Here is an 87,254-nt window from a genome sequence, read left to right as displayed (position 1 = left end):
TCCGTTTTTCTCCCTTTCATGGGCCGGGGCCCGCCGGCGGGCCGCACCCTCGGGGCGCCCCACGCGGGGGGGCGCGCCGGCGGCCCCGTGTCGTGGGTCCCGGCCGCGCCGGAGTCTTTCAGCGTCCGGCTTGGTGCCGACCGCCCTGTCAGCAGCCCCTGGCGGCGAAGGCCAGGAACTGGGTGACCTCCTGCTCGCTGAAGTTGTCGTCGGAACCGATCACCAGCGTGCACTCACCGTTGCGCAGACGCGGTCCCCAGGCGAGGCTCTCCAGGTTCTGCACCGGCGTCCGCACCGTGCTGAGGTCGGAGACCAGGCGCTTGGAAACCGGGCGGTACGGGCGGCCGGTCGACAGGCTGTCCCTGCTCAGCACGTTCGTGGCACCGCGCAGGTCGATCTCGTACAGCTTGACCTTGTAGTTGACGCCCTCGATCCAGGAGCGTTCGAGGGCGAGGTAGCGGTAGTCGTCGATCGCCAGGATCTCCGAGACGCCGCTGTCGGACTGACCGGTCGGCGGGATCGGCGCCGCCGGCAGCGGGTCGATCGGGTAGACGTACTGCCCGCGCGGCCTGCCGTCGCGGCTCCACACGGTGATGCGGGCCGGGGCGCCCTTGGTGGCGGTCGGTGGCTCGCCGTCCTCGTACCTGGGGCCCTCGGTGACCGCCGTGATGGTGCGCGCCGTGGAGGTCAGGCCCTCGAAGCCGAAGTTGCGCCGGGGGCCGCTGTCGGTGGTGGTCATCTTCATGTTGCGAGGGGTCGTCAGCTCTCCGAGGTGGCGTCCCCGGGTGTTGGTCCAGCGGACGAACAGGTCGGAGACCGGGATCTCGGGATGTGTCGCGTCCGGCCGGTCGCCCTCGTGGCCCCAGAGCAGCCGGTTGCTCCACCTGTCGTAGCGGATCGTCTCGGGATCGGCGGACTCGGCCTGACCGTAGGCGGGATAGGGGGTCCCGTCGGGGCGCCGCAGGGTGGTGACCCCGGTGAGGTTCACCCCGGTGAAGGCTCCGGTGACCGGGTTGATGTCAAGGCGGCCGGTGTAGAAGCGGGCCGGGTTGTAGCGCCACCGGTCGTCGGAGATGAAGTACCAGGTGCCGGTACGCGGGTCACGGTCGATGCCGGAGATGCCGCCGACCGTGGTCCCCCGGAACCGCATCTTGTTCGGCAGGCGCTGCTCGCCGAGGAAACGGGTGATCCGGACCCCCCTCGTGGGCGCCGCGGCCTCCGACCGGGTGTCCGCCGTCGACCGTCGGGCGTCCGCCGTCGACGCCTGCGCGCCGACGGCCCCGAGGCTGACCGCCGTCGCGATCGCGGCCGCGATCGCCGCGATTCTTCGCGAATTGGCCATATGACTCTCCTCATCCCAGAAAAGATCCCGAAGGACTGGCGGGAATATGAGATCGCGGATTGCTGAGAATATCCACGAGAATCAGCACTTGAATGCTCATTGGCCGCTCAATGACAAGGAAGAATCAGCCATTTTTCCTGCATTTTCAGTTTTGAAGTCGAGGATTACGACAATGCGCCCGAAAGCATGCGGGCAGGGCATCCCATCACCGCCGATCAGGATGGCCGGCCACCCACCGGACACGGGTCCGGGGGCGCGCACACGGCGGGAGTACGCTCGAAGGGACGCCGACAACCCCGCCGGGTCTATGCCACATTGGACGGCGAATCATGGCGGATATCGAACCCACGTGCGAACTGCATCTACGGATATTCGGTCAGCCCCACGACCTGATGCTGCGCCTGCACGGCCACGAACCCACCGAGGACGACGTGGCGAGCTGGATGCGGGCCGGTTCCGTGATCAGACTCCAGGTCACCGAGACGGCAGGCCGGACCCCGCACACCATGCTGGTGAATTTCGGCAGCGTGGTCTTTGCCTGGATCTGCCCTTACCAGTCCGGCCGGGGGATGAATCCGTGAAATAGGGTTGCCACGCCCAGGCCGAACGCGGGTTTGGGGTGGACCCAATGATGACCGACTATTTACGCATCTACCGTGACATAGCGGATTGAGCATAGGTCCCTGATACTGTCGAAATGACGCAGGCCCCGCGATCCACTCCGGGGTCGCGTCAGCCGGGCCCCGATGAGGACGGCCCCCGGCGCCAGTTTTCGACTCCATCCGTCACCACGCCGGCCGATGGACGCTTTCACCGCGTGAGGCCCGCATCCGCCATCCGGAGCGGCCGATGACCGGAAGGCATGTCAGTTGGCCCGCACATATGGATTTCTCAGCACCCACCCGCCCACGCAGTGCGGGCTCGCGACCTTCAACTCCGCCCTGGCCGCCCACCTCACCGAGGGCGGTGCCCGCGGCGGGATCGTCCGCGTCACCACGGACGTCGATGACGGACGCCCCGTCCCCGGGGTCGTGCACACCTGGGCACCCGGCGGGCACGAGGGCTGGAAGGCCGCGACATCGGCCCTGGAGCGGTTCGACGTCGCCGTGGTCCAGCATGAGTACGGCATCTATCCGGGCACGGACGGCCAGGACGTCCTTCCGCTGCTGCGCCATCTCACCGTGCCCAGCATCGTGGTCCTGCACACGGTCCTGACCCGGCCGACCTCCCGGCAGCGCAGGCTGCTGGAACAGATCGTGGCAGCCGCCGACGCGGTGGTCACCATGACCGGCACCGCCCGCGACCGGCTGATCATCGGCTACCACGTCGACTCGGGCAAGGTGTCCGTCATCCCGCACGGTGCCGCCGACCACATGCGCGTCCCCGCCCGGCGCCGCCCGCGGCCGCACCTGCTCACCTGGGGGCTGATCGGCCCCGGCAAGGGCATCGAGTGGGCGTTGCGGGCACTCGCCTTGCTGGGGGACCTGTCCCCCTCTCCCACCTACACGGTCGCGGGAAAGACCCACCCCAAGGTGCTCGATCACCAGGGGGAGACCTACCGCAACCGCCTGCTGCGGATGGGCATCCGGCTTGGAGTGTCCACCTCCGTGCGGTACGACCCGGTCTACCGCGACCAGGACTCGCTGATCCGGCTGATCCGCTCTGCCGACGTGGTCGTGCTGCCGTACGACTCGCAGGAGCAGGTCACCTCGGGTGTCCTCATCGAGGCGGTGGCCGCCGGCGTCCCGATCGTCGCCACGGCCTTCCCGCACGCCGTGGAACTGCTCACCGGCGGGCCCGGCCTGCTCGTACCCCATGAGGACCCCGTGGCGCTCGCCGCGGCCGTGCGCCGGATCCTCACCGAACCCGGCCTGGCCGAGGATCTCAGGGGCCGTACCCGCGCCCTGGTCCCGATCCTGCTCTGGCCCGCCGTGGCCGCGCGCTACGACAACCTCGCCCGGAGCCTTCTGGCCGGACGCCCGGCAGCCGTGGCGGCGGCACTGTCGTGACCCCCGCAACCCCCGTACCCCCCGCTGCCCCCGCCTTCCCGGGCTTCGGGCACCTGGCACGGCTGAGCGACGACACCGGCCTGTTCGAACACGCCAGGAACGCCGTGGTCCGCCGCCGGCACGGCTACTGCACGGACGACGTCGCCCGGGGGCTCGTCATCACCAGCCGCGAGCCGGCGCCGACACCCCAGGTACGGCGGCTCACCGAGTGTTACCTGGCCTTCCTCACGCACGCGCAGGACGGCTCCGGCGCCTTCCACAACCGGCTCTCCTACGACCGGCGCTGGGCCGACGAGCCCGGCCTCGGCGACTGGTGGGGGCGGGCGCTGTGGGGCCTGGGCACCGCGGCGGCACGCGACCCCGCCCCGTGGATCCGCGACGAGGCCATGATCGCCTTCACCCTCGGTGCCGCCGGGCGATCCCCGCACCCGCGCGCCATGGCGTTCGCCGGACTCGGCGCGGCGGAGGTCCTGCGCGTCCTGCCGGACAGCGCCCCGGCCTCGGCCCTGCTCGCGGACGCCGCCCTCGCGATCGGCGTCCCCGCAGACGATCCCGACTGGCCATGGCCGCAGCCTCGGCTGACCTACGCCAACGCCGCCCTCGCCGAGGTGCTCATCGCCGCGGGTCACCTCGGCGGCGACGGCCCGATGCTCGCCGACGGCCTGCGGATGCTGGCCTGGCTCGGCGACATCCAGAGCAGGGACGGCAGGCTGTCCGTCGTCCCTGCCGCCGGCTGGCGGCGGCACGCGCCGCGGGACCGCTACGACCAGCAGCCGATCGAGGTCGCCGCGCTCGCCGACGCCTGCGCGACCGCGGGCGCCGTCACCGGCGACCCGGGCTGGCGAGCAGGCGTGTGGCGGGCGGCGGCGTGGTTCCAGGGCGCCAACGACCTCGGCACGGCGATGTGGGACGTCGCGACCGGAGGGGGCTACGACGGCCTGACCAGAAACGGTCCCAACCTCAACCAGGGCGCGGAGTCGACCATCGCGCTCATCTCCACGCTGCAGCACGCCGAGCGCCTGATGTCCGAACGGGGTGAGGTCCTCTGAAGGCACGGTTGACGGCACGGTGCCCCGGTCACCGGGCCGGTCGCGACGGTGTCCTGCCGGGACGCCGCGGAATACCGGCGAGCGAGGTGCCATGACCGTCCCGGACCTGGTCACCCGGCTCGGAGTGACCCTCGCCCCCGACCCGCGAAGGGTGATCATCAAGCTGTTCGTTCCCGGCGAGGACACCGCACCGGTGCGCAGCCGTACCACCGTCCTGATCGACCGCATCATGCTCCTCGGCCACCGGGAGGCCGAGGAGTTGCTGGAGGAGACGCTCCGGCTGTTCGGCGGCCGGCACCGCGACCTCGCGGCGACCTTCCTGCACCACTACGACCTGGTCCGCTACCGGGTTCCGAGCCACGCCGACCTCAGCCCGGCCGCCCGCCTGCTCATCGGCGCCTATTTCAGCCACGAGTACTCCGTGGAGGGCGCGGCGCTCTGCAACCCCTCGATGGTCGCCCACCCCGACCAGTCCGGGCTGGGCCCCGGGCGGCTGCGCGTGGTGATCAGCGTGCGGCAGATCGGCGAGGGACACCTGTCGTCCATCGGTTTCGCCACGGCGCTGCTCGGCCCCGGCGACGGCCTCGCCGTCGCCGACCGCTCGGGACCGCTGACCGTCGGCCCCCGGCACGGCACCCCTCACCGGCGTGACCTGCTCGCCGCGGCACTCACCGACGGGGGCTCCGACAACGAGGTCTCCGCCACCGTGCTGGGCTCGCTGCCGGAACTCTTCGACGACGACGACTTCGAGCAGGCGGTCGCCTGCCTCCCCGCCGACCTGCTCACCCGCACCACCACGTACGCGACGGTGGAGGAGTTGCGCCGTGCGACCGCCTCCGAGTACGCCGTGGCCTTCCCCGCCGATGTGCCCATCGAGCGGCGGGTGCTCTGGCCCGCCACGGTGGTCGAGGGCAACGGGATGGAGGACGCCCGTTTCGTGCGGTTCATCGACGAGGACGGCACCCCCTCGTACCGTGCCACCTACACCGCCTACGACGGTCGGCACATCCGCTCGCGCATGCTCACCAGCGACGACCTGCGCACCTTCGAGGTCACCTCACTGCGCGGGCCCGCCGCCGCCAACAAGGGGATGGCGCTGTTCCCGCGCCCGGTCGGCGGGCGCCACCTGGCCCTGTGCCGCTCCGACGGCGAGACCACCGGCCTGACCGTCCTCGACGAGCGCGGCAGGTGGCAGCGTCCGGTGCCGCTGCACACCCCCTGCGGCGGCTGGGAGCTGGTCCAGGTCGGCAACTGCGGATCTCCCCTGGAGACCGACGCCGGCTGGCTCGTCATCACCCACGGTGTCGGACCGATGCGCCGCTACGCCATCGGCGCGCTCCTGCTCGACCTGGACGAGCCGCACCGCGTCATCGCCGCGCTCCCCGGTCCGCTTCTGGCCCCCGACGACGCCGAGCGCGAGGGGTACGTGCCCAATGTCGTGTACTCCTGTGGCGGCCTGCTGCACGGTGACGCCCTGTGGCTGCCGTACGGGGCGAGCGACGCCCGGATCGAGTTCGCCCACGTGAACCTCGCCGACCTTCTGGGAACGATGCGCCCGCGTCATTGACAAAATAGAATTTTACGTACAGGCTCGATTTTACGATGAGAGATGTTCTGTATCTGGAGCAGATCGATCAGGCCGAGGCGCTGCTCAAACCGCAGCGTATCGAGGTGCTGCGGCGGCTCGCCGAGCCGCGCTCGTGCACCGAGGTGGCGGCCCTGCTCGACCAGACCCCGCAGCGGGTCTACTACCACGTGAAACGCCTGGTGGAGGCGGGCCTGGTGACCCAGGTGTCCGAGCGCAGGGTGCGCGGCATCCATGAGGGCGTCTACCAGGCGAGCGCCCGCTCCTACTGGCTCTCGCCCCGTCTCGTCGGCCGGATCGGCCTGCGCAGAACCCAGGACGAGCTGGGCCTGGGCTACCTGCTTGACCTCATGGAGGAGGTCCAGGCCGATATCGGCGCACTGGACAGGACCGCGCCCGAGCTGCCGTCCCTCGGCGTGTCCGGCGAGATCCGGGTGCCGCCGGAACGGCGCCAGGAGTTCCTGAACGACCTCCAGTCCACCCTGCAGGACCTTTTCACCCGCTACGGCGGCGCCGAAGGTGACGCCTTCAAGCTCGCCGTGGCCTGCTACCCCAAGGGAGAACCCCGTGAGTGAGCCGATGAGGCTGAACGCACGCGTGGCCGCACCGCTCAAGGCGGTCCACCACGCCCTGACCGACCCGGGCGAGCTGCGGATCTGGCTGGCCGAACACGCCGAGGTCGAGCTCCCGCACCGGTACGAGTTCTGGGGACGCCACACCCCCGAGGGCCACGCGCCCCACCAGCGCCCGCTGCACGTCGACGACCACACACTGCGCCTGTCGTGGCTGATCGACGGCGAGGAGACGACGGTCGAGATCCGGCTGGAGGAGGAGAGCGCGGAGTCGACCACCCTGTCGCTCTCCCAGACCCACTTCGACTACCAGGAGGCGATCTCCGGCGACGGCGGCGTCCGGGGGACGCTGCAGACGTTCTGGTGCCTGTCGATCGCGAACCTGATCGACCACCTGGAGGGCCGCGAGCTCACCCCGAAGTGCGACTTCACCTCCCCGCGAATGCAGGAGCGGTTCCTCATCGGCGCCTCGCCCGAGGAGGTGTACGACTCGCTCGTCGACTCGGAGAAGTTCAGCCGGTGGTTCGGCTACCGGATCGACATCGAGCCGTACGTCGGCGGGCGCTTCGCCATGGGCGGCTTCGAGGTGGACGAGGCGCCGGGGAAGGTCGTCGAGGTGGAGCCGGGCCGCAGGTTCTCCCTGGAGTGGCCGGGCTTCGGCGTCTCCAGCTGGGAGCTGGAGGGCTCGGACGGCGCGACGCGGCTCACCTTCGTGATGAGCGGCTTCGACGAGGGCAACCCCCCGTACGCCGGGTGGATGGGCTGGCTCAGCGGCGCCGCCGAGCTGCGCCGCTTCCACGAGCTGAGCGACTGGCAGCCGATCTGGTTCGATTTCGAACCCCCCACCCTGCCCGAGGAGACCACCGCGACCAGGTGACCGCGCGCCCCCGCCCTCAGGCACGAATACCGGCGAGAGCCGGTTTCAGCCGGATGTCGGAGAACTCGGCTCCGCGTGTATCACCGGCGGGCGGCGCGCCTCATATCGCTGTGAGAAACCCACGGTCTCCCTGGCCGTTCACGGCCAGAGCTGAGGAGCTTGATCTCGTACGGCGAAACCTCTCCGCCGGTCGCCGGGGGATCGTCGTGACCGGTGCGGCGGGCAGCGGCCGGAGCCGCCTGACCACCGAGGCCGTACCCGAGGCGATGCGTGAGTCGGTGCTCGTCGTGGACGACGCCCATCTGCTCGACGACGCCTCGGCCGCGCTCGTCCACGAGCTGGCGCTCGGCGGGCGTACCCGCCTGCTCGTCACGGTCAGGGAGGGCGAGCCCGCACCGGAGGGCGTCTCCAGGCTCTGGGAGGAGAACCTGCTGCCGCGCCTGGCACTGGCCCCCCTGACCGAGCGCGCCTGCGCCGAGCTGCTGGCGCGGGCGGTGGACGGCTACGTGGACGCCCTCACCGTCCGGCGCCTGTACCGGGCGAGCCGCGGCGATCTGCGGCTCCTGCGCGAGCTGGTCGTCGCCGTGCACGCCGGCGGAGACCTGAGCCACGTGTCGGGCACCTGGACCTGGCGGGGTACGCCGCCGATCACCGCGCGCGTCCGGGAGCTGGTGGAGGAGACGATCCGCGACCTCGACACCGAGGAGCGGGACGCGCTGGAGCTCATCGCGTGCGGTGAGTCACCGGGCACGGGTGCGGGTGTGCCGGGCGCCCTCGTGGCCCCCGCCGTCCTCGAACGCCTGCAGGTGAGGGAACTCGTCACCGTGGACGGCCGGCTCGTCCACCCGCTGCACGGCCCGGTGCTGCGGGCCGCCGCGGCGGAGCCCTCCCTCGCGGGCGGGCCTTCCGGCGGGCGAAGGCCGCCGAGGGCCTCGGCGCTGGCGGCCGAGTGCGAGGAGCTGGCCGCACGCGCGTACGCGGGAAGGCTCGCGGAGATCCCCCGGGGCATCGGCGAGCGGATGGCCGAGGACGACACCGGCTGGGACGAGCCCGCGATGCCGGAGTTCTGCGCGCGGCGCGCCCGCGTCGCCCGGCTCCGCGGGGAGACCCGCGAGGCCATGGCCTGGAGCCGCGAAGGACTGCGCCGCTCTCCCCACCATCGCGCCTGCCTGGCCGAACTCGCCCACGCCGCCGCCTACGTCGGCGACCTGACGACGGCCTGGCAGGCCCTCTCGCGCGGTCCCGCCCCCGCCGGGGAGGCACGGACGCGCCCGTGGCAGGTGGCCGGCGCACGGCCTCCGGCGCCCGCGGGGAACCTCCGGTCGCCCGCGCCCACCCAGGACCGGCCGTGGGCATCCGCCGCCGTACCGGCGCGGACCTGGGTACTCGCCGCCGAGGGAGACCTCGACGGCGCCCTGCGGTCCGCGCTCGGCGTCGCCGGAGACGGCCTGTTCGGAGACGATCTGTTCGCCCTGCACGACGTGGTACGGCTCGGCTCCCCCGAGCTGGTCGCCGATCGGCTCGGGGAACTGGCCGACCGCACGGAGGGGGACCTCGCTCCCCTGCTGGCGCGGCACGCCCGCGCGCTGGCCCGGCGCGACGGGGACGCCCTGGACAAGGTGGCGCGGGGGCTCGCCGACCTCGGCCTGATGCTCCACGCCGCGGAGGCGTCCGCGCACGCCGCCCTCGTCCACTCCGACCGGCGCGCCTCGCAGGCGTCCAGGAACCGGGCCTCGGCGCTGGCGGGCGCCTGCCAGGGGGCGCGCAGCTCCGCGCTGGTCAACCTCGCGCTGCCGAGGCTGACCGCCCGCCAGCGGCAGATCGTCAGCCTCGCCGCGGCGGGCCTGACCAACCGGCAGATCGCCGAGCAGCTCACGGTGTCGATCCGCACGGTCGCCAACCACCTGTGCGACGCCTACGCGCGGCTCGGCAGCAGCGACCGCGCCGGCCTGGAAGGGCTCTTCACCGTCGGCCAGCGCGGCGGCCGGACGGGCGGGCACCGATGAGAGGAGCCGGCGGGGCGGGTCAGGCCGCTCCGATGGCGGAGAAGGACCAGCCCGTCGCACGGTGGAGCGCGTCGCCGGGCATCGACGACCGGGCGTCGCGCAGGGCCTCGGCCATGCTCAGACCGCGCCGCAGCCCCTCGTGCAGGGCGAGCATCAGCGGCACCACGGCCTCGTCGTCGACCGGCACCGAGCTCGCCACGATCCCGGCCGTGCCCAGCGGCAGCAGCGCCGTGGCGAGGCCGAGCAGCTCGTTCGCGCCGACCGGCTGCAGCCTGCCGGAGTCGCAGCTGGACAGGACGATCCGGTACGGGGCGCTGCGAAGCCGTTCGAGGTCGTGCACCGTGAGCGGGCCGTCGTCCATCCCCAGGGAGGAGAACATCGGGCTGTCGGAGCGGAAGGTGCCGTGCGCGGCGATGTGCGCGAGCCTGCTGCCGTCCAGCGCCGCGAGCACGGCCGAGGTGACCGCGGTGCCGTTCTCCAGCACCGTCGCCTCGCCGTACCCGGCGGCCAGGGGCGGGATCTCGGCACCACCCGTCGCCAGCCCCGGGCCTCTGACCAGCACGACCCGCTCCCGCGACGGCGACGGCTCGATCCGCCGGGCACGGAGCCAGGCGCTCGCCGACGGCGACACGCTCAGCACCCGCGTCCCCAGCGCGGGCAGCAGCGCCCAGGGCACGCCGTGCAACCTGCCCGGCGGTACGACGACCACCGGCCCTTCCCCGAGGTGGCGCACCGCGGGGCCGAGCAGTGACTCCTGGAGGCGGCGCCCGCCGGCTTCGAGGACGGGCAGCCTGGCCGCGGAGCCCCCGTACGCGATCCTGCTGAGACCCGCGCGGGCGTGGTCGGCGTCGATCGCCGCGTCGGCCAGCCGTCCCGCGGCGAACCTGCGCACCCGGCCCCGGCCGCAGAGCAGGACATGCAGGTCGCCGTCGACGGCGACGATCTCGATCAGCCACCCGTCACCGAGCTCGTCGAGCAGCAGGTCCACGTCGAAGCGGTGCCCGTCGGTGCCGCCCTCGCCGCGCATCCGGAGCGTCCGGTCGCGGATCCCCTTCTCCAGCCGCCGCTGCTCGCGCTCCAGCGCGGGGGCCGGGCTGCCCTTCTGCCGGGCCGCCTCGATCCGGCTGCTGATCTCGCGGAAGGCCGTCACGTCGCGCAGCAGCTCGAGATCGTCCGGCGGCCGGGTGGGCGGGACCGCCAGCGCCGTGGCGCGCCAGCGCTCGCTCCAGCCGAGGAACCGGCGGGGGCTCCCTCCGGCGAGGGTCGCCCGCTGCGCGAGCAGGGCCAGCTCCGCCCCCTGCGCGGTGGCCCGCGCCCGCAGCTCCGAGGCGCCCAGCGTCATCCGGTACTCGTCCAGCAGGTCGAGCCCCCGTCGGCAGGCGTCCAGCACGCCGCGGGTCCGCCCCGCCGCCGCCGCCCGCAGTGCCTGCGCCACCCAGCCATCCACCCGGGCGAAGGCGGGACCGCGCGATCTGCCCCTGGCCGCGGCGGCCAGGTGCCGTTCGGCCTCGGCGTCGGCGCCGAGGGCGAGGGCGGTGCGACCGGCCAGCAACGACGCCTGGACCGCCTCGGGGGCGCGCAGCTCCGCCAGCCGCAGGGCGACCGCGGCGGCGTCGCGTACCGAACGGCCGGAGATCTCGCCGGCCGCGAACCTGGCCTGGACCAGCACCAGCCGGGCGTGGGCCTGCCACCAGTCGCGGCGCTGACTGGAGAAGAGCCGGACGGCCGTGCCCGCGCGGGCGATCGCCGCGTGCGGCTCGCCCACCGCGATCGCGGCCCGCGCGGCGATCAGGAGGAGTTCGGCGCCGCGGGTCGTCTGCCCTCCCGTACGGTTCAGCAGCTCCGTGGCGGCGTCGGCCTCCTCCAGCGCCTCGCGCGCCAGCCCGGCCGCCAGGAGCACCCCGCACCGCCGGATGTGCAGCACGAACATGGGCGTGCCGAGTGCCTTGTAACGGCTCGCGGCCTCGTCGAAGTGGTGTAGCGCCGCGGGGAGGTCGCCGGACCTGAACGCCGCCAGCCCTCTGCTCTCCACCGCGTCGGCCTTGTCGTGCTCCTGGTCGGTGGTGTCCCACAGCCGCTCGGCGGCGACGAAGTCGGCCTCGGCCCGCTCCACGGACCCCATGGCCAGGTGGACCGTGGCCCTGAGCGTGAGCGCGCGGGCGGTCCAGATCGTGTCCTGTGCCCGGCGCAGGGCGGGGATGGCCCGGCGCAGGTCGTCGAGCGCCTCACGGTGCCCGCCGAGGACCCACCAGGTGTAGCCGCGCCGGAACAGCGCGCGGGCCCCGGTGAGCCCGCCGCCCCTCTCGACCGCCGCCTCCAGCGCCGTCATCCCCTGCCTGGTACGGCCCGCGTGGACGAGGGCGGCCCCCAGGGTCGACAGCACGTCCGTCTCGCGGTCCGCGGAGCCGGACCTGGCCGCCAGGGCGCGGGCCTGCCGCAGATGGCCGATCGCCGTCGTGAGGTCGCCGAAGTCGCGCTGCCAGATGCCGATCACCTGGTGGGCGACGGAGGCGTCATGAAAGGAGGGGGCGCCCGCCAGCACGGCCCGCGCTCCGGCCAGCGCGTCGGCGGGACGGGCGAACACCAGGGGCAACAGGTCGAGAGCATCTCCCACGGAAGGCGGGACCCGCGGGCTTCCCCCGGTCACGGATCGATGTTAGACGTGATGTGTTCGGAGCGTCCATGCCGCTGTGCTCGTACGCAGGGGTGTATCAACCGGGCGCCCCGTGGCTCCTAACCCATGGCGACGTGAGGAATCTCCAAGACAGGACAGTGAACATGGCACCAGACAGGTTCCAGGAACAGTTCGACCAGATCCAGGCCGCCATGGGAGAGGAGGTCGTGCTCGCGGCGGGCCCGGACGACTCGCCCAGGTTCCTCTATGAGAAGGGCTGCGTCCTCGCCAGGCGGGACGAGGCCCCCGAGGTCACCCAGGTGATCCGGAGGGCGTTCCGCCGGGAGCGCGGCAGTGACCGTGGCGTGGAGTTGCAGGAGGAGGACGGCCCGAGCGGCGTGTCCAGGATCCGGGTCGGGCCGCTGAACCGTGCGGAGCGCTGGAGCGACCGGGACGTGTCGGACGCGCTGCGGGCCGTCGGCGAGCTGGAGCGTGCCAACGGCCGCCGGATGGTGTCCAGGAACCACATCGTGTCCATCGCGGTGAACTGCTGCCCCGGCGACGAGCCGGTACCCGTGGCCCGATGCGGGCCGCCCAACCCGGCGGTGGCCAAGCGGGTCGTCGGCGCGACGGCCGGCCCGGTGTCCGTCCTGGTGATCGACACGGGACTGGTGGAGAACTACAGGTCGCACCCGTGGCTGAGCCTCGTCGAGGGCGAGGGCAAGGAGATCGAGCTGGACTCCGAGGGGATACTCAAGCAGTACGTCGGTCACGGCACCTTCATCGCCGGGCTGATCAGCGCCGTCGCGCCCAGCGCCGCCATCACGGTGAACGGGGCGCTCGTCAACGCGGGCGCCATCTCCGAGAAGTGCCTGGGTGACCTCCTGCTCAGGGAGATGCGGCCGTTGAACAGGTGGCCGGACATCATCAACCTGTCCGCGGGGACCCTGAGCACGGACCACAGGACGCTCATGGGGCTCGAGGACTTCATGCGGGAGCTGGTGACCGGCCACCCGGAGACACTGCTGGTGGCCGCGGCGGGGAACAACGGCAGCGACGAGCGGTTCCATCCCGCGGCCTACGCCGACGACCCCGACTACGCCGGTGCCGTCGTGTCGGTGGGCGCGCTGCGGAAGGACGGCCAGGACCGGGCCTGCTTCAGCGGTCACGGGCCGTGGGTGACGGCGTACGCTCCCGGGGAGCGCCTGGTGAGCGCCTTCACCGCGGTGGACGACACCCCGGTGCCCTACGACTACCAGCATTCGACCTACGACCACTGCCGGTACGGCTCCGCCTACGACTGCACCTGCCAGTTCCCCCCGCACCGGGGCGAGCTCAGCGAGAAGATGGCGGCGTCGCCGAACGCGATCCGCGAACGCGTCGAGTTCGACGGGCTGGCGCAGTGGAGCGGCACCTCCTTCTCCGCACCCCTGGTCGTCGGCATGATCGTCAATCACATGGTGCGGAACAACGTGACCGACTCCCGGCAGGCCGCCGCCGAACTCCTGACCACCCCCCTGTCCGGCAGGGGAGTGCAGGGCCTGACCGCCCCCACCCTCATCCCCTCGACCTGGACGCCGTCGAGCGTGCAAAGTGTCCCGGTCGTGCCCTGAAACCGGTGCGGCCGAATCGGCCCTCCGTCGTACGATGACAGTCCCGAAGGCAAGGGGACGTCACCGTGGATCGAGACTCGACCGGCATCCTCTTCCGCGCCGCGGTGGACGGGGAGACCGCGGCGTGGAAATCCCTGGTGGAGGGCCTCAGCCCGCTCGTGTGGTCCGTCGTGCGCGCCCACGGGCTGAGGGACGCGGACGCGCAGGAGGTCTACCAGACGACCTGGTTCCGGCTCGCGCAGAACCTCGCGCGGATCCGCGAGCCGGACAGGGTCGGGGCCTGGCTGGCCAGCACGGCGCGGAACGAGTGCGTCAAGGTGATCAGAACCGCCCGGCGGGTCTCGCCGAGCGACGACCCCGAGGTGTTCGACCGCGCCGCCGACGGTCGTACGCCCGAGCAGGCCGTGGTCGACGCCGAGGAGGCGTCGATGGAGCGGGAGCGGATGCGGGCCATGTGGCAGGCGTTCCAGGAACTGGGTGAGAACTGCCGGCGGCTGCTGCGCCTGCTCATGGCCTCGCCGCCGGTCAGCTACCAGGAGGTGTCGGCGACACTCGGCATCGCCGTCGGGAGCATCGGGCCGATCAGGCAGCGCTGCCTGCGGCGACTGCGTGTCCTCCTCGCGGAACGGGGGTTCCGATGAGCGACGACGCGCTTGAGGCGGAGCTGCGCCGCGCCGTCGAGTTGTTCGATCCCGTTCCCTCCGACCTCCTGCAGACCGCCGTCGAGGCCTACGCGCTCCGCGCGCTCGACGCCGAGCTGGCCGAGCTGGTCTTCGACTCCCTGAGCGGGCCCTCACGGGTGCGGGGTGACAGAGCGCCGCGGATGCTGACCTTCCAGGGTGCGGAGCTGACCGTCGACCTGGAGGTCACCGTGACCGCCGGCGGCGGGCGCGTGGTGGGCCAGCTGATGCCGCCGGGTCCCGCGGAGGTCGAGGTCCTCGGGCACCATCCGGTCACGCTGGCCACGGACGAGCTGGGCAGGTTCGTCCACGACGACGTCCCCGCCGGGCCTTTCAGCCTCCGCTGCCACCTTGCGGGCGCGACCGTCGTCACCGAGTGGATCACCGTCTGACCGCGGCTTCGCGCGGACGTCTCCGGGTACGCGGTCACCGGTGCGCGACCCGTGCCGGGTCGCCCCAGGTTTCGGTGCCCGGATGGGGGTAAGCGTTCTGTTGACAAGGGGGACCTATGAGTGACCACAGGAACGTGCCCGAGCTGATGGATGAGAACGACGTCGTGGACCTGCTGGTGCGCCAGCATGTGATGATCAGGGATCTGTTCGACAAGGTGGAGGACGCTCCCGCGGGGAACCGGCGGGCCGAGGCGTTCCAGCGCCTGGTGCGGATGCTGGCCGTGCACGAGACCGCCGAGGAGGAGGTCGTGCACCCCTACGCACGCCGCAAGATCGAAGGTGGGGACAAGGTGGTCGACGAGCGCCTCGCCGAGGAGCGGGAGGCCAAGCAGATGCTCTCCGACCTGGAGAGGCTGGGCACCGACCATCCCGACTTCTCCGGGCACCTGCAGGTCCTGCGGGCGGCGGTGCTGGCCCACGCCCACGCCGAGGAACGCCACGAGTTTCCCCAGTTCCGCACCCAGACCAGCGAGGCCGAGCGCCGGGCCCTGGCCGCCGGGGTGAAGGCGGCCGAGGCGCTGGCGCCGACCCACCCGCATCCGGGCACCGAGTCGGCGGTCAGGAACCTGCTGCTCGGGACGCCGCTGGCGCTCGTGGACCGGACCCGCGACGTGATCCGCCAGGCCATGGGCGGGCGCGGAGACTGAGGTACGGGCCTCCCCCCGCCGGTACCACTTGGTCCGGTCATCACGCCATCGGTGGCCGGGGTCACGGCCGCGCCGCGCCCACCTCCCGCAGTGACGAGACGCCGCGCCGCCACCGGCTCATGACGTGCTCGGCGAAGAGCCGGTCCAGGGTCAGCGCGCAGGCCGCCCCGTACAGGACGTCACCGGCCCGCGAGGGGTGCTGCCGTACGAACCCGCCGCACATGTCGTGCGCGGCGGTCTGCTCGGGTACGGCGTCGGCCCGCACCTGCTCGTCGTAGAAACGGCTCGCCGCCTCGCCCGCCCCCAGTCGCCGCAGCCCCCCGGAGTAGCGACGGTTGGGGACCGAGGAGGTCATCTCGGCGGCCGCCAGGTGGCCGAGCAGCGCTCCGAGGTGGCGCCGGTGGAGCCCGAACAGCGACATCGTGTTGGAGACGGCCAGCGTGATCGCCGGGACTTGGTCGAGGTAGGCGCCGTAGGAGTCGTCCATGCCCAGCCGGCGCATGGTGGTACGGAAAAGCTCGGAGTGCATCCGCTCGACGCGCCCGCCACCGTACTGGCCCGCCTGGATCTCCACCAGCGCCGCCTTGGGACGTCCGCTCAGCCGGGGGATCGCCCAGGTGCGCTGATCGGCCCCCTTCAGGTGGTGGATCGACCGGTGCGCGACGAACTCGCGGAACTGCGCGAGGTCGGCCTGCCGCTGGAGGAACCCCGGCAGGTCGGGGCCGTCGACGGCGGCGGCCACCAGATCGGTCAGGGCCTGGCTCATCTGCTCGGCCCGCTGGGTGGGCGGGCATGACACGGCCCGCGCCAGTCCCTCCTCGAACCGTGCCTCCAGGATCTCCCGCACCTCCAGCAGCGAGGGGTTCCACTCCCACCGCTCGTCCACACCCTCGAAGCCCCGGTGGTGCAGCTCGTAGCAGACGAAGAGCGCCAGCTGCACGTCCTCGTCCGCGAGGACCGGGCCCGCGAAACGGGCGGGGAACGACAGCAGCGGGAGCGACAGGAGGCCGAAGCGGTGCGGTGGGTGTACCAGCCGTTCGAAGAGCAGGGCGCTGATCGGGCCCCGCGCGGCGGGCAGCGCCGGAGCCCTGCCCGGCACCGGCACCGGCACCGGCACCGGCAGGTCCGGCGGGTCCGGGCGCTCGGCGAGCTTCGAGCGCTCCGGAGACTTCGCGGGCTTCAGGGATCTCGGGGCTTTCAGGGATCTCGGGGCCTTAGGGGAGCCCGGGGGCTTCGTGGCACGTGACGGCCCGGGAGAGCCCAGCAGTTCGGGGAGGCGCGACAGTGCCGAGGACTCCGGGAGATCCGAAAGACGCGGCTGCCCAGGAGACCTCGGCGGCTCCGGAGACGCCGGGAGATCCGGGTCCGCCGGGAGTCCGGAAGCCGTCAGGGGTCTGCACACGCCCCCGGGTGAGTCGTTCACCGTGATGCCGCCGTCGTGAACGTCGGCGATGCGCCGCCCATAGTGAGCGGACGCGTCAAACCCACGCGCCATGCGTCCCCCGTTCGATGCCCCCCGATCGGTCCGATGCCCACACCGAAGCCCTCGAAACGCCCCCAAGATCGCTCCTTCCTCTCGATGACCTGCAGAGACCACGAAATACATGGATATTTCGCGGGTGCACTCGGGTGAGCGGACGAGTACCGGGACCGGAAACGGGCAGGCGACAGCACCGAGACAGCACGACACCGGGGCCGTCCAGCGGAAAACCCGATGCCCCGGCGCGGGGGGACGGCGAAACGCCGGTCTCCCCGTACGGGAAGGTACGGTCAGCTCATGTCCGAGCGCAGCATGCCGCACGACCTCGCCGCCTGGGCGTGCCCCCACGGGCAGGACGCTCGCCGGGGTTGCACGACCTGCTACGAGGAGTCGACCGACGGCGACCAGGCCCAGCCCTTCTGGGAGGTCGCCGCGTGGTTCACCACCTCACGGCCGATCCCGATAAGAACGCTCCAGGACGCGCACCACCACGGCCGCCATTTCGCCCTCGACCAGCCGTCCACGCCGCTGGTCTACCTCCTGACCGGCCGCGCCCGCGCGGGGGGCAGCGTGCAGGCGATCGCGGGCGTCGTCGGTTTCCTGCTGCACAACCGGCACGTGGTGGCCGACTTCACCGTGACCGAGACCCGCGCCACCCGCCGCTCGCCCGGCACCCCCGGCGCGCCCAACGCGACCCGCCAGACCGACAAGTGGCTCCAGGACCCGCGCCGCCCCGACGGGCGGCTGCGGTGAGGGTGACCCTTCGCGGAGCCGGTGCGCCCGGCCGGGCGACGCCGTCGGCGCGCGTGGGGTCGGCGCCCGCCCGGGGTGTGTGCCACCCCGCGGATGACAGGTACGGCGAGAGTCCCTAAGCTCGACAACACCATTGTCGAAACAGCGAGGCGGGAGGCGATCGTGCCGGCCGACCCCCCGGGCTTCGAACTCCCGCTCAGGCTCTTCCTCGGCTTCCGGATGCTCATCGACGAGCTCCACGCGGAGCTCGCCCGCCAGGGACACCCCGACATGCGTCCGATGCATGGGTTCGCGCTGCAGGCGATCGGCCCCGAGGGCACCACCGCCGTGGAACTCGGCCGGCGGCTGGGCGTCTCCAAGCAGGCGGCGGGCAAGACCGTGGACACCCTGGAGCAGCTGGGCTACGTCGAGCGGCGTTCCGACCCCGACGACGCCCGCCGCAAGATCGTGCGGCTCACCGAGCGGGGCGTCGACAGCCTCGCCCGGTCCGCGCGCATCTTCGAGGACCTGCGCGCCGGCTGGGCGAGGACCCTCGGTGAGGACCGCCTGCGCGCCCTGGAGTCCGACCTGCGCGCCGTGACCACGGGGGACGTCTTCCGGCTCGACGTTCCTGGCTGGTTCGGCGGCTACTGACCGCTGATCGCCGGAACGGGTGCCGGCGTTCGCGGAGCCGCCGCCCGGCGGCCTTTCGACCGATCCGCCGTCACCCCGGCCAGACGCGAAACGCGTCGTGAGTTACCTCACCAGATTCGCCACAATGTGAGGTATGCGAATCCTGATCATCGGCGGTACCCGGTTCGTCGGCCGGCACATCACCGCGGCCGCGATCGCGGCCGGGCACCAGATCTCCCTGCTGCACCGGGGTATGACGGGCCCCGAACTGTTCCCCGAGGCCGAGCACCTGCTCGCCGACCGCAATGCCGACCTGTCCGTGCTGCGCGACCGCCGGTGGGACGCGACGATCGACGTCAGCGCCTACCACCCGTCGCAGGTCACCTCGCTCGCCGGCGCGCTCTCCACCGGCCAGTACGCCTTCGTCTCCACCACCGCGGTCTACCGGGCGCCCGAGCGGCCGGGCTTCACCGAGGACTCCCCGCTGGCGGAGCTCGACGGGCCGATCCCCGAGACGGTGACCGGCGAGGTGTACGGGCCGATGAAGGTGCTGTGCGAGCGGGCCTCGGTGGACGCGTTCGGGACCTCGACGCTGGTCGTACGGCCCACGTACGTCATCGGCCCGCATGACCACACCGGCCGCTTCACCTACTGGGTCAACCGGATCGCGCGCGGCGGCGAGGTCCTCGCGCCCGGCGATCCCGGCGACCCCATCCAGGTGATCGACGCCCGCGACATGGCCTCCTGGATCGTCTCCATGGTCGAGGGGAGGCATCCGGGCACCTTCCACGCGGTCAGCCCTCCCCCGCCGTTCTCCTTCGGCGACCTGCTGGAGGCGATCGTGGCCGAGGTCGGGCCGCCGGGAACCACCCTGACCTGGGTCGGGCAGGACTTCCTGCTCGCCGAGGGTGAGAACGGCCTGTCGCTGCCCCTGTGGTCCGAGGGTGACCCGCAAAAGTCGATCAACGCCGCCGACCCCGCCGCCGCCCGCGCCGCGGGGCTCGACCCGCGCCCCCTGGGACGGTCGATCCGCGAGATCCGCGAGGCGGAGGCGTCCTTCGGCACGGCCGCCACCATCACCCCCGACCGGGAGGCCGAACTGCTCTCCCGCTGGTCGGCCCGCGCCTGAGGCGTGTTTCGCGGATCGGGGACGCGGCGGCGAGTCCGGTGCGCTCTCCCGTTCAAGGCCGCTCCCCGAGGTCGCCTTCCAGGTCATGGGTGGCTTTCGAGCCCTGCCACACCGCACGGCTCCGGCACGGCTCGCGGGTGCCCTCGGCCGAGGTCAGCCCCGGAGCCGGGACGGCCGGAGCGGGTTGTGCCCGACCTCCAGCAGCGCCCGCCGCCGGTCGTCGTCGTCATCGCCGACCCTCCCCTCGGCCAGCGTGTCCTCGACGCGGTCGACGGCCTGCCGCATCGTCTCGATGTCGTCCGCGGTCAGGTCGTCCTTCCGCTTGCCGAGGACCCCGAGCACCTGGCGTCCGAGCGGCGGCATGACCGACTCGGGACTCCTGGCGACGCCCCCGTCCGCCGAGGCCGACGCCAGCAGGAAGGCGCGCAGCTCCTCCGACGTCATGTTCACGACCTCGTGGAACTCCTGCCACACCAGGTCGAGGATCAGATCCGATTGGTCGGCCACCGTGCTCTCCTCTCACACCGGGCCCCTGCGGTCACGCCCCGGACAAGGACCGGCCGCCGGCGGATCGGATCTCCCCTGGCGGGGACGCGCGACGGCGGGCGCACGGCCGCCCCTACCCCGGCTGCCACGCCGCTAACACGGGAGCCGGGGTATGGGCGGATTTCAGCACGGCACGACGTATGCCCCCCTCAGGAGGGGGTGTCCACCGTGAAGCGCACGCCGGAGAAGCGGCTCCGCCACTCGGTGACCTCCGGCGCCACGGTGCCCGGGTCGACGTTCTCGTCCAGGCCGCGGGCGATGAACGAGGCCAGCTCCGGCATGTCCGCCTCGGTCATCCCGAGCCTGACGATCTCCGGCGTACCGATCCGCAGGCCGTTCACGTCCCCCTCGACCGCCTCCACCGGCAGGCCGATGCCGCTGCTGAGCAGGTTCGCCTCGCGCAGCCGCCGGGCGGCCCGCTGCCCGCCGCCGTAGCGGTGGGCCAGCACGGAGAACTGGTGGGAGCGGGTGCACCCCCGGTCGGCGGCGAAGATCGGGACGCCGAGGGCGAGCAGCTCGTCCGCCAGCCGCCGCGCGGTCGCGATCATCTCCTGCGCGTAGGCGGGCCCCGCCGCCTTCCAGTCGAGCATGGTCATGGCGAGCGCGGCGGTCTTGCCCGCGTCGAAGTTGGCGGTCAGTCCCGGGTAGGCGATCGCGTCGAGCCGCTCGGCGAGCTCGGCGTCGTTGGTCACGATGAGCCCGCCCGCCGGCCCGCCCAGGCTCTTGTACGTGCTCATGGTGATCAGGTGGGCGCCCTCCACCAGCGGCTGCGGCCACGCCTTTCCGGCGATCATGCCGCAGAGGTGGGCGGCGTCGAAGAGCACGCGGGCGCCGACCGAGTCGGCGATCTCGCGGATGCGCGCCACCGGATGGTGGAACAGGTTGAGGCTGCCGCCGATGGTGATCAGCTTCGGCCGGACCCGCTCGGCGAGCTCGCGCAGGGCGTCGACGTCCACCGTGTAGCCGTCCGGCGTGATGGGGGCGGGAACGATCTTCAACCCGTACAGGCCGGCCGCGCCGGGCTCGTGGTGCGTGACGTGGCCGCCGATGCTCGCCGGCGGGGCGATGATCGTGTCACCGGGCTCGCAGACGGCCATGAAGGTGTAGAGGTTCGCCAGCGCTCCCGAGCCGACGCGTACCTCGGCGTAGCCGGCGCCGAAGACCTCGGCGGCCAGCTCGGCGGCGATGATCTCGATCTGCTCGATCGCCTCCAGGCCCATCTCGTACTTCTCGCCCGGGTACCCCAGTGACGGCCGCGACCCGAGGCCGGCCGAGAGCAGCGCCTCGGCCCGGGGGTTCATGATGTTCGTGGCCGGGTTCAGGTTGACCGACTCAATGTCGTGGATGCGGTGGTTGCCGGCCACCAGCCGTTCGATCTCGCTCTGGATCGAGGAGGCGGTCTGGTCCGTCACGGCCTTCAGTACGGACTGGACGCGATCCTCGGTGACGGTGGGCACCCACGGACGGTGGGCGAGGGCACGGGGCATCAGGTGATCTCCTGGCCGACAGGCAGACGGCTGTCGTGGTGATGTCTGGTTGTCTGCCACACGACGTTAGATCGCAGATGATGCCCGCCGCATCGGGTGAAAGATGGGGTTTTTCGCGCTGTTTTCCTACATTTGCCGGAAAAAGATTCCGCGCTCCGTCGGAAACGATCACTTCTTGCACAGGAGCCCCACCCGTACCTTCTGGCCCTCGAAGCGCCGCCCCGAACACCACATGCGGCTGAACCGCAATAAATGGGCGAGCAGCCTGTCCACTTGCTTTGTAGGATGACCGACGTGCCAGGGCTCCCTCATCCGGCAGGTGCTCACCGGCCCGATCGAGCCCCCACGACCGGCTGCGCCATGGCCGCCGCCTGTCGCGCGCGACCATCGGGAGTTCGTCGAAGGCGACCCGCTGCCGCTCTCGGAGACCGTTTCCAAGCCGCCGGTCGGGGGCCGCACCTATCCCCACCTCGGCCCGCTCCCTTGACCTCAACCGAAGTTCAGGTCGCAGGCTGAGTCCGACACTCCCCCGCTGGAGGAAATCCTCATGATCCCGGCTACCGGGACGACGGGCGAGACCGGCCGACGGCCGGTCCCCCGGCACGACGCCCCTCTCCCGGCCACCCCACCTAAAGAGACCCCATGCTGACCCGCCTGCTCCGCACCTACCTGCGCCCCTACTCGGCGGTGCTGACCGCCGTGGTGGTGCTGCAACTGGTCGGCACCATCGCCTCGCTCTATCTGCCCAGCCTGAACGCCGACATCATCGACCAAGGCGTGGCCACCGGCGACACCGGCTACATCCTCACCGCGGGAGGCTGGATGCTGGCCGTCTCCCTCGTGCAGATCGCCTGCTCGATCGCGGCGGTCTACTACGGCTCCCACGCGGCCATGGGGTTCGGGCGCGACGTCCGCTCGGCGATCTTCCACCAGGTCGGCGGCTTCTCCGCCAGGGAGGTCTCCCACTTCGGCGCCCCCTCCCTGATCACCCGCGGGACCAACGACGTGCAGCAGGTCCAGATGCTCGTCGTGATGACCTGCACGATGCTGGTCTCGGCCCCCATCATGGGCGTCGGCAGCATCATCATGGCACTGCGCCAGGACCTCGGCCTGTCCTGGCTCATGCTGGTCTGCGTCCCCGCGCTGCTGATCTCGATCGGCCTGATCATCGTCCGCATGGTCCCCCAGTTCCGCGCGATGCAGGAGCGCATCGACCGGGTGAACCAGGTGCTGCGCGAACAGCTCACCGGCATCCGCGTGGTACGCGCCTTCGTCCGCGAGCGTGAGGAGACCCGCCGGTTCGCCGGCGCCAACGACGAGCTGACCGACACCGCGCTGCGGGTGGGACGACTGACCGCGCTCATCTTCCCCACCGTGATGCTGATCCTCAACGTCTCCAGCATCGCCGTGCTCTGGTTCGGCGCCGGGCGGGTGGACAGCGGCGAGATGCAGATCGGCGCCCTGACCGCGTTCCTGATGTACCTGATGCAGATCCTCATGTCGGTGATGATGGCCAGCTTCATCTCGATGATGATCCCGCGCGCCGCGGTCTGCGCCGAGCGCATCACCGAGGTGCTCGACACCGAGTCGTCGGTGACGCCGCCCAGCGACCCGGTACGGCAGGTGAGCGGCCGCGCCGAGCTGGAGATGCGCGACGTCGAGTTCCGCTACCCGGGCGCGGAGGCACCCGTGCTGTCCGGCGTCTCCTTCCGCGTGACGGCGGGACAGACCACCGCCGTGATCGGCAGCACCGGCTCCGGCAAGACGACGCTGGTCTCGCTGGTGCCCAGGCTGTTCGACGCCACCTCGGGCACGGTCTCGGTCAACGGCGTCGACGTCCGCGACCTCGACCCCCAGGTGCTCTGGTCGCGCATCGGCCTGGTGCCGCAGAAGCCGTACCTGTTCAGCGGCACCGTCGCCAGCAACCTGCGCTACGGCAACCCGGACGCCGACGACGAGGAGCTGTGGCAGGCGCTGGAGGTGGCCCAGGCGCGCGACTTCGTCGAGGCGATGCCCGAGGGCCTGGAGGCGCCCATCACCCAGGGCGGCACGAACGTGTCCGGCGGGCAGCGACAGCGACTGTCCATCGCCAGGGCACTGGTCAGCAAGCCCGAGATCTACCTGTTCGACGACTCGTTCTCGGCCCTGGACCTGGCCACCGACGCGCGGCTGCGCGCCGCCCTGCGCCCGCACACCGCCGAGGCCGCCGTCATCATCGTCGGCCAGCGGGTCTCCACCATCGCCGACGCCGATCAGATCATCGTCCTGGACGACGGCGTGATCGTCGGCCTGGGAACCCATGACGAGCTGCTGGATTCCTGCCCGACGTACATCGAGATCGTCGAGTCCCAACTAGCCGCGGAGACCGCAGCATGAGTGACAGTCCCACGACCGCGCGACCGCGACCACCCGTCGGCGGCGGAGGCTTCGGCCGGGGCCCCATGGGCGGGGCCGGGATGCCCGCGGAGAAGTCGATGAACTTCGGGCCCTCCGCGCGACGGCTGGTCCGGCGAATGAACCCCGATCGCCCGAGGCTGCTGGCCGTGGTCGGCCTCGCCGTGATCAGCGTGGTGTTCTCCGTCATCGGGCCGAAGATCCTCGGGTACGCGACGGACCTGATCTTCACCGGGGTGATCGGCAAGCAACTGCCCGCCGGGACGAGCACGCAGCAGGCGATCGAGGCGGCCCGCGCCTCCGGCAACGACAACTTCGCCGACCTGCTCGCGGGGATGGACGTCGTCCCCGGTCAGGGCATCGACTTCGGCGCGCTGGGCACGGTCCTGCTCTGGGTGCTGGGGCTCTACATCGCGTCGTCGCTCTTCGCCTGGTACCAGGGTTACCTGCTCAACGACGTGGTGCAGCGCACCGTCTACCGGCTGCGGGAGGAGGTCGAGGAGAAGATGCACCGGCTTCCGCTCAGGTTCTTCGACGGCCAGCCGCGCGGCGAGCTGCTCAGCCGGGTCACCAACGACATCGACAACGTCTCGCAGACCCTGCAGCAGACCATGAGCCAGCTGCTGAACTCGCTGCTGCTGGTGATCGGCGTGCTCGCGATGATGTTCGTGATCTCACCGCTGCTCGCGCTGATCGCCCTGGTGACCATCCCGCTGACGATGGTCGCCACCGGGATGATCGCCAAGCGCTCGCAGAAGCACTTCGTCGCGCAGTGGAAGCACACCGGCAGCCTGAACGCCCACATCGAGGAGGCGTTCACCGGCCACGAGCTGGTGAAGGTGTTCGGACGCCGCCCCGAGGTCGAGGAGGTGTTCAGGGAGAGGAACGAGGAGCTGTTCAAGGCCAGCTTCGGCGCCCAGTTCATCTCCGGGATCATCATGCCGATGATGATGTTCATCGGGAACCTCAACTACCTCGCCATCGCCGTCGTCGGTGGCCTGCGGGTCGCCACCGGGGCGATGAGCCTGGGTGACGTGCAGGCGTTCATCCAGTACTCCCGGCAGTTCACCCAGCCGCTGACCCAGGTCGCCTCGATGGCCAACCTGCTGCAGTCGGGGGTGGCCTCGGCCGAGCGGGTCTTCGAGCTGCTCGACGCCGCGGAGCAGGAGCCCGACCCGGCCGACCCGGTGGTGCCCACCGCCAGGCGGGGCCGCGTCGAGTTCGAGCACGTGTCCTTCAGCTACGACCCGGAACAGCCCCTCATCGAGGACCTGTCCCTGGTGGCCGACCCCGGGCACACCGTCGCGATCGTCGGCCCGACCGGCGCGGGCAAGACCACCCTGGTCAACCTCATCATGCGCTTCTACGAGCTGAACTCGGGCCGGATCACCCTCGACGGCATCGACATCACCGCGATGCGCCGCGACGACCTGCGCTCGCACATCGGCATGGTGCTCCAGGACACCTGGCTGTTCGGCGGCACCATCCGCGAGAACATCGCCTACGGCAACCCCGGGGCCACCGAGGAGCAGATCCTCGCCGCCGCGCGGGCCACCTTCGTCGACCGTTTCGTGCGCACCCTGCCGGACGGCTACGACACGGTGATCGACGAGGAGGGGAGCAACGTCAGCGCCGGTGAGAAGCAGCTGCTGACCATCGCCCGCGCCTTCCTCGCCGACCCGTCGCTGCTCATCCTCGACGAGGCCACCAGCTCGGTCGACACCCGCACCGAGGTCCTGGTGCAGCACGCCATGGCCGCGCTGCGCTCGGACCGCACCAGCTTCGTCATCGCCCACCGGCTGTCGACCATCCGCGACGCCGACCTCATCCTGGTGATGGAGGAGGGAAGCATCGTCGAGCACGGCACCCACGACGAGCTGCTCGCCGCCCACGGCGCCTACCACCGCCTGTACTCCGCGCAGTTCAGCGGTGCGGCGATCGAGGGCGACGAGACGACCGCGGAGGAGGTGCCCACACCGGTCTCACCGTGATCCGTCCGGCTTGGTGACGGGTCGGCGCGGCCGTGGCATCGTTGTCGCCACGGCCGCCCCCGGGAGCATGTAACGCCGGCCGGAGGCGACCGGCCACGACGCGGTCACCGAGAACGACCGAACTCGCCCGAGCCGCCCGTCACCGGTGGCGAGACGGTCTCACCGTGACCGTTCAGCCTTTGACGAAGCCGAGGAGTGCCTCGGTGACCTCGGCGGCGTGGGTCCAGAGCAGGCCGTGGGGCGCGCCCTCGATCTCGACGTAGGTGGCCCGCGGAGCCGGCTTGTGGAAGGGCCGCGCGGTGGCGTCGATCGGCCATATCCGGCGAACGGCGACCGACACGCCACGCCCCCGCACCGGCAGAACCGGCGGCCCGTTCTCGCGGCGAGTCGGCCGCCCCCCTGCTCGCCTGTGTGCGTCAGAACTTGATGCGGGCGGCGATCGGCAGGTGGTCGCTGCCGGTGGCGGGCAGGGTCCAGGTGCTGACGGGGGTCGCCGCACGGGTCATGACATGGTCGATCCTGGCGACGGGGAAGGCGACGGGCCAGCTGAAGTCGAAACCGTCCCGCGCCGGGATCAGGCGTGAGGTGAGGGGGGCCAGGCCCCGGTCGTCGAGGGTGCCGTTGAGATCGCCCAGCAGGATGACCCGCTCCAGCCTCTCCGCGGCGATGGCCCCACCCAGCGCGACGGCGCTCTCGTCCCTCCGGCCGGAGCCGAAGCCGTCCGGCAGCCGGATGCGGAGCGAGGGAAGGTGGGCGACGTAGACGGCCACGTCGCCGTACGGGGTCCGCGCCGTGGTCCGCAACCCCCGGCTCCAGTCGCCCTCGATGTCCTTCGGCCTGATGTCCACCGGTCGTGAGTCCGTGAGGGGATACCTGGACCAGAGCCCGACGGTGCCCACGACGGTGCGGTGGGGATGGTCCGGCGCGAGGGCGGCCCCGTAGACGGGCAGTGCCTCGGGGGTCACCTCCTCCAGAGCGACAAGATCCGCACCGGCTCCGGCCAGGGCCCGCGCGGTTCCGGCCGGGTCTTGGTTGTCGTCCGCGACGTTGTGCTGGAGCACCGTCAATTGGGACACCGCCAGATCGTGTGCCGCTCCCCGCTCGGCGGGCGGCAGCCGGCCGCCGAAGAGAGCGGCCCAGGCCGTCACGGGGAGCAGCAGGGCCACCGCCGCGAGAGCCGAACGCCGCAGCAGCGCCAGAACCCCCAGCAAGGGAACCGCCAGGCCGACCCAGGGCAGGAACGTCTCCAGCAGGCTGCCGAGGTTGCCCACGGCGTTCGGCACGGCGTCGTGGAATATCAGCAGCCCGGCGACCAGCACGGCGAGCGACGCGAGGACCCGCCCGCGCGTCCACGGCGTCCCGGCCTTCCCGCCCGCGCTTCCGGGAAGCGGCTGATGCTCGGTGGACAACGGTCCCATCCTCCCTGACTCCATTGACCTGAACCAAAGTTGAAGTTGAAGACTGATCGCGGCATTCCCACTGACGAAGGAGATCATCATGATTCTGGTTACCGGGGCGACCGGCAAGGTCGGCGGCCAGGCCGTGGCCCAGTTCCTCGGCGCGGGCGCCGCCGTGCGCGCGCTGGCCCGCGATCCCGCGTCCGCCAGGCTCCCGGAGGGCGCCGAGGTGGTACGCGGCGACCTGGCCGACCCCGGCAGCCTGGACGCCGCCCTGGACGGGGTCGACTCGGTGTTCCTCGTCTGGCCGACCCTCGCGGCCGACCACGCGGCGCCCGCGACCATCGAGAGGATCACCGAGCACGCCCGCCGCGTCGTCTACCTCTCCGCGCGCGGCACGTCCGACGCCCCCGGCCAGGACCCGAACTCGATCCTCGGCTCCCACGCCCTCATCGAGGGGCTGATCGAGCGGTCCGGAGCGGAGTGGACGTTCCTGCGGCCCGGCGGGTTCGCCGCCAACACCCTGATGTGGGCCGCCCAGATCCGGGGGACCGGCGTCGTCCGCTGGGTGCACGGTGCGGCCACCAGGCCACTGATCCACGAGCGCGACATCGCCGCCGCGGGGGTGAGCGTGCTCACCGGCACCGGCCACGCCGGGGCGAGGTACGTGCTGACCGGCCCCGAGGCGCTGACCCAGGTGGAGCAGGTGACCGCCATCGGCGAGGCGATCGGCCGGCCGACGCGCTGGGAGGAGCTCGCACCGGAGATCGCGCTGCGCGAGTTGCTCGACCAGGGCTGGCCGGCCGCCGCGGCGGAGGGAATCATCGACGGGCACGCGCGGATGGCGGCCACCCCGGAGTCGACCACCTCCACCGTGGAGGAACTCACCGGAGCACCGGCCACCCCGTTCCGCCGGTGGGTGGCCGACCACGCCGACGACTTCCGCTGACCACCCCCGACCGGCACCACCGCGTCACAACCACTGTGGCCACGAGACAACCATCCCGGCATCCCAGGAGGCGGGACAGCCCGACCGATGGCAGGCCCGAGGCCGTGCGGTATCCGAGGTGGGTCAGTATGGGAGGGTGAGCGAGGATACGAGCGCGCTGGCGAAGCTGGTGGCCGCGGGCGGTGTCGTGGTGCTGAGCGGGGCCGGGATATCGACGGAGTCGGGAATTCCCGACTACCGGGGGCCTCTCGGCTCCCTGGTCCGGCACACCCCGATGACCTACCAGACGTTCACCGGCGACCCGGCCGCCAGGCGACGCTACTGGGCGCGGAGCTACCTCGGGTGGCGGGCGATGACCGGGGCGAGGCCGAACAGCGGCCACCACGCGGTCGCGCGGCTCCAGCGGCGCGGCCTGGTGGCCGGCATCGTGACGCAGAACGTGGACGGCCTGCACCAGGCGGGCGGCGCCGAGGCGGTCGTCGAGCTGCACGGCAGCCTGCATCAGGTGATCTGCCTGGACTGCGGTGATTCGAGCCCGCGCGAGGAGCTGGATCATCGCCTGACGCTGGCGAACCCCCGGTTCGGTGCCCGGGCAGGCGCGATCAACCCGGACGGCGACGTCGAGCTGGCGGACGAGGAGGTCGACGGGTTCCAGCTGGTCGGCTGCCGGGCGTGTGACCGGGGGGTGCTCAAGCCCGACGTCGTCTTCTTCGGGGAGACCGTCCCGCCGGAGCGCGTCCGCACCTGCTACGCCCTGGTGGAGCGAGCGCGCCTGCTGCTGGTGCTCGGATCGTCGCTGACGGTGATGTCCGGCCGCCGGTTCGTGCTGCACGCCGCGAAGCTCGGCATCCCCGTGGCGATCGTCAACCAGGGCCCGACCCGCGGTGACGGCTACGCGACGCTCGCCGTCGACGCCCCGCTGGGCACGGTCCTGCCGGAACTGGTCAGGCTCGTCGACGTGCGTGCCATGACCGCCGGTCCGCCCTCAAGGTAGGGCGACCGCCTCTCGCCGGAGGCCGCGGCGCGCGGCCGTCCCGCGACCACGGGGAATCCGCGCGCCACGCGCCATGGTCGGTCGCGCGGCCCGGCGACGGCCGGGACCGCCCTACGGCTCCGACGGCCCCAGGAGTGCCCGTACCACGGCGGCGGTGTCGGCGAGATCCTCCAGCACCAGCTCCGCACCGGCCTCCTTCAGGGCCTGGACGTCACTGGAACCGGTGGCGACGGCCACCACCCGCGCCCCACCCTCAAGGCCGGCTAGAACGTCGTTCGGCGTATCCCCGACCAGCACCGTGTTCCGCGCGGTGAAGGACTCCTCGTACTTCCGCGCGGCACGCTGCTGCGCCAGGCCCACCAGCACCGCGCGGTCCTCGTGGTCCATCCCGTAGGCCCCCACCTCGAAGTCCACAAAACCCTCCAGCTCGAACGCCCTGAGCTTGCCGATCGCCAGCGGCTCCATGTTCCCGGTGAGCAGCGACTGGATCACGTCGGCCCGGCCCGCCAGCACGTCGAGCACCTCGCGCACCCCCGCCAGGACCCTGCCCCGCTGCGAGATCTCCGCCTCGTAGACGACGAACGCCTCGGCGAGGGCCGCGACGAAGGAGCTCAGCAGTTTCTCCGACACCTCGACGTCGTGCATCCGGAGCGTCTCCGCCGTGATCGCCCAGTCGGTCCGCCCCGCCATGGCCGCGACCCGCCGCATCGGCTGCCCGGTCACCACCTGGAACGCCTCGGCGTAGATGTCCCTGCCGACCCCGTCGATGCTGACCAGCGTGTGATCGATATCCCACAGCACAAGCGTTCTAAAAGAGCCCATCATCCGAGCCTAGCGAAGCGGGTGCCTCCCCCGCCGGGGGCCTCTCCCTCCGGAAAACCACTGGAAGCCGGGATGCGTGACCTCAGCCAGGCGGTCTGGTCGAGGTTGGGCAGCCGCTCACCTCGTCCACCGCTTGGCCGAGGACCTCGGCGGCTGCGAGCGCGGCGCGGGCGTAAACAAAACGGGCAACAACCATAGGTATCCGCACGGTCACTATATGCTTCCCCCTGTCAGGAGGGGCCGCCCTCGGGGGGATGGGCAAGGTCTCCGCCCGAGGGCGCCCCGGTCGCACCCGGGAAAGCCGACCGGGGCACCCCTGTCCGGGCCGACGGCCAGTCGCACGCGGGAGGCGGTGCGGGCCGGTCAAGGCCGATCAGTGCGGCACTCACCCCCGGCTGATCCTCGGGCACGGCCACTGTCGGGCGCACCGGGCCGACCTCGATGCCCGCCACGCGGACCCACGCCATCACCCCCAGGGCAACCGTGAGCAACTGTTCGCCACAGGAAGTCACCTACAGGTAAGGGTGCGCGATCGTGGACCCATTGCCGAAGTCCGCGCCTTTCGGCATTTCATTGCCATGGAACGGTATTGCAGCGATTGCACGCGTCGCGCCTTTGATCTTGCGGAAACCGCGAAGAGTTATCGTCCGCTACGAGGCGTGCCGGTATGCCTGCGGGCTTGATTCCTTGGGTTGAGCGTCCGAGCTGCGCATCGCCTCTCACATCCGCTTGAACATTGGATCAGAAGATGCGTAAACCGCTTTTGGCGATCGCCGCAGCCGTCGGTCTCAGCCTTGTCGCAGCGACCGCTCTGCCCGCCCTGGCCGTGGACACCACCGTCACGTTCTCGATCACGTCCGCCGGTCTCACGGTCAACGCGCCGGGATCGGCGAGCCTCGGCTCGGTGGCATCCGGCGCCGCCAACATCTCGGGGCAGCTCGGTCCCGTCACGGTCACCGACGAGCGCGCCACCCTGAACGGGTCCTGGACCGCGACCGTCACCGGCACCGACTTCACCACCGGCGCGGCCACGGGGCCCGAGACCATCCCGGACATCAACCTCACCTATTCCCCCGGATCGGCCACCGCCACGACGGGCGAGGGGACCTTCACCCCCGGCCCCGGCGGCATCATCAACGTGCCGCGCACCGCGTTCACCGGTACCGAGCTCGTCGGTAACAACACCGCCACCTGGAATCCGACGCTCACCGTGACGATTCCGGCCGCGACCGTCGCGGGAACATACACCGGCACCGTCACCCATTCGGTCGCCTGACCACAGCCGGCGACAATCGTGCGTCTTCGTACCGTCGTTGCGGGGCTGCTGGTGGCCGGGGCTCTCGCCCCGGCCGCCGGCACGCTCGACAGGTCCGCGTCGGCGGCGGCCTCCTCACCCGCGGGCGGCATCGGGATCCGCCTGCTCGAAGCACCGGTCGCCGCGCGGGCCGACGCGCGGGCCTGGACCTACATCATCGATCACCTCGCCCCGGGGTCCGTCATTCACCGGCGGGTCGAGGTGTTCAACACGACCGACTCGCCCAAGCGGCTTTCGCTTTACACGGCCGCGGCACAGGTACGCGACCGGAAATTCCAGTTCACCGCCGATCGCACTGCCAATGAGCTGTCCTCCTGGACCAGCACGGATCGGAATGAGGTGACCCTGGCCCCGCACGCCCGCTCGGCGGTCACCGCGACCATCACCGTGCCGGACAAGGCCGCCCCCGGAGAGCGCTACGCCGTGATCTGGGCCCAGGCGGCCAAGGCCGCGCCGCCCGGTGGAGGCGTCACCGAGGTCAACCGCGTCGGTATCCGGATCTACCTGTCCGTCGGTCGTGGCAACCCACCCGCATCGGACTTCACCATCGACTCGCTGACGGCCCAACGGTCACCCGCCGGTCAGCAGATCGTCCTGGCGCAGGTGCACAACACCGGAGGCCGCGCACTCGACCTGAGCGGCGACCTGAAACTGACCAACGACTCCGGAAGCCTGAGCGCCGGCCCGTTCAAGGTCCGAACGGGCACGACGCTCGCTCCCGGCGACACCGGATCCGTCACCGCCGCCCTCAGCGAGCAGGTGCCCGACGGGCCGTGGCGTGCCCGTATCCGACTGGAAAGCGGGCTGACGAAACGTACCGCCGAGGCGACCATCCAGTTCCCCGCCACCGGGACAGCACAAGCGGTCAAGGCGGAAATGGACATGATCCATTACCCCACGGTGGCGCTGGTCGGCGTCGTCCTCGCCGCACTCGCGGCGATCACGTTCCTGCTGATCCGGCGGAAACGCCGTTCGCGCCGGGAACCGAGCAACGCCTGAGACGTCCGCGGATCGGCCGGGAACGTCGACCACACCTCAGTCGACGTCACGCGCGGGCGCTGCCGCCGGCTCCTCCGCGACGTCGTGGTCAGCGCAGGAGCCGCAGCACCTGGTCGTCGAGCGGGACACCGAGCTCGCCGCGCCGCTCACGGTAGCGCTCGATGCCTGCCAGCTTGACCTCCTCGTAGCCGCGTACCAGCTCCGCGGCCTCGGCGGCCTGCACCGCGCGGTCGTAGCCGCCCGCGTCGAGGGTCCGGGCCAGCTCGACGACCATGCCCCGGTAGTCGGCCGCCAGCGCGCGCTCAAGCCGGCGGACGTGCGCGAACCCGAACGGGTCCAGCGGCGTACCTCTCAGCACCCGCCCCTTGGCGAGCCCGCGCAGCACCGGCCGGAACCAGGGACCGAGCTTGAGCTTCCTGCTCATTCCCATCGACCGCAGCATCGGCGGGTGCAGGTTGTAGGTGACCTTCGTGGCCCCGGGGACCTGCCCGGCGACCGGGTCGGTGGCGGGGTCGGTGAGCAGGCGGGCCACCTCGTACTCGTCCTTGTAGGCCCAGAGCCGGTGCGCGCCACGGGCCACCGCCTCGCTGAAGGCCGTCGCCTCACCCACGGCCCGCTCAGCGGTCCACGCGGTCTCGACCAGGTCGACATAGCGCCGGGCCAGGTCCGCGCCGGAGTGCGCCCGCAGTTCCACGGCCCGCAGGCCCGCCAGCCGGGCGGTCTCGCCCTCCAGCGACCGGCCGGCCAGGAACTCGGAGCCGTCCGGGCCACCATCGGCGGCGGCCGGCCGCACCCCGTCACCCGAGACGGCCCGGGCGAACGCGGCCGGGTCGGCGACGCTGACCCGGCCCCAGCGGAAGGCGGCGGTGTTGAGGTCGACCTTCACCCCGTTGAGCGCTATCGCCCGCTCGATGGCCCGCGCGGTCAGCGGCAGCGCACCGGCCTGGAACGCGGCCCCCACGACCAGCAGATTCGCCACGTCCGTGGAGCCGAACAGCGCCTCGGCGGCGCCGAGCGCGTCCAGCTCGTGCAGCCTGGACGTCGAGTTCCGCAGGCGTGCGAGCATCGGCTCGGCGTCCGGGTAGCCGAGCCCGGCGTCGTAGACCATCTCCCCGGTCGGTGTCCGGCTCGTCGAGGCGATCGCGACGGTGCGGTCGGGGTTCGCCAGGGCCAGGTGCTTGGCGTCGGCGCCCACCAGCAGGTCGAACGCCAGCACGGTGTCGGCACCGGCGGTACTGACCCGGTTGGCCGGCTCACCGCCGTCCACCGAGATCCGCAGGTGCGACGTCACCGGGCCCGCCTTCTGCGACAGGCCGGTCTGGTCGAGGCCGGCACTGCGCAGGCCGTCGTGCAGGGCGGCGGTGGCCAGGACCGCGTTGACCGTCACGATGCCCGTGCCGCCGATCCCGGCCAGGAACACGTCGTACGTCGGGCTCGCCACCGGAATGGCCGGATCCGCCACCTCGGGCGGCTCGGGTCGCGACCCACCGGGCGCGGATTTGCCAGAGGGGTCGACCCGTACGGTGACGAAGGACGGGCAGTCGCCCTGCAGGCAGGTGTAGTCGGTGTTGCAGGAGGTCTGGTCGATCCTGGTCTTGCGGCCGAGCTCGGTCTCCACGGGCTGCACCGACAGGCAGTTGCTCTTCACCCCGCAGTCGCCGCACCCCTCGCAGACGCTCTCGTTGATGACGACCCGTTCGGTCCGCTCGGCGAGCCTGCCGCGCTTGCGGAGCCGCCTGGCCTCGGCCGCGCACTGCTGGTCGTAGATGAGCACGGTGACGCCCGGCACGTCGCGAAGAAGTCGCTGCGCCTCGTCGAGCCGGTCACGGTGCCAGACGAGCGTCCCCGGCGCGAACCGGGCCCGCCTGCCGTAGCCGCGGGGCGTCTCGGAGCAGACGATGATCCTGGCCACGCCCTCGGCGTGCAGCTTGCGCGTCAGCGCCGGAACGCTCAGGGCGCCCTGAGGGTCCTGCGCACCGGTCATCGCGACGACCTGGTTGTAGAGGATCTTGTAGGTGATGTTCACCCCGGCCGCCACGCACGCCTGCAGCGCCAGCTGACCGGAGTGGAAGAACGTACCGTCGCCGACGTTCTGGAAGATGTGCGGCACGTCGGTGAACTGCGCCTGTCCCAGCCACTGTGTCCCCTCGCCGCCCATCTGGGTCAGCGACGTGACCCGCGCGCTCTCCCGGTCGGCGATCGTCACCATGGTGTGGCACCCGATGCCGCCGGCTCCCAGCGACCCTTCGGGAAGCACGGTCGACCTGTTGTGCGGGCAGCCGCTGCAGAAGTACGGGGTGCGGCTCGCCACCGGTGTCAGGGTGAGCGCCATCCGGGGTGCCCGTGGCGGCGGGGCGAGCTCGACCCGGTCGGCGAGCAGCCTGCGCAGCGGCCCGGTCAGCCGGTCGGCGTTCAGCAGTCCCCCGGCGGGCACCAGCGGCCGGCCGTCCGCGTCCCGCTTTCCCAGCACCGCCGGAGCGTCGGCCGAGCCGTACAGCAGGTCGCGCACCTGGCTCTCGACGAAGGAGGTCTTCTCCTCCACGACCAGGATCTGGCGGAGCCCGCGCGCGAACCGCCGCAGGGTGCCGGCCCCGAGCGGGTAGGGCATCCCGATCCGCATCAGCCGGATCCCGGCCCGCTCCAGATCCCACTGGTCAAGGCCCAGGTCGAGCAGGGCCTGGCGCACCGCGTCGTACGTCACGCCGGGCGCCGCGATCCCGAGCCAGGCGTCGGCGGGGTCGACCTCGACGACGTCCAGCGGGTTGGCGGCTCCGAACGCCTCGACCATCGCCCACCGGGGGCCGAACAGGTCGGCCTCGGCGAGCAGGCTGTCGGTCGGGGAGGCCATGGTGCGCTGCCGGTAGGTCCACGGCCGCCCCTCCCACTCGATCCCGGGAACCGCTATGTGCATGTCGGCGAAGTCGCGGTCGACCGTGAAAAGCCCGTCGGCCACCGCGGTGACCACCTTGACGCCGACCCAGCAGCCGGACGCCCGGGACAGGGCGATGCCGTACAGCCCGAGGGCGACCATCTCCTCGGCGTCGCGCGGGTACAGCACGGGCAGCCCCATCGCGGCCAGCGTGCGCTCGCTGACGCACGGCAGCGTGGACGACGACGCGCCGGGGTCGTCACCGGCGAGGGCCAGCACTCCGCCGCGCGGGTCGACACCGTACGTGGACGCGTGCCGGATCGCGTCGCCCGACCTGTCGACGCCGGGTCCCTTGCCGTACCAGAGACCCACCACGCCGTCGTGGGTACGCCGCCCGCTGGGCAGGGTGCTCTGGCTGCCCCAGACGGCGGTGGCGCCGAGCTCCTCGTTGAGACCGGGCAGCAGGCGCAGGTCATCGGACCGCAGACCGGCGAGCGTCTTGTCGAGACCGGCCAGCGGGCTCCCCTGGTATCCCGACACGAACGTGGCGGTGCGCAGACCGGCCCGCTCGTCGCGCGCACGCTGCTCGGCGACCAACCGGCCGACGGCCTGGACTCCCGTCAGCAGCACCGGGCCGGAACCCGGCCGGTAGCGATCGGCGAGGTCGATGCGGGCACCCGCCCCGACCACAGGATCGGCGGTCTGGGTCATGTGTGCCTCCTTCACCAGAGCTGACGCATATGTCGGTAAATTTGAGGTTAGAGTGGCTGCCACGTCAAGGTTCTGCAGAAATATTGAGCGTCCTGCTCAGTTAACACCCACCACAAACGACGACAGGTGAGCACTGTGACCAGCATTGACCGGCTCGACGCGGAGCTGCTGACCGCCCTGTCCGAAGATCCCCGGGCCGGGACCAGCGAACTCGCGGCCCGGCTGGGGGTCGCGCGGAACACGGTCCAGGCGCGCTACCAGCGGCTCGTCGAGTCGGGGGTGCTGACGGGCTTCAGCGCCCGCGTCGACCTGGAGCGCCTCGGCCTGCCGGTGACCGCGTTCCTGCACCTGCAGCTCGCCCAGGGCACTCTGGGCGAGGTCACCGACACGCTCGGGCGGCTGAGCCAGGTCCTTGAGGTCTGCATCACCACCGGCACCAGCGACCTCATGGTCCGGGTGGCCTCCCGCAGCCACGCCGAGCTGCAGTCGCTGATCCAGGAGGTCCTGGCACTCCGCGGCGTCGTCCGGTCCACCACCGAGATCGCCCTGACGACCCCGGTGGAGTACCGCCTCGGCCCACTGCTGGCGACCCTGACCAGCGACCGGGGCCGCGGCCGCAGCGGCGACCAGCGCCGCTGACCGGCCGGCGCCCGGACGCCGTGGCGGTGCGCGGCACCGGTCCCGCTCTCAGTGCCGGGCCTCCTGGACGGACGGGCGGTGGGCGGCGAGGAAGGTGCGGACCCCGGCGTCGGCGTAGTGGTCGAGTTCGGCCTGGGTGTGCTGGGGAGCGCCGTGGAACATGGCCTTGTTCACCGGTATCCACAGCAGCAGGCCGACGAAGTGGTCGGCGGCCAGCAGCGGATCGTCGATCCGGAGCAGCCCCTGGTCCGCGAGCCGCTGGAACGTGGTGGCCAGGGTGGCCAGGACGCGCTCGAAGCCCTGCTCGTACCAGGCGGCACCCAGTTCCGGAAAACGGTCGGCATTGGCGATGATCAGGCGCCGCAGCTGGAGCACCTGCGGCCGCATGAGGGCGGTGAGAAGCCCGCGGGCGAGCCTGCCCAGGCTCTCCTCCAGGGCCGCGCCGTCGACGGGAACGTCCGTCACCAGGTGAACGATGCCGTCGATCCGACCGGTGGTCGCCAGAATGATCTCGGCGAACAGCTGTTCCTTGTCGGTGAAATGCTTGTAAACGGTCTGCTTGGACACCGCGGCCAGTTTCGCGATGTCGTCCATGCTGGTGCCCGGGTACCCCTTGCTCAGGAATGCCTCGGTGGCCGCCTCCAGGATGGCCTGATGCTTGCGTGCCGACCGGCCCTGCTCGTTCGGTTCCATGCCGCCCTCCCTTCTCTCTAGAGTACTGGACAGTCCAGTTCCTTTATGGGTACTGTTCAGTCTAGTTACAGGCAGTACCATACTGTCTAGTTCTCTAGATTCCCCGGGCAGCAACGTACGCGGTGAAACTCCGCGCCCCGGCCGACATCGACCCCGACCTGTTCACCACCTGGCTCCACGAGGCACGCGACCTGGATCCGCCCACCGGGTGATGCCCCGGGGCCACCGACGGCAACGATCACAAGTCGCGCGACGGGACCGGCGGCACGGCGAGCCGATCCCGACAGCGACGATCACAGGTTGCGCGACGGGGCCCGAGGGTACGGCGGACTCAGCCCTGGCCGGCCTCCCGCGCCACCCGCTCCAGCCGGTTCCGGTACTCCTCCCACCACGACCGGTCGCCCGGTGCCAGGTTGTCGTTCCCCTCCCGCACCCCGGCGGCCCCGTCGATGAGTTCCCGGACGATGTCGGCGTGCCCGGCGTGCCGCTGGATCTCGGCGGTCAGGTGGACCAGGACCCGGTGCAGCGTCGGCTTGTTCTGTCCCTCGGCCCACCACGGCACGTGGCCGGTCTCGTCCAGCCGCAGCGCCTCGATGGTGGCGTCCGCGTGCTCCCACGCCCGCCGGTACAGCCCGACGACATACTCGCGGGACTCCTCGGCGGTGGCCCACATGTCCGCGTTGGGTTCCTCAGCCTCGGGGTCCATGTCCTCCAGGCGACCGGTGGGACCGAACCAGGGCACCTTCTCCTCGAAGTGCCGCCCGAACACGTATCCCAGATAGAGCAACTCGACGCCGATCAGGTGTTTGACCAGCCCCAGCAGGTTGGTGCCGGTCGGCGTCATCGGGCGGCGGACGTCGTACTCCGAGAGCCCGTCGAGCTTCCACAGCAGCGCCTCACGGGCCTGCTGCAGGTACCGGTGCAGATCGGCTTTCAGTTCTGTTTCGGTCATGTCGACCTGTCCTCCTTGGTCGGTGGTGAATGTCAGGGGCTCAGCAGGCCGACGGGGTTGCCGTCGGGATCGATGAACACGGCTATCCGCCCCATCCCGGGCACGCTCTGCGGCTCCAGCCTCCGGCTGCCACCGAGCTTCTCCGCCCGCTCAAGGGCGGTGTCCACGTCGTCGACCGGGAAGTAGACGACGATCCCGGTGTAGGGGCTGTCCGGACCGGCCTGGCCGATCCCGCCCGCCGGTCGGCCGCCCTCCCCGCCCACCAGCGAGTAGGTCTCGTCCAGCACGTTCATCGGCCAGCCGAACATCTCCTGGTAGAAGTGTCGCGCTCGCGGTGCGTCGGGAGTGGAGATGTCGAACCAGCCTGGCACGGGATGGTGGGTCATGGGAATCCTCCTGGTGGGTGCGGCCGTACTGCCGTCGAAGAGGAGACCTCCACCGTGAGGCAGAATCATCGCCTGTGAGCGAAGTTTCTTCCGCACGGACCGAGGACCCCGACCTGGCACGGGCACGCGACGGCGACAACGCCGCCTTCACCCGCCTCGTCGAGCCGCTCCGCCGGGAGTTGCACGCCCACTGTTACCGCATGCTCGGCTCCACCCACGACGCCGACGACGCCCTGCAGGACGCCCTGCTGCGGGCGTGGCGAGGGCTCGCGCGCTTCGAGGGACGTAGCTCGCTGCGCTCGTGGCTCTACACCGTGGCCACCCACACCTGCCTGGACACCGTCGAACGCCGCGGCAGGCGGGCGATGCCCGTCGACCTCGGCCCGTCCAGCGACCACGCCATGGTCGGCGAGGCCCCGCTCGCCGACGTCGCCTGGCTGGGCCCCTACCCCGACGCGGGCCTCGCCGAGGGGCCGGCCACCCCGGACGCGCGCTACGAGCAGCGCGAAGCCGTCGAACTGGCCTTCGTCGCCGCCCTGCAGCACCTGCCGGGCAACCAGCGGGCGGCGCTGCTGCTCTTCGAGGTCCTCGGCTTCTCCGCCGCCGAGATCGCCACCACGATGGACACCAGCGTCGCGTCGGTGAACAGTGCCCTGCAGCGAGCCCGCCGGATCGTCGCGGAGAAGGTCCCCTCCCGCAGCCAGCAGCGGACCCTGCGGAAGGTCGGCGACGCGCGCCTGCGAGAGATCGTCGCCGGGTACTCCTCCGCGTTGGAAAGCGGCGACGCCGACGCCCTGGTCGCGCTGCTGACCGAGGACGTCACCTGGTCGATGCCGCCGCTGGCGCACTGGTACCACGGCCTGGCAGCCGTCACCGACTTCGCCGTACGGGTCCCGATCACCGCCTGCCCGGACTGGCGGCACCTCCCGACCAGCGCGAACGGCCAGCCCGCCGTGGCCTCCTACGTCTGGTACGACGACCTCGGCGCGTACCTCGCCTGGGCGCTCAACGTGCTGACCCTGCGCGGCGACCGCATCTGTGAGATCACCTCGTTCATCGGCCCCGACCACTTCGTACCCTTCGGACTGCCTGCCTCGCTGCCCCTCAGAGAGCGCGATACATGACGTGCAACCCGACATAGCCCTTCGTCGGGTGCAGAAAACCCTCCGGCACCGTGCCCAGCACCTCGAAGCCGAGCGATCCGTACAGTTTCACCGCGTGCGCGTTGGTCTCCACGACCGCGTTGAACTGCATCGCGCGGAAGCCGGCCCCCCGTGCCCACTCCAGCGTGTACGCGCAGAGCGCCCGGCCCACGCCCTGCCCGGAACACGCTGGATCGACCATGTAGCTGGCGCTCGCGACATGCGAGCCGTTGCCCGACTGGTTGTTGTTCATCTTCGCCGTGCCCAGGACCTTCCCCGCGTCGTCGACGGCGACGACCGTACGGTTCGGCGGCGGCAACAGCCACCAGTCGCGCCCGGTGTCCCGCCCGAGGTCGGTCGGGTAGGTGAAGGTCTCACCGGCGGTGACGATCTCATGAAAGAACGGCCAGATGGCGGGCCAGTCCTCAGCGGTGGCTTCCCTGATCAGCATCCGCACATGGTGCCGGTTGGGACGCGGAGCCCGCCAACCCTTTTCGCCCGCGCCTCGGGCAGGTGCACAACGGCGATCAAGCCGATCGGCACGACCGCCTCCGGGCTTGTCGATCGACAGCGGGGCGGTGTTGGTGGTGGTGACGCCGGGGGTGGGGCCGTAATCAGTCAGGTGGTCGCCCACCTGCGGGCTTCCAACGCCGATGCCGAGGGCGGGCGATCATGACTCTGCGGCATCCGGCCGCACGCCGCCCGACCAGGCGGGGCGGCGTCTCAGCCCGTCCATGCGAACTCGCAAAGATCGAGTAAGCACACCAACGCCCACAACAAGAGGGCGACGGCCCTTTGCTGCGCTCCTGCCCGCATGTTCAGCCCCCGGCTCCTCGACCGCAAAATACTTGCTATATTGCGCAACTATATAATCAATGGTCGCGGAAGTAGGCATGAGCACACACATACCGGTTCGGCGGCGTCAGCCACCCGGGACCGTTCGGCGCCGGCGGCGTCGGCGGCGTGTGCGCAGCCCGGTTCCGGTCGTCGTGCTGGTGGTGGCGTCACTGATCGCCGTCCTGGCGGCCGTGGCCGGATGGACCTATCTCCGGCTGAACGCGAGCATCAACACGTTCGACGCGGAAGGCGTCGACGATGATCGGCCTGCGGCGAACGTCGCGGGCCGGAACATCCTGGTGCTGGGCTCGGATTCACGTTCGGGCGACAACAGCAGGCTCGGCGGCGGGCGCGGGGATGTGGGGCGCTCGGACACCGCGCTGCTCGTGCACGTCTACCGCGATGGCAAGCACGCGGTGGCGGTGTCGATCCCGCGTGACACGCTGGTGGACATCCCCCGCTGCCGGCTCCCCAACGGCACCTGGACCGTGCCGCAGACCAACGTGATGTTCAACGCCGCCTTCGCAGTGGGTGCGACCGCGAAGGGCAACCCGGCCTGCACCCAGAACACGGTGGAGAAACTGACCGGCCTGCGGGTCGACCACACGATCGTGGTCGATTTCGAGGGCTTCTCGAAGATCACCAAAGCCGTCGGCGGTGTGCCGGTCTGTCTGCCCAAGAACGTCTATCAGGGCGACCTCAACCCCAACCGCGGGGCGCGTGGCCGGCTGCTGTTCGCCAAGGGCCCGCAGACGGTGTCCGGGCAGAAAGCCCTGGACTATGTCCGTATCAGGCACGGCATCGGCGACGGCTCCGACATCGGCCGGATCAAACGGCAACAGGCCTTCATCGCCGGCCTCATCAAGAAGGTGCGGGCGCAGGGCCTCGATCCGGCCACCCTGCTGCCGCTCGCGGAGGCGGCCGCCGCCTCCTTGACGGTCGATCCGGGGCTGGGTTCGGCCGACAAGTTGCTCTCCTTCGCACTGGCGATGAAGGACATCGACCTGCACAACACCAAGTTCATCACGCTGCCCTGGCGATATCAGGGCGCCCGGGTCGCCGTCGTGCACCCCGACGCCGACCTGCTGTGGGCGGCGCTCAAGGCGGACCGCACCCTCGACGGCATCGACGCCAGCGGCAAGGCCAAGCCGACCTCGAAGCCGACCCCTCCGGTCTCCGGCACCGGGATCAGCCTCGCCCTCTACAACGGAACCACCATCACCGGCCTGGCCGCCCGCGCCGCCACCGAACTCAAGGCCTCCGGATTCACCGTCACCGCCGTTGGCACCGCCGCTTCCCAGCACTACACATCAACCATGATCCAGTACGGCCCGGCCGCGCGGGAACAGGCACAGACCCTCGCGCGGGTGTTTCGAGGCGCGAAACTCCAGCCCGTGACCGCGGCCGGCATCACGGTCATCCTGGGCACGACCTATGCGAGCACCGCCACCGCCGGCCCGACCGTGCCGCCCTCGACCCTCAACGGCAAGGCTCGCTCGGCCGACGACGATCCCTGCTCCAATCTGTCCTACGGCTGAGCACCAGCAACGCCCCGCCGTACAGCATGACCACGACCGCGAGCAGCAGGTGGTAGGTGATCGGCAGCGCGGTCATGCCGAGCAGGGGGGCAAGCGGCGAAAGCGGCAGTAGCAAGGCCACCGCGGTCAGCGCGCCGGTGGCCACCCACAGCGGGCGGGAGACCCGCCTTCTGGGACGGAGCAGCAGCATGACCAGGGCCTGGGTGAGCAGGTTCTCGATGAACCACCCCGTGTGGAAGGCGGCCTGGCCGGTGGCCTGGGCGGCCTCGGGTACGACCCACATCAGCACGGCGAACGTGGCCAGGTCGGCAAAGGCGTTGAGCGCGCCGAAGACGGCGATGAAACGCAGAATGTCGCGTCGCCGCAACCGGAACGGGCGGCGCAGGGCGGCCGGATCGGCCCGGTCGAACGCGAACGCCAGCTGGGCGGCATCGAAGCACAGGTTCTGCACCAGGACCTGCGCGGGAAGCATGGGCAGGAAGGGCAGCAGCAATCCGGCGCAGAGCATCGCGATGACGTTGCCGACGTTGGAGGACAGGGCGACCCGCAGATAGGTGACGATGTTGCCGGTGCTGCGCCGCCCGGTGACGATCGCGTGGTCGATGGCGGTGAGGTCCTTCGCGGCCAGCACCACGTCGGCGGCCTCACGGGTCACGTCGACCGCGTCGCGCGGACAGATGCCCACGTCGGCGGCGCGCATGGCGGGCAGGTCGTTGACGCCGTCACCGAGGAACCCGATCGTGTGCCCGGCGCTCCGCAACGCCCGTACCAGGCGCGACTTGTGCTCGGGGGTGCAGCGCGCGAAAACGGTCGCCCGCTGGGCGACCTCGGCCAGGGCCGCCTCGGAGAGGCCGTCGAGCTGGCTCGCGGTGACGACCGTGTCGGAGGGCAGCCCCAGCTCCTGGCAGACACGAGCCGCGGTAGCCGGATGGTCACCCGTGAGTACCTTGATCGTGACGTTGCGCCGGGCGAGATGGGCCAGCGCGTCCGCCGCCTCCGGCGCGAGCTCGTCGAGCAGTCCGACGAAGCCCACCAGGGCAAGGCCCTGATCCTCGCCGGGGTGGTACGAGGCGAGTCCGACGGCGAGCACGCGCAACCCCTTGTCGGCCAGTTGCTCGGCGGTCAGCTGGGCGCGCTGCCTCGCGGCGGGATCAAGGGCGCAGCGTTCCAGCACGTTCTCCACGGCGCCCTTGACCACCAGGAGGTTCGTCGCCGGGCGCGACGGGTGACGCACGATCGCGGTCGAGACGCGGCGCACAGGATCGAAGGGGAGCGCGTCCACCCCCTCGTACTCGCCGAGATCCTGCTCGGCCGCCAGGATCGCCTCATCCAGGGCATCCGGCGTCGGGAGATCGGCCAGGTGGAGCGTCCAGAAGCTGTTGACAGCGGCCCAGCGCAGCACCTCGGGATCGGAGCGGCCGTCCGGATCCACCGAGCAGTCGACCACGGGCCGGTCCTGCGTGAGAGTGCCCGTCTTATCCGTGCACAGGACATCGATCGCCCCCACATCGTGCAGGGCGGAGAGCCGTTTGACGATCACGCCCTGGCCGTGTGCGAGGACGGCCGAACCTCTCGCCAGCGCGGTCGTGACGATGACGGGCAGCATCTCGGGCGTCAAGCCGACCGCCACGGCGACCGCGAACGGCAGCGCCTCCAGCCCCCGGCCGCGGAGAACGGCGTTGGCCACGAGGGCGAGGGGCGGGATGAGCAGCATGAGCCGGACCAGAATCCAGGAGATCCCGTTGACCGAGCCGTCGAAGGCCGACAACCTGACCCCGGACTCCTGGTACGCACCGGCGAACCTGGTGTCGGCTCCGGTGGCCACCACCAGTGCGAGGGCGCTGCCGGTGGCCACGCTGCTGCCGTGCCAGCAAAGGTGCTCCTGATCTCCCCCACCGGGAACGTCGATGGCCTGCTTGGCCACCGGGACGGACTCACCGGTCAGCGCCGCCTGGTGGATCGTCAGCCCGCTGGATCGCAGGAGCCGGACATCGGCGGGAACCAGATCCCCGGGGCCCAGTTTGATCACGTCGCCCGGCACCAACTGGTCGACGGGTACTTCCCTGTCCACGGGTGTGGTGTGCTCGTCGAGTCGCCGCCGCACAGTCGCCGTGGTGGCCACCAGCTTTCGCAGCGCCGCCGTCGAACGATCTGCCCGGTACTCGCCGTTGGACCGCAGCACGCAGCTGACAACGACGAGGATCACGATGACGCAGGCCGCGCCCCACGAGGCGATGACCGCGGACACCAGCCCGAGACAGAGCAGCACCAGCGTGAACGGATCGCGCAGGCTGCGTGCCAGCCACCACCAGGAGGTGACGCGCCGGGGTGGGTGGGTGTTCTCACCGCGCAGTAGCAGACGCGCCTCGGCATGGGCCTCCACCAGCCCGCGGGGGCCGCTTTCCAGCCGCCGCAGCACCTCCAGCCGGGTGAGCTCGGCAACAGCGGCGAGAGGGAGCCCGTCGTCCCGCAGATCTTGGGGCGCGGCTGTCGGCGCCTCAGGCGCCCAGACCACGGACACGCCTCAATGACCCCGGATGGCCCGCCCGTTCGGCGAACCGCCCCACCAGCCCTTGGACCGTGGCCACCACGTCCTCGTCGTCGATCAGGTACACCACTCGGCGCCCCTCGCGCCGCGACTTCACCAACCCGGCCAGCTTCAGCTTCGCCAGGTGCTGGCTGACGGCGGGCAACGCACCTCCCACCCGTTCCGCGAGCCCACTCACATCGCTCTCGCTCTGCGCCAGCGCCCAGACGATGTGCAGCCGCGCGGACGAGGCCAGCAGCCCGAATGCCGCGGCGGCCTCGGACAGCACCTCGGGGGACGGGTCCTCGATATCGCCACCGCTGGTCGCCACTGTCGCTCTCCCGTCCACCTGGTCCCGCAGGGGGACCAGTCTAGGCATGACGAACCCGGACCGCCGTCAGGTGACGGGCTTGTCCCTGGACTCGGCGGCGGACTGAGCCCGCAGCCGGGCGGCCTGCTCCTCAAGCCGCCTGGCCTGCTCCTCCACCGTCAACTGCCCCTGGGTCACGGCGGCCGGCGGTTCCTGGTCCTGGCCTTCCTGCGTGACCTCGGCCTTGAAGATGCGCAGCGATCGACCTACCGAACGCGCGGTGTCAGGCAGCTTCTTCGCGCCGAACAACAAGACCGCGGCAGCTGCCACGACCAACCAGTGTGTCAGGCTGAGTGATCCCATCGGCCCGTCCTTTCCACGCAGGTATCCGGTGATGACGCCAGAGTACGACACAATCGGATTGCGCAAGCAAGCAAGTGTCTTCCGAGGCCGAAATGATCAAGGAAGCCCGGCCCGGTGCAGGCTGCCGGGGTAGCGCCGGCCGGTGCGCAGGATCGTTCTGCCGGTGATCTCGCTGGGGCCGGCGGCGCCGCCGACCTCATTCCTGCCGCGTATCGCGGACATCACGTGGGGACGGCTCCACGACCGGCTCGCACAGGCCGGCTATCGAAATCGCTCATCGGCCGTCAGCGATCACCGGCACATCGTGTCACCCACAGGCGGGCCGGTAGCTCTCGCCCGGCGCGTAAAGACCCCACTCCTCCGCCGACAGCGACCCGCCCGCCACCGAGCACGCGAACCCGAGCGGATCAGCCGGCCTTTCCACGTTCCAGAGCCGTACGCTCGCCTCACGCCCGGCGGTCACCAGCCTCCTGCCGTCCGGGCTGAAGGCGATCGAGAAGATGAAGTCGCCGTGCCCGGTCAACGGGACGCCCTGGGCCCGGCGGGTCGCCACATCCCAGAGCAGGACGGAGCGATCCCCACCGCCGCTGGCGAGGGTCCGGCCGTCCGGGCTGAAGGCCAGCGCGAAGATCTCATCGTTGTGCCCGACCAGGGCGCCGCCCGCCGGACGCCGCGTCGCCACGTCCCACAGCCGCACCGTGCCGTCATGGCTCGCCGTGGCCAGCAGCCGCCCGTCCGGGCTGAAGGCCAGCGCTCGGATCGTGCTCAGATGGGTGGAGACGAGAGTCGCCCGGAGCCGGTGCGTCGAGACGTCCCAGAACTGGACATCGGTCGCGTTCACGGTGGCCAGCATCCGGCCGTCGGGACTGAAGGCGGCGGCGAAGACGAGGTCCTTCTGCCGGGTCGGCAGCGAGGCCCGCAAGGTCCTGGTCGCCATATCCCAGAGCAGGATTTTGGTGTCGTCGCCGGTGACCAGGGTCCGGCCGTCGGGACTGAAGGCGATCGCCCGGACGTCACCGGTGTGCCCGCGTAGCGGAGCACCGAGCGGCCTGTGCTCGGCCGTGCTCCACAGCAGCACCGCGCCGTCACTCCCGGAGGCGGCCAGCGTCCTTCCGTCAGGGCTGAGGGCGACGCTCGACAGTGCGGCGCCCAGCTTTCCCGGGAAAGCTGGTCCGAGCGGCCTGCGGCTCGCGACGTCCCAGAGCCTTGCCGAGACACCGGCGGTGGCCAGCGTTCTTCCGTCGGAGCTGAAGACGGCGCTGTTGGTCTCCTCCCCGGTCTCGATGATGTCGGTGTGGCTGTGCCGCGCGTCCCAGAACAGGAGGTCGGCCCCCATCGCCCCCGCAAGGGTGCCGCCATCGGGGCTGAAGGTCACGGACTTGATGTCTCCGGCCGGGGCGGTGAGCAGGCTTCCCCTCCGCCTGCCGCTCGCCGCATCCCAGAGCTGGACCTTGTCCGGTTCGTTGGGCTCGTCCCAGCTGGTCGTGACAAGCGCGGTGCCATCGGGACTGAACTTGACCGCTTCGAGGTTTCCGGTGAATCCGTTGAGCGCGGAGCCGACCGCTCGGCCCGTCCTCGCCTCATGAACGCGGACCGGTCCCTCCAACCTGCCCACCGCCAGGTGTTCGCCGTCGGGACTGAAAGCGGCCTCGCTGCCGGCGATCACCGCGACCCTGCGCAGGTCCTTCATCCTCCAGATGGTGACCGATCCCAAGGGAGCGCCCACGACGGCCAGGTGGACACCGTCCCCGCTGAAGATGACCTCTTTGGCGAAGACACCGGCGACGGCGTCGAAACGAGTGTCGATGCTCTTTCGCTCAAGATCCCAGAACACGAGCTGAGAGGGTGTCGCCACCGCCAGTGTCCTGCCGTCACGGCTGAAGGCCAGATCAATGGCCGAACCGATGGGGATTCCCACATCCCCGAGCGATTCATGGGTCGCCATGTCGAACAGCCAGATCCCGTTCCCGATCGCCAGCGCGAGCGTCCCGCCATCGGGGCTGATCGCCAGCTCATCGACGACCGGTCCGGACAGTCCGGTGCCCGAGGGACGCCGGGTCGCGGTGTCCCAGAAGCGGACCGTACCGTCGTTGACGGCGATGACCAGGACCTTCCCGTCGGGAGCGTAGGCGAAGGCGGTGATCCTGTCCTTCTGCTCGGGCAGCTTCCCCCGGTAGGGGCGACGGTAGACGTTGAGAAGGCCGAGTTCCGTCTCCGGGATCGGGGCGGTCCGGTAGGCGGCCGCGGCGAGGCGGGCGGAGAGGGCGGGATCGGCGGCGCCGAGGAGCTCACTCTGGGAGGCGAGCAGACGGGCGGTGGCGAGGGTCTGCTCGTGCTCGGCCACCTCGGCAGCCCGGACGGCGACCAGGGTGGTCAGGGCGATCACCGCCACCAGCACGGCGGCGGTGACCGCCAGGGCTCGGCGTACCAGCACGGTCCGGCGCCTGGTGGCGTCGGCGGCGGCGAGGAACTCGGTGGCGACCTCGCCCAGCGCATGGGCCTCGGACGTCCAGCTCGGCCTGGCGGCGTGGACCGCGGCCAGCTGGGTCCCCCGGTAGAGGAAGGACGGGTCGCGGTCGCTGGACGCCCATTCCTCGGCGTCGGCGGTGAACCTGCCGTAGAGGGCGAAGCTCGACAGGTCGCCCTCCAGCCAGTCACGCAGCCGGGGCCAGGCGTGCAGGAGCACGTCATGGGCGAGCTGCGCGCTGTCGGCGTCGAGGACGACCAGACGGCGCCGGGAGAAGACCTCCAGGACACCGGCGACGTCCTGCGATGCGGTACGCGGGATCGGGCGGCGGGCGAGCACACCGTCACGGCCGACGAGGGTGAGACTCCGCAACAGGTCACGGGCCAGCTCACGTTGTGCGGGCGAGAGGCCGGCGTAGGCTTCCTCGGCGCTGGTGGCGACCGCGCGGCGCACTCCCCCGGTCTTGGCGTAGCCCCGGCTGGTAAGCCGGTCACCCTCCCGGTGCTCCCAGATCGTCAGCATGGCCTGGGAGAGCAGCGGGAGGACCCCGATGTCGTACCCGTCCGAGGGAGAGCCCAGCTCGGCGAGAATGACGTCGACCAGGCCGGGTTCGATGGTGAGCCCGGCGGCGTCCGCGGGTCCGGTGATGGCGCGCCGCAGTTCGGTGCCGCTCATCGGGCCCACGATGAACGGACCGCGCCGGAGCGCGGCGGCCAGCAGCGGATGGGCCGCGCAACGGTCGACGAAGTCGCCGCGCACCGCGAGGATCACCAGGGCGGCGGCGGGTTCGGTGATCGCGTCCAGCGCGGTGAGGAAGGCCGACCGCTCCGCGATGTCACCGCCGAGAGAGAAGATCTCCTCGAACTGGTCGATGATCAGTACCAGCCGGGCGGGGACCGGCCGGTCCTCGCGCCGGGCGTTCACCTCCAGCGCCTGCCGCACCAGCAGGTGGGCGTGCCGCGGATCGTCGGTCAGGCTCCGCAGGACCGACGGGGCGTCGAGCCCGGCCAGTCCGGCCAGCAGCGTGGCCAGCCGGGAGAGCGGGGATCGCGTCGGCTGGTCGATGACGTACAGCGGCCAGTCACGCGTCTCCTCGGACAGCTCACCACGGCCGATCGCCGGGACCAGGCCCGCGCGCAGCAGCGACGACTTGCCCGCACCCGAGGCTCCGGTCACCACGACCAGCCCCGGGCCGGTCAGCCGCTGCGACAGGGTGCTGACCAGCTCGGCGGTGATCTCCTCGCGGCCGTGGAACACCTCCGATTCGGACTCTCCGAACGGCAGCAGCCCCCGGTAGGGCGAGCCGTGCGTCCAGCGCACCGGGTAGCCGTCCACGCGGTCCGAGCGGGTCCGGCGCTCGATCACGGAGACCTGTTCCAGCAGCAGGCGGGTGTCGGTGGCCTGCCGGTACTGAAGACCGACCGCCATTTGGAGATCGGCGCTCTGCCGGTCCACCGACTCGCGGATCAGCCGCAGCCGCTCGTCCAGTTCGGCCGGCACGAACCCGAACTCGGCGAACTCGGTGCCGAGCGCGGCGAGGCCTGCCGCCAGGGCCGCCTGAAGGTCGCGGTCGCCCGACCGCACCGCCTCCTCGACCGCGACGCCGACCGCGTCGATCTCGCGAAGGACGCCCGCGATCTCCCTGCGCAGTGTCTCCGCCCGGTGGCCACCCTCCTCCAGCACCTGCTGGACGCCCCGCTCCAGTTCGGTGGCGAGGTCCTGCGGCGAGGGCCTGTCACCGAGCCGTTGGACTCCGGCCTTCACGATGTCGGTCAGCACGTTCCCGCCGACCGCCGTCACCGCGCCGACCGCCGCGCTGACCAGGGCCGCCCCACCCATGCCCGCGGTGATCAGCGGCCCGAACGCACCCGCCGCCAGCACGCCCAGCAGGACAGGCGACGACCAGCGGTGGGCTCCGCCGCCCGCGGCCCGGGCCAGCGCGGCGATCCGGGCCCGTACCCCGTCCCGCATCAGTCCCGAGGAATCCTCCACTTCCTCAATGTCACCCGGGGACCGCCAGGAAAGCCCACATCTCCATCGATCGCGATCGATCCGTGACGTCCACCCCGAAGACCCGATATTTCCGGCCTGGAGGTTGGGCCACCGCCACGCCTCCGGCTACCGCGGTCGTACTGTCCGGAAGAACTGCCGGATGTCCGAGACCAGCAGGTCCGGGGCCTGGAGTGAGGCGAAGTGGCCGCCGCGGGAGTGCCGCGACCAGTGGGTGATCGTGTTCGACAACTCCGCCAGCCCGCGGATCGCCCGGTCTCCGGGGAAGTTCGCCACACCCGTCGGGACCGGTGCGGGCTCGGGACGTGGGCCCCACGACTCCGGTCCGGCCTCACGGTAGAGCCGAGCGGCCGATCCCGCGGTCGCGGTCAGCCAGAAGATCGTGACGTTGGTCAGGATGACGTCGCGGTCGACGGGGGTCTGCTCGGTCCGGGCGGGGTCCCAGTCCACGAACCATTCCAGGTTCCACGCGAGCTGACCGGCCGGGGAGTCGTTGAGCGCGTACGCCAGGGTCTGCGGTCGGTTGGCCATCTGGGTGGCGTAGCCGGAGCGGCCGTACCACCACCGCTGGTTCTGCCCGGCCTGCTCCCGGTCCGCCGCGGAGAGCGCGTCCAGCTCGCTGGGATCGACCGCTGTCGCGGCGTTGGCCAGCGCGTTGACATGGACGCCGATGACGTGCTCCCGATCCGCCCGGCCGATCGCCGGGGAGATGATGCTGCCGTAGTCGCCGCCCTGGGTGCCGTAGCGGTGGTATCCCAGCCGTCGCATCAGCTCGGCCCAGGCCCGCGCGGTGCGGTTGATCCCCCAGCCGGTCTCCCGCGTCGGCCCGGAGAACGCGAAACCCGGCAGTGACGGGACCACGACGTGGAAGGCGTCCGCCGGGTCCCCGCCGTGTGACCGCGGGTCGGTCAGCGGCCCGAGAATGTCCAGGAAGTCGTACACCGTGCTCGGCCACCCGTGAGTGATGATCAGCGGGGTGGCGTCCGGCTCGGGCGAGCGTACGTGCAGGAAATGGATGTTCTGCCCGTCGATCTCCGTGGTGAACTGCGGGACCTTGTTGAGGCGGGCCTCGTGCTCCCGCCAGTCGTAGCCGGTACGCCAGTGCTCGACCAGCTCGATGAGGTGGTCCTTGTTCACCCCGTAGGACCAGCCGACGCCGGGCAGTTCGTCCGGCCAGCGGGTACGGGCCAGCCGGTCCCGCAGGTCGTCGAGTTCTGCCTGCGGGATATCGATGCGGAAGGGCGTTTCTGTGCTCATGCCGCCCACCCTCCGCCCTGTATAGGACAGCTCCGTTCCTACACAGGGGCGATAGTGGACGAATGTTGGAAACACCCGCCCGACTGCTGCGGCTGCTGTCGCTGCTGCAGACGCATCGCGACTGGTCCGGCACGGAACTCGCCGAGCGGCTGGGAGTCACCACCAGGACGGTACGGCGCGATGTCGACAGGCTCCGTGAGCTGGGGTATTCGATCCACGCCTCGATGGGACCGGTCGGCGGTTACCGGCTTGGAGCCGGCGCCTCGCTGCCCCCGCTGTTGCTGGACGACGAGGAGGCGGTGGCGGTCACGGTCGGGCTGCACAGTGTGGCGGGGATCGAGGAGGCTTCGCTGCGCGCCCTGACCAAGGTCGAGCAGATGCTGCCGTCCCGGTTGCGGCACCGGGTCACCGCGCTGAGAAGCGCGGTGGTCGCGATGCCGTCCAAGGGCGGGCCCACCGTGCAGGCGGCGGTGCTCACCGCGATCTCGGCCGCGATCCGAGCCGCCGAGGTGCTGCGTTTCGACTACGTCAGCCACCACGGGGCCGAGTCCCGCCGCGACGTCGAGCCACATCGCCTCGTCTGCTGGGGGCGGAAGTGGTACCTGGTCGGCTGGGACGTCGAACGGAAGGACTGGCGCACCTTCCGGGTCGACCGGATATCCCTGCGAACGCCCAACGGTCCCCGGTTCGCCCACCGTGAACCACCCGACGGTGACGTGGCGGCCTACCTGTGCAGAACGATGGGCTTCGAGATGTGGCCGCTCCGCGCCCGGTTGCGGGTGCACGCCCCCGCACCGGACATCGCCGGACGCGTCAGCGGAATCGTGACTCCCCTCGACGACCACACCTGCCTGCTGGAAATCGCCTCGGACTCGTTCGACCTCGTCGTGTTCACGGTGGGCATGCTCGACGTCGACTTCGAGGTCGAGTCACCCCCGGAACTCGCCCGGCACCTCCGCAAACTGTCCACCCGCCTCGCCAACGCGTCCGTGACACCACCACACCGCCGCGTGGACGACCGCTGAACGGACCGTTCGGGTGCGCGGTCGGCGGTTCTCGTCGACAGCGGTCACTCGCGGCCGGGGCGTCCCAATGATCTACAAGTCGTTCTCCAGTGTCGGCCTCTAGCCTCATCCGCGGTCCTCCTGAGCCGGAGCGGCTCGGCGCGGTGCGGGCCCTCGAACGGGATTGCCACGGCGGCCCTTGAACGAGATGAGAAGGAGGCGGTGGACATGAGCATCGTGCCATTGTTTGGAATCGTGGTCGGAGCGGTGTCCGTCGGGACCAGCATCCGGGTGATGACCGTCGGGCAGTGGCTGCGGCGGCACGGGGTGCGGGTGCCGGGCGTCGTCGTGGGACTGCGCAGAGGCAACCGCGTGTACTATCCCACGCTGCGGTTCCAGACGGTGCAGGGCTTCGTGGTGGAGACCGAGTCGGATCTGGGCTCCAACCCGTCGCCGGTCCGTCCGGGTCAGCAGGTCATGGTGCTCTACGACCCCGAGCGGCCCCAGCGCGCCCGTGTGGACAGTGTGGGCGGCAGGGGCGTGCTCCACGGCGTGCTGTTCCTGACCGTCGGGGCGGTCATCCTGGTGGTCTCCCTGGTCGCCGCGGTCAGCTCCTGGTTGTGAGGACGGAGGGCGGACTCGCGCGGCCGCCGGGTCCCGTCCCCGTTCGTAAGCCGAAGGCCCGGCCGGGCCTTCGCCGTACGCAGGGGGTCAGCCGAGCTTGGCCCTGACGTAAATGGGCTTGTGGTCGGAGGAGGCGGCACCCTGCGCCACATGACACCGGGTCACGCTTCCCCTGGGGGCGAAGAGGTAGTCGAGCTTGCGCTTCGAGACGCCGCCGTCCTCGCGGACGTGCTTCTCGGTCCACCGTCCGTCGCGGTCGCCGTTCTGGTCGCACTCGGCGTAGGCCGCGTAGACGGGCGCCAGGATGCGTCTCTTCACGGCGGTGCTCTGCCCGCTGTCCGGCGGGGCCAGGTTGAGGTCCCCGCCGAAGACGGCACGGTAGCCGGGCTTGGCCGCCGCCGCCAGCAACTCCTCGACCTGCCTCTTCCGGAAGGGCGCGTCGGGCTCCCTGTCGTCGTAGGACAGGCCGGCGCTGAGGTGGGTGCCGCAGACGTTGACCCTCCTGGCCGGGATCGCGGCGCAGAGCGCCATGCGCTTGACGTACCACGGCGGGGAGGTCAGCCCGTGGTCCTGGAAGGTGGCCGCGTGGTCGGCGACCGCGACGGTGACGGCGATATCGCCCCGCGGGTGTCCCTGCCGGTCAGGGGCGCAGACCTTCGGCGAGCCGTCCTTCCAGGTGAGGATCGACGAGCGCACCGTCCAGGCACGCCCGGTCTGCTGCTCCAGCAGGCTCTCCAGCGTGGCCGTCCCACCCGAGCAGAACTCCTGCAGGAAGATCACATCCGGCTTGATCGGCTGGGTGGTCGCGTACCAGCCGACCTTCGCGGCCACCTCCCGCATGTTCCTGCCGTAGAGGAAGCAGCCGGCGTTGGTACCCGCGCAGACGTTCCAGCTCATCACCGAGATGGCGGAGGACGACGTCCGGGCCTGGGCCTGCCCGCCGAGGAGAGGAACCGTCACGACCACCAGGGCGGCCGCCATCAGCTCCCGTGGGATCAACGCCGCCACCAGTCGTCGAGTGGGGTGACTGGAACGGCCCGCTTGTGCCGGGTCGCGAGGTATACCGACTCCACCTTCGCCGCCAGGTCCGGCGTGACGTCGGCACCTTCCAGATAGTCGTCGATCTGGGTGTACTTCAGACCGAGTGCCACCTCGTCGGGCAGCGCGGGCCGGTCGTCCTCGAGGTCGGCGGTCGGCACCTTCTCCCAGACACTCGGTGGTGCGCCCAACTCCTGCAGCAGGGCGGCGCCTTGGCGCTTGGTCAGTCCGGTCAGCGGGGTGATGTCGACACCGCCGTCGCCGTACTTGGTGAAGAAGCCGGTCACCGCCTCGGCCGCGTGGTCGGTGCCCACGACGAGCAGGCCCAGCTGCCCGGCGATCGAGTACTGGACCACCATGCGTTCGCGGGCCTTGATGTTGCCGCGCACGAAGTCCCGCAGCTTGGGCTCATCGCCCAGCAGCTCCAACAATCCGAGCGCCGCCTCGGCGGCGACGGCGTCCGCGCTCGGCTTGACGTTCACCGTGATCGACCGGTCGGGCTGGATGAACTCCAGCGCGATCTGCGCGTCGTGCTCGTCGGCCTGCACGCCGTAGGGCAGCCGCACCGCGACGAAGGTGGCCTCATGCCCTTCGGCACGCAGTTCCTCGCTGGCGAGCTGACACAACCTGCCGGTCAGCGTGCTGTCCTGGCCGCCACTGATCCCGAGCACGTAGCCCTTGGCCGGGGTCGACCGCAGGTAGTTCTTGAGGAAGTCGACCCGTTGCCGGATTTCGACTTTGGGGACAATGGTCGCCTTGACGCCGAGTTCGGTGAGAATCTGCTCCCGTAGGTTCGCCACCCACGTACTGTACTGGCCGGAATCGCCCCGACGGCGATGTTCGATGTCATGCGTACCCTTTCGCCCTGCTGATGGCCGGCGTACCCGCGAGTGTGTCGCTCACCGGTACGGAGAGGGCGGGCTCGAACGGACCCGCCCCGGCCGCTTCGCCCCACAGCAGGAGGAGTGCGACCCCGAAACACCACCAAATGGGCCGAAGGGTCTTTAAGGGCATCGCAAGGCATTTGTAAGTTTCCCGACTTATCACTGAGGGACACCGACGCCGAGGAGTCCCCCATGAGCAGCCTCCTACACCTCTCCCGCAAGCAGCCGCGACCCGATAACGTGTCACACCGCCGGCAGGCAGCCGTCGCCGTGACCGGCACCCTCCTGCTGAGCCTGACCGGCGCCGTTTCACTGGCACAGCCGGCAGCCGCCGCGTCCGCCCCGTTGAAAGGCGCCGGAGCCTGCGCGAACATCGACGTCGTCTACCGGCCCCAGTCCGCGTTCCCCGACACCAGCCGGGGACGTTACGACTTCAGGGCGCAGGCGACCACCATCGAGACAGCGGTTCTGTGCCTCGTCAACGCCGAACGGACCGGCCTGAAGCCGCTGCAGAGATACCTCTCGCTGGGCAAGAACGGTGCCCCCACACTCGGCGCCGCCGCGGCCAGGCACGCCGCGGACGCCGTCAGACTGCGCTGGTGGGGAAAGGTGGAGCCGGGTAAGAGCTGCCGCCCCGTGCAGGGCAACCCCGGCCAGTGCGACCCGCACATCAACCCGCAGACCGGCTCGACCCCGCTGAGCCGCGCCCAGGCGGTGGGCTACGGTCGCCGCTGCGCCTCGTTCTCCGTCGGCGAGAACACCTACGCGGGGTGGGGAGCCTCTTCTGTCACGCCGCGGGCGGCTGTCACATGGTGGATGAACAGCAAGCCACACCGCGACACCATCCTCAACCCGGCTTACACCGAGCTGTACACCAAAGCGGTCTGGGGAAGCGCGGACCCGGCCGCCGGGTCCATCACCCCGGCCGCGACCTACGTGCAGATGTTCGGTCGCTGCGGCTGACGCCGTCCTGCATGCCGAGCCACCCGGCGACGAGCTTTGAGAGTCCGCAGCCACGGTGCGGCCGGCCGACGACGTACGGCCCGGAAAGAGGCCATCGCCGTACGTGGAGATCATTTTGTTAGGAGGCCTCGGTAGGGTTCGCGGCCATGCGTACCTTTTTCACCCTGCTGATGGCCGGCGTACTCGCGAGCATGCCGCTCACCGGTACGGCGAGCGCGGAATCGAACGGCCCCGTCCCGGCCGGCACCGCCGCCTTCGCCAAAAACCCGATCTACAAGACCGGCAAGCTGAAGACCCGGATCTGCGAGGAACCGACCGTCAGGGGCGGTGATCTCGACTCCGTCGAGATCTATGCCGACACCATGTCCGCATGCCTGGACAGGGCATGGGAGGCGCAGCTGAAAAAGGCCGGTATCGCGTACGGCAAGCCGAAGGTCAAGGTCGGGTACGGCTCTCGCATCAAGACCGCCTGTGGCACATACCGTCCGGGCGACACGTTCAGCCTCTACTGCCAGAAGAACAGCACCATTTATCTGATGGTCACCGACTACGGCGTGCTGGGCGAAATCGACGACCCGCGGATGCTCGAAAGCCTCGCCATCGGATACGGCTATCACGTCCAGCGACTGGTCGGCGTCCTCGCTCAGGAGAGCCGCGCCGCCAAGAAGCTGTCCAAGGCCGGAGCCCTCGCCCTGAGCGCCAAGATCTCGTTGCAGAACATCTGCCTCGCCGGCGCCTTCATCGGGAGCGTCTGGGACTCCCTGGGCCACACCAAGGTGCACGGATACGACTTCATCATCGACCGGCACCGCATCGAAAGCAGCATCGCGGGCAACGGCACGACCAAGAACCGGCTCTACTGGCAGAGACGTGGTTTCGAAACCCGGTCTCCCGGCGCCTGCAACACCTTCACGGCCCCGGCCGCAAGGGTGGCCTGACCTGTACGGCTGCTTCCTCACGCTGTGTTGGTGATCGACGACAGCGGCGACCGCAAAGACGGGCACGCCACTGATCATGTGTCCCGTCAGCGGCTGGGCCGACTGGGCAAGACCGACAACGGCATCGTCACCGTCACCACGCTGTGGGCCGATGAGCGGCTGTATGTTCCGTTGCACGCCCAGCCGTACACGGCGGCCTGCCGCCTGCCCGCACCCACCGGCCGACCTGGCGGCACTCGTACGGATCTACGCGTTGCGCTCCTGGATCGAGCAAGGCTACAAGCAGGTCAAAGACGAACTCGGCTGGGCCGATTTCCAGATCCGTTCCTCCTTGGCGATCCGCCGTCACCAGACGCTGGTGATGGCCGCGTTCTGCTTTTGCCGGCACGCCTGGTTGGCCGGAAGCGGCCCGCCCGGTGGCACCGTGGGTCCGGGCGGCGAACCACCGCCTCTGTCGAGTGAGAACCATTCCAATGGCGGCCAGACCGTCGAGGATCGGGGGGAAAATCAGCTCCGATACCCAGCTCAGGCCGTCTTGGCCGTCAGCGCTGCGCCACGTGCGCGGGTGGCTCACCCCTTGGATACGGCTCCAGCGTTACTGGCGTGCCTGGTCCAACGCGCCCCCGCCCCCTGAACTCCAGCGCCTACTCACCGCCGTCGGAGCCGGACACGCTCTCAACCTCTACGCCCGGATTTAACAAACCACCGGTAGCGCCACTCATGGAGAGCGAACCGGTAACTCACGTGCAATCGTCGAGCCTACAAAGGAGCGCTTCCTGCAAAAGTATGAGGAACGCGGTTCACCCTTAGTCGCGACAAGACTACACGTAATTCCTTGAGTCAAGGCCTTGCAAAAGATGATCGCCTATAGAGATAGTAAAGGCCGATCCGCCAGGATCGATCCACGAGTGGGCACCTTTGCCCAAGTAATCCCACCCGTGGACCACTTTCTCCTACCCTCGAGAGGATACTCTCTTGCGTGTCATGCTGGCTACTGCTACTGCCGCATTTTCGCTCGCAGCGCTCAGCTTCGGAGTCATCCCCGCGTCAGCTGCTAGCGCAGCCTCTCCCACTCAGCCAGCCCCTTCGGGCGACCCCGTTCGCCCCCTTGGGGCCTGCGGCCAGACCTTTAGTCCCAGCGTCCCCGGAGGAAAGGCCTTCTGGAGGCTGAGCTGCAGCAGGGGAAGCATTACTGTCACCGGCTGGGTCGAGGACACCGACGCAGACACCCAGTGCGCCCAGGTTAAGGCCCACTTCCCTGGTGGAATCTGGGAGTACAGCCGCAACGCCTGCCCCGAAGGGGAGCGGGAGACATTCAGCTGGACCCATCCCGGAGATATCGCTGACGTCTACCTGTTCACGCACGCCGCCTGAAATCCTGAGAGCTAGTGATTTAGCGGCCCACCCAGCACCAGTTTCTATACAAATCGACCTAGGGCTCTCCTAGTCATTAGAAAACGAATGCTGGGCGCGTCACAGTCAGGACCCGTCAAAGCCTCTCGAACGGATGGACATGAACCTAAAGAAGTACGTGAGACTTGTAGCTCAGGTAGCGGCAGCAACCGCGGTAGGAGCTGTGGGCTTCATCGCCGCGCCCGCCGTCGCAGCCGCCAACAGCCCGACAGACATCTACGCCACCTTCTACGACCTGGGCGACGTGCCCCTCCGGTACGGCACTGCCACCCAATACGGAAAGGCTCACATCGAGGCTGGCCACAAGGCGCAAGTCACCCGGGTTGGGTGGGATAACATGATCCTCGATATAGAACACACCTTCCATGACGGGACATGCGGGAAGCCCAACAACGGGAAGATTACCTGCAACGTGAGCGGCGGTCTCCACGGCGGCTATAGCAGCATGAGGGTTGTCTACACCGAGAGTGCGAATGGCATGCCCGACGGACGCCCGAAGGGCATCATCACTGCCTTCTACCCCTAAGGTAGAAGGATGAGCCCGTTCGATCAGTACATCGATGAATTCTGCCGTGTCGCGCGACGGCAGCTGGAGGACGACCTGGAGAGTTTCAGATATGGATCTCTTCTAGACCTCTCTACATCGGTGGACAGCGTCGGGCTCTGGGCTACGGCCACCGTCTCCCTGGCGGGCCATAACGAGCCCTGGGAGTTCCATCGACTGATTCTCCGACGCACGGAATTCGCCAGCAATGGAATCCCAGGGCATGGTGAAATCGAAGCAACTATTTTCACCACCCTCCTCGCTGAAGTGCTCGCGGTCAGTCCTTGGCCTCCGTCTGATTCCGTCCCGCTGGACTCGGCCACGCTTTCGTCTCCTCCGGGCTCGGTCGAGGCGTGGCCAGGTGGGCCGCACCTTAGGTCTCTCGACCCTGATAGCCTCCGCGGTCGATACCTTGAATACATTAGAGAGCTACATTCGGCAACTTGGCCGCGGTTGTATGAAGCGATTGCCCGGGATCCTTGGATCGGTCTCAAGCCTGAATTTTCGGAAGACTCTGCTGGGGTTTGGCTTAGTATGTCAATGCGTCGGCAAGGTGCCGGGGCCCGAAAGCAGTGGACCTATCGAGAACTTGTCATCGGTCCAGAGGGTCCCGCTGAGGCAGCGGACGTCGTAGGTGGCCGTTATGCCGATCGGGCCATCATCGACTTCGAGCATCAAGAACCGTTCCTGTCCTAATACTCCAGCCGCATTTAGTAATCTATGAGGCGTCGCTGGCGTTGGTAGTGGCAGCGGCGGGCACGGGCTTGGTGGCGTCGCCGCCATCGTGACCAGCGGATCCGGTGTTCGATGGAGTGCTGGGGTTGGTGAAGATGGGCGTGCAGGCGGCGGATCTCGTTGACGGTGAGTGGAATCAGCTCGCCAGGTTTGTCGCTTTTCGCGCTGTCACAGTGTGATCGTCCCTGCGGGTCGGGCCCCTGTGTGGCGAGGCCCTGCTGGTCCTCGCCCTGCACGCACGCGGGCCTGGTGGGCGGGCCGGCGGCGAGAAAGGCGAGGTGAGCGTGGGCGACCATCGCCAGGGTGACGTGCCGCTACCAGGCGATGTACTTGCGGACCTGGTAGTGGTCCAAGCCGACCTCGTTCTTGGTCGTCTGGAACACCTCTTCGATGCTCCACCGCGATCCGGCCACCCGCACCAGCTCGGGCAAGCCAACCGGGCGGGTGGCCCAGCAGCGGTAGAAAGCCAGTTCGGAGGGGTCGAAGATCGAGCGGCGGGCCAGCATCCACTCGGTGCCGTTCAGCGGGATCCACGCCCAGTCATAGAATCGGCGGCCCTTGGCGCCCTCACCGCAGGAGTACCGCTGCCACCCTTCGGCTCCGAGGGCGGCGAAGGCCTCGTCGGCGCGGGTTTTGACGCCCGCCAGGACCAGCGGGTGGTCGCAGGAGACGGCAAGGACGTAGTTCAAGCCCCGGCTCTGGCAGCGGGCGCGAAGCAGGATGTTGTCGCCGTACCGGCGGTTTGTTAAATCCGGGCGTAGAGGTTGAGAGCGTGTCCGGCTCCGACGGCGGTGAGTAGGCGCTGGAGGTAGCAGACGTCTAGACAGAGCCACAGCTCACCGGATGTAATGCGGGCGGCACTTTCAGCGATGTCGCGGCAGGGACACACGAGAGACTCCATCCACAGGCCCCTCTGACGAGAGCAGCGCATGTCGAAATCAAAGAGGAAGAGTGCTGCTCGCCCGAATGTGCAACAAATCCGCCAGGACACTCCGCCCGACGACCCGCCACCGAAAAGTCTGGGCGAGAAACTACTTTCCGGCCCTCGTTTCATTCTTGCCACCGCACTGACCGTGGCGATCGGCGCAGCCATTCCCAAGATAGTAGAGATATCCTCGGAGCGGCTTCTCCCTGATATCCATGCGGTGGCCAAAGAGGATGAGACCGGCATCAACGACTGGTCTCAGGTGACCGCGGACGCCATTGACTTCAAGACGGCACGACAGCTGTCCGATGGCGGCGAACTCTTCAACGACTCCGCCGTCAAAGCGCGTCTGGTCAAGGCCAACCTTCAGGGGGCGAAGCTGATCATCGAAGGGTCTCGAACGGAGGCCGTCAGAATTGTAGGCATACGGGCCAGGGTCCTGAAGGTTACCCCCGTCATATCAGGAACATTATTCCGATACGGCCCCCAAGGAGAAGAAAAGAGCTTGAAGGTGGGCTTCGACCTGAAGTCGCCGAATCCTATCGCACGGGAAGTGCTGGACTCACTCTCGCCAACCGTCAAACTCGGCGCATATTACTTCGCCTCACAGAGCGAACTGCTCAAGAAGGGCGAATCCAAGGTGTTCGAGATAACCACCATCGCAGGACCGCATACGTATGAGTGGGATATCCAGATAGACCTGGCAGCGCAAGGAAGAACGTGGTCGATATATCGCCCGGACAAACCTTTTCGCGTTTCAGGACTGTCCGGGAAGTACGTTCACCAGTACGACTTCACGCTGGGGCCCAATCGCTGGGATCGTATCAAAAGTAAGTGAGGCGGGGATGTGCGGGTAAGCACCGGCCTTCGCATGGCCATACTTGCGGTTTCAGGACTGATCTCCTTCGCCCTGTCGCAGTACGTGCTGCGCGAAGCGGCGCCGGAAATCATGGAGGACGGCACGGGCGTCAACATACACTCGAAAGCCGAACTGCTCCAACTGCTCCCCGGACTGGGAGACATCGCCGGACTGTCCGGAGCGTCGGACGAAAGGTGGATGGATGGTTTTGGTCACGTAAACCTCTACGACTGTCTTCCGAACCTGAACGAACGTACCGTCGACATCGCTCCGCCGTACATCGAGGCGGAATTCACAATGGAGAACAGAGGCTTGGTGTCCATTGCATTTGGTCGTATCGCACCAGCCGACGTCAAAAAGGCTCAGGACTCGCTCCATGAGCCGAAAGAGCTCTGCTCCGAAAAGGGTTCAAGATACGGAGAGTACGGATCCGACGGTCTTTGGACGTTCACCCGGCATGCTATCTCACCTTTGGGCGACACCTCACTCGCATACAAATACAACCATAAACCGGACTCGCCGGAGTACAGAAGCAGTGAGGGGCAGGTGGTGTACACGATCTCAAACGGCTGGGGCCTGACCGCCGTCACCGACGAGGCATCCGGTGCGGCATTGAATTTGCTGCTGCCCCGGATACTGGCTCGCCTGGACGGGGCGGTTGGCACGAAGTTCCTGCGATGAGCCTGTCTCTTGGGGCGCCCGATGACGGCTCCGGTCGAAGAACAGGCCCTAGCTTGGGAGGTGTTCGAGGAGAGCGAACCGCTGGGCGAATGCGGACATCTCCTCGCGCTGCCGGTCGGATTCGGTGGCGGTGGCACTCACGACGATGCGGGTCACGCCTTGAGCGGCGAATTCCTCCACCTGATCGACGGTCATGTCGATCGGCCCCGATCGCGTGTACTCCAGCGTTTCCGGGTTGCGGCCGGCTTCGATGGCGGTCGATCGGGCGAGGTCCATCTGGATGGCACGCTCGTTCGGATCGAGCGCGCCGCCGGGGAAGTAGCCGTCGCCGCGTCGACCAGCGCGGCGTGCGGCCGCCCGGCTCGATCCGCCGATGTGGATCGGCAGGTGGGTGACCCCGTAGGGCTTTGGGAACTGGCACAGGTCATCGAAGGTGAAGAACTCCCCGTCGAAGCTGACACCGTCCTGGCCGCCGGCCCAGAGCAGCCGCATCACGTCGATCGCCTCGTCGGCACGACGGCCGCGGGTGCTGAAGTCGACCCCCACCGCCCGCGCCTCACCGGGCAGGGCACCGAGCCCCGCGGTCAGCAACCGCATCCGCCCCTTGGACAGCACGTCGATGGTCGCCAGACGCTTGGCGAGGACCACCGGATGGTGGTACGGCAGCAGCAGCACCCCCGTCCCGAGCAGGATCCGGTGGGTAGCCGCGGCGACGAAGCTCAAGCAGTCGAGCGGATCGAAGTAAGGCAGCGACGGCGGGAGCTCGAAGCGGCCGACCATCGCACCGGGGTACAGCGCGATGTGCTCGGGAACATACAGCGACTCGAAGCCGCAGTCCTCGGCATGCTGGGCGTAGGCCACGATCTTGTCGGGGTCGATGCCGTGGTAGGGCGTGCTGTAGCTGATTCCGAACTTCATCATCACTCCTCCGGTCGGCCGGCGCGATGAACGGCCGGTCGCCTGCCATGCCGGCTGGCGACCACCGACATCCGGTTGTCGCAGCCAAGCTAGAACCCTGTCACTGGCGTCAAGGCAACCCGCGCCCGGCCGCGACTGCGGAAAGCGGACGACACCGCCCAGGAGCAGCCGGGGCTGTGGTGGTCGTGACCTCCGCTCGCGCCAGGATTGGCCCAATGGAGCAGGCAAGAATTAGATCTTTGATGGGCCGCTGCGACTTCGTAGGATCATGCGGTCAGTCGCAAATGATCTATCGCTCGGGGTGAGCACACCGATGTCCTATCCGCCACCGCAGTACTTCGCCGATCATGGTGCCGCCGGCGCGGTCTACCGGCCTGCCGACACGCGGCCGGACCTCACGATCGGGGTCAAGTCCCAGGTCGGCTATCTCGCGACCGGAGCGACGACCGCGGGCCAGTTCGGTCTGTACCGCTGGGACATGGCGGCGATCCCGAACGGCCCCGGCACCCATTTCCACCGGACCATCTCCGAGTCGTTTTTCATCCTGGAGGGCACCGTCTCGCTGTACAACGGGGAACGGTGGCTGGACAGCACACCAGGCGACTTCCTGTATGTGCCGCCGGGCGGGGTGCACGCCTTCAGCAACAACTCGGGCGCACCCGCGTCGATGCTGGTGCTGTTCGCACCGGGAGCGCCCCGGGAGGCGTATTTCGAGGAACTCGCCGAGATCGTCGCCTCCGGCCGACAGCTCACGCAGCAGGAATGGACCGAGCTGTATGCCCGCCACGACCAGTACGACGCGCTGTGACTGGCCGCATGTGACCATCTGGCCGCCGAACGGGAGGATCCGCCTTTCCCGGGAGGTCTCGAAGCAGGGCTGACGCTGTTCACCAGGGTCTCACCGTCGCGCAGGGCGGCGATCGATGCGGGGCTCCGGGTCGAGGAGCTCGACGGCCGCCCGCCACACCTGGACGAACTCCTTCTCCCCAGGTTGGAGAAGCCGGTCGCGTGTCTGCCCGCGTGCCCTCTGTCATCGTGGCGGCCTGTGGGTAGTCCGGTGTTCCTCAGGGAAGCCACTCCCGCAGTCCGGGGAGATGCCCGAGTTCCGACTCGATGCGCCGCCGGTCGTCGGTGCTGAGCTCCAGACCGCGCAGGTCGGCGGCCCACGGATCGGTGGGCTCGCCGAGGATCACGGCCAGGTCGATGAGGTGGCACAGGGCGATGCCCCGCTCGACCACCGGAGCGGCCGCGCCGTGCCTGCGCACCGCGGACTTGAGCGCACGGAAAGCCTGCAGATCATCGTTCTTGAACTCGCGCAGGATCCGGACGTTGTCGAGCGCCCTGGCCAGGCCCGTCAGCTCCTTCGAGCCGCCGTACTCCACTTCGACCGGCTCGTCGCGCTGGATGAATATGATCGAGTTCCCGGACGGATCCATCAGCGTGAACCGGGACGCGCCCGGCCGGTAGCGGGTGATCCGCGGAAGGCCGGAACTCAGCACCTTTCCGTAGACCCGGCGCATCGCCCCGACGAACGCCGCGTGGTACGGCGCCACGGCGTCGACCATGACCAGGCAACCTCCGGACTCCTCCCGGGCCGGATCCAGCCCCTTGGGCGCCGGGCCGAAGTGCAGTTGGAATCCGCTCAACCGCAGCGCCAGATAGACATAGGGCTTGCTCTGTTTGTAGGTGGCTTCGAACCCCAGCGCCTCATAGAACGCCAAGGTATTCTCCACCGACGCGCACGGCATCAACGGCACCGTCGTCTCGTTCGGCCGAATCGCAGTCTCACTCACGTCATTCCGCCTTCCAGGTCGCCCGACGAGGCTTGCACCCTTCAGCGAAACTCGCACATGGATCGTTCCCAGCCGGTGTGCGCCAGCCCCGAAGCCCGCCTGAGACATCACCTTCGGGGCTCATCGCGCGGCCCGGACCGGTGGAGCGCCGGGCCGGGTCACCGGTGGGAATCCCCAGCCTGGGAACGGGCCTGCCGGTCGACCCGACCTCCGCCCCCGTGGTGGAGGTCGGGTGACTCTCGTACAGAAATCCCGCTACTCGCGGGTGCACGCCAGAAAGACGTGCCGGCCGATTCGGAGGGCTACGAGACGTTCACTCCGCTGCCGCTACCGCGGTCGTCGAGGACGAGGGCGGCCCGTCCGTTGACGGTGTAGCGAATGTGCGTGACCTCGGGGGTGTGGATCACTCTGGTGGGCGTGAGCTCGATCGCCTCCTTCTCGGCGAGGTCGAGGCCGGCGTCGAGCAGGCGCATCCCCGTGCCGAGTACGGCCGGGACGATATGCAGTTCCAGCTCGTCCAGCAGCCCGGCCCGGAGCACCTGGCGCAGCAGGCTCCCCCCTCCGGCGACCGCCACGTTCTTGCCCCCCGCGGCGGCGCGTGCCTGCTCCACGGCGCTGGCGATGCCGTCGGTCACGTAGGTGAAGCTCGTCCCGCCCTGACGCACCAGGGTCTCGCGGGGGCGGTGGGTCACCACGAACACCGGCGCGCGAAACGGCGGCTCGTCACCCCAGGGAACCTCGCCTCCGTCCGCCATGTTCCGCCCCATGACGTAGGCCCCGGCGGCCTCGAACGACTCGGCGATGATGTCGGAGCTGACGTCCCGCTCGCCGCCCGCGAAGCCCTGCCGCTCACGCCAGGCCATGGCGTCGGTCGCCCACCGGGTGACCCGGTAGAAGCCCGCGGCCTCCGCCGACTCCAGCCAGTCCCTCGCCTCGCCGCTGTGCCGCGGACCGGCGTAGTGGCCGTCGAGTGACACCGACATCTGTGCCGTCACCTTTGTCATGTCGCTTCGCTCCTGTTCCGGCGGCCCCTGGATGGGACCCGCTCGGTAGAGAGTCGGAGCCACGGACCGGATTTCTACCTGCCCGCGCCGACATCTTGCCGCCGTTCGAACCCCGCCGCCGGATCGAGCCCGGTGGCCACGTGACCCCGCCCTCGCCGTACAGCCGACCGGACGAGGTGGGCGACCCGGGCGACAGACCGGCATCCCTGCCGTCGACGTACTCGTGCAACAGCACGATCCACCTCCACCTCGCCGCTCCAGCGCAGGCCGGGCGGCAGTACGGCGCCGGCTCGTGGTTCCCGCGTGTACAGGGTCGCAACCGGGCCGGCAGCAGAAACCCATTCCGCAGACGCTTACCGCTTGACTTGCAGAAACAGGATCATGCGGAGATCAACTCGTACACCACTTCGCTGGACGTGACCCAGTCGCTGTTCGTCCGCCTGAGGCGTTCCTGCTCCTGCGTCAGTCTCACCCTCGACGCCAGCCCGCTGACCAGGCCAAACACTCCCGTGTGGACGTCGTCTGAACCGTGGAGCCGTCCCAGCCGGCAGGAGAGCTTTAGCCTGCCCCGTCTTCTTGTCAGTGACGGGTGACATGATCGGCCGATGCCGGAGACCAGTGCTTCAATCGCGTCCTTCTGGGACGCTTTCGCCGCTTCCTTCGACGAGGAGGCCGACCATGGTCTTCGCGATCCAGAAGTCAAGGCCGCGTGGGGAGAGCGCTTGCGCTCGTGGATTCCTCCTTCGCCTGCCGATGTCTTGGATCTGGGGTGCGGCACCGGCTCGTTGTCCTTGGTGCTTGCCGAGCAGGGCCACCGGCCGGTCGGGGTGGACCTGGCGCCGCTGATGGTCGAGCAGGCCCGGCGCAAGCTCACTGCGGCCGGCTTCGATGCGCTGATGATGGTGGGGGACGCGAGTAACCCGCCCGCGCAGGCGGGGACGTCCTTTGATGTGATCCTCTCCCGTCACCTGCTGTGGACCCTGCCTGATCCACAGGAGGCGTTGCGCCGATGGATCGGCCTGCTGCGCCCTGGCGGGCGTTTGGTGCTCATCGAGGGGCGCTGGGCGACTGCCGAACCGGGTGAGGAGCAGTCCTATGAGGTCGGATCCGAGTCGATGCCGTGGATGGGCGGGGTCGAGGCCGAGCAGCTTGTGCAGGCACTGCGACCGCTGGTGAAGACGTTGCGCGTCGAGTCGCTCCTCGATCCGATTTTGTGGGGGCGGCCCATCCAAGACGAGCGATATGCCGTTGTTGCCTTCGCGTAGCGATCCGCTTCTCAGGTACCCGGTCGACACGTATGAGACGTAGAGCTTTGATCGCCTTCCTGGGCACGCGACGACCCCCCTTCCGCCGTGAACGCTGGACGGTGCATGGGTTGCCGCCGTACGTTCACCTCGCCAGACGCTGTGCGAGATCGACCAGCTCCGGCAGGCGCAGCACCCGCTCGCCGGCCCCTGGCAGGGGGACGTGCAGGGGTTCGGTCCAGCGTACGGGGATGGCGTCGGCTCCGTAGACCGCACCGGCGAGACCGCCGGTGACCGCGGCAACGGTGTCGGTGTCGCCACCCAGGTCGATCGCGACGCGCACCGCGTCCGCATAGCTGGAAGTGGTACGCAGTGCCCAGAGCGCCGAGCCGAGGCAGGGCCAGACGGCACCGTTGAACTCGGTGGCGTCGTCGGGGTGCCAGCGCGGCGTGAGAACAGTGGAGTATCGCTCCCGGTGATCGGGGTCGACGAGGGCGAGGCTGTCCGGCAGCGCGGCAACGGGATCGGCGCCCTCCAGCGCCACGCGCAGCAGATCATGGAAGATGGCCGTTCCCTCCCACGCCGCGGGGTCGCCGTGGGTGAGCGCGGCGATGCGGCGGGCGGCGTCCATGGTGGCGGCCTGTCCGTGACGGGCGAAATAGACCGCGGAGGTGGTGGCCCGCATCAGCGAGCCGTTTCCGGCGGCGCGGTGGTTGGTCCGGAAGTGGGTCGCGGCCGCACGGTCCCAGGGCATGCCGTTGGTCAGGACATCCTCGGTCTGCAGCCCGATGTCCTTGGGCTCGCAGGCCGCCCAGCGCTGAAACCGGGCGAAGATATCCGGCAGGTCCAGTCCCTCGCGCTCCAGCAGCGACTCCGCCAGGTGCACGGCCATCTGCGTGTCATCGGTGGCCTCCCCGGCGTCCCAGCCGCCACCACCGCACATCTCGTTCTCCTTGCCGGGAACGGGAAACCGAGCGGAGAACACCCCGGCGAGGCCGAACTCAAAGGGAGCGCCCAGCGCATCGCCTACCGCCGAGCCCACGACGGCGCCGACGGCACGCCGAGTACGGTTCATCGCGGCAGCCTACCGGGAGGTATTTCCGACGCTCAGCCTCGAATCCGCTGATTCAGCGGGAGCGATGCCGCCCCCATGCTCCCCCGGCCCCGGCGGCTCGCGCCCGGAAATCGCGTCCTTCCACCGGGCCGAACCACGCCTTGTACAGCCGGAACAGCGTCCACAGCGCGGCCAGGCCGGCCACCGCGTCCGCGGGCGCGGACCGCCAGGCCGACACCTGGTCTTGCGTCCGATGCCTACAGCACGGCATGCATCGACCGTCCCCACGCCTGACAACACCAGCCGTCAGTACTCCAACTCGACATCCAACCTGCGCTGGGTCCTCGCCTCGCCATCAACACGCCCCTAATGATCAGGTGTGTTGCGACAAGCACTGGAACTCAGGCGTCGTCAGGGGTCACCGTTCGCGCGTCGCCGGCGCCGCACCCTGCATAGTTTTTCCTTTCATCCGTCCCATTCGGTTGCAACCAGTCCTTAAGCGCCGCCGTCCACGATCTGATCATGGGGAAGACGACGCGGGAGCGCCGTAACAGACGGCAGCGATGGGAAGCGGCCCGAGCGCACGAGGGGGCGCAGGGGCGGCGACGGCGGGAGGCTGCCCGAGCACACGCGAAGGCGCAGGAGCAGCACCTCAACACGAACGGCTCTTCCTCGACGGCTCGAAGGACCGGCGAGATCGGCGCGAACCTGTTCGCTGCGCTGGGGATGCTCATGCTGCTCTTCGCGCTGGTGGGATTTCCGGTCCTCATCATCGACTCCACCGTGCCCGACGTGCGGACGGCGCTCGGCATGAAAGGCGCACCCGGGACCGCGACTGTCCTGTCCTGCAGGGAGTACCGGATCGGACGCAACGGCACCCGCAACGACTGCAAGGCCCGGTTCGTGTTCGAGGACCCGGCCAGAGCACCGGTTGTCCTGCAGACCGTGGCTGACACGGAGGTGGGAGAGACATTCCCGGCCGCGATCAGCACGCTGGGAGACCAAGTCATCCCCACCGGCACCCGAGGCGTATGGAGGGTCGTGCCGGTGATGAGCGTCGTCCTGCTCATACCGGCCATACTGCTGTTCTCCTTCGGCCTCCTGGCAGAATCCAGGGCGATAAAGAGATCGATGAAGATCGGAGCGGGCGTGCTGGTGGCGGTCATGGCTGCGGCCGTGATCGGAGGATTCACACTGGGCCGGTGAACCGCTGGTCGGACCGGCGCGGTCCGGCCCAAGGCCGGCTCGCCGCCGAACAGGCCAGACTGCGCCATGTGCAGGTCGCTGTCGGATCCGTGGGTACCGGCGGCCCGTCGTCTTCGATCCGGAGCGCTACCGGCAGCGCAACACCGTCGAACGCTGTTTCCAGAAGATCAAGACCTGGCGCGGTCTGGCCACCCGCTACGCGGCCGGACTCTACCTCCGAGGCTCGATCATGTGGCTGAAACCCCTCACCTCAACCACATGATCCGAACCTCGAACAGCTCCTAGGGCCGGCCGGGACCACGGCTCCGGTCCGACGAGAGGTCTGGCTCTGGGAACTCGATCTCGCCGAAGACGGCGTCGGCGATCCCGTCGAGGATCGTGTGCTTGTTCGCGACGTGGTGGTACAGCGACATGGCCTCGACGCCAAGCCGCTCTGCGACATCGCGCATGCTGACCGCCGTGACGCCCCACTCGGCGGCGACGGTCACCGCTGCCTCGATCACGCGCTGCCGGCTGAGCGGTGGGCGGGGTGTCGACGTTCCGGGCACCCGGACCTCTTTCTGCAGCAGAACCCTTGTGGCCTTACATGTGTAAGGGTAGAGTCGGCAACGTCCTTACAGGTGTAAGAAGGAGCGGCTAGCCCGCGCCGACATATGGGAAAAGTGTTATGAATACAAGCAGGCAGGCAACCGCAATTGCGGGCGCGTTAGTCATCGTGGGCATGATCGCCGGCGTGCTAAGTGTTGTTCCCGCTCTCGAGGAGCCACACTATCTCGATCTCATTTCTGCACATGAGAGCCAGGTCATCGTCGGCGCAGTTTCTCAGTTCATCATGATCCCCGCCTATGTTGGGTTTGCGCTGCTCCTGTATCCGGCATTGAGGATGGAGAATGAAGCGCTCAGTCTGGGTTTCCTTGGATTTAGACTGATCGCAGCGATGTTCCATTTCATAGGCGTGATTTTCTTGCCTTTGTTTCTTGTGCTGGGTCAGGAGTTCGCCCAAGCCGGCGCTTCAGACACATCCCACCTGGAGACCTTGGGTGAGTTGCTGCGGACGGCGCGCGACTTGGTTAATCATGTCGCTTTGATCATCTCGCTGACCCTCGGAGATCTCCTGTTTTTCTGTATTCTATATCGGTCGAGATTTGTCCCTCGCTGGTTGTCCGCATGGGGACTTATCGGGGCCGGATTAGCTATGTTGGCGAGCTTCTTGGTACTGTTTCGTCTGGCTGACGTCGTCACGCCAATCTATCTAGCCATAAATGCGCCACTGGCCCTACAAAGCTTGGTCTTGGCCATGCTTTTGATCACAAGAGGCTTCGATACAAAGACATTGACCACGGGCCACCAGCACGACGGCCGGCGCGGCTGACGTGCACGTCGTCCCAACTTGTTGCGACGGCTGTGCGCGCCGAGAACTCGGTCATGTCATGCGACCTGCAGATACTCGTGTACGAGGCCGCCGAGTCGATCTCGTCTCAGCGGTCGAGCGGCCGCTGCGGAGGGCGGGGAGTGCGGTCGAGCCTCGCGGCAACCTGACCTTCTGCTTTTCAGTCTTTGATGTGGCTGCGCGCACGCCCTGCGTGGCGCGAACGCCGGGGGTTCCTCGCTGGATATCGCTGAACACGCCGCCAGTCCCCGCTGCGAGCGTTTCTGGGGAGGGGCAAGGTGAGTCTCACGTAGCGGTGTCGGGGGCTCTACCTCCGGCGAGCTTCGAGCGCATCCAGAATCAGGTCCAAGCCGTAGCTGAACTCGCTCGTGTGGTCGTAGCCCGGCCGCAGGGCGTGGTCGACGATCATCTCTGTGAGGTACGGCAACTCGTCCGCCGGCAGGTGCTCGAGGATGCTGCCGGCCACTTCCTCGACATCGTCCGGCGTCGTCATCGGCAGGTTCGCCTCCTGGAGAACGAACCCGCTGATGTAGCTGTCGATGAGCGAGACAGCGTGCGCGGCCATCGGCAGCGTGAACCCCGCCTCGCGGAGGACACCGAGGACGGCGTCGTGGTGGCGTAGCGTCGCCGGCCCCGGGTTGCGACGGGAGTCCATGAGGCCGAGAGCCCAGCTGTGCTGCGACAGGACCGCACGCGCGGAGGAGGCGCGCGCACGGATCGCGTCGCGCCAATCGTCGCACTCGGCGCTGGGTAGCTTGATCGCCGCGAACACCATGTCGGCCACGCCGTCGAGGATCGCGTCCTTGTTCGGTACGTGGTGGTAGAGCGACATCGCCTCCACGCCCAGTTCCTGCGCCACCCGTCGCATCGTGATCGCCTCCACGCCGCCGCGATCCGCGACCCGGATCGCGGCTTCCAGCACGCGACCTCTGCTGAGCGGTTGCCGTGGCGGTAGCGGTGGTGGTGGGGACACGACGGCTCCAGAGTGCGGGCGGGATTGACAACCTTACAATTGTAAGCCAGCCTTACGCTCGTAAGCTGCCTTACTAATGTAAGTCCTCCCGGGTGGGAATCAGCTGGGAGCCCGGCGAACGTCTGACCCACGACGCGCCCCGCCGGAGCGAGGGAAGGAGATGCCGATGCCGATGCCGAAGTGGTGGGGGCACGTGAACAAGCAGGTGTTCAACCCTCGCGCGATCGCGAGCGGGACGTGGCCGGTGCTGACTCACGTCGGTCGCATCTCTGGCACGACGTACCGCACGCCGCTCGATGCGCACCCTGTCGACGGCGGCTACCTGTTCGTTCTGGTGTATGGATCGCGCTCGGACTGGGTGCAGAACATCTTGGCGGCCGACGGGGCGCGGCTCCGGGTCGACGGGAGGGAGGTGGAACTCGCCGCCCCACGCCTCGTCGGGGAAGACGAGGCGTTCCAGGCCCTCTCCGACGAGGTGGCACGCCCACCGAGGCTGCTCCGTATCACCGAGTTCCTCCGTATGGACCTGGTCGCAGGCTGACGATCGACGTCCAGCGCGGAGCCTCGACCACCGTTACCAACTACTCGCTAAGGACGGCATCGACACCCGGCACCGTGTCGCTGCTGACGCCTCCAGGATGCGAGCGCGGTCACTGCGATCGGACAGGCGGGCTACGAGCCTCCGGGGTCGTGGCCAAGCATGAGGTGGCTGCGACCTACCTGACCCGATCAGGAGAGACCGCGGGTGTCGACTGGTTGCCGCTCGATGTGCGCCGACGAGAGGACGTCCATGCGCTGATCGACGCATTTCAGCCAGAGGTGGTCATCAACGCCGCATACCGGCAGACAGATTGGGCGACCACGGCGACCGGAGCCGTGAACGTGGCTCTCGCTGTCGCCGCGACAGGTGGGCGCCTGGTCCAGGTGTCCAGCGACGCGGTCTTCTCCGGTGCCGCGATTCGCTACGACGAGACGTGCGTCCCCGACCCGATCACCCCGTACGGTGCGGCCAAAGCCGCCGCCGAGACAGCGGTGAACGCGATCGCGCCAACCTCGGTGATAGCCCGGACATCCCTGATCATTGGTGACGGTGATTCTCCACACGAGGCGCTGGTGCATTCACTGGCCACCGGCAGGGCGAGAGGAATGCTGTTCACCGACGACGTGCGCTGTCCGGTGCATGTCGTCGATCTCGCCGCGGCGCTCCTCGAACTCGCCGCATCCGAATATCACGGCATCCATCATGTCGCCGGAGCCGATGCGGTAAGCCGATACGAGCTGGGGCTGCTCATCGCCCGACGCGATGGACTCGACGCGGACCAACTGCCTTCGGGCCGACGAGCGGACACCAACATGCCCGGCCCGCTAGATGTGCGCTTGGAGTGCGGCACGACTCAGCGACGGCTTCGGACCAGGCTACGTGGCGCGCGGCGGTTTCTGGGGTGACGTTCCCCGGTAATCGCGATCTTCTCGTGTCGGAACCGAGCTGGTGACGGAGCAGTACTGATCAAGAAATGCGGGCGTGACCTAAGGACGGGCGCCTGATAGAGGTCGTTTATCCAGGTGGCAGCCTGGAAGTATGAGGTACTCCGACAGAAGCGGGGGGCTGTCCGCACCGGAACGGGAGCGGCGCGAGACGCTGCGGTTCCAGGCCGCGGACATGTTCGCCGGAAAGATCACACCGCCGCGGGTCGCCCAACTATTGAGCATCACCCGTAAGTCCGCCTACGAGTGGTACGCGCTGTGGAAACGAGGCGGCAAGACCGCGCTGGCCTCCAAGTGCACCGCTGGGACCGGCTGCAAGCTCACTGATGAGCAATTGGATCGGCTGGAGGCGTTTCTGGACGAGGGCGCCGTCGTGCATGGCTGGGACGATCAGTGCTGGACCAGCACCCGCGTCGCCGTACTGATCGCCGAGAGGTTCCACCTCTCCTACACCCCCCGCGGAGTGGCCTACCTGCTGGAGCGACTCGGCTGGTCGTTCCAGGTACCGTCGCACCGGGCGGCCCGGTGCGACGAGGCGCAGATCGCCACCTGGGTGAAGCAGGTGTGACCCGTGATAAAAGCACCCGGGCGGCCCGGGGTAACCCCCGGCTTTCTTGTTCAGTACGACGGGGTGTCTTTTTCGCCGCGGAGCACCCGGAGTGCCTCCTCGGCCCGATTCTGGGCCTCCTGATGCGTCAAGCCGTCCACGGAGGCGACGAAGGAGACGAAGACGTCCCTGTCGGGGGCCTTGAAGCTGAAGGTGTCTCCCAGCGAGGGGAAGATTCTGCGCGTGAGTTCCATCGTGGACGCGGTGATCTTCTCGTTGGGAGTACTGTCCCCGCCGATTGCCGAGAGCATGCCGAACCATGCGCCGAGGCGCCACGTCAGGGCCTTGGCGAAGGCGATGTTGAACGGAATCCCCACGATGGGAATGGAGCCGACGAGCTTGTCCCAGAGCAGGTCCTGGGCGAGGAAGGGAATATTCGGCTTCAGGTATTCCTTGGCGGCCTCCGCGGTGATGTGGCCCCTGCCGTAGATGCTCCGTACGTCGTTCCACAGGTCGATGTAGAACGGAATCGCGATCACGTCGACGACCAGGTTCGCTCCGCCGCCGAAGAACCCGCTCGCACCCTGCGCCAACACGTTTCCCGTCGCGAGGGTGCTGGTTCTTTCGTAAACCCGCGCGGCGCGCTCCTCTTTTTCTTTCATGTTCCCTTCCGCTTTTTCGTGTCCTGCCAGATGAAATGAGGCCGGGGGACTGGCCGTACCGAGTGTAGAACGAGGATTGATCTCTGGATACGGTCCCGTTCCCCGGGGCGATGGCCGCCCCGCGGGTTGTTTCCCCGGCGCGTGCCGCCGGGACCTGACGGCGTCCCTCATCCCTTCAGGGGCCGGCGGGGCGAGAGCGGCGTCCGTGGCGGATCGGTACGGCGGCCGAGGCCGGGGGTAGTGCCGAGCCGGTCGGCCAGGCGCCGCCTGACGCGCCCGAGCGGGAATCCATTCGATTCCCGCTGTGTAGTGAATTTTTCGGACAAAACGATGTCGGATCTGCTAGGAAGATGTCCGGCAAAGATCCGTTCCAGAGAGGGCATTGTGGGGAGCGACGACAACCAACGGTCGTACGGAGAGGATCTCCGCGAGCAGACCGGCCCGGTGGGACCGGTGTCGCAGCGTGAGCCTGGCCGCACGGGGGGCGACGTGTTGTCGGATGGATGGGGTTCGGGAACAGCTCAGGTGCCTGTCCACGGCGACATCCAGGTGTATGTCCAGAGCGATGTCCCCGTGTCCGCCCAGAGTGACACGCAGGCGTCCGCCCGGAGTGACGCGCAGGGGTCCGTCCACGGCTACACCTCGGTGTCCGTTCACGGCGACGAACTTCAGGAGACCGCGGCTTTCGACGAGGAAGACGAGCGCTCCTGGCGCGAGGTCGGCCAGGACCCGGAGCAGACGCGCGGCTTCCTGGGATCGGGCTGGACGGGGGAGCCGGACGACGAGAAGCCCCGGGGCAAGGTGTTCCTGGCGGTCGCCGTGGGTGTCGTGGTGGCGGGACTCGCGGGCGGCTGGATGCTGTCCTCCACCGTGGGCTCGACGCCGGACGCCGCATGTCCGCCCGGTGTCAACTGCGCGACGGGCGAGCGACCGCAGCCGTATCCGGCGGACCTCCCGGCCGAGGAGACCGAGGAGGCGACGGAGTCCGCTGTCGAGCAGAGCGTCACTCCCGAACCGACGACCTCCTACACTCAGGCGTCTCGCAGTCCGGTCCCCCGGCCGACGCCGACTCTCAGCACTCCGCCGGTGAAACCGGCTCCGGAGCCCGCCGGGGAGCGCAGGGATGACGGCGCCAAGAACGTGCAGCCTCGGCCGCAGGTCTCCGCCGAGCCCGTTCCCTCGCAGACGGCCCAGGCTCCGATTCGGGACTCCGCTCCCGCTGAGAACCCCGCCCCGAGCCAGAAATCAGCTCCGGCTGAGAACCCGGCTCCGGCCGAGAACCCGGCTCCGAGCGAGAAGCCGAAGAGCGGTGGCGGCCTGCTCGACTGGCTGTTCTGAGCACTGTCCGTCCTTTCAGTCCTTTTCCTCCACGCAGGTACACGCACCACGCCTGCGGGTTTGACCCCTGGGCTGACCGGCGCCGCCGCGGGGGTCAGAGTGTGATGGAACGAAAACGCACGCTAAGAGTTCCTAACAGAATGATCTCTGTTGTGCTTTGATCTCTCGCTGTAGCGGCGGCGTGAGGAGTGGGTAGTGGCGAGACCGGACTTGGGCATGCTGGTGCACTATCGCGAGCTGGTGGAGGAAGTGCTGACCGTACCGTTATGCGTCACCTGGATCGAGATTCTGCCGGCCGCTGACGCGCTCGTTACCGTGGGACAGCGCGAGGACGGGATGGGCAAGCGCACGTACGCGCAGACGGTTCAGGCCGCCTACGACGCGCTCCCCGTCCATGCCGGAGCGGTGATGGCTGGAAGCCGGGGACGCTGGACCGTTCTGGTCGAACCTAACGGCTTTCAGGGATCGCGCCCGGGGGTCCTGTCCCAACTGTCCCGTCAAGGACGGGCGCTGAGCGTGTTCTGGAACGACAACGGCGACGGGCAACTCGCCTACGCCGAGCACGGCCACGTGCTGACGATGATGGACCTGTTCGACCCCGAAGACCCCGAAGACCTTCCTGACGCGCTGTCGGCTTGGACGGAGCTGGCAGCGGAGGACGATCCCCGAAGTGCGGGACTGGCGCTGGGGGAGATCGTCACCGGTCAGCGCCTGGACGCGGAGTGGCTGGCGGCTGAGCATCCGAGCGCCATCTTGGACGCGCCTCCCGAAACAACCGGTGCGCCCTCGGTCGACCAGGACAAGCGCGACCATCTCGCCTACCTCGCCGCCGACCCGCGCGTGGCTGACCTCATCGCCGACCCCGACCCCGTAAGAACACGGGAGATCGCCGCTTTGGTGGCGGAGACCGCCTGCGAGTTGAGCGGCCTGGACGTGCCGCTGGTCAACCGGGTCCTGGACGCTCTGGCGCAGGCGCCCGTCCCGGAACTCCTTGCCGAGTTGCGTGCCGAAGTACGCTTCCTTGGCCAGGAGTTGCTGGGTCAGAGCCCGCACTCTGGTGCGCCGCGCCCGACGGTAGAACGCTGGCACATGCGATACCGGGCGGTGGGTGTCCTGGAAGCGGCACTTGAGGAGGACGCGGTGACCGCGGCCAGGGATGCCATCTTCCGGATCGGCATGCTCCGGCTCGGTGACTACGAAGGTCGCCGGGTGGGCGCGCTCATGGGAGTGTTGGAGCAGATTCAGAAAGCTGAAAGGTCTCAATGATCCCTGTTGTGCTTTGATCTCTCGCTGTAGCGACGGCGAGAGGGGTGGGCAGGTGGCACGGCTGAAGCCGTGGGAGGTCAGCGATGAGCTGTGGGCGGTCATCGAACCGCTGCTGCCCAAACATCAGCGTCGAGCCCGTTGGCCAGGACGTAAGCGGCTGGATGACCGCCTTGCCCTGCAGGGCATCTTGTTCGTGCTCTACACCGGCATCGCCTGGGAGCACCTGCCCCAGGAGCTGGGGTACGGCTCGGGCATGACGTGCTGGCGGCGGCTGAACGAGTGGAACAAGGCCGGCGTCCGGCAACGCCTGCACGAGGTGCTCCTGGCCAAGCTGCGCGCGGTCGACGCCCTCGACTTCTCCCGGGCCGCGGTGGATTCTTCCCACGTCAGAGCTCTAAAAAGGGGGGCGCAGACCGGGCCGTCCCCGGTCGATCGAGGACGGCCCGGCAGCAAACACCACCTGATCACCGACGCCACCGGCATCCCGCTCGCGGTGATCCTCACCGGCGGCAACCGCAACGACGTCACCCAGCTGGTGCCGCTGCTGGAGGCGATCCCGCCGGTACGCGGCAAGCGCGGACGGCCCCGCCACCGGCCCGAGGTCGTCTTGGCCGATCGCGGCTACGACCACGACAAGTACCGCAAGCAGGTTCGCGCCCTGGGCGTTCGCCCACTCATCGCACGGCGCGGCACCGAGCATGGCTCCGGCCTGGGCAGACACCGCTGGGTCGTCGAGCAGACCTTCGCTCTGCTGCATCACTTCCGCCGGCTACGGATCCGCTGGGAAGTTCGTGCCGACATCCACGAGGCCTTCCTCAGCCTCGGCTGCGCCCTGATCTGCTGGCGACGCCTCAACTCATTGTGTTAGCAGTCCTAAGCCCGTTCCCGCAGCTCAACCATGGTGGCGAAGGCTCTCGGTCATAGGTCTACTGGCGTGCGCTTCCGTTCCATCGCCCAGCACGCGCGCGGCGGTCGAACGCGGGCGCCTCGGCGAACGTTCGGTTGGAGGGAGAGCGGTGGGAGGCGGACCGCCAGGCCGGTACCCGGGCCAAAAGCGCCTCGGTCTGCTCCGAGGTGTGGCCCGCCTCGATGAAACGGGGAGCGAGCATGACGGCATCCACCCACGCGGCACCGCGCACCGCGAACGCCCAATCGACGACGTACGTTCGCCCCTCATCAATCCGGAAGTTGCCGGAGTGCAGGTCGTAGTGGAGAAGGGTGTCCCCCTCCAGCGCGTCGGGGCTGAACCTGCCGAGCGCCGTCTCGTACATGCTCCGGTAGGGCAGCTCTTCGGCGAGCAGGCACGCGGCCAAGGAGTCCAGCAGCCGGTCCGACACGAGGGGCCGCGCTGGCGGCCGGGAAACTCAGACGGGCAGGTCCCAGCTCGGCCCGCCGGGGTCGCCCAGCCAGACACGCTGACGGTCCCCGCTCACGGTGAGCCCGTACGCCGACTGGTGCGGAGATCCCGCACCCTGCCAGAGCAGGACGGCGTCCTCGACCGCGTCCCACAGCCGTAACGGACCGTGCTGGCGAACCGTCCACCCACCCGCCGGGTCGGGCCGGGTGGTGGCCTGCGAACCGGTGGCCACGTCCAGCAGGGCGACCTCCTCACCGCCACCCAGTCTCACCGCCGACGGCGCGGCCAGCTGCCCCACGAACAGCCCGGCCGGATCGTCCAGGACACGCGGGTCCACCAGAGGTGGTCATCAACGCCGCGTACCGGCAGACAGATTGGGCGACCACGGCGACCGGAGCCGTGAACGTGGCTCTCGCTGTCGCTGCGACAGGTGGGCGCCTGGTCCAGGTGTCCAGCGACGCGGTCTTCTCCTGTGCCGCGATTCGCTATGACGAGACGTGCGTCCCCGACCCGATCACCCCGTATGGTGCGGCCAAGGCCGCTGCCGAGACAGCGGTGAACGCGATCGCGCCAACCGCGGTGATAGCCCGGACATCCCTGATCATTGGTGACGGTGATTCTCCGCACGAGGCGCTGGTGCATTCACTGGCCACCGGCAGGGCGAGTGGAGTGCTGTTCACCGACGACGTGCGATGTTCCGTGCATGTCGTCGATCTCGCTGCGGCGCTCCTCGAACTTGCCGCATCCGAGTATCACGGGATCCACCATGTCGCTGGAGCCGATGCGGTGAGCCGATACGAGCTGGGGCTGCTCATCGCCCGACGCGATGGACTCGACGCGGACCAACTGCCTTCAGGCCGGCGAGCAGACACCGGCGTGCCCGGCCCGATAGACGTGCGCTTGGAGTGCGGCACGACTCAGCTACGGCTTCGAACCAGGCTGCGTGGCGCGCGGCAGTTTCTAGGGTGACGTTCACCGATGATCGCGACCTTCTCATGAGCGCGTTCTCGACCGAGCCCTAGACCTGACCGTCCGTGAGGGCGTGTTCCGACGGTAGGAACCCGCTCACAGCGGGTCAACGAGATTGCTCCAGATTGCTCGAAAACCTGTCCACACCCGGGACCGGTAGCCGTCAGTCGCGGGGCTCGGCTTCGGCGTGCAGGTCATCGAGCACCCGAGCGATGACCTCGCGAGCCTCGCGGCCGTAGCGGGCGACGCCCGCCAGGGAATCGAAGATCTTCACGTAGATCTCGATCTCGCTGGGCTGGGTGAGGGTGAGCTCCGCGGCGAAGGTCTCGACGAGCACGGTTCTATTTTCCAGGATGTGGAATCCGTGCAGAGGCGTGGCCGCGTACGACTCCCGTAGCGGGATGACGCCGAGTCTCAACCTGGGCAGCGACGTCGCGACGGACAGGCGGTCCAGTTGCTCCATCAGGATCTCGCGAGGTGCCGTCCCATACCGCAGCGCCGCCTCGGTCATCACGATGTGAACGTCCGCTTCGTACAGGACGTCCTGGCGCTTGATCCGCGCCTTGATCCCCTCTTCGATATCGTCACGTGCCCCCCAGATGTCCACCGATCGTCTGAAGCGCTCTCGCATGTACGGAGGAATCTGGAGCAGACCGGGGATGACGGAACGCTGAATTTTTCAGGGCGTTCTGGGTCCGCTGCGAAGAGACTTCGGACCGCCTTCTCGCTTGCGTCTTGTGTGTTCGCGGCGGTACTGGTCTAGGCCGAGGCGATGGTTTGAAGGATCTGCAGCTCCTTCAACCCTCATCCAGCGAGGTTCAGCTCAACCGGGCGTGTGCGTATGCGGCCATGGCGTCGCGCATGTACACGGCCAGGCCCTCGGCGATCCGCTCGTAGTTCGCCCTGAACCGCTCATCATCGACCTGCATTTGGCCCAGATGCGCGTACTCCACCGCGGTCGGCGTCCAGAATCGGGTCATCTGCCGGTAGTGAGCGTCGAGCTCGACGAAAACCACGGGGTCATCAGCAGGTGTGCCGGCGGCCATGAACTCGGCCATCCGGATCATTCCCGCCGTTGCCTCCTGTTGCATGCGGTCGATCTCCTGCGGAGTCAGGGTGTCCAGGAGCTCCTGCTGCCCGGACCGCTCCCACTGCCCCGGCCACCGCTCGCGGGCCTCCGCGCCGTACCGCGCCCCGTCGAACCCCTCGAACAGATTCTCCGGCCTACTGATTTTGGACATGCCGCCCTTCCTTTCGTTCTCCTGGAGGTCGGTGATGGTACGAGCCACCATGCGGGCCACCGCGTCCAGCCGGTCGCGCTCCCCCAGCAGCCGCCGGTGGTGCTCGCGCAATGCCGCCACCGGATCGGTGTGCCGGTCGATGACTTCCTTGATCTCGGCGAGACCGAGGTCGAGCTCCCGCAGTACCAGGATCTGCTGCAGTCGCAGCAGCTGATCCTCCTCGTAGTGGCGATAGCCGTTCCCGCCGACCCAGGCAGGTGTCAGCAGCCCGATCTCGTCATAATGGCGCAGAGTCCTTGACGTCACTCCGGACATCCGCGCCACCTGTGCGATCGACCATGCCATGGCCTGCCCACCTGTTCCCCACCATCACCGAGCCGGTTCTTCCGGCTCGTCCATGACGGTAGATGTTTACGCAACGGCAAAGTCAAGCTGAGATCGAACGGCCAGGAAGCGCGCGGACGGGGACCGGTCCGGTGATCAGCCGCAGTCCGACTTGCTCCGCATCAGGGCACAGTCGCTGAACGAGGCGCGGGAACCGCTCGACGATGAGGTGCCAGCGAACGCGGCAAGCAGCACCGTGTTCCACCGCGAGGAACCACTGGGACGAACCCGGACGTTAGTCGTGCGGGGGTGCTGAGAGCATGACACGAGTCTTCAAAGTCCTCTGGTTCATCGCGGGTGCCGTTATGGCCGTCCTGGCGGTGCTGCTAGGCGGTGTGGGGTTTTCTCCGGTGGAGCGCTGGATCCGGCGGCCTATCCGCCACCCGGACGGATCGGTGACCGTCGAAGGGGGGATCGTTCAGCTTCCGAAGACCCCCGCCCCTGGCAAGGAGTTCTTCGGCTTCGTGACGGTGTCGACGACGAAGGTCGTGCTCTCCATCGACAAGGAGGCGAAGTTCGCCCAGGTCGTGATTCCCCTGGCGGGAGCGGAGATCGACGTGCTCGATCACGACGACAAGAAGGACTTTTGGGCGAGGGTCCTGGTGACCACCGCCAAGGGCGGGGAGTATCGGCTCTCGTTCCATCCCGAGCACGTCGAGGCCCTCGACCTGTTCCGTGCGGCCGTCCCGTCAGAGTGAGCGGTAGAGCACCCAGGCCCGCCCGGCCTCGGCGGCGCGGGCACGGAAATCGCGCCCTTCCACCGGGCCGAACCGCGCCTTGTACAGCCGGAACAGCGTCCACAGCGCGGCCAGGCCGGTGACCGCGTCCGCGGGCGCGGACCGCCAGGCCGGTACCCGGGCCAGCAGCGCCTCGGGCTGCTCCGGGGTGTGGCCCGCCTCGATGAAACGGGGGCGAGCATGACGGCGTCCCCCCACGCGGCACCGCGAACTGTGTACGGCGTGATCGCCGCGGTCAGGCAGGATCTCCGAAACGCGACTGGCTGCCAACACCGGGTGAGGCAGGGCCCTCGCTTCACATCTCAACGACAACACCGACCAGGACTGCCCTCTCGCCTTTCCCGGTCAGATTGCATCTGACCTGCTCACGTCCTCGCGTCGAGCAAGGCCAGGTGAGACGGGGCAACTTTTTCGTGGTGACTGGAAATGATGCTTCATCCGCGCACATAGGCAGGGTTGTCCGTTAAGTGAGTTGATGAGGAGAGTTGCCATGGGACCGCCCGTGGATAACGAGCGGCTGGTCAGATTCGAGGCTGTCTACAACCAGGCCTACGGCCAGATCACGGCCTATGCCGCGCGCCGCTGTGATTCACCGCAGGACGCGGCGGACGTTGTGGCGGAGACCTTCACCACTGCCTGGCGGCGGGTGGACGAGCTGCCGGAGGGAGAGGAGGCCACGCTCTGGCTGTACGGTGTGGCGCGCAAGGTACTGGCCAATCACTACCGAGGTGACAACCGCCGACGGGCACGCCGTACCGGGCTCGATGCCAAGATGGCCGACCTGTATGGAGACTCCCCGGACAGCAAGGTCGAGCTCGAAGCGATCGGACAGGTCTTCCGGACCCTGTCCGACGATGACCGCGAACTGCTGTCGCTGGTCGCCTGGGAGGGCCTGGATCGCGAGGAGATCGCGACAGCACTCGGGGTGTCGCGCAATGCCGTACGCATCAGGCTTCACCGTGCCCGCAGGCGCTTTTCCCGAGCCCTCGCAGAGGCCGGTGTCCGCTTCACCGCAGAGAGCCGGTTGGTACCGACGGAAAGGCCGCTATGAAGAACATCGACGAGATCGAGGCGGTGAAGTCGCTGGCCAGGGTTGAGCCTGGCAGGCAGGGAGGTAGCCCGGCCGACGCGGAGGCGCAGGCGTTGCTGGCCGCGATCACCTCGGAAGAGCCGGGCACGGTGACGAGGACCCGCAGGTACGCTCCCCGACGGCTTGCCCTGGGACTGGCGGCCGCGGTCGTGCTCGCCACGGGTGCGGTGCTGGGCCCGAGCCTGCTGGAGAACGGTTCCGGAGGGTCAAGCTCCTGGGCCGTCACCAAGGCCGCCAACGGGATGGTGACCATTCAGGTCCGTGACTTCCGTGATGCCGCGGGCTTGGAGAAGCGGCTGAAGGACCTCGATGTTCCCGCCATCGTCAACTACGTTCCCTGGGGACAGCGATGCCGCCAACCGCGTGGCAAGCACGTGATGGACATCCCCCAAGGTCTGTACAGCCTGCCGGAGAACATCCCCGGCGAAAAGCACGGCTGGCAGATGCGGATCGACACCAAGCTGTTCAGACCGGGCCAGACCTTCGTCTGGACCATCAGCGCCCCTGAGAGCGGGAAAGGCGGCAGCACCAGCACTTATCTCATGGAGGGGCCGGTGGCGTCCTGCGTGCCCGTGCCTGCCCCCGACCCAACGGAGATCAGATCGGAATTCCGGAGCGCGACGCTCAAGGGCCGCTCGCTGGAGGGGTTCCGCGTGGACGAGAAGACCGTCGGCGAGGTCCTGCCGGAGCTCAAGAAGCGGGGCAGGAAGGTCATCTTCCTGATCATATCCATCCCGCCGGGGAACCCCGGAGGTTACGGCGAGGAGCGCACGCAGGAGGAGCCCGTCGGCGACGACTGGATCGTCTGGGAGGCGGAGGAGAACGCCAAGGGGGTGATCCGCCTGCTCGTCACCGAGAAACGCTACGACAGGAACCCCGTCTACGGAGACCCGCGAGACGCCGTCATCACCGATTAAAGCCCGGTGGACGCACTGCTCTCAGAGTCCGTACGGCCTCCGCGAGCAGCGCTACACCGATGTAGAGAACCTGCTCGGGATGCGCTCCTCTCCTGCGAAGGGCACCCCGGCCGACGCGGCGTGGATGTTGGCCGGGATCTGCCTGGCCCTGCTGTTCGGTCACGTTCGCGCGGACGCGCCGTAGGAACGGAGTGCCGATGAGTATGTCGGCTGCTTCAGAGCGACTGATCAATTATGGTGACCGGCCATGAGATTCCTCATCGTCGGTGGCAGTGGTTTTCTCGGCAGCGAACTCGTCCGGCAGTGTTCGGTGGCCGAGCATGAGGTGGCTGCGACCTACCTGACCCGATCAGGAGAGACCGCGGGTGTCGAGTGGTCGCCGCTCGATGTACGCCGACGAGAGGACGTCGACGCGCTGATCGACGCGTTTCAGCCAGAGGTGGTCATCAACGCCGCGTACCGGCAGACAGACTGGACGACCACGGCGACTGGAGCCGTGAACGTGGCTCTCGCTGTCGCCGCGGCAGGTGGACGCCTGGTCCAGGTGTCCAGCGACACGGTCTTCTCCGGTGCCGCGATTCGCTATGACGAGACGTGCGTCCCCGACCCGATCACCCCGTATGGTGCGGCCAAAGCCGCTGCCGAGACAGCGGTGAACGCGATCGCGCCAACCGCGGTGATAGCCCGGACATCCCTGATCATTGGTGACGGTGATTCCCCGCACGAGGCGCTGGTGCATTCACTGGCCACCGGCAGGGCGAGTGGAGTGCTGTTCACCGACGACGTGCGCTGTCCCGTGCATGTCGTCGATCTCGCCGCGGCGCTCCTCGAACTTGCCGCATCCGAGTATCACGGGATCCACCATGTCGCTGGAGCCGATGCGGTGAGCCGATACGAGCTGGGGCTACTCATCGCCCGACGCGATGGACTCGACGCGGACCAACTGCCTTCAGGCCGGCGAGTGGACACCGGCGTGCCCGGCCCGCTGGATGTGCGCTTGGAGTGCGGCATGACTCAGCGACGGCTTCGGACCAGACTGCGTGGCGCGCGGCAGTTTCTGGGGTGACGTTCACCGATGATCGCGACCTTCTCATGTCGGAACCGAGCCGGTGACAGAGCAGTTCGGTGGGGTGGCCGGTCCCGGTGCCGACCTCCACTTCGGAGATCCGCGCGACGTCGAGAACGAGGTAGGCATTCCCGCGGCGGTGCCCCGCGCACTCTCGACCAGGTGACCGTCGAGCTGCGTCATCCAGGTCCTGTCGCGGTACACCAGGCATCCGGCGCGCTCGTGGGCATGCGGGGCCAAGCAACGTGCCGGGCCCCGGCGATAACGGCGCAATTGATCAACCTGAGCGGAAATTCGGGCATGGGACATGGAATTTCCCGAATTTCGCGACGGCGACAGAAACGAGCACGGACTATCAAAACGTATTATCATGTGATATACGACCATTAGTCGCTTCGCCGATTGGCCCGTGAGGTGGATGATGGTTCGTCCTTTTCTCATTCTCATGGTATCGCTGACGGCATTTCTCCCTTTCACCTCCCCCGGCGGAGAATCCCCGGATGACACCGGCGACAGCTGCCTGGCGGAAGTGAATGGCCTGGTGGGGTGGCCGCTCCAGGAAGCTCGGCAGTGGCTCAGGACTCAAGCCCGAGACATCGACATCAGTCTGAACCCTGCCGACGTCCCGGCCACATGGTCACCTTTGGTGATCAGCGCTCAGTCGGATTGCGACAGCGAGGCCACGCTCGAACTCGGCACCCGCGTGCCCAACCTGATCGGCTTCACCCTCCAACAGGCCAGCGACGAGCTCACCCAGATCGGGCTGCCGACCCCCGGCTTCCAGCCAAGCGACGCGGCCCCCGGCTGGAAGGTGGTGAACCAGAACCCCGGCGAGGACGCGCTCGTGCCCTACGACACGAGCGTGGACTTTGATGTGATGGCACCGGTCACCTCGCTGCCGGAGACCAGCCCGCCCAGCACACCGCAGACCTTGAAGCCCACGCCGAGCAGGTCACAGCAGCCCCGCGTCGTCGTGCCGTCACTGACGGGCCTCGACCGGGCGAAAGCCAAGAAGGAGCTTGCCGCCGTAGGCCTGGTGTTGCGGCTGGATCCAGATTCCCCTCGTGCGGGCAAGGTCGTCACCCAGGACCCTTCAGAAGACAGCATGGTCGCCAGAGCCACCAAGGTGACGGTGTGGCTTGAGGCGTTGGAGGATAACCCGAATCCGGGCAACGCCAGCGCGGAGCTGAGTCTGGAAGGCGGGGCCGCACTCGCCGGCCTGCTGCTGATCCTGCTCCTCGTCTGGTCGCTGATCCGCCGTCGCCGTACCCGCAAGAAGCGGGCTCGGCAGAGCAGGCCCCACACCTTCGCGATCCACTGCGTTCCTCACCCCGATCTCACGCCCGGGGTGGAGATTCACCGCAGCAGGTCGGTGAGCTCACCGGATATCCGAGTCGAGACATACGCCGACCCCGGTCGCCAGGAACTCAGAAAGGTCCTCCCGTGACAGTTTCCATCGAAACCGATCCGAGCACGGCCGACCTGCTGCTCTTCGGCGATCCCCGCTACGCCGCGGAGGCCCTGGGCGAGGCCATCGACGCGCAGCGGATGCTGCAGACGATCCGAGGCGGCGCCCGGCGTGCCGACACCGCCTTCAGGGACGCGCTCAACGGCAACGTCGCACAGGCAGGAAGCGAACTGCTGAGCGGCCTGGATCTGGGCACGTGCCTGCTCGGCGGCTGGTCGAAGTACCGCGAGCTGCGCCTGGCCGCCCGAAAAACGGTCGAGAACCCGGGCAGCACACAGTTGGTCCGCCTGGCCGAACACAAGATCACATCCAACCACGCCCCATACGTCGAGGTTTTCCTGGACGGCAAGCGAGTCGCCCGGGTCGATTTCGGGATCAAGTTGGAGTTCGACATCGCGCTGCTACAGGCGGGCGTCAGCCAGGGCCGGATAATGAGTTTTCACGCGCCCGCGTGCACGGCGAGCATCACCTGGAGCGTGCGCGGTTTCACCATCGCGCGGAACGAGGCGCCGATCTCCTTCAAGGCGCGTGCCAATCTCGGCAAGGGAATCCCTCTCTACAGGGAGAATTGACCGGCCCGCCCGGCACGACCGTTCTCCGAATCCGCATCCAATGGCCTGCCGTTCGGGCGAGAGCCGATGGTTGGCAGCTGAACGGCGAACGCCTGGCCTTCCGCCATCAGCATCGGAATTCCGCCGGATCGTCCCCGCCCTGGGGGCCGGACATGACCGCCCGCAGCCTGCTGACGCTCTTCTACAGCAGCTCCAAGCTCCGCAAGGGCCACGAAGACCTGCTCCGCACGCTGAAGACGGCGGCCGAAGGCTGGCGCATTGCGGGTGGCCGCCCCCGGCGACAGCCCGACGCTCTGACTGCGCGGCACGGCCACCACATACCGTGCCGCTCGCAGAAACTACTTACGCTGAGGCGTATGAGTCACCGGCGTCATCGGCAGAGGAGAGAACGTCGGCGGTCCAGCGTTGAGCCGGCATCCCACCTGACGAATCTGGTGGCGGACGCCGACGTATTGATCGCCGGTCTGTTCTCCGCCAAGCGGAAGGATCATGCCGACCTCATGGATGATCTCGCTGCGGAGATCACCGAGTTGGGTGGGCGAGTCGTCCGGCGGTTCGTGCAACGCCGAGGCGTCTCGGGCGGCAAGAAGGGCCAGGCTCCAGGCGGTCAGGCGAACATGGATCAGCCCTACTCATCGCGAACGCTGATGAGCACCGGCAAGGTGCGCGAGATCGCAGAGGCCCGTACGGAGACCCAGGCCGCGGCCGTTGTGTTCTCCAACGACCTGACCGGCAGGCAACGGACGGTGCTGACCGACATCCTTGGCTGCCCCGCATTGAGCCGCAGCGACCTGCAACGCTCACCAGACCTTCCTTCGCCAAGATGACCACTGGGCCGGTCATGCTGACTCCGCTGCTACTGAGTTTAAATCTCCAGAGTTAGGCCAGTTCGAAGGGCAGACCGGTCTCGTTGAAGAAGCCGGTAATGAGGTCGGGCCGGTACTGCATGC

General features: G+C 69.1%; 84 protein-coding genes and 3 pseudogenes. 50 read left to right on the top strand and 37 right to left on the bottom strand.

The features are described 5' to 3' along the window. Positions 1-148 precede the first annotated feature (148 nt). On the bottom strand, positions 149-1,342 hold the full coding sequence (locus ABT130_RS14640; RefSeq protein WP_350955799.1) for an esterase-like activity of phytase family protein: 1,194 nt from the start codon (positions 1,340-1,342) through the stop codon (positions 149-151). 329 nt (positions 1,343-1,671) lie between these two features. On the opposite strand from ABT130_RS14640, the gene ABT130_RS14635 reads away from it, so the two are divergent. From ABT130_RS14635 to ABT130_RS14605, 7 genes are all read left to right on the top strand, one after another. Next, entirely contained in the window at positions 1,672-1,923 is a 252-nt protein-coding gene (locus ABT130_RS14635) for a hypothetical protein (protein ID WP_350955797.1), read from the top strand. A 288-nt stretch (positions 1,924-2,211) separates the two neighbouring features. Continuing rightward, complete coding sequence (locus ABT130_RS14630; protein WP_350955795.1) at positions 2,212-3,351, top strand: glycosyltransferase; 1,140 nt, start codon at positions 2,212-2,214, stop codon at positions 3,349-3,351. Next, positions 3,348-4,400, top strand: a complete 1,053-nt coding sequence (locus ABT130_RS14625; RefSeq protein ID WP_350955793.1) for a glycosyltransferase — start codon at positions 3,348-3,350, stop codon at positions 4,398-4,400. Before ABT130_RS14630 ends, ABT130_RS14625 begins: the two co-directional genes overlap by 4 nt. 91 nt (positions 4,401-4,491) lie before the next feature. Further along, positions 4,492-5,967 (top strand): glycoside hydrolase family 130 protein, encoded by a 1,476-nt coding sequence (locus ABT130_RS14620; protein ID WP_350955791.1) that lies wholly within the window; start codon positions 4,492-4,494, stop codon positions 5,965-5,967. A gap of 35 nt (positions 5,968-6,002) precedes the next feature. After that, a complete protein-coding gene (locus ABT130_RS14615; protein WP_350916090.1) occupies positions 6,003-6,560 on the top strand; it encodes a helix-turn-helix domain-containing protein in 558 nt (185 codons plus the stop codon). Further along, positions 6,553-7,434 carry an SRPBCC family protein gene (locus ABT130_RS14610; protein WP_350955789.1) on the top strand — a complete coding sequence of 294 codons (882 nt, stop codon included), beginning with the start codon at positions 6,553-6,555 and terminating at the stop codon, positions 7,432-7,434. The genes ABT130_RS14615 and ABT130_RS14610 overlap by 8 nt, the downstream gene beginning before the upstream one ends. 110 nt (positions 7,435-7,544) lie before the next feature. Beyond that, a complete protein-coding gene (locus tag ABT130_RS14605; protein ID WP_350955787.1) occupies positions 7,545-9,440 on the top strand; it encodes a LuxR C-terminal-related transcriptional regulator in 1,896 nt (631 codons plus the stop codon). Between the two features lie 19 nt (positions 9,441-9,459). Here the strand turns inward: ABT130_RS14605 and ABT130_RS14600 are convergent, their stop codons facing one another. Next, positions 9,460-12,087, bottom strand: a complete 2,628-nt coding sequence (locus ABT130_RS14600) for a CHAT domain-containing protein (protein ID WP_350955785.1) — start codon at positions 12,085-12,087, stop codon at positions 9,460-9,462. Between the two features lie 131 nt (positions 12,088-12,218). On the opposite strand from ABT130_RS14600, the gene ABT130_RS14595 reads away from it, so the two are divergent. The 4 genes from ABT130_RS14595 (at position 12,219) to ABT130_RS14580 (ending at position 15,446) form a co-directional block, all read left to right on the top strand. After that, complete coding sequence (locus ABT130_RS14595) at positions 12,219-13,667, top strand: S8/S53 family peptidase (RefSeq protein ID WP_350955783.1); 1,449 nt, start codon at positions 12,219-12,221, stop codon at positions 13,665-13,667. A gap of 65 nt (positions 13,668-13,732) precedes the next feature. Further along, a complete protein-coding gene (locus ABT130_RS14590; RefSeq protein WP_343965779.1) occupies positions 13,733-14,308 on the top strand; it encodes an RNA polymerase sigma factor in 576 nt (191 codons plus the stop codon). Continuing rightward, complete coding sequence (locus ABT130_RS14585) at positions 14,305-14,739, top strand: hypothetical protein (RefSeq protein ID WP_350916081.1); 435 nt, start codon at positions 14,305-14,307, stop codon at positions 14,737-14,739. The genes ABT130_RS14590 and ABT130_RS14585 overlap by 4 nt, the downstream gene beginning before the upstream one ends. A gap of 116 nt (positions 14,740-14,855) precedes the next feature. Then, entirely contained in the window at positions 14,856-15,446 is a 591-nt protein-coding gene (locus tag ABT130_RS14580) for a hemerythrin domain-containing protein (RefSeq protein WP_350955782.1), read from the top strand. 61 nt (positions 15,447-15,507) lie between these two features. On the opposite strand, the gene ABT130_RS14575 is transcribed toward ABT130_RS14580, so the two are convergent. After that, complete coding sequence (locus ABT130_RS14575) at positions 15,508-16,563, bottom strand: iron-containing redox enzyme family protein (protein ID WP_350955780.1); 1,056 nt, start codon at positions 16,561-16,563, stop codon at positions 15,508-15,510. Positions 16,564-17,223: 660 nt separating this feature from the next. Between ABT130_RS14575 and ABT130_RS14570 the strand changes: the two genes are divergently transcribed. The 3 genes from ABT130_RS14570 (at position 17,224) to ABT130_RS14560 (ending at position 19,420) form a co-directional block, all read left to right on the top strand. Continuing rightward, positions 17,224-17,679 carry a hypothetical protein gene (locus ABT130_RS14570; RefSeq protein ID WP_350916076.1) on the top strand — a complete coding sequence of 152 codons (456 nt, stop codon included), beginning with the start codon at positions 17,224-17,226 and terminating at the stop codon, positions 17,677-17,679. Positions 17,680-17,841: 162 nt separating this feature from the next. Next, positions 17,842-18,312 carry a MarR family winged helix-turn-helix transcriptional regulator gene (locus ABT130_RS14565; RefSeq protein WP_350955778.1) on the top strand — a complete coding sequence of 157 codons (471 nt, stop codon included), beginning with the start codon at positions 17,842-17,844 and terminating at the stop codon, positions 18,310-18,312. A gap of 133 nt (positions 18,313-18,445) precedes the next feature. After that, complete coding sequence (locus ABT130_RS14560; RefSeq protein WP_350916072.1) at positions 18,446-19,420, top strand: NAD-dependent epimerase/dehydratase family protein; 975 nt, start codon at positions 18,446-18,448, stop codon at positions 19,418-19,420. 153 nt (positions 19,421-19,573) lie between these two features. Here the strand turns inward: ABT130_RS14560 and ABT130_RS14555 are convergent, their stop codons facing one another. Then, positions 19,574-19,927, bottom strand: a complete 354-nt coding sequence (locus ABT130_RS14555) for a DUF3140 domain-containing protein (RefSeq protein WP_350916070.1) — start codon at positions 19,925-19,927, stop codon at positions 19,574-19,576. A 188-nt stretch (positions 19,928-20,115) separates the two neighbouring features. Beyond that, complete coding sequence (glyA, locus tag ABT130_RS14550; RefSeq protein ID WP_350955776.1) at positions 20,116-21,453, bottom strand: serine hydroxymethyltransferase; 1,338 nt, start codon at positions 21,451-21,453, stop codon at positions 20,116-20,118. Between the two features lie 642 nt (positions 21,454-22,095). On the opposite strand from glyA, the gene ABT130_RS14545 reads away from it, so the two are divergent. Both ABT130_RS14545 and ABT130_RS14540 read left to right on the top strand, forming a co-directional pair. Further along, positions 22,096-23,829: an ABC transporter ATP-binding protein gene (locus tag ABT130_RS14545; protein ID WP_350916067.1), complete on the top strand. Its 1,734-nt coding sequence runs from the start codon at positions 22,096-22,098 to the stop codon at positions 23,827-23,829. After that, positions 23,826-25,838 carry an ABC transporter ATP-binding protein gene (locus ABT130_RS14540; protein WP_350955774.1) on the top strand — a complete coding sequence of 671 codons (2,013 nt, stop codon included), beginning with the start codon at positions 23,826-23,828 and terminating at the stop codon, positions 25,836-25,838. Before ABT130_RS14545 ends, ABT130_RS14540 begins: the two co-directional genes overlap by 4 nt. Positions 25,839-26,010: 172 nt before the next feature. Here the strand turns inward: ABT130_RS14540 and ABT130_RS14535 are convergent, their stop codons facing one another. Continuing rightward, positions 26,011-26,178 carry an alpha/beta fold hydrolase gene (locus tag ABT130_RS14535; protein WP_451935426.1) on the bottom strand — a complete coding sequence of 56 codons (168 nt, stop codon included), beginning with the start codon at positions 26,176-26,178 and terminating at the stop codon, positions 26,011-26,013. Positions 26,179-26,254: 76 nt separating this feature from the next. Further along, the gene (locus ABT130_RS14530) at positions 26,255-27,247 is read right to left on the bottom strand and encodes an endonuclease/exonuclease/phosphatase family protein (protein ID WP_350955772.1); all 993 of its coding nucleotides are present in this window, start codon (positions 27,245-27,247) and stop codon (positions 26,255-26,257) included. 88 nt (positions 27,248-27,335) lie between these two features. Between ABT130_RS14530 and ABT130_RS14525 the strand changes: the two genes are divergently transcribed. After that, complete coding sequence (locus ABT130_RS14525) at positions 27,336-28,184, top strand: NAD(P)H-binding protein (protein ID WP_350916058.1); 849 nt, start codon at positions 27,336-27,338, stop codon at positions 28,182-28,184. A 136-nt stretch (positions 28,185-28,320) separates the two neighbouring features. Next, complete coding sequence (locus ABT130_RS14520) at positions 28,321-29,178, top strand: NAD-dependent protein deacetylase (protein WP_350955770.1); 858 nt, start codon at positions 28,321-28,323, stop codon at positions 29,176-29,178. Positions 29,179-29,289: 111 nt separating this feature from the next. Here ABT130_RS14520 and ABT130_RS14515 read toward each other — a convergent pair whose 3' ends face one another. Together ABT130_RS14515 and ABT130_RS14510 are read right to left on the bottom strand one after the other, a co-directional pair. Next, complete coding sequence (locus ABT130_RS14515) at positions 29,290-29,979, bottom strand: HAD family hydrolase (protein ID WP_350955768.1); 690 nt, start codon at positions 29,977-29,979, stop codon at positions 29,290-29,292. Between the two features lie 251 nt (positions 29,980-30,230). Next, the gene (locus tag ABT130_RS14510; protein ID WP_350955766.1) at positions 30,231-30,467 is read right to left on the bottom strand and encodes a hypothetical protein; all 237 of its coding nucleotides are present in this window, start codon (positions 30,465-30,467) and stop codon (positions 30,231-30,233) included. Between the two features lie 281 nt (positions 30,468-30,748). Here ABT130_RS14510 and ABT130_RS14505 point away from each other — a divergent pair, with 281 nt between their 5' ends. Together ABT130_RS14505 and ABT130_RS14500 are read left to right on the top strand one after the other, a co-directional pair. Next, positions 30,749-31,276: a hypothetical protein gene (locus ABT130_RS14505; protein ID WP_350955764.1), complete on the top strand. Its 528-nt coding sequence runs from the start codon at positions 30,749-30,751 to the stop codon at positions 31,274-31,276. A gap of 18 nt (positions 31,277-31,294) precedes the next feature. Further along, on the top strand, positions 31,295-32,314 hold the full coding sequence (locus ABT130_RS14500; RefSeq protein WP_350955762.1) for a peptidase: 1,020 nt from the start codon (positions 31,295-31,297) through the stop codon (positions 32,312-32,314). A gap of 88 nt (positions 32,315-32,402) precedes the next feature. Here the strand turns inward: ABT130_RS14500 and ABT130_RS14495 are convergent, their stop codons facing one another. After that, positions 32,403-35,894 (bottom strand): indolepyruvate ferredoxin oxidoreductase family protein, encoded by a 3,492-nt coding sequence (locus ABT130_RS14495; RefSeq protein WP_350955760.1) that lies wholly within the window; start codon positions 35,892-35,894, stop codon positions 32,403-32,405. A gap of 135 nt (positions 35,895-36,029) precedes the next feature. On the opposite strand from ABT130_RS14495, the gene ABT130_RS14490 reads away from it, so the two are divergent. Continuing rightward, positions 36,030-36,533 (top strand): Lrp/AsnC family transcriptional regulator, encoded by a 504-nt coding sequence (locus tag ABT130_RS14490; RefSeq protein WP_350916044.1) that lies wholly within the window; start codon positions 36,030-36,032, stop codon positions 36,531-36,533. Between the two features lie 48 nt (positions 36,534-36,581). Here ABT130_RS14490 and ABT130_RS14485 read toward each other — a convergent pair whose 3' ends face one another. The 3 genes from ABT130_RS14485 to ABT130_RS14475 form a co-directional block, all read right to left on the bottom strand. After that, positions 36,582-37,226, bottom strand: a complete 645-nt coding sequence (locus ABT130_RS14485; protein WP_350955758.1) for a TetR/AcrR family transcriptional regulator — start codon at positions 37,224-37,226, stop codon at positions 36,582-36,584. Positions 37,227-37,557: 331 nt separating this feature from the next. After that, entirely contained in the window at positions 37,558-38,178 is a 621-nt protein-coding gene (locus ABT130_RS14480; protein ID WP_350916040.1) for a DinB family protein, read from the bottom strand. 32 nt (positions 38,179-38,210) lie between these two features. After that, positions 38,211-38,564: a VOC family protein gene (locus tag ABT130_RS14475; RefSeq protein ID WP_350916038.1), complete on the bottom strand. Its 354-nt coding sequence runs from the start codon at positions 38,562-38,564 to the stop codon at positions 38,211-38,213. Positions 38,565-38,638: 74 nt separating this feature from the next. On the opposite strand from ABT130_RS14475, the gene ABT130_RS14470 reads away from it, so the two are divergent. Further along, on the top strand, positions 38,639-39,688 hold the full coding sequence (locus ABT130_RS14470) for a sigma-70 family RNA polymerase sigma factor (RefSeq protein ID WP_350955756.1): 1,050 nt from the start codon (positions 38,639-38,641) through the stop codon (positions 39,686-39,688). Here ABT130_RS14470 and ABT130_RS14465 read toward each other — a convergent pair. After that, positions 39,669-40,157 (bottom strand): GNAT family N-acetyltransferase, encoded by a 489-nt coding sequence (locus tag ABT130_RS14465; protein WP_350955754.1) that lies wholly within the window; start codon positions 40,155-40,157, stop codon positions 39,669-39,671. The genes ABT130_RS14470 and ABT130_RS14465 overlap by 20 nt on opposite strands. A gap of 514 nt (positions 40,158-40,671) precedes the next feature. Here ABT130_RS14465 and ABT130_RS14460 point away from each other — a divergent pair. Then, on the top strand, positions 40,672-42,081 hold the full coding sequence (locus ABT130_RS14460; RefSeq protein ID WP_350955752.1) for an LCP family protein: 1,410 nt from the start codon (positions 40,672-40,674) through the stop codon (positions 42,079-42,081). On the opposite strand, the gene mgtA is transcribed toward ABT130_RS14460, so the two are convergent. From mgtA to ABT130_RS14430, 6 genes are all read right to left on the bottom strand, one after another. After that, complete coding sequence (mgtA, locus tag ABT130_RS14455; RefSeq protein WP_350955751.1) at positions 42,023-44,596, bottom strand: magnesium-translocating P-type ATPase; 2,574 nt, start codon at positions 44,594-44,596, stop codon at positions 42,023-42,025. The genes ABT130_RS14460 and mgtA overlap by 59 nt on opposite strands. Further along, entirely contained in the window at positions 44,580-44,987 is a 408-nt protein-coding gene (locus ABT130_RS14450; RefSeq protein ID WP_350916028.1) for an ArsR/SmtB family transcription factor, read from the bottom strand. Before ABT130_RS14450 ends, mgtA begins: the two co-directional genes overlap by 17 nt. Positions 44,988-45,005: 18 nt before the next feature. Next, complete coding sequence (locus ABT130_RS14445) at positions 45,006-45,248, bottom strand: twin-arginine translocase TatA/TatE family subunit (protein ID WP_451935072.1); 243 nt, start codon at positions 45,246-45,248, stop codon at positions 45,006-45,008. A 129-nt stretch (positions 45,249-45,377) separates the two neighbouring features. Next, positions 45,378-45,503, bottom strand: coding sequence for a hypothetical protein (locus tag ABT130_RS14440; RefSeq protein ID WP_350955747.1), 126 nt, complete (start codon positions 45,501-45,503; stop codon positions 45,378-45,380). 85 nt (positions 45,504-45,588) lie between these two features. After that, the gene (locus ABT130_RS14435; RefSeq protein WP_350955745.1) at positions 45,589-49,740 is read right to left on the bottom strand and encodes an nSTAND1 domain-containing NTPase; all 4,152 of its coding nucleotides are present in this window, start codon (positions 49,738-49,740) and stop codon (positions 45,589-45,591) included. Between the two features lie 126 nt (positions 49,741-49,866). After that, a complete protein-coding gene (locus ABT130_RS14430) occupies positions 49,867-51,015 on the bottom strand; it encodes an epoxide hydrolase family protein (protein ID WP_350955743.1) in 1,149 nt (382 codons plus the stop codon). Between the two features lie 62 nt (positions 51,016-51,077). Between ABT130_RS14430 and ABT130_RS14425 the strand changes: the two genes are divergently transcribed. Together ABT130_RS14425 and ABT130_RS14420 are read left to right on the top strand one after the other, a co-directional pair. Next, positions 51,078-52,040, top strand: a complete 963-nt coding sequence (locus ABT130_RS14425; protein ID WP_350955741.1) for a helix-turn-helix transcriptional regulator — start codon at positions 51,078-51,080, stop codon at positions 52,038-52,040. Positions 52,041-52,247: 207 nt separating this feature from the next. Next, positions 52,248-52,643 carry a DUF3592 domain-containing protein gene (locus ABT130_RS14420; RefSeq protein ID WP_350955739.1) on the top strand — a complete coding sequence of 132 codons (396 nt, stop codon included), beginning with the start codon at positions 52,248-52,250 and terminating at the stop codon, positions 52,641-52,643. 87 nt (positions 52,644-52,730) lie between these two features. Here the strand turns inward: ABT130_RS14420 and ABT130_RS14415 are convergent, their stop codons facing one another. Together ABT130_RS14415 and nadE are read right to left on the bottom strand one after the other, a co-directional pair. Then, entirely contained in the window at positions 52,731-53,642 is a 912-nt protein-coding gene (locus tag ABT130_RS14415) for an endonuclease/exonuclease/phosphatase family protein (protein WP_350955737.1), read from the bottom strand. Further along, a complete protein-coding gene (gene nadE / locus ABT130_RS14410) occupies positions 53,639-54,481 on the bottom strand; it encodes an NAD(+) synthase (protein WP_350955735.1) in 843 nt (280 codons plus the stop codon). The genes ABT130_RS14415 and nadE overlap by 4 nt, the downstream gene beginning before the upstream one ends. Before the next feature lie 276 nt (positions 54,482-54,757). Between nadE and ABT130_RS14405 the strand changes: the two genes are divergently transcribed. The 4 genes and pseudogenes from ABT130_RS14405 (at position 54,758) to ABT130_RS14390 (ending at position 58,405) form a co-directional block, all read left to right on the top strand. Continuing rightward, positions 54,758-55,528, top strand: a complete 771-nt coding sequence (locus ABT130_RS14405; RefSeq protein WP_350916013.1) for a CAP domain-containing protein — start codon at positions 54,758-54,760, stop codon at positions 55,526-55,528. A 146-nt stretch (positions 55,529-55,674) separates the two neighbouring features. Further along, the gene (locus ABT130_RS14400; protein WP_350916011.1) at positions 55,675-56,466 is read left to right on the top strand and encodes a neutral zinc metallopeptidase; all 792 of its coding nucleotides are present in this window, start codon (positions 55,675-55,677) and stop codon (positions 56,464-56,466) included. A gap of 15 nt (positions 56,467-56,481) precedes the next feature. Continuing rightward, a pseudogene (locus ABT130_RS14395) lies at positions 56,482-57,100 on the top strand (transposase); the annotation flags it as partial. An 879-nt stretch (positions 57,101-57,979) separates the two neighbouring features. Further along, complete coding sequence (locus ABT130_RS14390) at positions 57,980-58,405, top strand: hypothetical protein (RefSeq protein ID WP_350916009.1); 426 nt, start codon at positions 57,980-57,982, stop codon at positions 58,403-58,405. Between the two features lie 1,067 nt (positions 58,406-59,472). Here the strand turns inward: ABT130_RS14390 and ABT130_RS14385 are convergent. Beyond that, positions 59,473-59,847, bottom strand: coding sequence for a hypothetical protein (locus tag ABT130_RS14385; RefSeq protein ID WP_350955733.1), 375 nt, complete (start codon positions 59,845-59,847; stop codon positions 59,473-59,475). 240 nt (positions 59,848-60,087) lie between these two features. Here ABT130_RS14385 and ABT130_RS14380 point away from each other — a divergent pair, with 240 nt between their 5' ends. After that, positions 60,088-60,921 (top strand): hypothetical protein, encoded by an 834-nt coding sequence (locus tag ABT130_RS14380; RefSeq protein ID WP_350955731.1) that lies wholly within the window; start codon positions 60,088-60,090, stop codon positions 60,919-60,921. A 33-nt stretch (positions 60,922-60,954) separates the two neighbouring features. Further along, complete coding sequence (locus ABT130_RS14375; RefSeq protein WP_350955729.1) at positions 60,955-61,623, top strand: hypothetical protein; 669 nt, start codon at positions 60,955-60,957, stop codon at positions 61,621-61,623. 48 nt (positions 61,624-61,671) lie between these two features. On the opposite strand, the gene ABT130_RS14370 is transcribed toward ABT130_RS14375, so the two are convergent. Further along, positions 61,672-62,544: a TIGR03619 family F420-dependent LLM class oxidoreductase gene (locus ABT130_RS14370; protein ID WP_350955727.1), complete on the bottom strand. Its 873-nt coding sequence runs from the start codon at positions 62,542-62,544 to the stop codon at positions 61,672-61,674. A 310-nt stretch (positions 62,545-62,854) separates the two neighbouring features. On the opposite strand from ABT130_RS14370, the gene ABT130_RS14365 reads away from it, so the two are divergent. Continuing rightward, entirely contained in the window at positions 62,855-63,349 is a 495-nt protein-coding gene (locus ABT130_RS14365; RefSeq protein WP_350955725.1) for a cupin domain-containing protein, read from the top strand. A gap of 256 nt (positions 63,350-63,605) precedes the next feature. On the opposite strand, the gene ABT130_RS14360 is transcribed toward ABT130_RS14365, so the two are convergent. Beyond that, on the bottom strand, positions 63,606-64,298 hold the full coding sequence (locus ABT130_RS14360; protein WP_502992145.1) for a DUF8817 family protein: 693 nt from the start codon (positions 64,296-64,298) through the stop codon (positions 63,606-63,608). Between the two features lie 338 nt (positions 64,299-64,636). Continuing rightward, positions 64,637-65,338, bottom strand: a complete 702-nt coding sequence (locus ABT130_RS14355) for a dihydrofolate reductase family protein (RefSeq protein ID WP_350955721.1) — start codon at positions 65,336-65,338, stop codon at positions 64,637-64,639. 605 nt (positions 65,339-65,943) lie between these two features. Between ABT130_RS14355 and ABT130_RS14350 the strand changes: the two genes are divergently transcribed. Beyond that, positions 65,944-66,603: a class I SAM-dependent methyltransferase gene (locus ABT130_RS14350; RefSeq protein ID WP_350955719.1), complete on the top strand. Its 660-nt coding sequence runs from the start codon at positions 65,944-65,946 to the stop codon at positions 66,601-66,603. 124 nt (positions 66,604-66,727) lie between these two features. On the opposite strand, the gene ABT130_RS14345 is transcribed toward ABT130_RS14350, so the two are convergent. From ABT130_RS14345 to ABT130_RS47780, 3 genes and pseudogenes are all read right to left on the bottom strand, one after another. Beyond that, complete coding sequence (locus ABT130_RS14345; RefSeq protein ID WP_350955717.1) at positions 66,728-67,657, bottom strand: ADP-ribosylglycohydrolase family protein; 930 nt, start codon at positions 67,655-67,657, stop codon at positions 66,728-66,730. A gap of 52 nt (positions 67,658-67,709) precedes the next feature. Continuing rightward, positions 67,710-67,874 carry a hypothetical protein gene (locus ABT130_RS14340; protein WP_350955715.1) on the bottom strand — a complete coding sequence of 55 codons (165 nt, stop codon included), beginning with the start codon at positions 67,872-67,874 and terminating at the stop codon, positions 67,710-67,712. Next, positions 67,850-68,007: pseudogene (locus ABT130_RS47780) on the bottom strand (IS30 family transposase); the annotation flags it as partial. The gene ABT130_RS14340 and the pseudogene ABT130_RS47780, both read right to left, overlap by 25 nt. Positions 68,008-68,158: 151 nt before the next feature. Here ABT130_RS47780 and ABT130_RS14335 point away from each other — a divergent pair. Further along, complete coding sequence (locus tag ABT130_RS14335; protein ID WP_350915989.1) at positions 68,159-68,842, top strand: hypothetical protein; 684 nt, start codon at positions 68,159-68,161, stop codon at positions 68,840-68,842. Positions 68,843-69,123: 281 nt separating this feature from the next. Here the strand turns inward: ABT130_RS14335 and ABT130_RS14330 are convergent, their stop codons facing one another. Next, positions 69,124-69,345 carry a TetR/AcrR family transcriptional regulator gene (locus ABT130_RS14330; protein WP_350955713.1) on the bottom strand — a complete coding sequence of 74 codons (222 nt, stop codon included), beginning with the start codon at positions 69,343-69,345 and terminating at the stop codon, positions 69,124-69,126. 164 nt (positions 69,346-69,509) lie between these two features. On the opposite strand from ABT130_RS14330, the gene ABT130_RS14325 reads away from it, so the two are divergent. Next, positions 69,510-70,214, top strand: a complete 705-nt coding sequence (locus tag ABT130_RS14325; RefSeq protein ID WP_350955711.1) for a DUF4386 domain-containing protein — start codon at positions 69,510-69,512, stop codon at positions 70,212-70,214. Between the two features lie 325 nt (positions 70,215-70,539). Here ABT130_RS14325 and ABT130_RS14320 read toward each other — a convergent pair whose 3' ends face one another. Next, positions 70,540-71,154 (bottom strand): TetR/AcrR family transcriptional regulator, encoded by a 615-nt coding sequence (locus tag ABT130_RS14320; protein ID WP_350955709.1) that lies wholly within the window; start codon positions 71,152-71,154, stop codon positions 70,540-70,542. 217 nt (positions 71,155-71,371) lie between these two features. On the opposite strand from ABT130_RS14320, the gene ABT130_RS14315 reads away from it, so the two are divergent. The 3 genes and pseudogenes from ABT130_RS14315 to ABT130_RS14305 all read left to right on the top strand — a co-directional run. Then, on the top strand, positions 71,372-71,746 hold the full coding sequence (locus ABT130_RS14315) for a nitroreductase family deazaflavin-dependent oxidoreductase (RefSeq protein ID WP_350955707.1): 375 nt from the start codon (positions 71,372-71,374) through the stop codon (positions 71,744-71,746). A 149-nt stretch (positions 71,747-71,895) separates the two neighbouring features. Further along, positions 71,896-72,651, top strand: coding sequence for a sugar nucleotide-binding protein (locus ABT130_RS14310; protein ID WP_350955705.1), 756 nt, complete (start codon positions 71,896-71,898; stop codon positions 72,649-72,651). Between the two features lie 133 nt (positions 72,652-72,784). Continuing rightward, positions 72,785-73,375 (top strand): annotated as a pseudogene (locus ABT130_RS14305) (helix-turn-helix domain-containing protein); the annotation flags it as partial. Here the strand turns inward: ABT130_RS14305 and ABT130_RS14300 are convergent. Further along, positions 73,309-73,899 carry a hypothetical protein gene (locus ABT130_RS14300; protein ID WP_350915976.1) on the bottom strand — a complete coding sequence of 197 codons (591 nt, stop codon included), beginning with the start codon at positions 73,897-73,899 and terminating at the stop codon, positions 73,309-73,311. The pseudogene ABT130_RS14305 and the gene ABT130_RS14300 overlap by 67 nt on opposite strands. Before the next feature lie 525 nt (positions 73,900-74,424). On the opposite strand from ABT130_RS14300, the gene ABT130_RS14295 reads away from it, so the two are divergent. The 3 genes from ABT130_RS14295 to ABT130_RS14285 all read left to right on the top strand — a co-directional run bounded on the left by ABT130_RS14295 (position 74,425) and on the right by ABT130_RS14285 (position 77,371). After that, complete coding sequence (locus tag ABT130_RS14295) at positions 74,425-75,237, top strand: hypothetical protein (RefSeq protein ID WP_350955701.1); 813 nt, start codon at positions 74,425-74,427, stop codon at positions 75,235-75,237. A 216-nt stretch (positions 75,238-75,453) separates the two neighbouring features. After that, positions 75,454-76,503 carry a DUF6461 domain-containing protein gene (locus ABT130_RS14290; RefSeq protein ID WP_350955804.1) on the top strand — a complete coding sequence of 350 codons (1,050 nt, stop codon included), beginning with the start codon at positions 75,454-75,456 and terminating at the stop codon, positions 76,501-76,503. A gap of 52 nt (positions 76,504-76,555) precedes the next feature. Continuing rightward, the gene (locus tag ABT130_RS14285; RefSeq protein WP_502992143.1) at positions 76,556-77,371 is read left to right on the top strand and encodes an IS5 family transposase; all 816 of its coding nucleotides are present in this window, start codon (positions 76,556-76,558) and stop codon (positions 77,369-77,371) included. Between the two features lie 58 nt (positions 77,372-77,429). On the opposite strand, the gene ABT130_RS14280 is transcribed toward ABT130_RS14285, so the two are convergent. Further along, the gene (locus ABT130_RS14280) at positions 77,430-77,840 is read right to left on the bottom strand and encodes a phosphotransferase (RefSeq protein ID WP_350955699.1); all 411 of its coding nucleotides are present in this window, start codon (positions 77,838-77,840) and stop codon (positions 77,430-77,432) included. Between the two features lie 27 nt (positions 77,841-77,867). Then, positions 77,868-78,197 (bottom strand): methyltransferase domain-containing protein, encoded by a 330-nt coding sequence (locus ABT130_RS14275; RefSeq protein ID WP_350955697.1) that lies wholly within the window; start codon positions 78,195-78,197, stop codon positions 77,868-77,870. A 5-nt stretch (positions 78,198-78,202) separates the two neighbouring features. Between ABT130_RS14275 and ABT130_RS14270 the strand changes: the two genes are divergently transcribed. Continuing rightward, positions 78,203-78,829, top strand: a complete 627-nt coding sequence (locus ABT130_RS14270; RefSeq protein ID WP_350955695.1) for a sugar nucleotide-binding protein — start codon at positions 78,203-78,205, stop codon at positions 78,827-78,829. Between the two features lie 163 nt (positions 78,830-78,992). On the opposite strand, the gene ABT130_RS14265 is transcribed toward ABT130_RS14270, so the two are convergent. Beyond that, on the bottom strand, positions 78,993-79,490 hold the full coding sequence (locus ABT130_RS14265) for a Scr1 family TA system antitoxin-like transcriptional regulator (RefSeq protein ID WP_350955801.1): 498 nt from the start codon (positions 79,488-79,490) through the stop codon (positions 78,993-78,995). Between the two features lie 157 nt (positions 79,491-79,647). Continuing rightward, positions 79,648-80,415: a MerR family transcriptional regulator gene (locus ABT130_RS14260; protein WP_350955693.1), complete on the bottom strand. Its 768-nt coding sequence runs from the start codon at positions 80,413-80,415 to the stop codon at positions 79,648-79,650. A 299-nt stretch (positions 80,416-80,714) separates the two neighbouring features. On the opposite strand from ABT130_RS14260, the gene ABT130_RS14255 reads away from it, so the two are divergent. After that, entirely contained in the window at positions 80,715-81,152 is a 438-nt protein-coding gene (locus tag ABT130_RS14255; protein ID WP_350955691.1) for a hypothetical protein, read from the top strand. Here the strand turns inward: ABT130_RS14255 and ABT130_RS14250 are convergent. After that, on the bottom strand, positions 81,144-81,389 hold the full coding sequence (locus ABT130_RS14250; RefSeq protein ID WP_350955689.1) for a hypothetical protein: 246 nt from the start codon (positions 81,387-81,389) through the stop codon (positions 81,144-81,146). The two genes, ABT130_RS14255 and ABT130_RS14250, sit on opposite strands and share 9 nt — an antisense overlap. Positions 81,390-81,681: 292 nt before the next feature. On the opposite strand from ABT130_RS14250, the gene ABT130_RS14245 reads away from it, so the two are divergent. The 7 genes from ABT130_RS14245 to ABT130_RS14215 all read left to right on the top strand — a co-directional run bounded on the left by ABT130_RS14245 (position 81,682) and on the right by ABT130_RS14215 (position 87,131). Continuing rightward, entirely contained in the window at positions 81,682-82,242 is a 561-nt protein-coding gene (locus tag ABT130_RS14245) for an RNA polymerase sigma factor (protein ID WP_350955687.1), read from the top strand. Continuing rightward, positions 82,239-83,198, top strand: coding sequence for a hypothetical protein (locus ABT130_RS14240; RefSeq protein ID WP_350955685.1), 960 nt, complete (start codon positions 82,239-82,241; stop codon positions 83,196-83,198). Before ABT130_RS14245 ends, ABT130_RS14240 begins: the two co-directional genes overlap by 4 nt. Positions 83,199-83,445: 247 nt before the next feature. Next, positions 83,446-84,264, top strand: coding sequence for a sugar nucleotide-binding protein (locus ABT130_RS14235; RefSeq protein WP_350955683.1), 819 nt, complete (start codon positions 83,446-83,448; stop codon positions 84,262-84,264). A 43-nt stretch (positions 84,265-84,307) separates the two neighbouring features. Next, positions 84,308-84,430, top strand: coding sequence for a hypothetical protein (locus ABT130_RS14230; protein ID WP_350955681.1), 123 nt, complete (start codon positions 84,308-84,310; stop codon positions 84,428-84,430). A gap of 279 nt (positions 84,431-84,709) precedes the next feature. Next, positions 84,710-85,711, top strand: coding sequence for a PASTA domain-containing protein (locus ABT130_RS14225; RefSeq protein WP_350955679.1), 1,002 nt, complete (start codon positions 84,710-84,712; stop codon positions 85,709-85,711). Next, complete coding sequence (locus ABT130_RS14220) at positions 85,708-86,304, top strand: hypothetical protein (protein ID WP_350955677.1); 597 nt, start codon at positions 85,708-85,710, stop codon at positions 86,302-86,304. Before ABT130_RS14225 ends, ABT130_RS14220 begins: the two co-directional genes overlap by 4 nt. A 152-nt stretch (positions 86,305-86,456) precedes the next feature. Further along, entirely contained in the window at positions 86,457-87,131 is a 675-nt protein-coding gene (locus tag ABT130_RS14215) for an HflX-like GTP-binding protein (RefSeq protein WP_350955675.1), read from the top strand. The last annotated feature ends 123 nt before the right edge of the window (positions 87,132-87,254 follow it).

The organism is Streptosporangium sp. NPDC001681, from assembly GCF_040298085.1.
Lineage (GTDB): Bacteria > Actinomycetota > Actinomycetes > Streptosporangiales > Streptosporangiaceae > Streptosporangium.
The sequence above is the reverse complement of the archived record's forward strand: the minus strand, read 5'-3'. Positions and strand labels throughout refer to the sequence as shown.

What these genes read in the sequence shown, in the direction of transcription:
- ABT130_RS14425 (WP_350955741.1), top strand. Translation starts at nt 51,078, where the DNA reads ATGTTGGAAACACCCGCCCGACTGCTGCGGCTGCTGTCGCTGCTGCAG.
- ABT130_RS14640 (WP_350955799.1), bottom strand. Translation starts at nt 1,342, where the DNA reads ATGGCCAATTCGCGAAGAATCGCGGCGATCGCGGCCGCGATCGCGACG.
- ABT130_RS14570 (WP_350916076.1), top strand. Translation starts at nt 17,224, where the DNA reads ATGTCCGAGCGCAGCATGCCGCACGACCTCGCCGCCTGGGCGTGCCCC.
- ABT130_RS14300 (WP_350915976.1), bottom strand. Translation starts at nt 73,899, where the DNA reads ATGAAAGAAAAAGAGGAGCGCGCCGCGCGGGTTTACGAAAGAACCAGC.
- ABT130_RS14465 (WP_350955754.1), bottom strand. Translation starts at nt 40,157, where the DNA reads ATGCTGATCAGGGAAGCCACCGCTGAGGACTGGCCCGCCATCTGGCCG.
- ABT130_RS14400 (WP_350916011.1), top strand. Translation starts at nt 55,675, where the DNA reads ATGCGTACCTTTTTCACCCTGCTGATGGCCGGCGTACTCGCGAGCATG.
- ABT130_RS14560 (WP_350916072.1), top strand. Translation starts at nt 18,446, where the DNA reads ATGCGAATCCTGATCATCGGCGGTACCCGGTTCGTCGGCCGGCACATC.
- ABT130_RS14235 (WP_350955683.1), top strand. Translation starts at nt 83,446, where the DNA reads ATGAGATTCCTCATCGTCGGTGGCAGTGGTTTTCTCGGCAGCGAACTC.
- ABT130_RS14510 (WP_350955766.1), bottom strand. Translation starts at nt 30,467, where the DNA reads ATGGCGTGGGTCCGCGTGGCGGGCATCGAGGTCGGCCCGGTGCGCCCG.
- ABT130_RS14430 (WP_350955743.1), bottom strand. Translation starts at nt 51,015, where the DNA reads ATGAGCACAGAAACGCCCTTCCGCATCGATATCCCGCAGGCAGAACTC.
- ABT130_RS14505 (WP_350955764.1), top strand. Translation starts at nt 30,749, where the DNA reads ATGCGTAAACCGCTTTTGGCGATCGCCGCAGCCGTCGGTCTCAGCCTT.
- ABT130_RS14585 (WP_350916081.1), top strand. Translation starts at nt 14,305, where the DNA reads ATGAGCGACGACGCGCTTGAGGCGGAGCTGCGCCGCGCCGTCGAGTTG.
- ABT130_RS14370 (WP_350955727.1), bottom strand. Translation starts at nt 62,544, where the DNA reads ATGATGAAGTTCGGAATCAGCTACAGCACGCCCTACCACGGCATCGAC.
- ABT130_RS14420 (WP_350955739.1), top strand. Translation starts at nt 52,248, where the DNA reads ATGAGCATCGTGCCATTGTTTGGAATCGTGGTCGGAGCGGTGTCCGTC.
- ABT130_RS14315 (WP_350955707.1), top strand. Translation starts at nt 71,372, where the DNA reads ATGCCGATGCCGAAGTGGTGGGGGCACGTGAACAAGCAGGTGTTCAAC.
- ABT130_RS14255 (WP_350955691.1), top strand. Translation starts at nt 80,715, where the DNA reads ATGACACGAGTCTTCAAAGTCCTCTGGTTCATCGCGGGTGCCGTTATG.
- ABT130_RS14525 (WP_350916058.1), top strand. Translation starts at nt 27,336, where the DNA reads ATGATTCTGGTTACCGGGGCGACCGGCAAGGTCGGCGGCCAGGCCGTG.
- ABT130_RS14405 (WP_350916013.1), top strand. Translation starts at nt 54,758, where the DNA reads ATGAGCAGCCTCCTACACCTCTCCCGCAAGCAGCCGCGACCCGATAAC.
- ABT130_RS14215 (WP_350955675.1), top strand. Translation starts at nt 86,457, where the DNA reads ATGACCGCCCGCAGCCTGCTGACGCTCTTCTACAGCAGCTCCAAGCTC.
- ABT130_RS14450 (WP_350916028.1), bottom strand. Translation starts at nt 44,987, where the DNA reads ATGCCTAGACTGGTCCCCCTGCGGGACCAGGTGGACGGGAGAGCGACA.
- ABT130_RS14355 (WP_350955721.1), bottom strand. Translation starts at nt 65,338, where the DNA reads ATGACAAAGGTGACGGCACAGATGTCGGTGTCACTCGACGGCCACTAC.
- ABT130_RS14595 (WP_350955783.1), top strand. Translation starts at nt 12,219, where the DNA reads ATGGCACCAGACAGGTTCCAGGAACAGTTCGACCAGATCCAGGCCGCC.
- ABT130_RS14345 (WP_350955717.1), bottom strand. Translation starts at nt 67,657, where the DNA reads ATGAACCGTACTCGGCGTGCCGTCGGCGCCGTCGTGGGCTCGGCGGTA.
- ABT130_RS14615 (WP_350916090.1), top strand. Translation starts at nt 6,003, where the DNA reads ATGAGAGATGTTCTGTATCTGGAGCAGATCGATCAGGCCGAGGCGCTG.
- ABT130_RS14380 (WP_350955731.1), top strand. Translation starts at nt 60,088, where the DNA reads ATGTCGAAATCAAAGAGGAAGAGTGCTGCTCGCCCGAATGTGCAACAA.
- ABT130_RS14440 (WP_350955747.1), bottom strand. Translation starts at nt 45,503, where the DNA reads ATGTCCGCGATACGCGGCAGGAATGAGGTCGGCGGCGCCGCCGGCCCC.
- ABT130_RS14540 (WP_350955774.1), top strand. Translation starts at nt 23,826, where the DNA reads ATGAGTGACAGTCCCACGACCGCGCGACCGCGACCACCCGTCGGCGGC.
- ABT130_RS14545 (WP_350916067.1), top strand. Translation starts at nt 22,096, where the DNA reads ATGCTGACCCGCCTGCTCCGCACCTACCTGCGCCCCTACTCGGCGGTG.
- ABT130_RS14290 (WP_350955804.1), top strand. Translation starts at nt 75,454, where the DNA reads ATGCTGGTGCACTATCGCGAGCTGGTGGAGGAAGTGCTGACCGTACCG.
- ABT130_RS14375 (WP_350955729.1), top strand. Translation starts at nt 60,955, where the DNA reads ATGGCCATACTTGCGGTTTCAGGACTGATCTCCTTCGCCCTGTCGCAG.
- glyA (WP_350955776.1), bottom strand. Translation starts at nt 21,453, where the DNA reads ATGCCCCGTGCCCTCGCCCACCGTCCGTGGGTGCCCACCGTCACCGAG.
- ABT130_RS14495 (WP_350955760.1), bottom strand. Translation starts at nt 35,894, where the DNA reads ATGACCCAGACCGCCGATCCTGTGGTCGGGGCGGGTGCCCGCATCGAC.
- ABT130_RS14335 (WP_350915989.1), top strand. Translation starts at nt 68,159, where the DNA reads ATGGGGAAGACGACGCGGGAGCGCCGTAACAGACGGCAGCGATGGGAA.
- ABT130_RS14260 (WP_350955693.1), bottom strand. Translation starts at nt 80,415, where the DNA reads ATGGCATGGTCGATCGCACAGGTGGCGCGGATGTCCGGAGTGACGTCA.
- ABT130_RS14480 (WP_350916040.1), bottom strand. Translation starts at nt 38,178, where the DNA reads ATGACCGAAACAGAACTGAAAGCCGATCTGCACCGGTACCTGCAGCAG.
- ABT130_RS14580 (WP_350955782.1), top strand. Translation starts at nt 14,856, where the DNA reads ATGAGTGACCACAGGAACGTGCCCGAGCTGATGGATGAGAACGACGTC.
- ABT130_RS14350 (WP_350955719.1), top strand. Translation starts at nt 65,944, where the DNA reads ATGCCGGAGACCAGTGCTTCAATCGCGTCCTTCTGGGACGCTTTCGCC.
- ABT130_RS14635 (WP_350955797.1), top strand. Translation starts at nt 1,672, where the DNA reads ATGGCGGATATCGAACCCACGTGCGAACTGCATCTACGGATATTCGGT.
- ABT130_RS14225 (WP_350955679.1), top strand. Translation starts at nt 84,710, where the DNA reads ATGGTATCGCTGACGGCATTTCTCCCTTTCACCTCCCCCGGCGGAGAA.
- ABT130_RS14245 (WP_350955687.1), top strand. Translation starts at nt 81,682, where the DNA reads ATGGGACCGCCCGTGGATAACGAGCGGCTGGTCAGATTCGAGGCTGTC.
- ABT130_RS14475 (WP_350916038.1), bottom strand. Translation starts at nt 38,564, where the DNA reads ATGACCCACCATCCCGTGCCAGGCTGGTTCGACATCTCCACTCCCGAC.
- ABT130_RS14390 (WP_350916009.1), top strand. Translation starts at nt 57,980, where the DNA reads ATGAACCTAAAGAAGTACGTGAGACTTGTAGCTCAGGTAGCGGCAGCA.
- ABT130_RS14485 (WP_350955758.1), bottom strand. Translation starts at nt 37,226, where the DNA reads ATGGAACCGAACGAGCAGGGCCGGTCGGCACGCAAGCATCAGGCCATC.
- ABT130_RS14325 (WP_350955711.1), top strand. Translation starts at nt 69,510, where the DNA reads ATGAATACAAGCAGGCAGGCAACCGCAATTGCGGGCGCGTTAGTCATC.
- ABT130_RS14365 (WP_350955725.1), top strand. Translation starts at nt 62,855, where the DNA reads ATGTCCTATCCGCCACCGCAGTACTTCGCCGATCATGGTGCCGCCGGC.
- ABT130_RS14620 (WP_350955791.1), top strand. Translation starts at nt 4,492, where the DNA reads ATGACCGTCCCGGACCTGGTCACCCGGCTCGGAGTGACCCTCGCCCCC.
- ABT130_RS14240 (WP_350955685.1), top strand. Translation starts at nt 82,239, where the DNA reads ATGAAGAACATCGACGAGATCGAGGCGGTGAAGTCGCTGGCCAGGGTT.